Source organism: Microbacterium petrolearium (genome assembly GCF_054782875.1).
The window spans coordinates 1-112782 of sequence record NZ_BAAGRQ010000006.1 but is presented as its reverse complement, the minus strand read 5'-3'; the positions used below and the strand labels follow the sequence as shown (position 1 = coordinate 112782).

Annotated in this window: 101 protein-coding genes, 1 tRNA gene and 2 pseudogenes (1 of these 104 only partly in view); 57 read left to right on the top strand and 47 right to left on the bottom strand. The window is 72.9% G+C overall.

Features of this window, described 5'->3' with window-relative positions; translation table 11 throughout:
• Positions 1-172 carry the beginning of an asparaginase gene (locus ACYVJ0_RS06750; RefSeq protein WP_460816843.1) on the bottom strand. Its footprint begins 821 nt before the window's first position, so the window shows 172 of its 993 coding nt (coding positions 1-172); its start codon is at positions 170-172; its stop codon lies beyond the left edge, outside the window.
• Positions 173-426: 254 nt separating this feature from the next.
• On the opposite strand from ACYVJ0_RS06750, the gene ACYVJ0_RS06745 reads away from it, so the two are divergent.
• On the top strand, positions 427-900 hold the full coding sequence (locus ACYVJ0_RS06745) for an OsmC family protein (RefSeq protein WP_460816842.1): 474 nt from the start codon (positions 427-429) through the stop codon (positions 898-900).
• Between the two features lie 24 nt (positions 901-924).
• Here the strand turns inward: ACYVJ0_RS06745 and ACYVJ0_RS06740 are convergent, their stop codons facing one another.
• Positions 925-1689: a lysophospholipid acyltransferase family protein gene (locus tag ACYVJ0_RS06740; protein ID WP_449855018.1), complete on the bottom strand. Its 765-nt coding sequence runs from the start codon at positions 1687-1689 to the stop codon at positions 925-927.
• Between the two features lie 99 nt (positions 1690-1788).
• On the opposite strand from ACYVJ0_RS06740, the gene ACYVJ0_RS06735 reads away from it, so the two are divergent.
• From ACYVJ0_RS06735 to ACYVJ0_RS06720, 4 genes are all read left to right on the top strand, one after another.
• Positions 1789-2787, top strand: a complete 999-nt coding sequence (locus ACYVJ0_RS06735) for an FKBP-type peptidyl-prolyl cis-trans isomerase (protein ID WP_460816840.1) — start codon at positions 1789-1791, stop codon at positions 2785-2787.
• Between the two features lie 8 nt (positions 2788-2795).
• Positions 2796-3875 carry a 1-deoxy-D-xylulose-5-phosphate reductoisomerase gene (gene dxr / locus ACYVJ0_RS06730; RefSeq protein ID WP_449855020.1) on the top strand — a complete coding sequence of 360 codons (1080 nt, stop codon included), beginning with the start codon at positions 2796-2798 and terminating at the stop codon, positions 3873-3875.
• 545 nt (positions 3876-4420) lie between these two features.
• Positions 4421-6037, top strand: a complete 1617-nt coding sequence (locus tag ACYVJ0_RS06725; RefSeq protein ID WP_460816838.1) for a Mur ligase family protein — start codon at positions 4421-4423, stop codon at positions 6035-6037.
• On the top strand, positions 6037-7326 hold the full coding sequence (locus tag ACYVJ0_RS06720; RefSeq protein ID WP_460816836.1) for a M50 family metallopeptidase: 1290 nt from the start codon (positions 6037-6039) through the stop codon (positions 7324-7326). The genes ACYVJ0_RS06725 and ACYVJ0_RS06720 overlap by 1 nt, the downstream gene beginning before the upstream one ends.
• Positions 7327-7524: 198 nt before the next feature.
• Here the strand turns inward: ACYVJ0_RS06720 and ACYVJ0_RS06715 are convergent, their stop codons facing one another.
• Positions 7525-9432 (bottom strand): anthranilate synthase family protein, encoded by a 1908-nt coding sequence (locus ACYVJ0_RS06715; protein WP_460816834.1) that lies wholly within the window; start codon positions 9430-9432, stop codon positions 7525-7527.
• A 231-nt stretch (positions 9433-9663) separates the two neighbouring features.
• On the opposite strand from ACYVJ0_RS06715, the gene ispG reads away from it, so the two are divergent.
• On the top strand, positions 9664-10815 hold the full coding sequence (gene ispG / locus ACYVJ0_RS06710; protein WP_460816832.1) for a flavodoxin-dependent (E)-4-hydroxy-3-methylbut-2-enyl-diphosphate synthase: 1152 nt from the start codon (positions 9664-9666) through the stop codon (positions 10813-10815).
• Here ispG and ACYVJ0_RS06705 read toward each other — a convergent pair whose 3' ends face one another.
• Entirely contained in the window at positions 10816-11184 is a 369-nt protein-coding gene (locus ACYVJ0_RS06705) for a type II toxin-antitoxin system death-on-curing family toxin (protein ID WP_449854488.1), read from the bottom strand.
• Positions 11184-11390, bottom strand: coding sequence for a hypothetical protein (locus ACYVJ0_RS06700; protein ID WP_460816830.1), 207 nt, complete (start codon positions 11388-11390; stop codon positions 11184-11186). Before ACYVJ0_RS06700 ends, ACYVJ0_RS06705 begins: the two co-directional genes overlap by 1 nt.
• A 67-nt stretch (positions 11391-11457) precedes the next feature.
• Between ACYVJ0_RS06700 and ACYVJ0_RS06695 the strand changes: the two genes are divergently transcribed.
• Positions 11458-11925, top strand: coding sequence for a GNAT family N-acetyltransferase (locus tag ACYVJ0_RS06695; protein ID WP_449854486.1), 468 nt, complete (start codon positions 11458-11460; stop codon positions 11923-11925).
• A 1-nt stretch (position 11926) separates the two neighbouring features.
• Here the strand turns inward: ACYVJ0_RS06695 and ACYVJ0_RS06690 are convergent, their stop codons facing one another.
• The 7 genes from ACYVJ0_RS06690 to pcp form a co-directional block, all read right to left on the bottom strand.
• A complete protein-coding gene (locus ACYVJ0_RS06690) occupies positions 11927-12292 on the bottom strand; it encodes a DUF5655 domain-containing protein (RefSeq protein WP_460816828.1) in 366 nt (121 codons plus the stop codon).
• A gap of 37 nt (positions 12293-12329) precedes the next feature.
• Positions 12330-13157, bottom strand: coding sequence for a PhzF family phenazine biosynthesis protein (locus ACYVJ0_RS06685; RefSeq protein ID WP_460816826.1), 828 nt, complete (start codon positions 13155-13157; stop codon positions 12330-12332).
• A 4-nt stretch (positions 13158-13161) separates the two neighbouring features.
• Entirely contained in the window at positions 13162-14157 is a 996-nt protein-coding gene (locus tag ACYVJ0_RS06680; RefSeq protein ID WP_460816824.1) for a cation diffusion facilitator family transporter, read from the bottom strand.
• Complete coding sequence (locus tag ACYVJ0_RS06675) at positions 14154-14507, bottom strand: ArsR/SmtB family transcription factor (protein WP_460816823.1); 354 nt, start codon at positions 14505-14507, stop codon at positions 14154-14156. Before ACYVJ0_RS06675 ends, ACYVJ0_RS06680 begins: the two co-directional genes overlap by 4 nt.
• A gap of 110 nt (positions 14508-14617) precedes the next feature.
• Positions 14618-15523 carry an LLM class flavin-dependent oxidoreductase gene (locus tag ACYVJ0_RS06670; protein WP_460816821.1) on the bottom strand — a complete coding sequence of 302 codons (906 nt, stop codon included), beginning with the start codon at positions 15521-15523 and terminating at the stop codon, positions 14618-14620.
• Positions 15524-15641: 118 nt separating this feature from the next.
• Positions 15642-17081, bottom strand: a complete 1440-nt coding sequence (locus ACYVJ0_RS06665) for an RNB domain-containing ribonuclease (protein WP_460816819.1) — start codon at positions 17079-17081, stop codon at positions 15642-15644.
• Positions 17082-17292: 211 nt separating this feature from the next.
• The gene (gene pcp, locus ACYVJ0_RS06660) at positions 17293-17931 is read right to left on the bottom strand and encodes a pyroglutamyl-peptidase I (RefSeq protein ID WP_460816817.1); all 639 of its coding nucleotides are present in this window, start codon (positions 17929-17931) and stop codon (positions 17293-17295) included.
• Between the two features lie 55 nt (positions 17932-17986).
• On the opposite strand from pcp, the gene ACYVJ0_RS06655 reads away from it, so the two are divergent.
• Both ACYVJ0_RS06655 and ACYVJ0_RS06650 read left to right on the top strand, forming a co-directional pair.
• Positions 17987-19753 (top strand): proline--tRNA ligase, encoded by a 1767-nt coding sequence (locus tag ACYVJ0_RS06655; RefSeq protein ID WP_460816816.1) that lies wholly within the window; start codon positions 17987-17989, stop codon positions 19751-19753.
• Positions 19754-19959: 206 nt separating this feature from the next.
• Complete coding sequence (locus ACYVJ0_RS06650; RefSeq protein ID WP_460816814.1) at positions 19960-24585, top strand: ExeM/NucH family extracellular endonuclease; 4626 nt, start codon at positions 19960-19962, stop codon at positions 24583-24585.
• A gap of 63 nt (positions 24586-24648) precedes the next feature.
• On the opposite strand, the pseudogene ACYVJ0_RS06645 reads toward ACYVJ0_RS06650, so the two are convergent.
• Positions 24649-25715, bottom strand: a pseudogene (locus ACYVJ0_RS06645) (alanine/glycine:cation symporter family protein).
• Between the two features lie 163 nt (positions 25716-25878).
• Here ACYVJ0_RS06645 and nusA point away from each other — a divergent pair.
• The 4 genes from nusA (at position 25879) to rbfA (ending at position 30669) form a co-directional block, all read left to right on the top strand.
• The gene (gene nusA / locus ACYVJ0_RS06640) at positions 25879-26865 is read left to right on the top strand and encodes a transcription termination factor NusA (protein WP_460816812.1); all 987 of its coding nucleotides are present in this window, start codon (positions 25879-25881) and stop codon (positions 26863-26865) included.
• Between the two features lie 199 nt (positions 26866-27064).
• Positions 27065-27271, top strand: a complete 207-nt coding sequence (locus ACYVJ0_RS06635; RefSeq protein ID WP_460816810.1) for a YlxR family protein — start codon at positions 27065-27067, stop codon at positions 27269-27271.
• A gap of 59 nt (positions 27272-27330) precedes the next feature.
• Entirely contained in the window at positions 27331-30150 is a 2820-nt protein-coding gene (gene infB / locus ACYVJ0_RS06630; protein ID WP_460816808.1) for a translation initiation factor IF-2, read from the top strand.
• A 72-nt stretch (positions 30151-30222) separates the two neighbouring features.
• A complete protein-coding gene (gene rbfA, locus ACYVJ0_RS06625) occupies positions 30223-30669 on the top strand; it encodes a 30S ribosome-binding factor RbfA (protein ID WP_460816807.1) in 447 nt (148 codons plus the stop codon).
• A 33-nt stretch (positions 30670-30702) separates the two neighbouring features.
• On the opposite strand, the gene ACYVJ0_RS06620 is transcribed toward rbfA, so the two are convergent.
• The 5 genes and pseudogenes from ACYVJ0_RS06620 to ACYVJ0_RS06600 all read right to left on the bottom strand — a co-directional run bounded on the left by ACYVJ0_RS06620 (position 30703) and on the right by ACYVJ0_RS06600 (position 33340).
• Positions 30703-31137 (bottom strand): hypothetical protein, encoded by a 435-nt coding sequence (locus tag ACYVJ0_RS06620; protein ID WP_460816805.1) that lies wholly within the window; start codon positions 31135-31137, stop codon positions 30703-30705.
• Positions 31138-31143: 6 nt separating this feature from the next.
• Complete coding sequence (locus ACYVJ0_RS06615) at positions 31144-31350, bottom strand: hypothetical protein (RefSeq protein WP_460816803.1); 207 nt, start codon at positions 31348-31350, stop codon at positions 31144-31146.
• Between the two features lie 65 nt (positions 31351-31415).
• Positions 31416-31769 (bottom strand): annotated as a pseudogene (locus ACYVJ0_RS06610) (ATP-binding cassette domain-containing protein); the annotation flags it as partial.
• Complete coding sequence (locus ACYVJ0_RS06605) at positions 31766-32416, bottom strand: TetR family transcriptional regulator (protein WP_460816802.1); 651 nt, start codon at positions 32414-32416, stop codon at positions 31766-31768. The pseudogene ACYVJ0_RS06610 and the gene ACYVJ0_RS06605, both read right to left, overlap by 4 nt.
• 45 nt (positions 32417-32461) lie before the next feature.
• Positions 32462-33340 (bottom strand): HhH-GPD family protein, encoded by an 879-nt coding sequence (locus ACYVJ0_RS06600; protein ID WP_460816800.1) that lies wholly within the window; start codon positions 33338-33340, stop codon positions 32462-32464.
• A 267-nt stretch (positions 33341-33607) separates the two neighbouring features.
• On the opposite strand from ACYVJ0_RS06600, the gene ACYVJ0_RS06595 reads away from it, so the two are divergent.
• The 5 genes from ACYVJ0_RS06595 (at position 33608) to ACYVJ0_RS06575 (ending at position 36990) form a co-directional block, all read left to right on the top strand.
• Positions 33608-34246 carry a hypothetical protein gene (locus ACYVJ0_RS06595; RefSeq protein ID WP_449854469.1) on the top strand — a complete coding sequence of 213 codons (639 nt, stop codon included), beginning with the start codon at positions 33608-33610 and terminating at the stop codon, positions 34244-34246.
• Between the two features lie 32 nt (positions 34247-34278).
• A complete protein-coding gene (truB, locus tag ACYVJ0_RS06590) occupies positions 34279-35169 on the top strand; it encodes a tRNA pseudouridine(55) synthase TruB (protein ID WP_460816799.1) in 891 nt (296 codons plus the stop codon).
• Positions 35166-35534, top strand: coding sequence for a hypothetical protein (locus ACYVJ0_RS06585; protein WP_460816797.1), 369 nt, complete (start codon positions 35166-35168; stop codon positions 35532-35534). Before truB ends, ACYVJ0_RS06585 begins: the two co-directional genes overlap by 4 nt.
• Positions 35535-35599: 65 nt before the next feature.
• Positions 35600-36034 (top strand): hypothetical protein, encoded by a 435-nt coding sequence (locus ACYVJ0_RS06580; protein ID WP_449854466.1) that lies wholly within the window; start codon positions 35600-35602, stop codon positions 36032-36034.
• Positions 36031-36990 carry a bifunctional riboflavin kinase/FAD synthetase gene (locus ACYVJ0_RS06575; RefSeq protein WP_460816796.1) on the top strand — a complete coding sequence of 320 codons (960 nt, stop codon included), beginning with the start codon at positions 36031-36033 and terminating at the stop codon, positions 36988-36990. The genes ACYVJ0_RS06580 and ACYVJ0_RS06575 overlap by 4 nt, the downstream gene beginning before the upstream one ends.
• A gap of 4 nt (positions 36991-36994) precedes the next feature.
• On the opposite strand, the gene deoC is transcribed toward ACYVJ0_RS06575, so the two are convergent.
• On the bottom strand, positions 36995-37714 hold the full coding sequence (gene deoC, locus ACYVJ0_RS06570; RefSeq protein ID WP_460816795.1) for a deoxyribose-phosphate aldolase: 720 nt from the start codon (positions 37712-37714) through the stop codon (positions 36995-36997).
• Between the two features lie 92 nt (positions 37715-37806).
• On the opposite strand from deoC, the gene ACYVJ0_RS06565 reads away from it, so the two are divergent.
• The 3 genes from ACYVJ0_RS06565 (at position 37807) to ACYVJ0_RS06555 (ending at position 43631) form a co-directional block, all read left to right on the top strand.
• On the top strand, positions 37807-40056 hold the full coding sequence (locus ACYVJ0_RS06565) for a heavy metal translocating P-type ATPase (protein WP_460816793.1): 2250 nt from the start codon (positions 37807-37809) through the stop codon (positions 40054-40056).
• 262 nt (positions 40057-40318) lie between these two features.
• Positions 40319-42469: a DEAD/DEAH box helicase gene (locus tag ACYVJ0_RS06560; RefSeq protein WP_460816792.1), complete on the top strand. Its 2151-nt coding sequence runs from the start codon at positions 40319-40321 to the stop codon at positions 42467-42469.
• A 133-nt stretch (positions 42470-42602) separates the two neighbouring features.
• Entirely contained in the window at positions 42603-43631 is a 1029-nt protein-coding gene (locus ACYVJ0_RS06555) for a 6-phosphofructokinase (protein WP_449854461.1), read from the top strand.
• An 84-nt stretch (positions 43632-43715) separates the two neighbouring features.
• On the opposite strand, the gene ACYVJ0_RS06550 is transcribed toward ACYVJ0_RS06555, so the two are convergent.
• Positions 43716-44867: a glycosyltransferase family 4 protein gene (locus ACYVJ0_RS06550; RefSeq protein ID WP_460816790.1), complete on the bottom strand. Its 1152-nt coding sequence runs from the start codon at positions 44865-44867 to the stop codon at positions 43716-43718.
• 196 nt (positions 44868-45063) lie between these two features.
• On the opposite strand from ACYVJ0_RS06550, the gene ACYVJ0_RS06545 reads away from it, so the two are divergent.
• On the top strand, positions 45064-45390 hold the full coding sequence (locus tag ACYVJ0_RS06545) for a MerR family transcriptional regulator (protein ID WP_460816789.1): 327 nt from the start codon (positions 45064-45066) through the stop codon (positions 45388-45390).
• A 91-nt stretch (positions 45391-45481) separates the two neighbouring features.
• Here ACYVJ0_RS06545 and ACYVJ0_RS06540 read toward each other — a convergent pair whose 3' ends face one another.
• On the bottom strand, positions 45482-45913 hold the full coding sequence (locus ACYVJ0_RS06540) for an Rv3235 family protein (protein WP_449854494.1): 432 nt from the start codon (positions 45911-45913) through the stop codon (positions 45482-45484).
• Positions 45914-46074: 161 nt separating this feature from the next.
• Here ACYVJ0_RS06540 and ACYVJ0_RS06535 point away from each other — a divergent pair, with 161 nt between their 5' ends.
• Positions 46075-46668, top strand: a complete 594-nt coding sequence (locus ACYVJ0_RS06535) for a hypothetical protein (protein WP_460816787.1) — start codon at positions 46075-46077, stop codon at positions 46666-46668.
• A gap of 5 nt (positions 46669-46673) precedes the next feature.
• Here the strand turns inward: ACYVJ0_RS06535 and ACYVJ0_RS06530 are convergent, their stop codons facing one another.
• Entirely contained in the window at positions 46674-46958 is a 285-nt protein-coding gene (locus ACYVJ0_RS06530; protein ID WP_460816785.1) for a helix-turn-helix domain-containing protein, read from the bottom strand.
• Positions 46959-47008: 50 nt separating this feature from the next.
• On the opposite strand from ACYVJ0_RS06530, the gene ACYVJ0_RS06525 reads away from it, so the two are divergent.
• The 3 genes from ACYVJ0_RS06525 (at position 47009) to ACYVJ0_RS06515 (ending at position 50441) form a co-directional block, all read left to right on the top strand.
• Entirely contained in the window at positions 47009-47653 is a 645-nt protein-coding gene (locus tag ACYVJ0_RS06525) for an SAF domain-containing protein (RefSeq protein WP_460816783.1), read from the top strand.
• Complete coding sequence (locus tag ACYVJ0_RS06520; RefSeq protein ID WP_460816781.1) at positions 47650-48894, top strand: AAA family ATPase; 1245 nt, start codon at positions 47650-47652, stop codon at positions 48892-48894. Before ACYVJ0_RS06525 ends, ACYVJ0_RS06520 begins: the two co-directional genes overlap by 4 nt.
• 71 nt (positions 48895-48965) lie before the next feature.
• Complete coding sequence (locus ACYVJ0_RS06515) at positions 48966-50441, top strand: sensor histidine kinase (protein WP_460816780.1); 1476 nt, start codon at positions 48966-48968, stop codon at positions 50439-50441.
• 62 nt (positions 50442-50503) lie between these two features.
• Here ACYVJ0_RS06515 and ACYVJ0_RS06510 read toward each other — a convergent pair whose 3' ends face one another.
• Entirely contained in the window at positions 50504-50752 is a 249-nt protein-coding gene (locus tag ACYVJ0_RS06510; RefSeq protein ID WP_067025888.1) for a WhiB family transcriptional regulator, read from the bottom strand.
• 189 nt (positions 50753-50941) lie between these two features.
• Between ACYVJ0_RS06510 and ACYVJ0_RS06505 the strand changes: the two genes are divergently transcribed.
• Entirely contained in the window at positions 50942-51337 is a 396-nt protein-coding gene (locus ACYVJ0_RS06505) for a histidine kinase (RefSeq protein ID WP_449854453.1), read from the top strand.
• On the opposite strand, the gene ACYVJ0_RS06500 is transcribed toward ACYVJ0_RS06505, so the two are convergent.
• From ACYVJ0_RS06500 to ACYVJ0_RS06490, 3 genes are read right to left on the bottom strand one after another with little or no spacing between them, the layout of a single operon-like run.
• Complete coding sequence (locus ACYVJ0_RS06500; RefSeq protein WP_449854452.1) at positions 51291-52061, bottom strand: EI24 domain-containing protein; 771 nt, start codon at positions 52059-52061, stop codon at positions 51291-51293. The two genes, ACYVJ0_RS06505 and ACYVJ0_RS06500, sit on opposite strands and share 47 nt — an antisense overlap.
• A 20-nt stretch (positions 52062-52081) precedes the next feature.
• Positions 52082-53449, bottom strand: coding sequence for a permease prefix domain 1-containing protein (locus tag ACYVJ0_RS06495; RefSeq protein ID WP_460816777.1), 1368 nt, complete (start codon positions 53447-53449; stop codon positions 52082-52084).
• A complete protein-coding gene (locus ACYVJ0_RS06490) occupies positions 53449-53823 on the bottom strand; it encodes a PadR family transcriptional regulator (RefSeq protein WP_460816776.1) in 375 nt (124 codons plus the stop codon). Before ACYVJ0_RS06490 ends, ACYVJ0_RS06495 begins: the two co-directional genes overlap by 1 nt.
• Positions 53824-53987: 164 nt before the next feature.
• Between ACYVJ0_RS06490 and ACYVJ0_RS06485 the strand changes: the two genes are divergently transcribed.
• The 4 genes from ACYVJ0_RS06485 to ACYVJ0_RS06470 all read left to right on the top strand — a co-directional run bounded on the left by ACYVJ0_RS06485 (position 53988) and on the right by ACYVJ0_RS06470 (position 59729).
• The gene (locus ACYVJ0_RS06485; RefSeq protein ID WP_460816774.1) at positions 53988-56495 is read left to right on the top strand and encodes an ATP-dependent Clp protease ATP-binding subunit; all 2508 of its coding nucleotides are present in this window, start codon (positions 53988-53990) and stop codon (positions 56493-56495) included.
• Between the two features lie 107 nt (positions 56496-56602).
• Positions 56603-57550, top strand: a complete 948-nt coding sequence (locus tag ACYVJ0_RS06480; RefSeq protein WP_460816772.1) for a nucleoside hydrolase — start codon at positions 56603-56605, stop codon at positions 57548-57550.
• Between the two features lie 117 nt (positions 57551-57667).
• Entirely contained in the window at positions 57668-59014 is a 1347-nt protein-coding gene (locus ACYVJ0_RS06475; RefSeq protein WP_460816884.1) for a TrkH family potassium uptake protein, read from the top strand.
• Positions 59015-59033: 19 nt separating this feature from the next.
• Positions 59034-59729 (top strand): potassium channel family protein, encoded by a 696-nt coding sequence (locus tag ACYVJ0_RS06470; RefSeq protein ID WP_460816770.1) that lies wholly within the window; start codon positions 59034-59036, stop codon positions 59727-59729.
• 35 nt (positions 59730-59764) lie between these two features.
• Here the strand turns inward: ACYVJ0_RS06470 and ACYVJ0_RS06465 are convergent, their stop codons facing one another.
• Genes ACYVJ0_RS06465 through ACYVJ0_RS06455 form a run of 3 tightly spaced genes read right to left on the bottom strand, consistent with a single transcriptional unit; the run spans position 59765 to position 63128 of the window.
• Positions 59765-60694, bottom strand: a complete 930-nt coding sequence (locus ACYVJ0_RS06465) for an NYN domain-containing protein (protein ID WP_460816882.1) — start codon at positions 60692-60694, stop codon at positions 59765-59767.
• 44 nt (positions 60695-60738) lie between these two features.
• The gene (locus tag ACYVJ0_RS06460; protein ID WP_460816769.1) at positions 60739-61764 is read right to left on the bottom strand and encodes a Gfo/Idh/MocA family protein; all 1026 of its coding nucleotides are present in this window, start codon (positions 61762-61764) and stop codon (positions 60739-60741) included.
• 50 nt (positions 61765-61814) lie between these two features.
• A complete protein-coding gene (locus tag ACYVJ0_RS06455) occupies positions 61815-63128 on the bottom strand; it encodes an O-acetylhomoserine aminocarboxypropyltransferase/cysteine synthase family protein (protein ID WP_460816767.1) in 1314 nt (437 codons plus the stop codon).
• A 105-nt stretch (positions 63129-63233) separates the two neighbouring features.
• On the opposite strand from ACYVJ0_RS06455, the gene ACYVJ0_RS06450 reads away from it, so the two are divergent.
• Positions 63234-64097, top strand: coding sequence for a hypothetical protein (locus tag ACYVJ0_RS06450; RefSeq protein ID WP_460816766.1), 864 nt, complete (start codon positions 63234-63236; stop codon positions 64095-64097).
• 15 nt (positions 64098-64112) lie between these two features.
• Here the strand turns inward: ACYVJ0_RS06450 and ACYVJ0_RS06445 are convergent, their stop codons facing one another.
• From ACYVJ0_RS06445 to hrpA, 4 genes are all read right to left on the bottom strand, one after another.
• Positions 64113-65054 (bottom strand): NADP-dependent oxidoreductase, encoded by a 942-nt coding sequence (locus ACYVJ0_RS06445; RefSeq protein ID WP_460816764.1) that lies wholly within the window; start codon positions 65052-65054, stop codon positions 64113-64115.
• A 429-nt stretch (positions 65055-65483) separates the two neighbouring features.
• The gene (locus ACYVJ0_RS06440) at positions 65484-67700 is read right to left on the bottom strand and encodes an NADP-dependent isocitrate dehydrogenase (RefSeq protein ID WP_460816763.1); all 2217 of its coding nucleotides are present in this window, start codon (positions 67698-67700) and stop codon (positions 65484-65486) included.
• Positions 67701-67837: 137 nt separating this feature from the next.
• Positions 67838-68665: a sulfurtransferase gene (locus ACYVJ0_RS06435; RefSeq protein ID WP_460816762.1), complete on the bottom strand. Its 828-nt coding sequence runs from the start codon at positions 68663-68665 to the stop codon at positions 67838-67840.
• A 31-nt stretch (positions 68666-68696) separates the two neighbouring features.
• Positions 68697-72758: an ATP-dependent RNA helicase HrpA gene (hrpA, locus tag ACYVJ0_RS06430; protein WP_460816760.1), complete on the bottom strand. Its 4062-nt coding sequence runs from the start codon at positions 72756-72758 to the stop codon at positions 68697-68699.
• Positions 72759-72858: 100 nt separating this feature from the next.
• Here hrpA and ACYVJ0_RS06425 point away from each other — a divergent pair, with 100 nt between their 5' ends.
• Together ACYVJ0_RS06425 and ACYVJ0_RS06420 are read left to right on the top strand one after the other, a co-directional pair.
• The gene (locus ACYVJ0_RS06425) at positions 72859-74151 is read left to right on the top strand and encodes a glycosyltransferase (RefSeq protein WP_460816759.1); all 1293 of its coding nucleotides are present in this window, start codon (positions 72859-72861) and stop codon (positions 74149-74151) included.
• Positions 74152-74185: 34 nt separating this feature from the next.
• Positions 74186-75022: an aldo/keto reductase gene (locus ACYVJ0_RS06420; RefSeq protein ID WP_460816758.1), complete on the top strand. Its 837-nt coding sequence runs from the start codon at positions 74186-74188 to the stop codon at positions 75020-75022.
• A 62-nt stretch (positions 75023-75084) separates the two neighbouring features.
• On the opposite strand, the gene ACYVJ0_RS06415 is transcribed toward ACYVJ0_RS06420, so the two are convergent.
• The 5 genes from ACYVJ0_RS06415 to phnD form a co-directional block, all read right to left on the bottom strand.
• Entirely contained in the window at positions 75085-76590 is a 1506-nt protein-coding gene (locus ACYVJ0_RS06415) for a dolichyl-phosphate-mannose--protein mannosyltransferase (protein ID WP_460816756.1), read from the bottom strand.
• Positions 76591-76627: 37 nt separating this feature from the next.
• Positions 76628-77503, bottom strand: a complete 876-nt coding sequence (gene phnE, locus ACYVJ0_RS06410) for a phosphonate ABC transporter, permease protein PhnE (RefSeq protein WP_460816754.1) — start codon at positions 77501-77503, stop codon at positions 76628-76630.
• Positions 77500-78300, bottom strand: coding sequence for a phosphonate ABC transporter, permease protein PhnE (phnE, locus tag ACYVJ0_RS06405; protein WP_460816753.1), 801 nt, complete (start codon positions 78298-78300; stop codon positions 77500-77502). Before phnE (ACYVJ0_RS06405) ends, phnE (ACYVJ0_RS06410) begins: the two co-directional genes overlap by 4 nt.
• Positions 78297-79097 (bottom strand): phosphonate ABC transporter ATP-binding protein, encoded by an 801-nt coding sequence (gene phnC / locus ACYVJ0_RS06400; RefSeq protein WP_460816752.1) that lies wholly within the window; start codon positions 79095-79097, stop codon positions 78297-78299. The genes phnE (ACYVJ0_RS06405) and phnC overlap by 4 nt, the downstream gene beginning before the upstream one ends.
• A gap of 77 nt (positions 79098-79174) precedes the next feature.
• Complete coding sequence (phnD, locus tag ACYVJ0_RS06395; protein WP_460816750.1) at positions 79175-80194, bottom strand: phosphate/phosphite/phosphonate ABC transporter substrate-binding protein; 1020 nt, start codon at positions 80192-80194, stop codon at positions 79175-79177.
• A gap of 209 nt (positions 80195-80403) precedes the next feature.
• Here phnD and rsmI point away from each other — a divergent pair, with 209 nt between their 5' ends.
• The 5 genes from rsmI (at position 80404) to ACYVJ0_RS06370 (ending at position 85153) form a co-directional block, all read left to right on the top strand.
• Entirely contained in the window at positions 80404-81219 is an 816-nt protein-coding gene (rsmI, locus tag ACYVJ0_RS06390) for a 16S rRNA (cytidine(1402)-2'-O)-methyltransferase (protein ID WP_460816749.1), read from the top strand.
• Positions 81220-81303: 84 nt separating this feature from the next.
• On the top strand, positions 81304-82878 hold the full coding sequence (gene metG / locus ACYVJ0_RS06385) for a methionine--tRNA ligase (RefSeq protein WP_460816747.1): 1575 nt from the start codon (positions 81304-81306) through the stop codon (positions 82876-82878).
• A 38-nt stretch (positions 82879-82916) separates the two neighbouring features.
• Positions 82917-83789, top strand: coding sequence for a TatD family hydrolase (locus tag ACYVJ0_RS06380; RefSeq protein WP_460816880.1), 873 nt, complete (start codon positions 82917-82919; stop codon positions 83787-83789).
• A 51-nt stretch (positions 83790-83840) separates the two neighbouring features.
• Positions 83841-84215, top strand: a complete 375-nt coding sequence (locus ACYVJ0_RS06375) for an ArsR/SmtB family transcription factor (protein ID WP_460816878.1) — start codon at positions 83841-83843, stop codon at positions 84213-84215.
• The gene (locus tag ACYVJ0_RS06370; RefSeq protein WP_460816745.1) at positions 84215-85153 is read left to right on the top strand and encodes a cation diffusion facilitator family transporter; all 939 of its coding nucleotides are present in this window, start codon (positions 84215-84217) and stop codon (positions 85151-85153) included. The genes ACYVJ0_RS06375 and ACYVJ0_RS06370 overlap by 1 nt, the downstream gene beginning before the upstream one ends.
• A 14-nt stretch (positions 85154-85167) precedes the next feature.
• On the opposite strand, the gene ACYVJ0_RS06365 is transcribed toward ACYVJ0_RS06370, so the two are convergent.
• Positions 85168-86742 (bottom strand): ABC-F family ATP-binding cassette domain-containing protein, encoded by a 1575-nt coding sequence (locus tag ACYVJ0_RS06365; RefSeq protein WP_460816743.1) that lies wholly within the window; start codon positions 86740-86742, stop codon positions 85168-85170.
• A gap of 254 nt (positions 86743-86996) precedes the next feature.
• Between ACYVJ0_RS06365 and ACYVJ0_RS06360 the strand changes: the two genes are divergently transcribed.
• From ACYVJ0_RS06360 to ACYVJ0_RS06310, 11 genes are all read left to right on the top strand, one after another.
• Entirely contained in the window at positions 86997-89504 is a 2508-nt protein-coding gene (locus ACYVJ0_RS06360) for a DEAD/DEAH box helicase (RefSeq protein WP_460816741.1), read from the top strand.
• A gap of 57 nt (positions 89505-89561) precedes the next feature.
• Positions 89562-90404: a 16S rRNA (adenine(1518)-N(6)/adenine(1519)-N(6))-dimethyltransferase RsmA gene (gene rsmA / locus ACYVJ0_RS06355; RefSeq protein ID WP_460816740.1), complete on the top strand. Its 843-nt coding sequence runs from the start codon at positions 89562-89564 to the stop codon at positions 90402-90404.
• A 56-nt stretch (positions 90405-90460) separates the two neighbouring features.
• On the top strand, positions 90461-91537 hold the full coding sequence (locus ACYVJ0_RS06350) for an aldo/keto reductase (RefSeq protein ID WP_449853636.1): 1077 nt from the start codon (positions 90461-90463) through the stop codon (positions 91535-91537).
• 7 nt (positions 91538-91544) lie between these two features.
• The gene (locus ACYVJ0_RS06345; RefSeq protein ID WP_449853635.1) at positions 91545-92477 is read left to right on the top strand and encodes a 4-(cytidine 5'-diphospho)-2-C-methyl-D-erythritol kinase; all 933 of its coding nucleotides are present in this window, start codon (positions 91545-91547) and stop codon (positions 92475-92477) included.
• Between the two features lie 108 nt (positions 92478-92585).
• Positions 92586-92885: a DUF427 domain-containing protein gene (locus ACYVJ0_RS06340; RefSeq protein WP_449853634.1), complete on the top strand. Its 300-nt coding sequence runs from the start codon at positions 92586-92588 to the stop codon at positions 92883-92885.
• Positions 92886-92891: 6 nt separating this feature from the next.
• Complete coding sequence (locus ACYVJ0_RS06335; protein ID WP_460816738.1) at positions 92892-93746, top strand: ABC transporter ATP-binding protein; 855 nt, start codon at positions 92892-92894, stop codon at positions 93744-93746.
• Positions 93743-94423, top strand: coding sequence for an ABC transporter permease (locus ACYVJ0_RS06330; RefSeq protein WP_460816737.1), 681 nt, complete (start codon positions 93743-93745; stop codon positions 94421-94423). Before ACYVJ0_RS06335 ends, ACYVJ0_RS06330 begins: the two co-directional genes overlap by 4 nt.
• Positions 94420-95106 (top strand): ABC transporter permease, encoded by a 687-nt coding sequence (locus tag ACYVJ0_RS06325; protein WP_460816734.1) that lies wholly within the window; start codon positions 94420-94422, stop codon positions 95104-95106. The genes ACYVJ0_RS06330 and ACYVJ0_RS06325 overlap by 4 nt, the downstream gene beginning before the upstream one ends.
• Positions 95107-95129: 23 nt before the next feature.
• Positions 95130-96038: an ABC transporter substrate-binding protein gene (locus tag ACYVJ0_RS06320; protein WP_449853630.1), complete on the top strand. Its 909-nt coding sequence runs from the start codon at positions 95130-95132 to the stop codon at positions 96036-96038.
• A 77-nt stretch (positions 96039-96115) separates the two neighbouring features.
• Positions 96116-97798, top strand: a complete 1683-nt coding sequence (locus ACYVJ0_RS06315) for an ATP-binding cassette domain-containing protein (RefSeq protein WP_460816732.1) — start codon at positions 96116-96118, stop codon at positions 97796-97798.
• A complete protein-coding gene (locus tag ACYVJ0_RS06310; protein WP_460816731.1) occupies positions 97795-99501 on the top strand; it encodes an ATP-binding cassette domain-containing protein in 1707 nt (568 codons plus the stop codon). The genes ACYVJ0_RS06315 and ACYVJ0_RS06310 overlap by 4 nt, the downstream gene beginning before the upstream one ends.
• Positions 99502-99514: 13 nt before the next feature.
• On the opposite strand, the gene ACYVJ0_RS06305 is transcribed toward ACYVJ0_RS06310, so the two are convergent.
• Both ACYVJ0_RS06305 and ACYVJ0_RS06300 read right to left on the bottom strand, forming a co-directional pair.
• A complete protein-coding gene (locus tag ACYVJ0_RS06305) occupies positions 99515-101302 on the bottom strand; it encodes an ABC-F family ATP-binding cassette domain-containing protein (protein WP_460816729.1) in 1788 nt (595 codons plus the stop codon).
• A gap of 136 nt (positions 101303-101438) precedes the next feature.
• Positions 101439-101939 (bottom strand): MarR family winged helix-turn-helix transcriptional regulator, encoded by a 501-nt coding sequence (locus ACYVJ0_RS06300; RefSeq protein ID WP_460816727.1) that lies wholly within the window; start codon positions 101937-101939, stop codon positions 101439-101441.
• Positions 101940-101991: 52 nt separating this feature from the next.
• Here ACYVJ0_RS06300 and ACYVJ0_RS06295 point away from each other — a divergent pair.
• From ACYVJ0_RS06295 to ACYVJ0_RS06285, 3 genes are all read left to right on the top strand, one after another.
• A tRNA-Gln gene (locus ACYVJ0_RS06295) sits at positions 101992-102063 on the top strand.
• Between the two features lies 1 nt (position 102064).
• Entirely contained in the window at positions 102065-103525 is a 1461-nt protein-coding gene (gene glmU / locus ACYVJ0_RS06290; RefSeq protein ID WP_460816726.1) for a bifunctional UDP-N-acetylglucosamine diphosphorylase/glucosamine-1-phosphate N-acetyltransferase GlmU, read from the top strand.
• Entirely contained in the window at positions 103500-104534 is a 1035-nt protein-coding gene (locus tag ACYVJ0_RS06285; protein WP_449853617.1) for a ribose-phosphate diphosphokinase, read from the top strand. Before glmU ends, ACYVJ0_RS06285 begins: the two co-directional genes overlap by 26 nt.
• A 37-nt stretch (positions 104535-104571) precedes the next feature.
• On the opposite strand, the gene ACYVJ0_RS06280 is transcribed toward ACYVJ0_RS06285, so the two are convergent.
• The 4 genes from ACYVJ0_RS06280 to ACYVJ0_RS06265 all read right to left on the bottom strand — a co-directional run bounded on the left by ACYVJ0_RS06280 (position 104572) and on the right by ACYVJ0_RS06265 (position 107541).
• A complete protein-coding gene (locus tag ACYVJ0_RS06280; RefSeq protein WP_460816724.1) occupies positions 104572-106110 on the bottom strand; it encodes a sensor histidine kinase in 1539 nt (512 codons plus the stop codon).
• Positions 106107-106832 carry a response regulator transcription factor gene (locus ACYVJ0_RS06275; protein WP_449853615.1) on the bottom strand — a complete coding sequence of 242 codons (726 nt, stop codon included), beginning with the start codon at positions 106830-106832 and terminating at the stop codon, positions 106107-106109. The genes ACYVJ0_RS06280 and ACYVJ0_RS06275 overlap by 4 nt, the downstream gene beginning before the upstream one ends.
• Before the next feature lie 72 nt (positions 106833-106904).
• Complete coding sequence (locus ACYVJ0_RS06270) at positions 106905-107342, bottom strand: hypothetical protein (protein WP_449853614.1); 438 nt, start codon at positions 107340-107342, stop codon at positions 106905-106907.
• The gene (locus ACYVJ0_RS06265; protein ID WP_449853613.1) at positions 107329-107541 is read right to left on the bottom strand and encodes a helix-turn-helix transcriptional regulator; all 213 of its coding nucleotides are present in this window, start codon (positions 107539-107541) and stop codon (positions 107329-107331) included. Before ACYVJ0_RS06265 ends, ACYVJ0_RS06270 begins: the two co-directional genes overlap by 14 nt.
• Before the next feature lie 86 nt (positions 107542-107627).
• On the opposite strand from ACYVJ0_RS06265, the gene ACYVJ0_RS06260 reads away from it, so the two are divergent.
• Both ACYVJ0_RS06260 and ACYVJ0_RS06255 read left to right on the top strand, forming a co-directional pair.
• Positions 107628-108113, top strand: a complete 486-nt coding sequence (locus ACYVJ0_RS06260) for a hypothetical protein (RefSeq protein ID WP_460816722.1) — start codon at positions 107628-107630, stop codon at positions 108111-108113.
• 65 nt (positions 108114-108178) lie between these two features.
• The gene (locus tag ACYVJ0_RS06255) at positions 108179-109498 is read left to right on the top strand and encodes an FAD-binding oxidoreductase (protein ID WP_460816721.1); all 1320 of its coding nucleotides are present in this window, start codon (positions 108179-108181) and stop codon (positions 109496-109498) included.
• A 35-nt stretch (positions 109499-109533) separates the two neighbouring features.
• Here the strand turns inward: ACYVJ0_RS06255 and gndA are convergent, their stop codons facing one another.
• Both gndA and ACYVJ0_RS06245 read right to left on the bottom strand, forming a co-directional pair.
• Positions 109534-110979, bottom strand: coding sequence for an NADP-dependent phosphogluconate dehydrogenase (gene gndA / locus ACYVJ0_RS06250; protein ID WP_449853610.1), 1446 nt, complete (start codon positions 110977-110979; stop codon positions 109534-109536).
• Positions 110980-110984: 5 nt separating this feature from the next.
• Complete coding sequence (locus tag ACYVJ0_RS06245) at positions 110985-111110, bottom strand: hypothetical protein (RefSeq protein ID WP_449853609.1); 126 nt, start codon at positions 111108-111110, stop codon at positions 110985-110987.
• A 260-nt stretch (positions 111111-111370) separates the two neighbouring features.
• On the opposite strand from ACYVJ0_RS06245, the gene ACYVJ0_RS06240 reads away from it, so the two are divergent.
• Both ACYVJ0_RS06240 and pth read left to right on the top strand, forming a co-directional pair.
• A complete protein-coding gene (locus tag ACYVJ0_RS06240) occupies positions 111371-111964 on the top strand; it encodes a 50S ribosomal protein L25/general stress protein Ctc (RefSeq protein ID WP_460816719.1) in 594 nt (197 codons plus the stop codon).
• Positions 111965-112035: 71 nt separating this feature from the next.
• Complete coding sequence (gene pth, locus ACYVJ0_RS06235) at positions 112036-112623, top strand: aminoacyl-tRNA hydrolase (protein WP_460816717.1); 588 nt, start codon at positions 112036-112038, stop codon at positions 112621-112623.
• Positions 112624-112782 lie beyond the last annotated feature (159 nt).

Here is a 112782-nt window from a genome sequence, read left to right as displayed (position 1 = left end):
GCTTGAGCGACGAACGCGGCAGCACGAGCGCCTCGGCGTCGCCGAGTGTGCGGAGCGTCTCGCCGTCGGGAGACAGCACGATCGCGGCTCCCGCGTGGCGGGACTCGACGAAGCCGCCTCGATCGGCCACGGCGAGTTCGACGGACTCGGTCACGGAGAGCGTCTCGGGCATGCCTTCCAGCCTAGGGCGTGTCTGACAATCGACGCCGTCGCGAGCATGGCCGGGCGTGCGTGGCTCGCAAGACCGAGGAGGGAGGCGATGCCGAAGCATCGTCGACCGAAGAGGGCGCAGCGAGACGCGTGCGAACGGCCAGCGCAGTAGGCGAGAGATTGTCAGACGCGACCTCGTTCGCGCGCTGTGTGTGCCGTGTGTGCCGTGGGCGCCTCGGGGGCGCACGCGGCCGGCGGATCGGGCAGACTGGCGGCATGGCAGGAGAGCACCGCTACGCGCTGACGGCGACCTGGACGGGCAACCGCGGCAGCGGCACGTCGGGCTACCGCGACTACGACCGCGACGTGGAGCTGGAGGTGGCGGGCAAGCCGCGGCTGCTCGGCTCGGCCGATCGCCCCTTCCGCGGCGACCCGGAGCGGTGGAACCCGGAGGATCTCCTCCTGGCGGCCCTGAGCCAGTGCCATCTGCTGTCGTACCTGCACGCGTGCGTCGTGCGCGGCGTCGTCGTGGTCTCGTACACCGACGAGGCCACGGGCGTCATGCGTCAGGAGGGCAACGGCGGCCGGTTCGAGAGCGTCACGCTGCACCCGCGCGTCACCGTCGCCGACCCGTCGATGGTCGACGACGCCCTCGCGGCCCATCGCGACGCGAACGAATGGTGCTTCATCGCGAGCTCCGTCAACTTCCCCGTCGGGCACGAGCCCGTGGTCGAGGTCGCGGCACCGTAGCGCCGTAGCGGTGCCGACGTGCGCTCAGCGCCGCTCGTGCGGCAGTGCGCGCTTGAGCTTCTCGATCGGCGTCTGCGCGGGCAGCTCGTTGTAGGTGCCGGCGAGCTCCTGGCCGGAGAGCGCGTGGATCGCCGCCATGATCTCGTCGGTGGCCGTTCGCCGCGCGCGACCCGACGTGGCAGGGCCGTGGTGCGACAGATCCAGGGGCGCGCCGAACCGCACGACCACGCGCTCCTTGAGCGAGGGCATCTTGGCGCCGACCGGCATGACCTTGTCGGTGCCGATCAGCCCGATGGGCACGACCGGCGCGCCCGTCTCGAGCGCGAGGAACGCCACGCCGGTGCGCCCCTTGTACAGCCGGCCGTCGCGCGACCTCGTGCCCTCGGGGTGCAGGGCCACCGCCGCGCCGGAGGCGAGGATCTGGCGCTGCCGCTCCAGCGCGTCCAGGGCGGCCTGCCCGGCGCCGCGATCGACGGGCACCGCGCCGACGGCGGTGAAGAACGACCTCGAGAACCAGCCCTTCAGCCCCTTGCCCGTGAAGTAGTCGGACTTCGCCAGGAAGTGCACGGGGCGCGGCGCGGCGGCGACCGGGATCGCGATCGAGTCGATGAACGACAGGTGGTTGCTCGCGAAGATCACGGGGCCGGTGGGCGGGATGTTCTCCCGGCCCTCGACGCGCGGCCGGTAGATCGCGCGGGCCAGCGGCGCCACGGCGACCCGCCCGAAGGTGTAGAGCGCGCTCGGCTGCAGGGGCGTGGCCACGCCGTCGGGATTGCCGTCGGAGGTCATCCCCTCAGCCTACCGAGCCGGGATTCCCGTCCCGGAATGCGCGGCGCGTCCCGATTCCGCCCGGCGTTGTCAGCCGACGCGTCGCGAAGATGCGCAAGGATGGGGACGTCCCCGAACGAAGAGGTGCTTCCCGTGCGACGTCGATCCGCTGTCCTGCTCTCCACCACCGTGCTCGCGGTCCTGGCCCTCGCCGGCTGCTCGAGCCCCGCGGAGCCGGACGCCGAGCCCACGGGCACGCCCGCCGACCTCTGCGCCGCGGCCGCCGATTCCGGCCCCGTCGTCGAGAGCCTCAGCGTCTCGGACGGCGCGCCCGAGGACGGCGCGGTCCCCGTCGAGTTCGAGACGCCGCTCGAGGTCGCGGACTTCGAGCGCGAGGTGGTCGTCGAGGGCGACGGCGACCCGATCGAGTCCGGCCAGTTCCTGGATGTCGCGCTCACCGCGTACAACGCCGAGACCGGCGAGCTGTTCGGCACCGCCGGCTTCGCGCCGGGAGAGCAGCTGCCGCAGCAGATCTCGCCCGAGAGCACGCTCGGCCTCGTGCTCGGCTGCGCGCCGGTCGGCTCGCGCATCGCCGCGGTCTTCCCCGCCTCCGAGGCCTCGCCGACCGCGCTGGTGTACACCTTCGACATCCTCGGCGTGACCCCGACCGCCGCGTGGGGCGAGGCGCAGGAGCCCGTCGACGGCATGCCCGAGGTCGAGCTCGACGACGACGGCGCCCCGACGGTGACCCTGCCCGACGACCTCGAGACCCCGGAGACCACCCAGCTGGCCACGCTCAAGCAGGGCGACGGCATCGAGGTGCAGGACGGCGACCAGGTGCTCGTGCAGTACCGCGGCGTGCGCGGCTCCACCGGCGAGGAGTTCGACTCCAGCTGGTCGGGCGGCGCCCCCGCCCAGTTCGGCACGGGTCAGGTGATCCCCGGCTTCACCAAGGCTCTCGTCGGCCACACCGTCGGCTCGCAGGTGATCGCCGTCATCCCGCCCGCCGAGGGCTACGGCGAGGGCGAGATCAACGAGGAGGACCTGACGGGCGAGACGCTGATCTTCGTCGTCGACATCCTCGCGACGCAGCACACCCCGGCCGCGCCGGCGGAGTGAGCGCGGCGATGCGCCGCGTCGTCATCCTCGGATCCACCGGATCGATCGGCACCCAGGCCCTCGACGTCATCCGCGCGAACCCCGAGCGGTTTGAGGTCGTCGGCCTCGCGGCGGGCCGCAGCGCCGACGCGCTGCGCGCCCAGGCGGAGGAGTTCGGCGTGGCGCACACGGCGCTGGGCGCGGACGACGCCACCCGGCTCGTGCGCGAGGTCGAGTCCGACGTCGTGCTCAACGGCATCACCGGATCCGTGGGGCTCGCGCCCACGCTCGCCGCGCTGGAGGAGGGCCGCACGCTGGCCCTCGCGAACAAGGAGTCGCTCATCGTGGGCGGCCCGCTCGTGAAGGAGCGCGCGGCGCCCGGTCAGATCGTGCCCGTCGACTCCGAGCACTCCGCGATCGCGCAGGCGCTGCGATCCGGCACGGCCGACGAGGTGCGCCGGCTGGTGCTCACCGCGTCGGGCGGACCGTTCCGAGGCCGCACCCGCGCGGAGCTGACCGGCGTCACGCCCGCCCAGGCGCTCGCGCACCCCACGTGGGACATGGGCCGCGTGGTCACGACGAACTCGGCGACGCTCGTCAACAAGGGCCTCGAGGTCATCGAGGCGCACCTGCTCTTCGACGTGCCGTTCGCGCGGATCGACGTGGTCGTGCACCCGCAGTCGATCATCCACTCGATGGTCGAGTTCATCGACGGCTCGACGATCGCGCAGGCCTCGCCGCCCGACATGCGGCTGCCGATCGCGCTCGGCCTGGGCTGGCCGCACCGCGTGCCCGGCGTCGGCGCGCCGATCGACTGGACCACGGCGGCGAGCTGGACGTTCGAGCCGCTGGACGGCGACGTCTTCCCGGCTGTCGCGCTCGCCAAGCGCGTGGGCGAGGCCGGGGCGACCTACCCCGCGGTGTTCAACGCCGCCAACGAGCAGGCCGTCGACGCGTTCCACGAGGGTCGGCTGCCGTTCCTCGGGATCGTCGACACGGTGACGCGCGTCGTCGAGGCACACGAGCCACCCGCCGAGCTGACGCTCGACACGCTCGCGGCAGCGGAGCGGTGGGCCCGCCAGGAGGCGGACCGCGCTGTTCTTTCTTGAATCTGCGCTGTTCTTCTCAGAAGCGTCTGCGCTGTTTCTTTTCAGAAGCGTCTGCGCCGCTCGTGCACCCGCTGCGCGGGTGCCGCTCGCGTGCTCGCGCCGGCGCTCCCGCGCCGGCGAGGCGGCGCGTCGCGCCGCGGGGCGGCCGCATTGGCGGCCGCACGCTCGCGCTTCGCGCTGTTCTTTTCAGAAGCGTCTGCGCCGCTCGGGCACCCGCTGCGCGGGTGCCGCTCGCGTGCTCGCGCCGGCGCTCGCGCGCCAGCGAGGCGGCGCTTCGCGCCGCGGGGGCGGGCGCATGAGCGCCCGCACGCTCGCTTCGCTCGCATAGTGATCGGTTGCGCGGTGGCTTGCTGACCGGTCAAACCGATCGGTTGCTGAACGGAGCGGCGGAGCCGCGGAGATGAAGCGACCGCCGCAACCGTCATGGAGTTGCTGTGGCGCTCACTTCGTTCAGCAACCGCGGGGTGAGACGGAAGCGGGCGGCCGGGATCCGGGCGCACAGCGCTCAGCGGATCCCTCGTCGGCGCGTGCGACGATAGACGACGATGTCGCACACGACCCGAAAGCGCCGGACGCCGCCCACGATGCTGCGTCCCGCCGCGCCGAACCGCCGCCTGCTGTCGGAGGTCGCCGAGCACGTCGGCGGCACCCTGCAGGGGCCAGACGTCGAGGTGCTCGGCGTCACGCTGTCGTCCACCGATCTGCGCGCCGGCGAGCTGTTCGTCGGGATCCGCGGCGCCAACCGGCACGGCGCGGACTTCGCCGCCCAGGCCGCGGCCAACGGCGCCGCCGCCGTGCTGACCGACGCCGAGGGCGCCGCGATCGCCGTGCCCGCCGGACTGCCGATCGTCGTCGTCGACGATCCCCGCGGCGTGCTCGGCGAGGCGGCCATGCTCGTGCACCGCACATCGCCCCGCGACGAGCTGCCGCTGCTGCTGGGCACCACCGGCACGAACGGCAAGACGAGCGTCACCCACCTGCTCGAGGGACTGCTCACGCAGATCGGCGTCGTGGCCGGGGCGTCGACCTCGGCCGAGCGCGTCGTTGCGGGGGAGCGGGTCGTGTCGGGGCTGACGAGCCCGGAGGCCACCGAGTTCCACGCGCTGCTCGCCCTCATGCGCGAGCGCGGCGTCGAGGCGTTCGCGGTCGAGGTGAGCGCCCAGGCGATCACGCGGCGCCGGCTCGAGGGCGTCGTGTTCGACGTGGCGGCGTTCACGAACCTCACGCACGACCACCTCGACGACTACGGCGACATGGAGACGTACTACGCCGCGAAGGCGCCGTTCTTCACCCGCGCGCGCTCGCGCCGCGCCGTCGTCTCGCTCGACTCCGCGCCGGGGTTCCGCATCCTCGACGACGCCGAGGTGCCCGTCACGACGATCGCGGCGCGCGGCATCGCGAGCGCCGAGGCCCTCGAGCGGGCCGACTGGATCGTCGAGGTGACGCGGGAGCAGCAGTCCGGCACCTCGTTCACCCTCACGCACCGCGACGGCCGCAGCCTCGCCACCGTCGTGCCCGTCATCGGCGCGCACATGGCCGCGAACGCCGGCCTGGCGATCCTGATGATGCTCGAGGCCGGCTACGCGTGGGAGCGGATCGTCGAGGCGCTCGAGCGCGACGGCGGCATCCGCGCCTGGGTGCCCGGTCGCACGCAGCTCGTGTCGGGGCCCGAGGGGCCGGCGGTCTACGTCGACTTCGGCCACACGCCCGACGCGTTCGAGAAGACGCTCGCCGCCGTCCGCCGCGTCACGCCGGGCCGCGTGCTCATGCTCTTCGGGGCGGACGGCGACCGCGACGCGCTCAAGCGCCCCGACATGGCACGCACGGCGGTGGAGGGCAGCGACATCACGGTGATCACCGACCACCACCCGCGCTTCGAGAACGCCGCCGACATCCGCCGCGTGCTGGTCGACAGCGCGCGCGCGACGGATCCGCAGCACGAGCTGTACGAGGTCTCGCCGCCGGAAGACGCCATCGTGAAGGCCGTCTCGCTCGTCGGGCCGGGCGACGCGATCCTGTGGGCCGGCCCCGGCCACCAGAACTACCGCGACATCGAGGGCGTGCAGTACGCCTACTCCGCCCGCGAGCTGGCCCGCCGGGCGCTGATCGACGCCGGCTGGCCGGCCGGCGAGCGCACCTGGCCCGACCCCTACGAGGACTGATGGAGATCATCGCCTTCATCGTCGGCGTGCTCGTGATCGTCGTCGGTCTCGGGCTGTCGATCGGGCTGCACGAGATCGGCCACCTCGTGCCGGCCAAGCGCTTCGGCGTGCGCGTGGGCCAGTACATGATCGGCATGGGCCCGACCGTGTGGTCGCGGCGCGTGGGCGAGACGGAGTACGGCGTCAAGTGGCTGCCGATCGGCGGCTACATCTCGATGGCGGGGATGTACCCGCGCAGCCGATCCGACGACGCGCCGCGCGGCGGGCTCTTCGCCACGCTCGTGCAGGACGCGCGCGCCGCGAACGACGAGACCCTCGAGGGCACGGACGACAGCCGCGCCTTCTTCACGCTGCCCACGTGGAAGCGCGTCGTCATCATGCTCGGCGGGCCGGCGATGAACCTCGTCCTCGCGATCGTCATGTTCTCGATCCTCGCCACGGGGATCGGGGTCAACCAGAGCACGACGACGGTGGCGACGGTCTCGGAGTGCGTACTGCCCGCCGGCACCGCGCAGACGGAGTGCGGCCCCGGCGACCCGGCGGCGCCCGCGGCCGAGGCCGGGATCGAGCCGGGCGACACGATCCTGTCGGTCGACGGCACCCCCGTGTCGACGTTCGACGAGGCCTCGGCGATCGTCCGCTCGCACCCCGGCGACGAGATCGAGGTCGTCGTCGAGCGCGACGGCGCCGAGCGCACCCTGAGCCTGACCCCGGTGCTCGCCGAGAACACCTACACCGACGAGAACGGCGAGAGCGTGGTCGGCGAGGTCGGCTTCGCCGGTTTCAGCCCGGCGACCGAGCGCGTGCGGCAGCCGATCTGGAGCGGCGCGCAGACGGCGTTCGAGAACACCGAGGCCGTGATCGGCATCGTCGCGCAGCTGCCGGTGCGGCTGTGGGACACGGCCGTCGACATGTTCACGGGCCAGGAGCGCGACCCGAACGGGCCGATCAGCGTCATCGGCGTGGGCCGGATCGCGGGGGAGGTGGCCGCCACCGAGGCGCCGATCCTCGACCGCGTGAGCGTGATGATCGCGCTGCTGGGATCGATCAACATCGCGCTGTTCGTGTTCAACCTCATCCCGCTGCTGCCGCTGGACGGCGGTCACGTGGCCGTCGCGCTGTGGGATGCGCTGCGGCGCGGATGGGCGCGCCTCTTCCGCCGCCCGCCGCCGCGCCCGACGGATGCGACGCGCCTCGTCCCGCTCACGCTCGTCGTCGTGGTGCTGCTCGTCGGCATGGGCGCGCTCCTCTTCGCGGCCGACATCGTCAACCCCCTCCGCCTGGGCTGACCCACCGGGTTGCGGTGGTCGCTTCATCTTCGCGGCCTGCGGCCGCTTCGTTCAGCAACCGGTGGGCGCGACCCAATCGGTTGCTGACGCCGGGTTGCGGTGGTCGCTTCAGCAACCGGTGAGTGCGACCCCATCGGTTGCTGAACGGAGGCGCGTAGCGCCGGAGATGAAGCGACCACCGCAAGCCCCGCGGAGGGCTCAGCCCAGCGCGTGCTCGGCGAGGCGGTGGAGCGTGTGGATGCCGTCGCGCGAGAGGATCGACTCGAGGTGGCCCTGTACGCTCGCGAACGACGGGCCGCGCAGCGCGTACACGTCGCCGGTGGCCGGATCCGCCGCCACCTCGGCCGCGCCCGCGCGGGCCGTTCCCGCCTCGACGCGCGCCGTGAACGTGTTGTAGAACCCGATCGCCGCCGGCTCCCCGAAGACGTCGACCGTGAGCTGCACGCCCTGGTGCGGGCCGTCGAGCGAGACGAGGTCGATGCCCAGCCGGTCGCACAGGATCTGGTGGCTGAGGCACACGGCCAGCAGCGGCGCGCCCGCGTCGAGGCGCCGCGCCACGACCTCCCGCATCCGGGCGATGCGCGGGTTGGCCGCGTCGCGCGGGTCGCCGGGGCCGGGGCCGGAGACGACGAGCTCGGCCGCGTCGATCTGCGCGTCGGTGACCTCCGACCAGTGGGCGATGCGGGCGTCGAGCCCGAGGTGCCGCAGCTGGTGCGCGAGCATGGTCGTGAACCGGTCCTCGGCGTCCACGACGAGCGCCGAGCGGCCCGCGAGGGGACCCGGCGCGGTGTCCTGCTCCTCGAGCCAGAACGGCGCGAGGCGGGCGTTGCGCGAGGCGAGCAGCTCCGCGATCGCGCGGTCATCGGCCAGACGGACGGGCGCGGCCGGCGCATCCGGATCGTCCCCGTGCGCGGGCACGGCGCGCGGCACCGCGCCGATCGCGCCGAGCACGCCGGCGGCCTTGCCGTGGGTCTCGCTCACCTCGCCGTACGGATCCGAGTGGCGCACGAGCGTCGCGCCCACCGGCACGCGCAGCCGCCCGCCCTCGAGGTACGCGGTGCGGATGAGGATGGGCGCGTCGAGGTCGTGGCCACCCCGCGCATCGGGCGTGAACAGCGCCGCGACGCCCGAGTAGTAGCCGCGCGGCGTGGTCTCGTGGCGCCGGATCACGGCGCACGCGTTCTGCATCGGGGATCCGGTCACGGTCGGGGCGAACATCGTCTCGCGCAGGATCTCGCGCGGGTCCAGGCGCGACGTGCCCCGCAGCATGTACTCCGTGTGGGTCAGGCGCGACATCTCCTTCAGGTGCGGCCCCGTGATCCTCCCGCCGTCGGCGCAGACGGCGCTCATCATCTTGAGCTCCTCGTCCACGACCATGAACAGCTCCTCGGTCTCCTTCGTGTCGGCCAGGAACGCCGAGAGCGTCTCGACCGTCGCGCCGCCGGCGGGATGGCGGAAGGTGCCGGAGATCGGGTTCATCGTCACGGTGCTCGAGCCGTCGCCGCGCGCCTCGGCGACGACGTGGGCCTCGGGGCTCGCGCCGACGAGGATGCGGTCGCCCGCGACGATGAGGAACGTCCAGTACGCGCCGCGCTCGTGCTCGAGCAGCGCCCGGAACCACGTCAGCGCCGCGGTGCGCGCGTCGGCCTCGACCCCGGCGACGTAGTCGCGGCGGATGACGAAGTTCGCGCCCTCGCCGCGGCCGATCTCGTCGGCGATGACGCGTCGCACGATGGCGGCGTACTCCTCGTCGCTCAGGTCGAATCCCGCGTCGCTCAGCGGCACAGGCTCGGCGGGCAGCGCCGCGACGACCTCGCCGACCGGCACGGACTCGTGCCGCTCGACGACGAGGCAGCGCAGGGGGGTGCCGTCGTCCTCCGCCTCGAAGCCGCGCTCGCGCACCTGCCGGTACGGCACCAGGGCGAGCACCTCGCGCGGCGCGCCGTCGGGGCCGGTCAGCGGGATCTGCGCGAGCAGATCCACGTCGACCACCGGGCCGGCGAGGATCTCGACCTCGCCGCCGTCGCGGGCGATGAGCGCGAACGACGCGTCGGGATCGGCGGCCAGGCGCAGGATGCGGTCGGCGGTGGCGGGGGATGCTGCCATCAGGGACTCACTTCGGATTCGGGCGGTCTCCCCGGAAAGCAGAACGACCGCCTGCGGTGGGCGGTCGTTTCGTGTGCGCGAAAGGTGGCCGCCTCAGGCGAGCCACCACCACGTCCGGTTCTCGAGCACGAGGTCAACCTATACGCGCCCCGCGACCGGCGGCAAATCCGGCGCGAGCGAACGGCACCCGGATCGGGCCTTCCCTCAGGTGCGCGGACTACCCTGGAAGGCGTGCCAGCCGTGAACCTCGGGATGCCCCGCGTCCCCGAAACGCTCGCCCCGCGCCGCAAGTCCCGCCAGATCCGGGTGGGCAAGGTGCTCGTCGGGGGCGACGCCCCCATCAGCGTCCAGTCGATGACCACGACGCCGACCACCGACATCAACGCGACCCTGCAGCAGATCGCCGAGCTCACGGCGAGCGGCTGCGAGATCGTGCGCGTGGCGGTGCCCAGCCAGGACGACGCCGACGTGCTGCACATCATCGCGAAGAAGTCGCAGATCCCCGTGATCGCCGACATCCACTTCCAGCCGAAGTACGTCTTCCAGGCGATCGACGCGGGCTGCGCGGCCGTGCGCGTGAACCCGGGCAACATCCGCAAGTTCGACGACCAGGTCGGCGCGATCGCCAAGGCCGCGCAGGACGCCGGTGTGTCGCTGCGGATCGGCGTGAACGCGGGCTCGCTCGACCGCCGCCTGCTCGAGAAGTACGGCAAGGCCACGCCCGAGGCGCTCGTCGAGTCGGCGGTGTGGGAGGCGAGCCTGTTCGAGGAGCACGACTTCCACGACTTCAAGATCTCGGTCAAGCACAACGACCCCATCGTCATGGTGAAGGCCTACCGCCTGCTCGCCGAGCGGGGCGACTGGCCGCTGCACCTCGGCGTCACCGAGGCCGGGCCCGCGTTCCAGGGCACGATCAAGAGCGCCACGGCGTTCGGCATCCTGCTGTCGGAGGGGATCGGCGACACGATCCGCGTCTCGCTCTCGGCGCCGCCGGCCGAGGAGGTCAAGGTCGGGCACCAGATCCTGCAGTCGCTCAACCTGCGCGAGCGCAAGCTCGAGATCGTCTCGTGCCCGTCGTGCGGTCGCGCGCAGGTCGACGTCTACTCGCTCGCCGACAACGTCACCGAGGGCCTGAAGGACATGACGGTGCCGCTGCGCGTGGCCGTCATGGGCTGCGTCGTGAACGGCCCCGGCGAGGCCCGCGAGGCCGACCTCGGCGTGGCGAGCGGCAACGGCAAGGGCCAGATCTTCGTGAAGGGCGAGGTCATCAAGACCGTGCCCGAGGCCGAGATCGTGCCCACGCTCATCGAGGAGGCCAACCGCATCGCCGCCGAGATGGGCCCCGACGCCCCGCTCGGCACCGCGCAGGTCGTCACCGCCTGATCAGCGGGGCCGGATCCGCTCCGCGAACCAGGCGGTCGACGCCTCCGTGTCGACCCGTCCGCTCGCGACGGCGATGATGTGGTCGAAGGCGTCGTCCTCATCCGCCTCGACGACACGGTCATTGAGCCAGAGGAACAGCTGGGTGAGCACCCAGGCGGTCCGCTTGTTGCCGTCGAACAGTGGGTGATTCCGGGCGAGCGACTCCATGAGGGCCGCCGCCTTCCCCGACAGTTCCGGGTAGACGTCCGTTCCGCCGAATCCCGCCTGCGGGCGCGACAGCGCCGAGGCGAGCAGGCCGGCGTCGCGCACGTGCAGCCCCAGCCGCTCGATGACGCTCAGCGCGTTCTCGAGCGTCAGGTAGCGGACCATCACGCGTCCTCGAGCCGCTTCAGCAGACCCTTGTCGCGCGCGAGGATGACCTCGAGCCCCGCGGTGACCTGAGCGGCCTGCAGCCGCTCGCGCACGAGCTGCTCCAGCCCGCTCAGGATGAGCGCGTGCTTCGAGGTGTGCTCGGCCTCCGCGATCGTCGTGAGCGCCTCATCCAGTTCCTCGGGGATCCGCAGTGTCATCGCCATGGTGCGATGGTATCGACGTGGTATCGCGCAGTCGAGACCGGCACGGCCGCGCGGATATCCTCGAGGCATGCGCATCGTTCCCGACGACCTCACGGCGCCGGCGGTGCGCGACCTCATCGCCGAGCACCTCGACGAGATGTACGCGACGAGCCCCGCCGAGAGCGTGCACGCCCTGCCGCTCGCGGCGCTCGAGTCGCCCGATGTGACGGTGTGGAGCGCGTGGGACGGCGACGAGGCGCTCGGATGCGGTGCCCTCAAGGAGCTCGATGAGACGCACGGCGAGATCAAGTCGATGCGCACGCGCGCCGCGGCCCGTGGCCGTGGTGTCGGCGCCGCGATCCTCGCGACGATCCTCGCGGAGGCATCCGCGCGCGGCTACCGGCGCCTCAGCCTCGAGACGGGCAGCGAGGAGCACTTCGCGCCCGCCCGGCGGCTCTACGCGCGGCACGGATTCGCGGAGTGCCCGCCGTTCGCCGACTACGCGGAGGATCCGAACAGCGTGTTCATGACGCGCGAGCTCGCCGCGAGCGCCTGAGTCAGGCCATATGCGCGCCGGCCCCCACGGCGTACGCCTCGGCGACCCAGCCCGCGAACGTCTCGTCCATCTGCTCGGGCAAGGTGATCGTCAGGTGGTGGACGAAGAGCCGGCTCGTGTACGGCGCGACGCTCCGGACGCGTGGATCGTCGACCGCCCGCTGCAGGTCGAGGTACACCCGCAGCCCCGTCGCCGCGGGGCGCGCGCCCGCGAAACCGCGTCGCGTGCCCTTGAAGGTGATGGACGACTTCGACGGTGAGAGCGTGTACGGACCGCACGCCGCGACGAGCTCCTCGAATCGACGGTAGATCGCGATCGCCGCCTCCGGCTTGTCGCGCAGGTGCTCGTCCACGGTCCATTCGGTCATGGCACGACCGTAGCGGGCACCGCCGACACGACGGGCGTCAGAGCGCGAGCTCACCGCGGATCGTCGTGAGCGTGTCGCCGGCGACCCACACGGCCTCGCCCTCGCGCGAGACGTGCACGCGCCCGCGGCGCTGCAGGGCGGTGCCCTGCGAGGCCACGTACGAAGCGGGCAGCGCCGTGCCGGCGAGCCACTGCCCGAGCGCGGCGTTCAGCGAGCCGGTCACGGGATCCTCGCCGAGGCCCATCTCGGGGCGGCAGAACGCGCGGACCTCGATTGCGCACTCCGACCCGGCGGCGTAGGGGCCCACGACGCCGACGTCGGCCGGCAGGGCCGCGAAGTCCGGTGTGAGGGCGAGCACGGCCGCCGCGTCGGCCAGCCGGATCCCGGCCCAGCCCGGGCCGTTGTCGCACCAGGCCGCGTCGAGGATCTCCTCGCGCGCCAGGCCGAGCGCCGCGCCGATCCCGGCGACGAGCGGCTCCTCCACCGGACCAGAGCGTCGCAGCTCCGGCGCGGCGAATGCGAGCCGCCCGGCCACGCGGCGCAGCGTCACGAGCCCCACGCCGCACTCCTGCACGATGCCCTCGCCGGCGGGCGAGCCGCCGGCCTCGAGCCACGCGTGCGCCGAGCCGAGCGTCGGGTGGCCGGCGAACGGCAGCTCGCCGCCCGGGGTGAAGATGCGCAGCCGGTAGTCGGCTGCCGGGTCGGTGGGACGCAGCAGGAACGTCGTCTCGGACAGGTTGGTCCAGCGGGCGAACGCCGCCATCTGCGCGTCCGTGAGGCCGTCGGCGTCGTGGACGACCGCGACGGGGTTGCCGAGCAGCGGCTCGGCGCTGAAGACGTCGACCTGGCGGAAGGGGAGGCGCATCCTCTCAGGATGTCACGGCGGTGGCGGGGTGGATCTCGACCGAGAACTCGTCGAGGTGCGACAGGTGCGCGGCGGCCTGCGCCCGTGCGGCGATGCGGATCGCGTCGGCCTCGGCGAGCGTCGTTGCCGCGACCGTGACGACGGCGTCCCCGTGCAGCCGGTGGCCGACCCAGCGCAGGCGGAGCCGCTCCACCGACGCGATGCCGTCGACGTGCTCCAGCGCGTGCGCGGCGCGATCGAGCAGGCGCGGATCGATGCCGTCGAGCAGCCGGCGGCCGACGGAGCGCACGGTGCCGACGAGCAGCACGAGGATGAAGGCCGCGATCAGCAGGCCCACGATCGGGTCGGCGAGCGGGAAGCCGAGCAGCACGCCGAGCCCGCCGAGCACGACCGCGAGAGAGGTGAAGCCGTCGGCGCGGGCATGCACGCCGTCGGCGATCAGCGCCGCCGATCCGATCCGCCGGCCCACGCGGATCCGGTAGATCGCCACCGCCTCGTTCCCGACGAAGCCGGCGACCCCGGCGGCCATCACCCACCCGACGTTCGAGATCGGCTGCGGGTCGATGATCCGCTCGATCGCCTGCCAGGCGGCCACGATGGCCGAGGCGGCGATCGCCGCCACGATGACGAGGCCTGCGACGTCCTCCGCGCGGCCCAGGCCGTACGGGTAGATGCGGGAGGGGCGCCGCCGCGCGAGCGAGAACGCGATCCACAGCGGCACGGCCGTGAGCGCGTCGGAGAGATTGTGGATCGTGTCGGCCAGCAGGGCGACAGAGCCGCTGAAGGCGACGATCACCGCCTGCGCCAGGGCGGTGGCGAGCATGATCGCGAGGCTCACCCGCACCGCGCGGATGCCCGCCGCGTGCGAGGTGAGGGCGTCGTCGATCGCGTCGGCGGCATCGTGCGTGTGGGGCACGAGCACCTCGTGCAGGAAGCCGCGCAGCCCGCGCGGGTGCGCGTGCGCGCGGCCGTGGTCCGGATCGTGCGCGTGCCCGCTCATCGCGCCGCCCCGTGGTGGTGCGGGCGCCCGATCGTGTGCTCGGCCTGCTGGATCGCCTGGGTCACCAGCTGCGACGCGTGCTCGTTCTCGAGGCGGTAGAAGACGCGCTGGCCCTCCTGCCGCGCGGCGACGATCCGCGCCATGCGCAGCTTCGCGAGGTGCTGCGAGACCGCGGCGGGGGATTTGTCGACGATGTCGGCGAGGTGGTTCACCGACAGCTCGCCCGACCGCCGCAGCGCCAGGATGATCCGCACGCGGGTCGCGTCCGCGAGCATCTGGAACACCTCGACCGCCAGCTCCACGAAGGTGCCGTCCGGGTCCAATCCGCAAGCCCGTGTATCTGCGTCCATACGCAGATGATGTCATGCGCAGGCGGCCGATGGGCGCGTTCGCGTCGATGTCACCGCGCGACGCGGTGGGAACGCACGGGGCGCGACGCCTCCGGGGGCGTCGGGGCCGGTCAGTCCACGTGCGCCGCGACCTCGGCGAGGAAGCGATCGCCGAGGTCGTTGATCTTCGCGACGTCGCGGATCGAGGTGAGCGGCAGGATGAACTCGTCGACGCCGGCGGCGGCGTACGCGGCCATCGTGTCGACGAGCTGCTGCGGGGTGCCGCCGATCGCGGGGCGGCCCAGCTGCGCGGCCTTCTCGGCGCCGTCGGGCTGCTGGAACGTGAGCGCCTGCGTCGTGCGCCAGAGGCTCTTCGGGTCGCGTCCGGCCCTCTCGAGCGCGGCCGTGAAGATCTCGTTCTTCGGGCCGTACTGCTCCGGCGTCGACCAGAAGTTCCACTCGTCGGCGAACTCCGCCACGAGCCTGGGCATGACCTTCTCTCCCTTGCCGCCGATGAGGATCGGCAGGCTCGGGTGCGGCTTCGGGTTCAGCGACGCGTGCTCGAGCGTGTAGCGCTCGCCGGAGAAGTCCACGAACTCGCGGCCGTCGTGAGCGCTGTCGCGCAGGCCCTTCCAGATCGCGAGGGCCTCGCGGAACCAGCGGATCCTGCTCGGCACGTCGCCGTACTCGATCCCGAACGCGCGGTGCTCGTTCTCCTGCCAGCCCGCGCCCACGCCGAGCACGAAGCGGCCCTGGCTGATGTCGCTGAGCGCGGCGGCCTGCTTGGCGACGACGCCCGGGTGCCGGTAGGTGTTGCCCAGCACCATCGATCCGAGCCGAATCCCGGGCACCGTCGCCGCGAGCGCCGTCAGCTGCGTCAGGCATTCGCCGCGCGCGCCGTCGTTGGGCTCGTCGGTGTTGTCCATGAAATGGTCCTCGAGCCACACGCCCCGCCATCCGGCATCGGCCGCGTGCGTCGCGGCGGCGTGGAGGTCGGACCAGGGCAGATCGGCGGGCAGCCACAGCGAGAACTTCATGGCACCACGCTAGATCACCGCGCACACGGTCCACGCCCCGTCTCCCGCGAACCCGCGCCCGATCCTCGAGCCCGCTCCGGATCCGGCGCGGGTTCGGCGAACGGGCGCGGGTTCGGCGTCAGAGCACGAGCTCGAGGTCGACCTCGCCCGAGGGGATGCGGGTGTCGACCACGCGCACGCGGATGCGGGATCCCGGGTCCGGCTTGTCTCGGATGGTCGCGGTGACGAACGGATCGGCGATCTGCACGCGCGCGCCGCCCTTCGTCTCGGCCAGCACAACCGCGTCGAGCACGTCGCCGATGCGGCCGTGCAGCACGGCCGCCTCGATCCGGTCGACCGCGCCGCCCTCCAGGCGGCTGGCGAGCGCGCCCGACTCCTGCATGATCCGCGGCAGCTCCGAGAGCGACTCGCGTGCCCACGCGGGGATCGGGCGGTCGTTCGCCTCCGCCTCGCAGATCGCCAGCGCCCACCGGTCGACGAGCCGCCGCAGGGGAGCGGTGGCGTGCGCGTACGGCGCGCCGATCGCCGCCTGCTCCGCCTGCGCGGGCGGCTCGCCGTCGAAGGGCGCGTAGCCGGCGCCGCGGAACAGCGCCGACGCGGCCTGCAGCACCGCGGGGGTCGCGGCGTCGGCCGGATCGAGCCGGCGCAGGTACTCGCCGTACGCGATCCCCTCCGGCCACGGGCGGTCGAGCAGCGCGACCTTGCGGCGGAACTCCGCGAGCGCCTCGGGCTCCGCCGGCGGCAGGGTGCGCAGGATGCCCACCCGGGCCGACAGCATCAGATCGGCCGCCGCCATGCCCGTCATGAGCGACAGCTGCGCGTTCCACTCCTCCACGGGCAGGGGAGTGCGCCGGCGCAGCTCGTAGCCGTCCGGGCCCTCGACGACCTCCTCCTCGGGGGAGTTCAGGCTCGCGCCGCCGCGTTCAGCCTCGAGCGCGATGCGCAGCGGGCCGAACTCCCGCAGCAGCGCCACCGCGGCGGGGGCCGATCCGTCGTCGATCGCCGCCTGCGCCTCGGCGTACGTCCACTGCCGCACCGACCGGATCCACGCGCGCACGAGCCGCGTCTCGCGCACGGCACCCCTGCCGTCGAGGCGGAAGGTCCACACGTACGCGCGCCGGCGCTCGCCGGGCAGCAGCGACGCGGCGCCGTGGGAGAGGACGAGCGGATGCAGCGGCACCGATCCGTCGGGCGCGTACAGCGTCTGGCCGCGCCGGCGGGTCTCGGCGTCGAGCGCGCCGCCCGGGCGCACGAAGGCCGCGAGGTCCGCGATCGCGTAGCGGACGAGCAGGCCCTCGCCGGCGCGCTCCAGATGCAGCGCCTGGTCGAGATCCCGCGAGCCGGCCGGATCGATCGTGTGGAACGGGACGTCGGCGAGCTCCTCGCGCTCGTCGTCGGATCCGTCCACCGGGGGACCGTCGACGACGGCGGCGGCCTCGGCCTCCGCCTCGGCAGGGTAGGCCGTGGGCAGCTCCAGATCGCGGCGCAGCTCGGCGAGCGATTCGGCGAGTGCGCCCCGCACGGCGGTCGAGGACAGGTGCGCGTGTCGGGCCGGCATGCCGCCAGCCTACGGGTGGGCTGCGCGGCGGTTTCGACTCCGGCCGTCGGAGCGGCCTCCGCTCAACCCGTTTCCGCTCCGGCGGCTGCGCCGCCTCCGGTCGACGACCGCAACCCGAGCTCGTCGACCGGAACGAGCGAAGCGAACGAAGCGGAGACGGGCCGAGCGGAGCGGCGAAGCCGCGCCGTCGAGGCACGGGCGCCGGGCCGCCTCAGTGCAGGGCGCCCGCGCTCGCCGCGTCGTCGGCCCGCACGTCCGCCGCCGTGCGGACGGCGATGGCCAGCGCCCGCGCGATGTCGCCGGCCGGCAGCGACGGCGCGCCCTCCGGGGCGACCTCGTCCGACCACGGCACGTGCACGAATCCGGCCCGCATGCCCGGCCGGCGCGCGGCCTCGTCCGCGGCGACGTACATCACGTGGTTGCACACGAACGTGCCGGCCGTGTGCGAGACGGCCGCGGGGATGCCGGCGTCGCCGATCGCGCGCGCCATGGCCTTCACGGGCAGCGAGGCGAAGTGCGCCGCCGGCCCGCCCGCCACGCTCGGCTCGTCGATCGGCTGCGCGTCGGCGTTGTCGGGGATGCGCGCGTCCCGCAGGTTGATCGCGACGCGCTCGGGCGTGATGTGCGTGCGCCCGCCCGCGAGCCCCGTCGCGATCACGACGTCCGGCGTGTGCTCGGCGATCAGCGCGCGCATCCGCTCGGCGGCGGCGTCGAAGGCGACGGGGAGGATCGCGGTGATCAGCCGCTCCGGTCCGCTCCAGGCGCGGCCGACCTCGGCGACGGCGTCGCCCGAGGGGTTGCGCGCGTCGCCGCCGAACGGCTCGAACCCGGTGAGGAGGATCGTGACCATCGTCTCAGCGTAGGCCCCGCCCGGCCCGCGCCCGCGGGAACCCTAGACTTGACGCGTGGTCACCCGTCTCTCGCACTTCTTCCTCCGCACGCTCCGTGAGGACCCGGCCGACGCCGAGGTCACGAGCCACCGGCTGCTCGTCCGCGCCGGGTACATCCGGCGCCAGGCGCCAGGCGTGTTCGCGTGGCTGCCTCTGGGCCTGCGGGTCAAGGCCAAGCTCGAGACCATCATCCGCGAGGAGATGGCCGCCGCCGGCGCCTACGAGGTGCACTTCCCGGCGCTGCTGCCGCGCGAGCCCTACGAGGCGACCGGCCGGTGGGAGGAGTACGGCGACGCGCTGTTCCGCCTGCAGGACCGCAAGGGCGCCGACATGCTGCTGGCGCCGACGCACGAGGAGGTCTTCACCCTGCTCGTGAAGGATCTGTACTCGTCGTACAAGGACCTGCCGCTGACGATCTTCCAGATCCAGGAGAAGTACCGCGACGAGGCGCGCCCCCGCGCGGGCCTGCTGCGCGGCCGCGAGTTCACGATGAAGGACGCGTACTCGTTCGACTACACCGACGAGGGACTCGACGCGTCGTACCAGGCGCAGCGCGACGCCTACGAGCGCATCTTCCAGCGCCTGGGAATCGAGTACGTGATCGTGCAGGCCGACGCCGGCGCGATGGGCGGCTCGCGCAGCGAGGAGTTCCTGCACCCCACGCCGGTGGGCGAGGACACGTTCGTGCGCAGCGCGGGCGGGTACGCCGCCAACGTCGAGGCGTTCACGACCCTCGTCCCCGAGCCGATCCCGTTCGACGGCAAGCCCGAGCCGGTCGTGTTCGACTCGCCGGGCACGACGACGATCGAGACCCTCGTGGCGCACGCCAACGAGGTCGTCCCCGGCGCGCCGGAGGGCGGCTGGACGGCGGCGCACACGCTGAAGAACGTCGTGCTCGCGCTGCGTCACCTCGACGGCACGCGCGAGGTCGTCGTCGTGGGCCTTCCCGGCGACCGCGACGTCGACATGAAGCGCGTCGAGGTCGCCTTCGCGCCGGCCGAGGTCGAGCCCGCCACCGCGGAGGACTTCGAGCGCAACACGCTCCTCGTGCGCGGCTTCATCGGCCCGTGGACAGCGACCGGCCCGCTGCTCGGCGAGGACTCGGCCACCGGCATCCGCTACTTCCTCGACCCGCGCGTCGTCGACGGCACGACGTGGATCACCGGCGCCAACGCCGACGACGCGCACGTGTACGGCCTGGTCGCCGGCCGCGACTTCATCGCCGACGGCTTCCTCGAGGTCGCGACCGTGCGCGACGGCGACCCCGCGCCCGACGGGTCGGGGCCGGTCACACTGGCACGCGGCATGGAGATCGGGCACGTCTTCCAGCTGGGCCGCAAGTACGCCGAGGCCCTCGGGCTCAAGGTGCTCGACGAGAACGGCAAGCAGGTCACCGTCACGATGGGCTCCTACGGCATCGGCGTGACGCGCATCCTCGCGATCATCGCCGAGCTGTCCAACGACGAGCGCGGGCTGATCTGGCCCGCCTCCGTCGCGCCGTTCGACGTGCACGTGGTCGCCACGGGCAAGGGAGACGACGCGTACCGGCTCGCCGAGTCGGTCGTCTCCGACCTCGAGGCGGCGGGGATGGATGTGCTCTACGACGACCGCCCGAAGGCCTCTCCCGGTGTGAAGTTCGGCGACGCCGAGCTGATCGGCGTGCCGAAGCTGCTCGTGGTCGGCCGCGGGGCGGCGGACGGCGAGGTCGAGCTGTGGGATCGCCGCACGGGCGAGCGCGAGACGGTGCCGGCGGCCGAGGCCGTGGTGCGTCTGACCGCCTGAGCGGACCGTCGGAGAGGCCGTCGCGGGCATGCCCGCGGCGGCCTCTCCGCATCCGCGGGGCGGCTGCCCGCAGGTGCCCAGGCGGTGAGGGGGGTCGTTCAGGAGCGCGTCATCTGGCCGTCGCGAGGATGTCGCATGCCCGTGGAAGCATGCCCGTACACGCCCCCTCTCTGACGGAGTCATCCATGCAACGAACCCTGCCCACGATGCGACGACGCCTCGCGGCCGTCGCCGCGGCGACCCTGGCCACCGGCGGCATCGTCGCACTCACCCCCGCGGCGGCCACCGCGGCGCCCGACGGGTCGAACATCGTCATCAACGAGGTCTACGGGGGCGGCGGCAACAGCGGCGCCGCCTTCCAGAACGACTTCATCGAGCTGTACAACCCCACGACCGCGGAGGTCGATCTGGCGGGCCTGACGATCGACTACAAGTCGGCAGGCGGGGATTCGGGCGGCACGGTGGCGCTCGAGGGCACGATCGTGGCGGGGGGCTACTTCCTCGTCCAGCTCGCCGCGGGCAACGGCAACGGGCAGCCGCTTCCGGCCGCCGACCAGGTGGCGACGTCGCCGAACCTGTCGGGCTCGACGGGGCGCGTCTACCTCCACGAGGGAACCGGTCAGTACGCCGCGACGACCGGCGATCTCGCCGGCGCCGAGGGCCTCGTCGACATGATCGGCTGGGGCAGCGGCGCCGTCGCGTTCGAGGGCGCCCCGGCGGCGGGCACGACCAACGCGACGAGCGCTCAGCGCGCGACCGTCGGCGCGGACAGTGACAACAACGCGACGGACTTCGTGGTCGCCGCCCCGACGCCGACGAACGCCGCCGGCGAGACGGCGGCCGAGCCGGAGGAGCCCACCGACCCCGAGGAGCCCGGTGAGCCCGAGGTGCCCGGTGAGCCCGAGGTGCCGACCGAGCCCGGCGAGCCGATCACGATCGCCGAGGCCAACCAGGCCGCCACGGGCACCGAGGTCACCGTCGAGGGCGTCGTGACCGCCGACTACCGCGAGGGCGGCTTCAACGGCTTCACGATCCAGGACCCGGCGGGCGACCCGTCCGACGCCGTCTCCGACGCCATCTTCGTCTACAACCCGAGCGCCGCGGTCACCCCCGCGGTCGGCGACAGCGTGCTGGTCACGGGCGACCGCGGCGAGTACAACGGCCTGCGCCAGATCTACGGCGACCTGATCGACATCACCGACGCCGACCTCGGCGAGGTCGTGCCGCTCGCGTCGTGGGAGGCCGTTGCCACGGAGGAGGGCAGGCAGGCCCACATGAGCGAGCTCGTCCTGTTCGAGGACGAGTTCACCGTCACCGACAACTACGACGCGAACTACTACGGATCGTTCTCGCTCGTGCAGGGCGGCGAGCCGATCCCGCAGCTGACCGCCTACATCGATCCGCACGACGAGGCGGCGATCGCGCAGCAGAAGGCTGCCGACGCGGCGCGCACCATCACGCTCGACGACGGCCGCAGCACCAACTTCAACAACCAGAAGGACGTGCCGCTGTCGTACCTCACGCCGGACAACCCCGTGCGGGTCGGCGCGGACGTGTCGTTCCAGAAGCCGTTCGTGCTCGACTACCGCTTCGACGGGTGGAGCCTGCAGCCCACCACGCCGATCGTGGGCGCGGGGCAGGAGCACGTCGTGTTCAGCGACGAGCGCACCCCCAACGCCTCGCCGGAGCCGGTGCTCGGCGACATCAGCATCGCCAACTTCAATGTGCTGAACTACTTCCCGACCACGGCCGAGGAGTTCGTCGAGCTCGGGCTGGGCACCTGCACGTACTACACCGACCGCGAGGGCAACCGGATCGGCGCCAACCGCTGCGACCCCGACGGACCGCGCGGCGCGGCGACGACCGAGAGCTTCGAGCGCCAGGAGATCAAGATCGTGAAGGCGATCACCGAGCTCGACGCGTCGATCCTCTCGCTGCAGGAGGTCGAGAACTCGGCCGCGTTCGGCAAGGACCGCGACTTCGCCGTCGCGACCCTCGTCGACGCGCTCAACGAGTACGCGGGCGAGGACGTCTGGGCCTACGTCGAGAGCCCCGCGACGCTGCCCGCCGATGAGGACGTCATCCGCAACGCCTTCATCTACCAGGTGGACGAGATCGAGACGGTCGGCGAGTCGCACATCCTGATCGACGACCCGGCGTTCGTGAACGCGCGCGAGCCGCTGTTCCAGGCCTTCAAGCCCGCGGGCGCCGCCGACGCCGACGCGTTCCTCGTCTCGGCGAACCACCTCAAGTCGAAGGGCTGCTCGGACGCGACGGGGGAGAACGGCGACCTCGACGAGCAGAGCTGCTACAACGCCGACCGCAAGGAGCAGGCCGAGGCGCTGGTCGCCTACACCGCCGAGGTGCAGGAGCTCACGGGCATCGACGCCGTCTTCCTCACGGGTGACTTCAACTCGTACGCCATGGAGGATCCCGCGATGATCATCGAGGGCGCCGGGTTCACCAACCTGAACTACGCCCTCAACGGCGGCGAGGCCACCTACGTGTACGACGGCATGTCGGGCTCGCTCGACCACGTGTACGCGAACGCCGATGCCTTGAGTCTGGTGGCCGACGTCGACGTGTGGCAGATCAACGGGCAGGAGCAGGTCGCCTTCGAATACAGCCGCTACAACTACAACGCCACGCTGCTGTACGACGACTCGGTCTTCCGCACGAGCGACCACAACCCGATCGTCGTGGGGCTCGACACGGACGGCGTCGTCGACCTGCAGCTGCTCTCGATCAACGACTTCCACGGCCGGATCGCGGCGGACGGCGACTCGGCGGGCGCGGGCGTGCTCGCGGGCGCCGTCGACGCCCTCACGGCCGACAACCCGAACACGCTGTTCGTCTCGGCGGGAGACAACATCGGCGCATCGACGTTCACCTCGTTCATCCAGCAGGACGAGCCGACCATCGACGCGCTGAAGGCCGCGGGCCTCGCGGTGAGCGCCGTGGGCAACCACGAGTTCGACCACGGCTTCGCCGACCTGACGGATCGGGTCATCCCCGCGTACGGCAGCGAGGATCTCGCGCTCGGCGCCAACGTGTACGAGGCGGGCACCACCACGCCGGCACTGCAGGAGTATGCGATCCGCGAGATCGACGGCGTCCGCGTCGGCTTCATCGGCACGGTGACGGCCGACACGGCGACGCTCGTGAGCCCCACGGGCATCGCGGACATCGAGTTCGGCGATCAGCTGGAGGCCGCGAACCGCGTGGCGGGGGAGATCGCGGACGAGACCGACGTGATCGTGCTGCTGACGCACGACGGATCGGCGAGTGCCGACTGCACCACCATCGGCACGGAGGACACCGACTACGGCAAGCTCGTTCGCGGTGCGTCGGAGGAGATCGACGCCATCGTGTCCGGCCACACGCACCAGCAGTACCTGTGCGAGCTGCCCGGCCCCGACGGGCAGGACCGCCCGGTCGTCCAGTCGCACCAGTACGGCACCACGCTGGGCGTGCTCGACCTGGAGTACGACACCGAGGCCGACGAGCTCCTCTCGATCTCGGCGTCGCACCTCGACCTTGTCGACCCGGACGGCGTGCCGTACGCCGAGGCCGACCCCGAGGTGCAGGCGATCGTCGACGCGGCCGTTGCCGAGGCCGACGTGCGGGGAGCCGAGAAGGTCGGACAGATCAGCGACGACATCACCCGCGGCAAGACGGCCACCGGCGCGGAGGATCGCGGCGTCGAGTCGACGGCCGGCAACTTCATCGCCGACGTCTACCTGTGGGCCGCGTCGAGCGAGAACCCCTCGTACGGCGGCTCGCAGGATGCGGCGATCGGCCTGATGAACCCGGGCGGCGTCCGTGCCGATCTGCTGTACGGCGAGGACGGGATCGTGACGTACGCGGAGGCGGCCGCGATGCAGCCCTTCGCGAACACGCTGGTCACGACCACCCTCACCGGCGCGCAGCTCGAGCAGGTGCTCGAGGAGCAGTGGCAGCCGGAGGGATCGTCGCGGCCCAAGCTGCACCTGGGCGTCTCGGACGGATTCTCGTACGAGTACGACCCCGAGGCGGCGCGGGGCGAGCGAATCCTCGAGATGACGCTGAACGGCGAGGAGATCGCGGCCGACGACGAGATCCTCGTCGTGACCAACTCGTTCCTCGCGGGCGGCGGCGACAACTTCGGCACCTTCGCCGAGGGCACGGGCACGGCGGACACGGGTCTCATCGACCTGAGCGCGAGCGTGGACTACTTCGCCGCGCACGAGGTGGTCGATCCGCCGGCGCTGGGACGTGCCGTCGTCGCCGACACCGAGCCGGGCAACGGGAACGGGAACGGCAACGGAAACGGCAACGGAAACGGAAACGGGAACAACGGCAACGGCAACGGGAACGGCATCGGCAACGGGAACGGCATCGGCAACGGGAACGGCATCGGCAACGGGAACGGCCGGGGCGCGGCGCCGTCCGCGGACGACCTCACTCCCGAGCGGCGGGGCGGGCTCACCGTGTCGGGCGCGCTCGAGCCGGGCGGTCGCATCACGGTCTACGTGGACGAGTCGTATGCCGGCCAGACGCTGAGCGGGTGGCTGTTCTCGGAGCCGACCTCGCTCGGCACCGCCGTGGCGACCGCCGACGGGGCGCTCACCTACGTGATCCCCGAGGGCATCGCGCCCGGCGTGCACCGGCTCGCCGTGACGGACGCCTCCGGCGAGGTGGTCGGCTGGGTCTACGTGACCATCACGGCCGACGGATCGCTGGCGGTCACGGGCGCGGAGCTGCCGCTCGGCATCGCCTTCGGTGCCGCGGTGCTGCTCGTGGCGGGCGGCCTGCTGATGGTGCTGCGCCGCCGGCCGGTGCGCACGGCCTGACGCGCGATCGACGAAGGGCCGGGCGGATGTTCCCGCCCGGCCTTTCGTCGTGCCCCGTGCGTCTCAGCCGCGCAGGTGGTCGGCGTGCTTCGACGCCTGCCGGCGACGCGTGGGCAGGTCGAGGGGGCCGGTGACGGTGGCCTCGTCCTCCCAGCACTCGATACCGCCGACGCCGGGCAGCAGCTCGCGCGTGAAGACCGGATCGCGACCCTCGCGGCGTTGCCTCGTGTAGTCGCGCAGCAGGCGGAAGCCGATGCCCGAGAGGAACGCCAGCGCGATGAGGTTGATGAGCGCCATGAGCCCCATCAGCGCGTCGGCGAGGTTCCAGACGACCGCGGCCGACGCGACGGCCCCGGCGAGCATGGCCACGACGACGAGCACGCGGAAGACCGTGAGCCAGCCGCGGCGGGTCGTGATGAACTCGAGGTTGGACTCGCCGTAGTAGTAGTTGCCGATGATCGAGCTGAAGGCCAGCAGGAAGACGATCACGGCCAGCGCGGTGAGCGACCAGTCGCCGAGCGTGGCGGCCAGGGCCGTCTGCGTCAGCGCGATGCCCTGCTCGGCGCCGCCGAGATCCGGCACGGCCACGAGCACGGTGAACGCCGTGATCGAGCACACGAGGAACGTGTCGAAGTACACGCCGAGAGACTGCACGAGTCCCTGCTTGACGGGGTGCGTCACGGCGGCCGACGCGCCCGCGTTCGGGGCCGATCCGAGGCCCGCCTCGTTCGAGAACATGCCGCGCTTGACGCCCTGCAGCACGATGGTGCCGAGCGCGGCGCCGACCACCTCGTTGAAGCCGAACGCCTCGGTGTAGATGGAGGCGAACGCCGCCGGCAGCCGGTCGATCTCGATGACGACGACGGCGAGCCGAGCAGCAGGTACAGCAGCGCCATGAGCGGCACGATCGCCTGAGACACGTGCGCGATGCGGCGCACGCCGCCGAAGATGACCGCGCCGGTGAGCACGGCGACGACGACGCCGGAGACGAGCGGCATCCAGCCGGAGACGTCCGCGCCGACGAGGGAGCCGACCGCGGCGGTGCTCGACGCGGCGATGGTGTTGGCCTGCAGCGCGCTGAATGCGAAGGGGAAGCAGAAGAGGAGGATGACGGCGAACGTCACGCCCATCCAGTGTCAGTGTGCTCCGAGCGGCATGCCCGGCGCGAGCCCGCGCGCCGGGCGCGGGCCGCGCGGGGCGGGCCGCTCACAGCGGGCTCGCGTTCCCATCCGGTAATGTCGGAGGGATATCGGCGAGCCGGATTGCCGATGAGAGCTGAATAGGGAGGCCGCTGTGGACATCGATCTCGGGCTGTTGCGCACCGTCGAGCGTGAGAAGGAGATCCCGTTCGACGAGCTCGTGCGGGTCATCGAGCAGGCGGTGCTCACCGCCTACGGCAAGCACGTCTCCCAGGGCGGTGAGGTGCCGGAGGGCGCCCGCGCCGAGCTGGACCGCAAGACCGGTCACGTCGGCATCTACGTGCCGGTCACCGACGAGTCGGGCGCCGTCATCGGCGAGGAGGAGTCGACCCCCGAGGACTTCGGGCGCATCGCCGCGTACGCGGCCAAGCAGGTCATCAGCCAGCGCCTGCGCGACATCGCCGACGACGCCGTGCTGGGTGAGTTCCGCGGCAAGGAGGGCGACATCGTCGCCGGCGTCGTGCAGCAGGGGCCGAACCCGCGCATGATCCACGTCGACCTCGGCACCGTCGAGGCCATCCTGCCGCCGGAGGAGCAGGTGCCCGGCGAGGACTACTCGCACGGACAGCGCCTGCGGGTGTACGTCACGAGCGTGTCGAAGGGCACCAAGGGGCCCGCCATCACGGTCTCGCGCACTCACCCCGGCCTCGTGCGCAAGCTGTTCGCGCTCGAGGTGCCGGAGATCGCGAGCGGTCTCGTCGAGATCGCGTCGCTCGCGCGCGAGGCGGGCCACCGCACGAAGATCGCGGTGGTCGCCAAGGACCCGTCGATCAACGCCAAGGGCGCCTGCATCGGCGAGATGGGCCGCCGCGTGCGCGCCGTCACCGAGGAGCTCAGCGGCGAGAAGATCGACATCGTCGACTACGACCAGGACCTCGCGACGTTCGTCGCCAGTGCCCTCTCGCCCGCCAAGGTGTCGTCGAGCTTCGTCCTCGACGCGTCGACGAAGGCCGTGCGCGCCCTCGTGCCCGACTACCAGCTCTCGCTCGCGATCGGCAAGGAGGGGCAGAACGCCCGCCTCGCCGCCAAGCTCACGGGCGCGAAGATCGACATCCAGCCCGACAGCATTCTTGAAGCGTGACGGATCAATGCCGCGGATGCGGCGTTGATGCGGCGCGGTTCAAGATTGAGCGAGGGAGCGCAGCGACCGAGTCGAAATCTCGTGTCCGTGCACGATCCGTCCGCAGACGAGCGGGCGAGGAAAGAGTAGTACGATGGAAGCCGTACGAACGTGCGTCGGCTGTCGCATGCGTGCTCCCCGGTCCTCCCTCCTTCGAGCGGTGGCCGTCGGGTCCGAACTCGTCCTGGACGAGCGGGCGTCGATGCCGGGGCGCGGCGCGTGGGTGCAACCGACGCGCGAATGCGTGGAGAACGCCATCCGGCGCCGCGCCTTCGTACGAGCTCTGCGCGTGTCGGGCCCGCTCGAGACGCAGACCTTCGAGGAATGGCTGAACAGCTATGGAAACCAAGTGAACGGCTCGAAATGAGACCCGTCCGCCTTTGATGGTCTGCCCCTGTCTGGGCAGGCCGCCCAGACAGGAGAATTGTGGCTAAACCACGCGTACATGAGATCGCAGCGGAGCTGGGAGTCGACAGCAAGGTCGCGCTCGCGAAGCTGAAGGATCTCGGCGAGTTCGTCAAGAGCCCGTCATCCACCATCGAGCCGCCCGTCGCGCGCAAGCTGCGCGCCGCGCTGGAGGCCGAGGGTGTCGCCAAGCCCGCCGGCGGTGCGAAGCCCGCCGACGCCCGCAAGAAGGCCCCGGCGCGCCCGGCGGCCAAGCCCGGCCCCGCCGCTCCGGCCCCCAAGGCCGAGCCGGCGGCCCCGGCGCCCGCGCCGAAGCCGGCCGAGGCGCCCGCCGCCGAAGCGGCGCCCGCGCCCCGCAGCTCGGCCCCGTCGCCGGGCAGCAAGGCGCCCTCGCCCGGCAGCGCGGCTCCCTCGCCGGGCAGCAAGGCGCCCTCGCCCGGCAGCGCGGCTCCCTCGCCGGGAAGCGCGGCGCCCTCGCCCGGTGGCACGGCCCCCGGTGCCGGTCCGCGCCCCGGCGGCCCCCGCCCCGGAAACAACCCGTTCAGCACGGCGCAGGGCATGGGGAAGCGCCCGGCCGGCCCGCGCCCGGGCAACAACCCCTTCGCCTCGGCGCAGGGCATGGGGCAGCGCCCCACGCCCGGCAACATCCCGAAGCCGCAGCCGCCGCGCCCCGGCGCCCCGCGTCCCGGCGCTCCCCGCGCCGGCGGTCCTGGTCGCCCCGGCCGTCCCGGCGGCGCCGGTCGTCCCGGCGCGCCGTTCCAGCAGCGCCCGGGCGGTCCCGGTCGTCCCGGCGGTGCCGGTGGCGGCGGCTTCCGCCCCGGCGGCCCCGGCGGAGCCCCCGGCGGTGGCTTCCCCGGTCGTCCCGGCCCCGGTGGTCGCGGACGCGGCGGCACGGCCGGCGCGTTCGGCAAGGGCGGCGGCAAGTCGAAGCAGCGCAAGTCGCGTCGGGCGAAGCGTCAAGAGTTCGAGATGCGGGAGGCGCCGATCGTCGGTGGCGTCAAGGTGCCCCGCGGCGACGGCAACACGATCATCCGCATGCGCCGCGGCGCATCCATCGCGGACTTCGCCGACAAGCTCGAGATCATCAGCGGGATGAGCGTGCCCCCGGGCAACCTCGTGACGGTGCTGTTCCACCTGGGCGAGATGGCCACGGCCACCGAGTCGCTCGACGAGGCCACCTTCGAGGTGCTGGGCGCGGAGCTCGGCTACAAGGTGCAGATGGTCTCGCCCGAGGACGAGGACAAGGAGCTCCTCGAGGGCTTCGGGCTCGACCTCGAGAAGGAGGAGCTCGAGGAGGACGAGGAGAACCTCGAGATCCGTCCTCCGGTGGTGACCGTCATGGGTCACGTCGACCACGGCAAGACGCGACTGCTCGACTCGATCCGGCAGACGAACGTCGTCGCGGGCGAGGCCGGCGGCATCACGCAGCACATCGGCGCCTACCAGATCTGGACCGAGCACGACGGCATCGAGCGCGCGATCACGTTCATCGACACCCCCGGTCACGAGGCCTTCACGGCCATGCGTGCCCGCGGTGCCGACGTGACCGACATCGCGATCCTCGTGGTCGCCGCCGACGACGGCATCATGCCGCAGACGGTGGAGGCGCTGAACCACGCCCAGGCGGCCGGCGTGCCGGTCGTGGTCGCGGTCAACAAGATCGACAAGCCCGACGCCAACCCGGCCCGCGTGCGTCAGCAGCTGACCGAGTACGGTCTCGTGGCCGAGGAGTACGGCGGCGACGTCATGTTCGTCGACGTGTCGGCCCGCGAGGGCATCGGCATCCAGGACCTCCTGGACGCCGTGCTGCTCACGGCCGATGCGGGTCTCGACCTCACGGCGAACCCGAACAAGGCCGCCCGCGGTGTCGCGATCGAGGCGAAGCTCGACAAGGGCCGCGGATCGGTGGCGACCGTCCTCATCCAGTCGGGAACGCTGCGCGTCGGCGACGCGATCGTCGCGGGAACGGCCTACGGCCGCGTCCGCGCCATGATCGACGAGAACGGCGACGCCGTCACCGAGGCGGCTCCGTCGCGTCCGGTGCAGGTGCAGGGTCTGAACTCCGTTCCGCGTGCCGGTGACACGTTCATCGTCACGGACGAGGACCGCACCGCGCGCCAGATCGCCGAGAAGCGCGAGGCCGTCGAGCGCAACGCCCAGCTGGCCAAGGCCCGCAAGCGCATGTCGCTCGAGGACTTCACCAAGGCGCTCGAGGAGGGCAAGGTCGAGTCGCTCAACCTCATCATCAAGGGCGACGTGTCCGGTGCCGTCGAGGCGCTGGAGGAGTCGCTCCTCAAGATCGAGGTCGACGACTCGGTGCAGCTGCGGATCATCCACCGCGGTGTGGGTGCCATCACGGAGTCCGACGTGAACCTGGCCACGATCGACAACGCGATCGTGATCGGCTTCAACGTGCGCCCCGACACCAAGGCCCGCGAGGCCGCGGCGCGCGAGGGCGTGGACATCCGGTTCTACAACGTCATCTACAACGCGATCGACGACGTCGAGGCATCGCTCAAGGGCATGCTCAAGCCGGAGTACGAGGAGGCCCAGGCGGGTCTCGCGGAGATCCGCGAGGTCTTCCGCTCCTCGAAGTTCGGCAACATCGCGGGTGTCATCGTCCGCAGCGGCACGATCACGCGCAACGCCAAGGCGCGCGTCATCCGCGACGGCGTGGTGCTCGCCGATGGCCTGGCCATCGAGTCGCTGCGTCGCTTCAAGGACGACGTCACCGAGGTCAAGACCGACTACGAGGCCGGTATCGGCCTCGGCAAGTTCAACGACATCCAGGTCGGTGACGAGATCGAGACCATCGAGATGGTCGAGAAGCCTCGCGCCTGATCCGGAGTGATTCAATGGCTTCTGCCGGGCGGTCCTTCGACCGCCCGGCAGAGGCATTCCCAGGGAGGGACAATGGCTGGCGAACGTCAGGCCCGCGTCGCCGACCGCATCCGCGTGGTGCTGTCGGAGCGACTGCAGAAGGGGCTGCGGGATCCGCGGCTCGGCTTCGTGACGATCACGGACGTGCGCGTCACGGGCGACCTGCAGAATGCGTCGGTGTTCTACACCGTCTACGGCACCGATGAGGAGCGCGCGGACACCGCCGCGGCGCTCAAGGCCGCGACCGGCCTGCTGCGCAGCGAGGTGGGCCGCAAGCTCAACACGCGCCTCACCCCGACGCTCGAGTTCATCCCCGACGCGCTGCCCGAGGAGGCCTCGCACCTCAGCGAGCTGCTGCGGCGCGCGCGTGAGCAGGACGAGGCCGTCGCGAGCCTCGCGAAGGAGGGGCGGTACGCGGGCGAGGCCGACCCGTACCGTCACGACGACGAGGGCGCGGACGAGCGCGAGCGCGAGGACTGACTCGCCGGGCCGCTCCGCGGCGCCGGCATCCGCTCAGGCGGGCACGCCCCGCCGGCGGAAGCCCCAGAACGCGAGCGCCCCGAGCGCGGCGGCGACGGCCGACAGCCCCCACAGGGCGGGCGCGGCCGCGGCCTGATCGCCCGCGCCGCCCGCGCCCGTGAGCGGATTCGGCGTCCACCAGAACGGCGACAGCGCGCGGGCCGCATCCGGCAGGTCGAAGAGGTCGTCGAACATGCCGACGACGACGCCCCACAGCACCGGCAGCCACGCGAACCACGTGATCCGCGGCGCCCACGCGTAGGCGGCGGCCGCCAGCGCGGCCACGACCGCGATCGCCGGCAGGTACGCGGCGCCGAGCCCGATCAGCTCCGCGGCGTCGGGCAGATCGTCCGTCCCGCTCGCGGCCGCCCCCAGCCACAGCAGCGCGGCGCCCGAGAGCGCGAGCAGCGCGACGCCGGTCGCCGTCACGGTCAGCTACCCGCCGAGCCATCCGCCGCGCGAGACGCGCGTGGCGAGGACCGTCTCCGTTCGTCCCGATGTCTCCTCGGCCTGCAGCCGTGCGAGTGACGCGACGCCCCACGAGGCCGCGCCGAGCGCGGCGAGCAGCGCGAGCAGGCTGAAGAAGCCGTTCACGAGGTCGCTGCCGAGCCCCGCCGCGTAGAGCGCGTTCTGCTCGAGCATTGCGCGCATGTCGCCGAGCGAGCCCATGACCGAGCCGGAGCCGAGCCACAGCAGCCCGAGGCCGAGCGCCGTCGGAAGCGGGCGTCCCGTGTCTCGGCCCGACCGCCGCGGAAGCGCGCGAGCAGGTCGATCGCCTCGCCGCCGGTCAGGTTGGGCCACAGCGAGACGTCGCCCGGCACATACGCGAGGCGCCGATGCAGCGCCACGGCGTCGTGCCACGGGTCGCCGCCGAACAGCCGGGCGCTGCCTCCCGACGCGCGCAGCAGCCCGAGCAGCACGCGGATCGTCGTGGACTTCCCGGAGCCGTTCGGCCCCAGGAACCCCGCCACCTCCCCGGGGGCGACGGTCAGGTCCAGCCCGTCGAGCGCCCGAGTGCGGCCGAAGCTCTTGCGCAGGCCGGTGATCTCGATGGGGTTCATTCGCGGTCTCCTTCGTGGGATCGCAGGAAGGCCTCGTAGACGTCGGGCGAGGCGAGATAGCCGTGAGTGAGCACCTCGAGGAGGGGGACGTAGAGGCGCATCGCGAGCGCCCCGGCGTCGGCCGTCTCCCCGCCCGATCCGTCCGGCTCGGCGGGGTCCGGCTCGGCGAGGTCCGACAGGGCGAGCGCGCCGAGCACGGCGAGCACGAGCACGCGGTTGCGCGCCGCCGGGTCGCGGCTCGGGAGGATCAGGCCGTCGCGGATCGCGTCGGGGGCGCGGTCGTCCGCGTCGGCGATCATGGCGCGCACGATGCGTCGCGCCGGCTCGCCGCCCTCGCGGATGGTCTGCAGGAAGTACCGCAGCAGCGGCTCGTACCGCCCGAGGTCGGCGAACAGCGAGAGCGGCCCGCCGTCACGCATCGTGCGCTGGCCCTCGTCCTTGCCCGCCGCGTAGGCGCTCATCACGTGCGCGTCGCACGCCTCGCGCAGCGCGGCCTTCGATCCGAAGTGGTGGATGACGAGGGCCGGGCTCACGCCGGCGTCCTGCGCGATCTGGCGCACGGACGCTCCGAATCCGTCCCTGCCGAATCGCGCGACTGCGGCGTCGCGGATCCGTGCGCGCGTCGTCAGATCGGAGGCTGAACTCATGTTCAACACACTAAACGCGCGCTCAGTGTGGGGTCAAGGGGCCGCTCAACGGGGCAGGCGCACGTGCTCGCCGTCGGTCTCGATGAGGCCGTCCTGCAGCAGCGACAGGATCGCGCGGTCGCGCTGGGCGGCGTCCGGCCAGTCCGCGAGCAGCTGCCGCGCCGCGACGGGACCGTCGGCCTCGCGCAGCCGCCGGAGCACCGCCCCGCGGGCCTGGCGGTCGCTGCCCTCGTAGCGCGCCTGCCGGCGGCGCAGGTCCGGGGTCGCGGGCGAGCCGGCGGCGACCCACGCGCACGCGTCGCGCAGGGGACACGCGCCGCAGCGCGGGGCGCGCGCGACGCACACCACCTGGCCGAGCTCCATCATCGCGGCGTTCATGAGCGCGGCGTCCTCCGGCGGCTCCGGAAGCAGCGCGGCCATGGCGTCGAGGTCGCGGCGGTGCGGCGGCGCGGGGTGCTCCACACCGGCGACCGCGCGCGCGAGCACGCGGCGCGTGTTCGTGTCGACGACCGGGTGGCGCTCGCCGTACGCGAACGCCGCGACGGCGCGCGCGGTGTAGTCGCCGATCCCGGTGAGTGCGAGCAACTCGTCGACGTCGCGCGGCACCACGCCGCCGTGCCGGTCGCGGATCTCGGTCGCCGCGCGGTGCAGCCAGAGCGCGCGGCGCGGATAGCCGAGGTTCGCCCACGCCCGCACGGCCTCGGCCGGCGCGTCGTCCGCCAGCGCCGCCGGCGTCGGCCACCGCGCGAGCCACGCCTCGAGCAGCGGGATCACGCGTGCGACGGGCGTCTGCTGCAGCATGAACTCGCTCACGAGCACGCCCCACGCGCGGAAGCCGGGCGCGCGCCACGGCAGCGCCCGCGCGTTCTCCCGGTACCACGGCAGCAGCCTCTCGGCGAGGGCGGTCGCGACGGCGGCGGGCATCACACCAGCCTAGGTCGCGTCTGACAATCTCTCGCCTACTGCGCTGGCCGTTCGCACGCGTCTCGCTGCGCCCTCGTCGGTCGACGATGCTTCGGCATCGCCTCCCTCCTCGGTCTTGCGAGCCACGCACGCCCGGCCATGCTCGCGACGGCGTCGATTGTCAGACACGCCCTAGGAGGCCACGTCGAGGGAACTCCGTGCGGATCGCGACCGAACCGTGATCCGTCCGCGGCCCGACCGTGATCTGCGTTGCGTAGCGTCGGGGTCATGCCTCGGATCGACCCCCGTTTCGCCCTGTTCGCCGGGGTCTTCGCGACCGTCGCCGTCGCGGGCTGCGCCAGCCCGACGAGCGATGCGACGCCGTCCCCGACCGTCTCCTCCAGTGCCTCGACGACGACGTTCCCGTCGGACGCCGCCGTGACGATGGACGACCAGGACCCGGCCGATCCGTCGACCTGGGTGATCCACGGCGGCGCCGTGGGGCTCGTCGCGATGGGCGACCCGTTCGAGGCGACGCTCGCCGAGCTGCCCGAGGACTGGGCGCCCGTCGAGGGCTGCGAGAACGTCGCCTCGTGGAGCGGCGGCGAGGACCTCTCCATCTGGTTCGTCGCCGGCTCGTCGGGCGCGATCGAGACGATCGCCGTCGAGGGCGGCCTCGGCGATCCCGCCGGCGGCCCGCGCACGCCCGTCGGCATCGGGCTGGGCTCGACGCGCGACGAGGTGCGCGCGGCCTATCCCGCGGCGGAGGAGGTGCCCGCCACGATCGGCGAGGCCACGTACCTGCGCCAGGCCGAGGCGGATGCCGCCGACGGCGCGCTGTTCTTCGAGGTCGCCGCCGGCGACGATCGCGTCTCGTCCGTCACGATGACCCAGCGCGACGAGCCGCCGTACGAGCCCTGCGCCTGAGGCCCCGGCCGCCCGCGGGTAGGCTGGACGGCATGCATGCGGGCGTCCTCCTGGTCGACAAGCCGGGCGGGATGACCAGCCACGACGTCGTCTCGCGTGCGCGCCGCGCGCTCGGCACCCGCAAGATCGGGCACGCCGGCACGCTCGACCCCATGGCCACGGGACTGCTCGTGCTCGGCGTCGAGGGCGCGACCAGACTGCTGACCTACCTCGTCGGCCTCGACAAGACCTACCGCGCGACGATCCGGCTCGGTGCGGACACCACCACGGACGACGCGGAGGGCGAGACCGTCTCGGTCGCGGAGCCGGCCGCGCTCGAGGCCGCGACCGACGAGCGGATCGCGAGCGGGATCGCGGCGCTGACGGGCGAGATCTCGCAGGTGCCCAGCAGCGTCTCGGCGATCAAGGTGAACGGCCGCCGCGCGTACGACCTCGCGCGCGCGGGGGAGCAGGTCGAGCTCAAGGCGCGCACCGTGACCGTCTCGCGCTTCGAGGTGCTCGAGACGCACCGCGGCGCGGACGGGATCGACCTCGACGTGGTCGTGGACTGCTCCTCCGGCACGTACATCCGCGCCCTCGCGCGCGACCTGGGCGAGGCGCTGGGCGTCGGCGGGCACCTCACGGCGCTGCGGCGCACGCGGATCGGGCGCTTCGACGTCGCGGAGGCGGTCGCCGTCGATGCGATCGCAGGCGACGCGCTGATCGGCCCCGCCGCGGCCGCCGAGCGCGCGGTCGGCCGCGTGGAGGTGAGCGCCGCCGAGGCGAGGGACCTGCGCCACGGCAAGCGGCTGGAGGGCGCGGCCGCTCGGCTGCCCGGCGCCGTCGCCGCGGCCGTCGATCCGGATGGGCGCCTCGTCGGCATCGTCGAGGCGCGCGGGTCCGCGCTGAAGAGCGCCATGAACATGCCAGAGGTGCGCGCATGATCCTGTGGTTCACGGTCGTGCAGGTGATCGCCGCCGTCGCCGCCGGGCTCCTGTGCCTCGTGCTGGGCCTCGCCGGCCGCCGCCCCAGCGACCTCAGCGTCGGGGCGCTCGCCCTCGTCGAGCTGCTGCTCGTCGCCCAGGTGGTCGTCGCCGTCGTCGCGCCGCTGGCGGGGAACCCGCCGACCGGCGACCTGCTCGAGTTCTGGATGTACCTCGTGTCGGCCGTGCTGCTGCCGCTGGCCGCCGTGGGGTGGGCGCTCGTGGAGCGGGGCCGCTGGAGCGTCGTGGTGATGGGCGTGGTCGGCCTGTCGATCGCCGTCATGGTGTGGCGCATGCAGGTGATCTGGACGATCCAGGTCGCGTGAGCGCGCGGGTCCGCCGCGACCCGCCCAGCGGCCTCGCGGCGCCCGCGAACTAGAATCGATCCGCTATGACTGAACCCGCGCGCTCCCGCCGCATCACCGGCATCGGCACCCTCCTCGTCTGGGTCTACGGCGTGCTCGCGCTCGCCGCGACCGGCCGATCCGTCTACCAGATGATCGCCCACTTCTCGCAGGCGCCGCTGGCGTATCTGCTCTCCGCGCTCGCGGCGGTGGTCTACGTGCTCGCGACCGTCGCGCTCGTCGTCTCGCGCAGCGAGACCTGGTATCGCGTCGCGTGGGCCGCGGTGTCGTTCGAGCTCGCCGGCGTGCTCGTGGTCGGAACCCTCAGCGTGCTGGCCCCCGAGCTGTTCCATGCCGACGACACCGTGTGGTCGCGCTACGGATCGGGCTACTTCTGGATCCCGCTCGTGCTGCCGTTCCTCGGCATCTGGTGGCTGGCCACCCACCGGCCCGCGCGCGTCGCCGTCGGGGCGGCGGGATGATCCTGTTCGAGGATCCGTCGCAGATCCCGGCGGACTTCGGCGAGTCGATCGTCGCGATCGGCAAGTTCGACGGCGTGCACGCCGGCCATCGCGCCATCATCGAGCGCATGATGCTGGCCTCGGCCGGCGGCGCGCTGCGCACGGTGGCCGTCACCTTCGACCGCAACCCTCTCGCGCTGCTCGCGCCCGAGCGCTGCCCGCGGCCGCTCGTCGGCAACCGGCAGAAGATCGAGCTGCTCTCGCGCACCGGCCTGGACGCCGCGCTGCTGCTGCGCTTCGACGAGGCCCTCGCGGCCGAGGAGGCGGCCGACTTCGCGCGGCGCGTGCTCGTCTCGGCTCTGCGCGCCCGGCGCGTGTTCGTGGGCCGCGACTTCCGCTTCGGCCGGGGCGGGGCCGGCGACGTCGCCCTGCTCCAGCGGCTCGGCGCCGAGCACGGCTTCGAGGTCGACGTGGTCGACGACATCGCGAGCGCCGGCGACGGGCGGCGCGTGTCGTCGACGTGGATCCGCGAGCTGCTGGCCGAGGGCGACGTGAGCGGGGCCGCCAAGCTGCTCGGGCGCCTGCCCGCGGTCTCGGGCGAGGTCGTCCACGGACTGCGGCGGGGGCGCGAGCTGGGCTTCCCGACCGCGAACCTGTCGGCGGATGCCGAGGGCTTCGTCCCGGCGGACGGCGTGTACGCGGGCTGGCTGATCGTGCGGGCGCCCCAGGGCGAGCTGGCCTCCACGCGCTACCCGGCCGCCATCTCGGTCGGCGCCAACCCGACGTTCGGCGATGTCGACGTGCCGCAGGTCGAGGCCTACGTGCTCGACGAGACCGGCCTGGACCTGTACGGGCAGCGCGTGGACGTGCTCTTCCAGGAGCGGCTGCGCGGCATGGTGGCGTTCGAGGGCGTCGAGGCGCTCATCGCGCAGATGAACGACGACGTCGCCCGCACCCGCGCCATCCTGCGCGGCTGAGCGCTCAGTACGAGCCGGCGTCCTCCGCGCCCGAGGCCTCCTCGCCCGCGAGCCGCGCGCGCAGCTCGCCGAGGATCGTGGCGCTCGCGCTCGTGCCGAGGCGGGTGGCGCCGGCGTCGAGCATCGCGACGGCCGCGTCGAGGCCGCGCACGCCGCCCGAGGCCTTGACCTGCACCGCGGGCGAGACGCTCTCGCGCATGAGCCGCACGTGCTCCACGGTGGCGCCGCCGCCGGCGAAGCCCGTCGAGGTCTTCACGAACGTGGCGCCGCCGGCTTCGGTGAGCCGGCTGCCGCGGGCGATCTGCTCGTCGTCGAGGTAGCTCGTCTCGAGGATCACCTTGCTCACGAAGGAGCCGGCCGCCTCGACGACGGCCGCGATGTCGTCGCGCACGTAGTCGTCCTCGCCCGAGCGCAGCGCCCCGATGTGCACGACCATGTCGAACTCGGTCGCGCCGTCGTCCTGCGCGCGCCGCAGCTCGGCGACCTTCGTCGCCGTCGACGTCGTGCCGTGCGGGAAGCCGATCACGGTGCACACGCGCACTCCGGAGCCGTCGAGGCGCTTCACGGCGTAGCCGACGTCCGACGGGCGCACGCACGCGCTCCACACGCCCCATTCGGCCGCGATGTCGAGCTCGCGGTCCACGTCGGTGCGCGTGAAGTCCGGCTTCAGCACGGCGTGGTCGATGGTGGCGGCGATCTGCGCTTCGGTGTAGGTGCCCGGCATGGCTCCAGCCTACGCCGCGGCTCGCGCGGGAATACCCCCGGGGGGTATACTGTTGGCGTCGGGGAGAAGCCAGGGAGGCCAGGATGGATCAGATGAGCGAGACCCGGGGCGTCGTCCTCGACATCGAGGGCATGACGTGCGCGAGCTGCGTGGCGCGCGTCGAGAAGCGGCTGCGCGCCGTGCCGGGCGTCGAGGCGTCGGTGAACCTCGCGACGGAGTCGGCGAAGGTGACCGCGCCGGAGGCGGTCGAGGTGGAGCGGCTCCTCGACGCCGTGCGCTCGGCCGGCTACCAGGCGCGCGTGCGCAGCGACGAGGCCGCGCGACCGGCTCCCGTGCACGAGGGGCATGGCGGTGACGGCACCGACCACGAGCACGAGCACCGTGACCATGACCACGGCTCCGCCGGCGGCCACGTGCACGACGTCGAGGACGTCCGCGGCGCCACGCCGCTGCGCACCCGCCTCATCGTCGGCGCGATCCTGTCGGTCCCCGTGGTCGCGCTGTCGATGATCATGCCGCTGCAGTTCCCCGGCTGGGAGTGGGTCGCCCTGGCCTTCGCCGCCCCCGTCGTGCTGTGGGCGGGGTGGCCCTTCCACCGGGCGACGTTCGCGAACGCGCGCCACGGCGCCATGACGATGGACACGCTCATCACCCTGGGCACGTTCGCCGCTCTGCTGTGGAGCGCCTGGGCGGCCGCGACCGGCGGGCACGTGTACGTCGAGGTCGCCGCCGTCGTGACGGTCTTCCTCCTGCTCGGGCGGTTCATCGAGCAGCGCTCGAAGCGGCGCGCGGGGGCGGCGCTGCGGGCGCTCATGGAGCTCGGCGCCGACGAGGTCACGCTCGCGCGCGAGGACGGACGCGACGGCGAGACCGTGCCGACCGACCGGCTGCGCGAGGGCGACCTGTTCGTCGTGCGCCCGGGGGAGCGCGTCGCCGCCGACGGCGTCATCGTGCGCGGCGACGCCGCGGTGGACGCGAGCATGATCACGGGCGAGTCGGCGCCGGTGCACGCCGGGGCGGGAGACGACGTGACGGGCGGGACGATCGCGACGGACGGCCGCCTCGTCGTGCGGGCGACGGCCGTGGGATCGGCGACGCGCCTGGCGCACATGGCGCGGCTGGTCGAGGACGCGCAGGCCGGCAAGGGGCGCGTGCAGCGCCTGGCGGATCGCATCTCGTCCGTGTTCGTGCCGGTCGTCATCGGCCTGTCGATCCTGACGCTCGCCGTGTGGCTGCTCGCCGGCGGCGGCGTGGACGCGGCGCTCACGGCGGCGATCGCGGTCGTCATCATCGCCTGCCCCTGCGCGCTCGGGCTCGCCACGCCCGTCGCGATCCTCGTCGGCACCGGGCGCGGCGCGCAGCTCGGCGTGCTCGTGACGGGCCCCGAGGCCATCGAGACCGCGGGCCGGATCGACACGATCGTGCTCGACAAGACCGGCACCGTCACGAGCGGGCGCATGACGCTGGACGCGGTCGTCGCCGCCGAGGGCGAGAGCCGCGACGAGCTGATCGCGCTCGCCGCGGCCGCCGAGTCGGGCTCGCAGCACCCCATCGCCGCCGCGATCGCCGCGGCGGCGAGCGAGGTGCCCGCCGCCACGGACTTCCGCAGCCACGCGGGGCGCGGGGTCACGGCGCGGGTGGACGGCCGCGAGGTGTTCGCCGGCAGCCTGGCCTTCGCGCGCGAGCGCGGCGCGCGCGTGCCGGACGAGCTCGTGCGTGCGGCCGAGGACGCCGCCGGCACGGTCGTCGTGGTCGGCTGGTCGTCGTCGGCCGGGATGACGGCGACGGCGCGCGGCGTGCTCGTCGTGGCCGACACCGTGCGCGAGGACAGCGCCGGCGCCGTGGCCCAGCTGCGCCGGCTCGGGCTCGAGATCGTCCTGCTCACGGGCGACAACGAGCGCGTGGCGCGCGAGGTGGCCGGGCGCGTCGGCATCGACCGCGTCATCGCGGGGGCGTCTCCCGAGGACAAGATCGCGCGGATCCGCGCGCTGCAGGCCGACGGCCGCCGCGTGGCGATGGTGGGCGACGGCATCAACGACGCCGCGGCGCTCGCCGCAGCCGATCTCGGCATCGCGATGGGCGGCGGCACCGACGCGGCGCGGCACGCGAGCGACGTGACGCTCGTGCGCGAGTCGCTCGCGGCCGTGGCCGACGCCATCCGGCTCTCGCGCCGCATGATGTCGATCATCCGCGGCAACCTCTTCTGGGCGTTCGGCTACAACGTCGCCGCCATCCCGCTCGCCGCGCTCGGCCTGCTGAACCCCATGATCGCCGGGGCCGCCATGGCCTTCTCGAGCGTGTTCGTCGTGCTCAACAGCCTGCGCCTGCGCGCCTTCCGCTGATCCCGCGTCCCTCGCGCCCGATCCGTCCGCGCCCCGCCGGTCCGCCGGCGGGGCGCGCCGGAGCGCTCTCTGGGGATCTGCGGGGAGCATGCCCTAGACTGGACGCGGCTCGCCGCCATCCGTTCGACGCTCTGCGCCGGGTGAGCGAGCCTGGCGCCTCCCGGCCGGACCCGTCCTGGTCGTCCGAATCCCTCGGCACGCGTGGGGCGCGCAGATCCTTCGAACGGCCGCTCGATCGGCCGCATCGACGCTCAGGAGGAGCATGCCGACCACGGCACCCGCGCGACAGCGCAAGACGTCCTCGTCCGCACGACGCGACGACGAGGCACCCCTCATCCCGATCCTCGCCCGCAAGGTGCGCGAGGTCGAGGCCAAGGCCCAGCGCAACAAGCTGGGTCCGACCAACCGCGTGAAGTTCCAGGTGATCGCGTTCCTCGTGCGCGAGGAGCGCGCCAGGGTCAAGGCCGACGCCGAGCTGACCGACGCGGCGCGGGCCGAGCTGCTCAAGCGCCTCGACGGCGTCGCGACGATCCTCGCCAAGACCGCCGCGCGCGACACGTCGCTGATCCAGCTGCTCGAGGCCGACCACGCGACCACGCCCGTCGCGCAGCGCATGCGCCGCGACTGGCTGCTCGAGTCGGGCGCCGAGCTGCCGCCCGAGGAGCTCGTGATCTCGGACGCCAAGCCGGTCGTCACGCCGCCGATGGTGCCCCAGATCGCCACGGAGCGCGCGGTCGTGCCGCCGCAGATCGAGTCGCGCATCGCGGCGAACCCGTTCCTCGCGCCCGACCTCTCGCGCGTGCCGGCGCCCGCGCCGCGCCGCCGGCTCGACGGCTGGGAGCTGATGGGCCCGCTGTACAAGGCGTTCGAGACGGGCGCGGGCGGGGGAGCGGCCACGATGCCGCTGCCGCCGGTGCCGGAGTTCGATCGCGTCTCGCCCAAGGGACTCGAGGTGATGGTGCACCAGGCCCGCTTCCTCGAGGCCGTGCGCGCCGGCCACCGCTCGTTCCTGCTCGCCGACGAGCCGGGACTCGGCAAGACGGCGGAGTCGGTGCTCGCGGCCTCGGTCGCCGGCGCGTACCCGCTCGTCGTCGTCGTCCCGAACGTCGTGAAGATGAACTGGGCGCGCGAGGTGGAGCGCTGGACGCCCCACCGCCGCGCCACCGTGATCAGCGGCGACGGGCAGGATGTCGACGCGTTCGCCGACGTGTTCATCGTCAACTACGAGATCCTCGACCGGCACATCGGCTGGCTCGCGGCCATCGGGCTGCGGGGGATGGTCGTCGACGAGGCGCACTTCATCAAGAACCTCTCGTCGCAGCGCTCGCAGAACGTGCTGGCGCTCGCGCAGCGCATCCGCGAGACGACGCCAGGCGGCAGGCCGCTCATGATGGCGCTCACGGGCACGCCCCTGATCAACGACGTCGAGGACTTCGACGCCATCTGGCGCTTCCTCGGCTGGACCAACGGCGAGAAGCCCGGCCCCGAGCTCATGGAGAAGCTCGACGCGACCGGCCTCACCCCCGCCGACAAGGCGTTCTACCCCGAGGCGCGCGACGCCGTGATCTCGATGGGCATCGTGCGCCGCCGCAAGAAGGACGTCGCGAGCGACCTGCCCGACAAGCTCATCGCCGACATGCCCGTGCAGTTGGACGACGAGTTCGGCCGCGGCATCCGCGAGGCCGAGCGCCAGCTGGCCGAGCGCCTGGCCGCGCGGTACCGCCGCATCATCGAGGCGCGCGGCGACCGTGGGCTCGAGCCGGGCGAGATCGACGACGACATCGTGCGCCTCGTGGCGCAGGGCGAGCTGGACGAGTCGAAGGCGGCGGGCGCCGAGGGCGACAACGTGTTCGCCATGGTCCGCCGCATCGGCCAGGCCAAGGCCGGGCTCGCGGCCGACTACGCCGCGCAGCTGCAGCGCTCGGTGGGCAAGGTCGTGTTCTTCGCCAAGCACATCGACGTCATGGACCAGGCCGAGGCGCTGTTCGCGGCGAACGGCATCCGCTCGGTGTCGGTCCGCGGCGACCAGACGTCGGCGGCCCGCCAGGAGGCGATCGACGCGTTCGTGAACGACCCCGAGGTCGGCATCGCCGTCTGCTCGCTCACGGCGGCCGGCGTGGGCGTGAACCTTCAGGTCGCGTCGAACGTCGTGCTGGCGGAGCTCAGCTGGACGGCGGCCGAGCAGACGCAGGCGATCGACCGCGTGCACCGCATCGGCCAGGACGAGCCGGTCACCGCGTGGCGGATCATCGCCGCGCACACGATCGACACGAAGATCGCGGAGCTCATCGACCAGAAGCAGGGCCTCGCGGCCCGCGCCCTGGACGGCGAGGCGGCCGACGAGGCGTCGAGCGAGTCGGTGCAGCTGGCCGCGCTCATGCACCTCACGCGCGAGGCGCTCGGCGGCGAGTGACGGGCGCGCGGCGAGCCGGGCCGCGGCCCGGCAGGCCGCGCCCGCCGCGGCGTCGGAGGCTCTAGGCTGGCGCCATGAAGATCGGAAACGTCACCTGCGTGCGGCAGTCGACCCGAACGGCTGTGGGGCGCGCATGAAGATCGGAATCCTGACCTCCGGAGGCGACTGCCCCGGCCTGAACGCGGTCATCCGCGGTGCGGTCCTGAAGGGCACCGAGACCTACGACATCGAGTTCGTCGGCATCCGCGACGGATGGCGCGGTCTGGTCGACGCGGACTTCTTCCCCCTCACCCGGCACGAGGTGAAGGGCCTGTCGAAGGTCGGCGGCACGATCCTGGGTACGAGCCGCACCAACCCGTACGAGGGGGAGCGCGGCGGCCCGGAGAACATCGCCAAGACGCTGTACGGCCACCGCCTCGACGGCATCATCGCGATCGGCGGCGAGGGCACCCTGGCGGCCGCCCAGCGCCTCTACAACGACGGCATCAACGTGCTGGGCGTGCCGAAGACGATCGACAACGACCTGCGCGCCACGGACTACTCGTTCGGCTTCGACACGGCCGTGAACATCGCGACCGAGGCGATGGACCGCCTGCGCACGACGGGCGACTCGCACCAGCGGTGCATGGTCGCCGAGGTCATGGGCCGCCACGTCGGCTGGATCGCGCTGCACTCCGGCATGGCCGCGGGCGCGCACATCATCTGCATCCCCGAGGTGCCGCTGTCGCTCGACGAGATCTGCGAGCAGGTGATGTCGGCCCACGAGCGTGGCCGCGCGCCGCTCGTCGTCGTCGCCGAGGGCTTCATCATGAAGGGCCAGGACGAGGCCTACAGCGACAAGGGCCTCGATGCCTTCAACCGCCCGCGCCTGGGCGGCATCGGCGAGCAGCTCGCGCCGCTGATCGAGCAGAAGACGGGGATCGAGACCCGCGCGACCGTGCTGGGGCACATCCAGCGCGGCGGCGCGCCGTCGGGCTTCGACCGCGTGCTCGCGACGCGCCTCGGCCTGCACGCGATCGACGCCGTCGTGGACGGCGCGTGGGGCCAGATGGTGGCGATGCAGGGAACGGACATCGTGCGGGTGCCGTTCCAGGACGCCCTCGGCGAGCTCAACACGGTGCCGCTCGCGCGCTACGAGGAGGCCGCGGCGCTGTTCGGCTGATCCGGCGCCCCGCGAGACAGCATTCGCGCGCCGAGACAGTGGCTTCTGGCCGCTGTCTCGGCGCGCAGCTGCTTCTCGCCGGTTTCAGGCGGCGACGAGGCCGGCCGTGTCGCGGCCCTCGTCCTCGTGCAGCTCCACCGGCTCGAGCAGGGAGCGGTAGACGCGCTCGTAGCCCTCGGCCATCACGGCGAGGTCGAAGCGGCGCTCGGCGTGGCGGCGGCACTCCCACGGGTCCAGCTCCTCGGCCGCGACGATCGCCGCCGCGAGCTCGCGGGCGCCGGCGTCCGGATCGACGACGACGCCGGTCCGCCCGTCGGTGACCACCTCGGGCACGCTGCCGCGCCGCGTGGCGACGACGGGCGTGCCGCACGCCATGGCCTCGACCATGACCATGCCGAACGGCTCCTCCCACTGGATCGGGAACACCAGTGCCCGCGCGGCGGCGAACAGCTCGCGCTTCAGCGCGGCATCGGCCTCGCCGACGTACTCGGCGTCGGCGCCCAGGCGCGGGCGGACCTCGGCGTCGAAGTACGCGTGCTCGGCGCGCTCGTTGAGCTTGCCCGCCAGCACGATCCGCCGGCCGGCCGCCCGTGCCGCGTCGATCGCGAGGTGGGGGGCCTTGTCGGGGCTGAAGCGCCCGATCCACAGGACGAGGTCGTCCTTGCGCTCGCGCATCGGGAACGACGCCACATCGACCGCGTTGTGCACGGTGCCGCACCAGTTGATGCGCGGGTTGGCGCGGCGCTGCGCGTCCGAGATCGCCACGACCGACACGCTGCGGCCGAGCAGCTCGTGGTAGCGGCCGTTCTCGCCGGCGACGGGGCCGTGCATCGTGACGACGGTGGGAGCCGCGCGGCCCCCCGCCAGCAGCGGCCCGCACAGCGTGTTGTCGTGCACGACGTCGACGCCGGCGTCCTCGAGCGTGCGGCGCGCGAAGGCGGCGGCGATCGCCTCGGGGACGGGCTCGCCCAGTCGCCCTGTGGGCGGCGCGTCGTAGACGGCGTGGAACTCCTGCGCGCTCGTGCGGTTGTCGCCCGCGCCCACGAGCACGACCTCGTGTCCGCGTGCGACCAGCGCGTCGACGAGGCCCGCGACCACGGCCTCCGTCCCGCCGTAGCCGGCGGGCGGCAGCGAGAACCAGGGCGGGGCCACCATCCCGATGCGCAGCGACGTGCGCGGCGAGGCGGCGGCCTCGGGTGTCGGTGCCGTGAGCGCGGACGTGGTCGTGAACGACATGGAACCTCCCTGCGGTGGGGAGGCCGGCCGCAGCGGGCACAGCGAGAACCGCTTGCGCGGCGCCGCGGATCGCGCAGGCCGGCCTCCGAATCGGAGCGAAGCAAACCTGCAAGTGAAGTTATAAGATAGCCGCGAGCAAAGTGCAAGAAACGGCGCGACGGAGGCGGCGCCGGACGATGAGCGACGAGGGAGCACCGTGGGCGACGACGCCAGGACGACGGACCGCATCCTCTCGGATGAGCCGTTCTACACCATCGGGCAGGTGGCCACCCTGCTGGGTGTGCCCGCCGCGCAGCTGCGCCGGCTGGATGCGCTCGAGATCGTGCAGCCGGACCGCTCGCGGGGCAACCAGCGCCGCTACTCGGCCGACGAGATCGAGCGGCTCCGCGAGGTGCTCGCGCTGGGGGAGGAGGGCGTGACCCTGCCCGGCGTCCGCAAGATCCTCGAGCTGCGGCGCCGGGTCGATGAGCTGGAGGACCGCCTCGCGCGGCAGGCCGACGACGCGCCCCCGTCCGCGTCCTGAGGCGCATCGCCGGAAACCCGCGAGACAGCATTCCCGCGCCGAGACAGCGGCGTGACGCCACGGTCTCGGCGCGCGGTTGCTGTCTCGCGGATCAGAGGATCGCGAGCGACGTCGCGCGCCAGCGCCGGTCCATGCCCTCCAGCCGTACGGCGACGGCGCGCGTGCGGGCGGGGGCGGCGACGATCACGACGCCCTCGACGGCGCCCTCGGACGGCGACGACCAGCGCACCGACCGGATGGCGTAGGCGGGGTGCTTGGCCGGCTGCTGCCGCGCGCTGCGGGCGCGCTTGGCGAGGTTGGCGCGCGTGAGCAGCGAGCGGTACGGCTCCTCGGCCAGCCACCGCGCGAGCTGATCGACGTCGCGCACGCCGGCGAGGACCTCGAGCACACCGCGCGCCAGCCCGTCGAGCAGGGGCGTCGGATCGGGCAGCTCCGCGGTGGGCGTGCGCTGCGGGGCGAACAGCTCGCTCACATCGAGCGCGCTGCGGGCGCGGCGTCGCTCGCTCCGCGACGTCATCGGCATCGACATGGCGCCTCCCCTCGGTGTCCGCCGCCTGCTCCGGTCAGATGGCCAGCAGTTCAGCACGGTCCTCGCGCAGCGGGCACGAGGCATAGATGCCTGTGCAGGAAGCAGGCTGTGGAGAACGGAGGGCGCGGCGGTGCCGGATCCCCTACCGTCGTCGCGTGCGATGGGAACGGTTCTTCCAGGACCTCGAGGATCAGCTCGCGGCGGAGTGGGACGCCGAGCGCGCGGCGCTGGACTCCGAGTCCGAGCGGCTGCGCATCGCCGGGCTGGCGCTGCGGGACCGCCTGCGCGGCCTCGTGGGCGCGGGTCCCGTCGCGTTCGAGCTGGCCGACGGCTCGCGGCACGACGCCGCGATCGCGGCCGTCGGGGCGGACTGGATCGCCGCCCGCCCGGAGACGGCGGGTGTGCTGATCGTGCCGCTCGCCGCCGTGCGCCTGCTCGGGGTGCCGGAGCCCGAGCTGCTGCGCAGCGCGCGGGCGCTCGCGGAAGCGGATCGGCTGGCCGCGCGCGTCACGCTCGGCTTCGCGCTGCGGGATCTCGCCCGCCGGCGGGTGCCCGTGACGCTCGGCCTGTCGGGAGGCCGGACGGCGACCGGGACCCTCGACCGGGTCGGCGCCGACCACCTGGACCTCGCGCTGCACGCCCTCGACGCGCCGCGGCGCGCGGCCGACGTCGCGGGCTTCCGGATCGTCCCCCTCGCGGCGCTCGCATGGCTCCGCGCCGACGCCGACGCCGGCTCCGTGCTGACGTGAGGACGTCAGGGCCGCGGACCGCGGGCGCCCCACACCTCGGGGAAGCTCGCGATCTGCGACTCGTGCCACAGCGCGATCCGGCGGGCCTCCTCGGCCTGCTCGTCGAGGTACGCCTCGACGCTCGCCTGCTCGATGCGCCACACGGCCGGTGCCCCGAGGCGCGCCCCGCTCAGCCGGCCCTCGTGGACCAGCGACATGACCGCGTCGACATCGAGCGCGAGCAGCTCCGCCACCTGGGCCGGTGCCAGATGGCGGGCCACAGGTGCGTCGCCGAGACCGGGTTCCGCCATGAGGCCATTATCCGTCTCTACCCGGGTCGGGGCATGTACTGCACGGGTCTGTGGATAACTTCGACGCGCTCGGGATCGCTCCTGGCACCATGAACGCCATGATCCGCAAGCGCGCCTTCTGGAGCGACGCCCGATTCTTCGTGGGCGTCGCGCTCATCGCCGCATCGGTGGCGGGCGTCTGGGGCGTGGTGGCCGCCTCGCGGCACACCGTGCCCGTGCTCGCCGCGTCGTCCACGATCGTCCCGGGCCAGGCCGTGACGGCCGCCGACCTGCGCGTCGTGGACGTCGGCCTCGGCCAGGCCGACGGCCTCTACCTGACGCCCGACGAGCTGGGGGACGGGCTCGTGGCGGCGCGCACGATCGGCGCGGGCGAGCTCGTGCCGATCGAGGCGGTGGGATCGTCGGCGACCGTGACGACCGTCGTCGTCCGCAGCGCCGCCGAGGTGCCCGGCGCGGTGACCGCGGGCACCGCTGTCGAGCTGTGGGAGGCGCCGGCCACCGACGACGGCTTCGACGCGCCGCGCGTGCTCGTCGCCGACGCCACCGTCGCCGCCGTGGTGCGCGCGGAGGCCGTGATGGCGACGGGCGAGACGAGCGTGGAGCTCGTCGTCGATCGCTCCGATGTCGCCGATGTGCTCGCCGCGGTGGCGGCGGGTTCCGCGCTGTCGGTCGTGCCGACGGGGAGCGGCGGATGAGGGTCGTCGTCGCGCTCGAGGAGCCGCACGGCGCGCGCATCGCCGCCGAGCTGCGGCGCGGAGGGCACGAGGCGCTCGGGGTGCCCGTGGCGCTCGTGGCACGGGAGGCCGCGGACGAGCACTCGCGGCTGCACGAGGCGCTCGCGGGCTCCGACCTGCTGGCGGTGGCGCTCGATCGCGCCGCGCTCACCCCCGACCTCGTGCGCGCGTGCGACCGGCACGCCGTGCGGATCGTGGCCCTCGCCGGGCGCGGCGCCGATGCGCGGCTGGCGCGCGCGTTCGGCCTGGCCGAACCCCTCCCGATCGGGTCCCGCGGCGACGCGATCGTGGCGGCGGCGCGCGGCGGCATCGGGCACGGCGCATCCGGCACGGGCGGCACCGTGACCGCGGTGTGGGGACCGCACGGGGCGCCGGGCCGCACCGCCCTCGCCATCGAGCTGGCCGTGGCGCTGGGCACGCGCGACCGGCGGGCGGCGCTGGTCGACGCCGACACGCACGCGCCCGCGATCGCCGTGGCACTGGCCCTGCCGGAGGAGAGCCCCGGCGTCGCCGCCGCGTGTCGACGGGCCGCTGAGGGGATCGACCCGCCGGAGCTCAGCCGCATCAGCGTGCCCATCGGCGGCACGGCGGCCCACGTCGACGTGCTGACCGGCCTCAACCGCCCCTCGCGGTGGCCGGAGCTGTCGGGCGCGCGCCTCGGCGCGGTGCTGGACGCGTGCCGCGGCTGGTCCGCCCACACCGTCGTCGATGTCGCGGCGCCGCTGGAGCGCGACGAGGAGATCGTGAGCGACCTCGAGGGCCCGCGCCGCAACGCCGCCACGCTCACGGCGCTCGAGCGCGCGGATCGGATCGTCGCCGTCGCGTCGGCCGATCCGGTCGGCATCGGCCGGTTCATCCGCGCGCACGCCGAGCTGCGCGCGCTCGTCGGGCCCACGCCCGTGCACGTGGTCGTGAACCGGCTGCGCACGGGCGCCCTCGGCGTCGACGCCCGCGGGCAGGTGCGCCGCACGCTGGAGCGCTTCGCCGGCCTCGGCGAGGTCTCGTTCGTCCCGCATGACGGGCGCGCCGCCGACGCCGCGCTGCTGGCCGCGAGGCCGGTGGGCGAGGTCGCGCCGCGCTCGTCGCTGGCTCAGGCGGTGCGGCGCGTGGCCGAGCGGATCGAGGCGCCGACCGCGGCGGCGCGGCACGCTCCCGACGAGGCGAGGCCGGGTCGGCGCGCGCTGCGGCGCCGGGCGGCCTGAGCGACGCGACCGGCGTCTCTCGCCGGCGACTGCGCCCCGGGAAGCGGCGGCGGCCCGCCTAGACTGAAGCGGTGTCGACCCTCAGCGATCTCGTCTCGGCCCAGGGTATCCAGAGCGAATCGGACATCGAATGGCTCCACAAGGTGGCGGCCGACGGCCAGCTGCTGGCCGATCTGTCCTTCGCCGACATCGTGCTGTGGGCGCCGACGGCCGACGACTCGTATCTCGCCGTGGCCCACGTGCGCCCCAGCGGGGCGGCGACGCTGTTCTACCGCGACATCGTGGGGGAGCGCGTGCGCCCGCAGTGGCTGAGCCAGGTGCGCGAGGCCGTCACGACGCAGAGCATCGTCGACTCGTCGTCGCCGGAGTGGTTCGAGGAGACCCCCACGCGCGTGCGCGCGGTCCCGGTCGTGCGCCGCGACGAGGACGGCGGGCGCGTGCTCGGCGTGCTCACGCGCCACAGCAACCTCGGCGAGCTGCGCGCGCCGTCGCGGCAGCAACTGACGTTCAACGAGTGCGCCGACGAGATCTTCGCGATGATCGCCACCGGCGGCTTCCCCGATGCCGACGCCCCGACGGGCGCGAGGCGGGGCGCGCCGCGCGCGAACGACGGGCTGATCCGGCTCGACGCCGACGGCGTCGTCACGTTCGCGAGCCCCAACGCGCTCTCGGCGTTCACCCGCCTCGGCTTCGGCGACGAGCTCGAGGGCGAGTCGCTCGCCGAGGTCACGGCGGCGCTCTCCGACGCCTCGATCGACGCCGACGAGTCGCTGCCGGTCGTGGCGTCGGGTCGCGCCCCGTGGCGCACCGACATCCACGCGCGCGGCGTGGCCGTGGCGCTGCGCACCATCCCGCTCAGCGAGAACGGCAGGCGCACCGGCGCCATCGTGCTCTCGCGCGACGTGACGGAGCTGCGCAACCAGGAGCAGGAGATCCTGACGAAGGACGCCACGATTCGCGAGATCCATCACCGCGTCAAGAACAACCTGCAGACGGTGGCCTCGCTGCTGCGGATCCAGGCCCGCCGCACGCCGTCCGACGAGGCGCGCGACGCGCTGGGGCAGGCGATGCGCCGCGTGGCGTCGATCGCCGTCGTGCACGACACCCTCTCGGAGGGTCTGAGCCAGAACGTCGACTTCGACGTGGTGTTCGATCGCGTGCTGCGCCTGGTGGCGGAGGTGGCCGCGGCGCCGAACACGCTCGCGCGCACGCACCGCAGCGGCGAGTTCGGGGTGCTGCCGAGCAAGTACGCGACGCCGCTGGCGCTCGCGCTCACCGAGATCGTCACCAACGCGGTCGAGCACGGTCTGAAGGACTCGGACGGCGACGTGGAGATCAGCGCGGACCGCAGCGAGGAGCGCCTCGAGGTGCGGGTGCGCGACACCGGCGCTGGCCTGCCGGCCGGTCAGGTGGGCAGGGGACTGGGCACGCAGATCGTTCGGACGCTCATCCAGGGCGAGCTGGGCGGCTCGATCGACTGGACCTCACCCGACGGGGGAGGCACCGAGGTGATCGTCGACATCCCGCTGCGCTGGATCGGGCGCTGACGCCGGGCGCGAAAAACGGCCCCCGGCGACAGGGGCCGTGATCGCGCGGGTGTGCCGCGGTGTCAGCTGGCGCGGCGGGCGCGGGCGGCGCGGCGCTTCAGGGCGCGGCGCTCGTCCTCGCTGAGGCCGCCCCACACGCCCGAGTCCTGGCCGGTCTCGAGGGCGTACTGCAGGCACACCTCGGTGACGGTGCAGCGGGCGCAGACGGACTTCGCCTTCTCGATCTGGTCGATGGCCGGCCCGGTGTTCCCGACGGGGAAGAAGAGCTCGGGGTCGACGGTGAGGCAGGCGGCCTTGTCGCGCCAGTCCATGGTGGTGCTCCTAGATGTGGTGGGAAAACAGATGCGATTCCAGCGGCTGTTCGGGTGAGCACTACGCTGGGATATGCCGCGAGCGCTGCTCGCTCCCACCACGTTGTGGGGAAACATACCGTTAACAAGTCTCTTACAGATGGAGACGTGAGTCAACGGTTTCTGAATGGATCAAGAATCGGAACGCCCATGACGACCCCCTCCGGCACCCCCGTTCCCGCGCGCCTGGCGGCCGCGCTGCTCGCGCTGGAGGCCCTCGCCCTGCTGGTGCTGGCGGGCTGGCAGGTGGTCGCGATGCTCGGTGGCGACACGGCGTCGCTGCCGACGGCGATCGCGCTCCTGGTCTTCACGATCGTGGCTGCGGGCGGCGTCGGGGCGTTCGCCTACGCGGTGCTCACCGACCGGTCCTGGGGCCGATCCGGCGGCATCGTGACGCAGCTGCTCGTGCTCGCGGTGGCGCTGGGGGCGCTCACCGGTCAGTACGCCCATCCGCTCGTCGCGCTCGTCTTGGCCGTGCCCGCGGTGATCGGGCTCGTGCTCATCGCGCGGGCGGCGAAGGCCGCCGCTCCCGAGGCGGGACGCTAGCCCCCTCTGCCAGCTCGCGCGCCAGCAACGCGGCACCCGCCACGGCCGCGGGCATCACGGCGATCGCGCCGCCGGGCACGAGGAAGCACAGCTGCGTCGCGACGCCGAAACCGAGCATCCGCCCGCGGGATCCGCGCCGCAGGCGACGGCGGCCGGCCGCGCCGATGCCGCGCGCCGTCAGTCCGCGCTGCGTGAGCTCGTCGGCCAGCGTCCAGCCGGTGAGGCCGACGCCGAGCACGGCCGCGAGCGCCGTGCCCGCGACCGGGATGAGGCCGAGCAGCAGCGTCAGCAGCGCGATGCCGGCGCCGCGGGCCACGAGCGAGACCGCGTCTCCCGCCGCGCGCCACAGCGAGTAGCGGGACTCGGGGACGCCGCCGCCGGTGTCGCGCTCGACGGAGGACCAGATCCGCTGGTACGCGGGCTCGCCCACGAGCAGCACGACGGCGGTGAACGTCGCGATGGCGAGCGCGATCGCGCCGGCGAGCACCGCGAGCGCGACGAGGACGCGCAGCGCGCCCGCCCAGAACGCATCCCAGCCCGCGGCGAAGGGCGTCATCCACTCCACGAGGCCCGGCAGCGCGAAGCCGAGCGCCAGGAGGGCGGCCGAGAACACCACCGCCACGACGGCGGCGGGCACGAGCCCGGTGGCCATCAGCCCCGGTCGCGCCCGCCACCAGGCGAAGCCGCGGCCCAGCGTCGCCACGCCCCGCCAGAACTCCCGCATGGGGTCAGTCTAGGAACGGCTCACGCGAAGGCGAACAGGAACGGGAACGCGAGGGCGACCACGGCCGCCCACACCGGGTAGAGCGGCAGGAACGAGGTCTGCCAGCGCTCCAGCGCCGCGAACCCCTCCCGGTGGCGCAGGAAGCGCAGCGTGAGCCACGCCTGCCCGGCCAGGTGCACGAGCAGCAGCAGGTTGAGCCCGAGCGCAGCGGTCTTGTTGGCGCTCACGCCGAACTCCGCGATCCGGGTGATCATGGCCGTCAGCGCGACGAGGTCGACCGCGATCGCGATGACGAGCATGCCCAGCTGCAGAGCGTCGAACGGCCCGGCCGGCGCGAGCGCCTCGCGCGCGGAGATCGTGTAGAGGGTCAGTGCGAGCACGAGGATGAGCACGCCGTCCATGAGGATCAGCAGCTCCCGGTCGACGAGGGCGAGCGAGCCCGCCGTGGCGAGGGCGGCGAGCATCCACAGCAGCGCGAGCGTGACGATCGGCGTGAACACGCGCGTGAGCACGGGCACGATGTTCTCGATCACGTTCTGCTTCGCCTCGACGAGCCACGCGGCCACGAGCACGGCACCCGGCACGCACACCCGCGGGATCGCGCCGATCGCGACGGTCGTGTCCGTGCCGGTCAGCGAGAGCACGGCGCTCGTGAGGCCGATCAGCACGCCGCCGCCGAGGGCGAGCAGCACGAAGTACACGGCGAACTCGCCCGTGAACCGCACGAAATCCATCCGCGCCGCGTGGTCGCGCCAGCGCCCCGCCGCATACGCGATGCCCACGAGCCCCCACGCGACGATCGGCAGGTGGATGGTCGTGAGCAGCTCCGTCGCCCCGACCCCCGTCGCGCTGGGGAACGGCATCAGGGCCTGCGTCGCGACGAGCACGCCGAACACGACGGCCAGCGCCACGGTCGTGCGCGGGGCCGGCCGGCGCTTCCACACGAAGTACGCCGCGAGGAACGCGAGCACCAGGGTCGGCAGCACGCGGAACAGCGCCGCATTGGCCTCGACGCCGCCGAGCGGCGCGCCGTAGGAGAACAGCTGGATGAGCGCGAGAACGGTGAGGCCGGCGGCGGCGCCGAGCCCGATCGCGACGATGGGCTCGCGGCGATCCGCCGCGAGCCCATCGGCCGCCGTCAGCTGCTTCCACATCCGCTCGGTGTGCTCGCGGGCGAACTCGCGCGAGATCGCGTCGGTGCCGCCCATCCGCCGGATCGCGACGAGGAAGGCCTCGTCGTCGGCCAGTCCCGCCGCGGAGAGGTCGTCGATCTGCGCGCGCAGGTGATCCTCGAGCTCGTCCAGATCGGCGGCGGCGATCGCGCGGTGCCGCTGCAGGTAGCCGCGCCACTGGGCGATCTGCTCCTCGACCTCCGCCCGCGGCGCCATCACGCCCACGCTCCCGCGGTCGTGCCTGCCGCGTTCGGGCCGGCGGGGCGGGCCTCCCAGACGTTGCGCATGACGTCGGCCACGACCTCCCACTGCGCCCGGCGCTCCTCGAGCAGGGCGCGGCCGGCGTCCGTGATCGCGTAGTGCTTGCGGCGACGCCCCGTCTCCGAGGTGCCCCACGTGGCGGACAGCAGGCCCGCCCGCTCGAGCCGGTGCAGCAGCGGATAGAGCATGCCGTCCGTCCACTCCATCCGGCCGCCCGACAGCTCGCTCACGCGCTTCAGGATCGCGTAGCCGTACAGCTCGCCGTCGGCGAGGATGCCGAGCACGAGCGGGGTGGCGGAGGCCGCCACGAGGTCCTTGTCGATGCGCATGCGCGCCTCCGTTCATCCCTTGTACCTCTAGGTAATCGAACCTAGCGCATCTAGGTATGGATTCGGGCTGGGAATAGGCCGGGATGCGGCGCCGTTCAACTTGATACAACCGCACTCAACTTCTAAAGTTGATGGCGAACCGCTCAAGTTTTAGGAGACAAGGAATGGCCGACTTCCCCCAGGACGGTCTCGGCGCGTTCGACGAGTTCCTCGCGCGCTACCTGCAGGGTGAGCGCGCCCGCTCGGCGCGGTCGATCGACCTCAGCCGCTTCCTCAGCGCGCGCACGCAGAGCCTGCTGCAGCGCGCCGCCGCGTTCGCGCACGCCCGCGGCCAGCAGGAGATGGACGCCCTCCACGTGCTGCGCGTGCTCCTCGACGACGACACGGTCGCCCGGGCGGTCGCGCGCGTCGGCGCCGAACTCGACGCGCTGCGCTCCGAGACGGAGCAGCGCCTGCCGCAGGAGAGCCTCCCCGTCCACAGCGACGAGGCGGTGATCACCCCCGCCGTGCAGCGCGCGATGTTCCACGCGTACCAGGTGGCGCGCTCCGCGGGCGCGACCTACATCGATCCGGAGCACGTGTTCTTCGCGCTCGTGCTGGCGCAGGACTCGCCCGCCGGGCAGATCCTCTCGCGCGCCGGCGTGACGCCCGAGGCGCTCACGCAGGGCGCCCGCGAGGCCGTCTCGCCGCAGGGCGCGCCGGAGGAGGCGCCGTCCGGCGGCGGATCGATGCTCGAGAAGTACGGCGTCGACCTGACCGCGCGCGCCGAGGCCGGGGAGCTCGACCCCGTGATCGGCCGGGCCGACGAGATCGAGCAGACCATCGAGATCCTCTCGCGCCGCACCAAGAACAACCCCGTGCTCGTCGGTGAGGCCGGCGTGGGCAAGACCGCCATCGTCGAGGGCCTGGCCCGCGCGATCGTGGCGGGCGAGGTGCCCGAGCAGCTGCGCGGCAAGCGCGTCATCGCGCTCGATCTGCCCGGCATGCTCGCCGGCACGCGCTTCCGCGGCGACTTCGAGGAGCGCCTCACCAAGACGATCGACGAGGTCGCCGAGCACCGCGGCGAGCTGATCCTGTTCCTCGACGAGATCCACACGCTCGTCGGCGCGGGCGGCGGCGGTGAGGGCGCCATGGACGCCGGCAACATCCTCAAGCCGCGCCTCGCGCGCGGCGAGCTGCACCTCGTCGGCGCCACGACGCTGAAGGAATACCGCACGATCGAGAAGGACGCCGCGCTGGAGCGCCGCTTCCAGCCGGTGCGCGTGGGTGAGCCGTCGATCGCCGACGCGGTCGAGATCCTGCGCGGCCTGCGCCCGGCGTACGAGGAGCACCACGGTGTGACGTACACCGACGACGCGCTGCGCGCCGCCGTGGAGCTGAGCGACCGCTACCTCACGGAGCGCGTGCTGCCCGACAAGGCCATCGACCTCATCGACCAGGCGGGCGCCCGACTGCGGCTGCGCCTGGGCGTGCCGGTCGACACCGCCGCGCTCATGGAGCGGCTCGCCACGCTCGAGTCCGAGAAGAACGCCGCCGTCGCCGCCGAGCGGTACGAGGAGGCCTCGCGCCTGCGCGACGAGATCGCCGACGTCCAGCGCCGCCTCGACGAGGCCGCCACGAGCGGCGCGCCCGCGGGCGCGGTCGTGGACGAGCCCGAGATCGCGGCCGTCGTGAGCCGCGCCACGGGCATCCCCGCCAGCCGGATCACCGAGACCGAGCGGGCGCGCCTGGCCGGCCTGGAGGACGAGCTGCACGCGCGCGTCATCGGCCAGGACGACGCCGTGCGCGCGGTCGCGCGGTCGGTGCGCCGCAGCCGCACCGGCATGGGCGATGCCCGCCGCCCCGTCGGCTCGTTCCTGTTCCTCGGCCCCACCGGCGTCGGCAAGACCGAGCTGGCGAAGGCCCTCGCGGCGAGCCTGTTCGACGACGAGGGCGCGATCGTCCGCTTCGACATGAGCGAGTTCGGCGAGCGGCACACCGTCGCGCGCCTCGTCGGCGCCCCTCCCGGGTACGTCGGCTACGACGAGGCGGGCCAGCTCACCGAGCGCGTGCGGCGCAACCCGTACTCGATCGTGCTGTTCGACGAGATCGAGAAAGCGCACCCCGACGTGTTCAACCTGCTGCTGCAGGTGCTCGACGACGGCCGCCTGACCGACGGCCAGGGACGCACGGTCGACTTCCGCAACACCGTGGTCGTGATGACCTCGAACCTCGGCTCGGAGTTCCTGGCCTCGCGCAGCGGCGCCATCGGGTTCTCCGCGAGCGGCGCGGAGTACGACGAGAAGGACCTGCGCGACCGGGTGATGGGCCGGCTGCGCGAGTCGATGCGCCCGGAGTTCCTCAACCGCATCGACGAGATCGTGCTGTTCCGCAAGCTCGACCGCGAGCAGCTGCGGCGCATCGTCGACCTGCTGCTCGGCGCCACCCGCGCGCGCCTGGGCGCCCGCGAGATCTCGCTCGAGGTCTCCGAGGCCGCGATCGACTGGCTCGCCGAGCACGGGTACGAGCCCGAGTACGGCGCCCGCCCGCTGCGCCGCCTCATCCAGCGCGAGGTGGACGACCGGATCGCCGATCTCCTGGTGGCGGGCGACCTGGCGGACGGCGGCCGCGTGCGCCTCGACGCCGTCGCGGGCGAGCTCCTCGTCACGGCCGACGCCCCGGTCGCGGCCTGACCCTCCGCGAACCCGCCCTCGATCCGCCACCCCGCGCCCGATCCGGCGCGGGTTCGGCGAACGGGGGCGGGTTCGGCGCCTTCGCTCGCGGAAACTAGGATCGGTCGGTGACCACCAGCATCATCCTCGACGTCGACACCGGGGTGGACGACGCCCTCGCCATCCTCACCGCCGCGCTCTCGCCCGAGATCGAGCTCGTCGCCTGCACCACCACGTGGGGCAACGTGGACGTCGACACCGCCGCCCGCAACACGGCGTTCGTCCTGAACATGGCGGGCCGATCGGATGTGCCCGTGGCGCGCGGCGCCGAGGGGCCCTCGAACGGCGCCACGGCGTCGTTCTCGACGAACGTGCACGGGGAGGACGGCCAGGGCGGCCAGGCCGACACGTCGTTCGTGCCCGCGCTCACCGCCGAGACGGCCCCCGAGCTCATCATCCGCCTGAGCCACGAGCGGCCGGGCGAGCTGCACCTCGTCGCGGTGGGCCCGCTCACGAACCTCGCCGACGCGCTCGCGGCCGATCCGACGCTGCCCGAGCGGATCCGCGAGGTCACGATCATGGGCGGCAGCTTCCTGGCGCCCGGCAACATCACCCCGGCCGCCGAGGCGAACATCTGGCACGACCCGGAGGCGGCCCAGCGCGTCGTCGAGGCCGGGTGGGCGTGCACCTTCGTCGGGCTCGACGTGACGATGCGCGACATGCTCGAGGAGGACCACCTGCGCGCGCTCGCCGCCGGCGGCGCGATCGGGGGCTACTGCGCCCGGATCCTCGATGCGTACTACGACTTCTACCTCGGCGAGACGGGGCGTCGCTGCGCCGGCAACCACGACGCGCTCGCCGTGGGCATCGCCGCCGGCCTGGCCACCGCGACGCTCGCCCCGGTGGTGCCGATCGAGATCGACACCACCGACGGGCCGAACCGCGGCCGCACGAGCGCCGACCTGCGCGGCATCCACAACGACTGGCCCGCCGTCGCCGGCGCGCGCCACCGCGCCGTGCTCGCGACCGAGCCGGGGTTCACCGACCGGATGACGCACCTGCTCGCCGGGGCATGAGCGGGGCCGGGACCGAGGACAGCGGCCCCGGCGCGCCGCGGCGGAGCGGACTTGCGCGCGCGCCGGATCGGCGTAGTGTCATCGTTCGTGATTCATCGGGCGCCCGCCGGGGCGCGCATGGCGCGGGCGCGGTCAGCCGCCCGCCGCGGCCTCGCACCCGCGCAGGCGATCGTCACCGGATTCGGTGCCGCCCTGCTCGTCGGCACCACCCTGCTGTGGCTGCCGATCTCGAGCGTGGGGCCGGGCGCGACCTTCGTCGAGGCGATCTTCACGGCGACCTCCGCGCTGTGCGTCACGGGCCTCACCGTGGTCGACACGGCCGTGTTCTGGAGCCCGTTCGGGAAGCTCGTCATCCTCGCCCTCATCCAGCTCGGCGGGCTCGGCATCATGCTGTTCGCCGCGCTCGTCGGCCTCGCGCTCGCGCTGCGGCTGTCGGTGCGGGCGAGGCTCAACACGGCGGCCGAGGCGAAGGCGTTCGGCGTCCCGGACGTGCGGCGGCTCGCGCGCGGCATCTTCCTGACGAGCCTCGGGATCGAGGCCGTCGTCGCGATCGTGCTCGCGCTGCGCTTCGCGCTCGCCTACGGATACGACGCGGCGCAGTCGGTGTGGCACGGCGTCTTCCACGCCGTCTCGGCGTTCAACAACGCCGGCTTCGCGCTCTACACCGACAACATGATGGGCTTCGTGGCCGATCCGTGGATCGCGCTGCCCATGTGCGCGGCGATCGTGCTGGGCGGCATCGGCTTCCCCGTGCTGCGCGAGCTGAAGCGCGCCTGGCGGCGCCCGCTGCACTGGTCGATGAACACGCGCATCGTGCTGCCCGGCACGCTCGTGCTGCTCGCGATCGGCGCCGTCGCCATCACGGTGATCGAGTGGGAGAACCCCGGCACCCTGGGAGGCGAGGATCCCGCGACGCGCGTGCTGGCCGGCTTCTACCACTCCGTGCAGACGCGCACGGCGGGGTTCAACTCGGTCGACATCGGCGCGATGCACGACGAGACGTGGCTCGTGATGGACATCCTGATGTTCATCGGCGGCGGCCCCGCCGGCACGGCGGGCGGCATCAAGATCACGACCTTCGCCGTGCTGTTCTTCATCCTGTGGACCGAGCTGCGCGGCGGCACGGCCGTGAACATCTTCGGCAAGCGGCTGGCGCGCTCGGTGCACCGCGAGGCGATCTCGGTCGTCCTCATGGCGATCGGCGCCGTGGTGGCGGCGACGGTGGCGATCCTCGCGATGACCGATTTCGACCTCGACCGCGTGCTGTTCGAGTGCGTCTCGGCGTTCGCGACGGTGGGGCTGTCGACTGGCATCACGGCGGACCTGCCGGAGGTCGGCCAGCTCATCCTCGTCGCGCTCATGTTCCTCGGCCGCATCGGGCCGCTCACCCTCGGCTCGGCGCTCGCGCTCCGCGAGCGCCGCATCGCCTACGAGCTCCCCAAGGAGCGCCCCGTCATCGGCTGACGGGCGGAAAGGACAACTGATGGGATCGTTCCTCTCGTTCGGAGAGAACGCCAGGCGCATCGCCGAGGCCGACTCGGTCGCGGTGATCGGCCTGGGAAGGTTCGGCGCGTCCGTCGCGCTCGAGCTGATGGCCTCGGGCACCGAGGTGCTCGGGATCGACGCGGATGAGGACCGGGTGCAGGAGCTCAACGGGCGCCTCACCCAGGTGGTCCGCGCCGACGCCACGAAGGAGGAGGTGCTGCGTCAGCTCGCCGTCGACCAGTTCGACCGCGCCGTCGTCGCGGTCAGCGGCGATCTGAAGGTCTCGATCCTGTGCGCCTCGCTGCTGCTGCAGCTGAACGGCCCGGTGATCTGGGCGAAGGCGATCGACGAGCAGCACGGCCGGATCCTCGAGCAGCTCGGCGTGCATCACGTCGTGTACCCCGAGTCCGACATGGGGCGCCGCGTCGCCCACCTCGTGCGCGGCGCCGCGAAGGACTACCTCGAGATCGAGGCCGGCTACGCCCTCGTCAAGGCCGCCGCGCCCGCCGAGCTGCACGGCGTCGCGCTCGGCGACAGCGACCTGCGCCGCCGCCACGGCGTGACGATCGCGGCGTGGCGCGGCGCCGAGGGGGAGTGGCGGTACGCCGACAACGCCACCGTGCTGCACGAGGGCGACACCGTGCTGGCCGTGGGGCCGACGCGCCGCGTGGAGGCCTTCGCGCAGCTGCGCTGAGCGCCGCCACGCCCGCCGCCAGGGCTGAGTGCGGATCAGTCCTTCAGGCGCACGAGGCGCTCGTGCCCGCTCTCCTGCACCTCGGCGAGCTGCTCGCGGGACTTCACGAAGTCGGTGAACGAGCGGAAGCCGAGCGTCTTCTCGCTGAAGGAGGGATCCATCCGGCGCATGTGCTGCTTCACGGCGGAGGTGTGCAGCCACTCGGCGTCGTCGCCCTTGTCGCGGCCCAGGCGCAGCGCGCGCTCGAGCAGGCGCGAGGCGGCCGCGTGCAGGTCCTCGGGCGGGATCTCGTCGAAGGGCACCATGGTGTCCTCCTCCGCGGCCGGCTCCTGCTTGGCGCGCGAGGACCGCCGGCTGCGCTTGGGCTCGCCGTCCGCCTTCGGCGCGGGCTCGCCCTTGTCGGCCGGCGCCTTCTCGGGCGCGGGGGCCTTGGGAGCGGCCTTCGGCTTCTCGGGCACGGTGACGCCCGGCAGCGTGTCGTACGCCTCGAACTCGTCGCACGCGGCGGCGAGCGACTTGGCGGTGGAGCCCGCGACCCCCACGCCGACGACGTAGCGCCCGAGCCGGCGGCAGCGCTGGGCGAGGGGGACGTAGTCGCTGTCGCCGCCCACGATCACGACGTGGGTGAGGTCGGGCAGGCGGAACATGTCCTCCACGGTGTCGACCGCGAGGCGGATGTCGGCGCCGTTCTTGGCGTAGGCCGCGGCGGGGAACAGCTGCACGAGGTCGACCGCGCGGGCCACGAGCTGCTGCCGGTACTCGGCGTTCACGGGCGAGGACCAGTCGGCGTACGCGCGGGTGAGCACGAGGGTGCCGAACGACGCGGCGTAGTCGATGATGGCGCCGACGTCGATCGTGGCGCGCTGCAGGCGCTCGGCGATCTCCGGATCCGTCGGGTCGTCCGCGATCCGCGAGCGGTCGCGGGAGTACGAGTTGCGTCCGTGGACGCGGTCGTACCAGCTCATGACGATGTTGTCGAAGTCCAGGTAGACGGCGACGCGGGTGTCGGTCACTTCGGCTCCGTTCGGTCGCTGAGGGCGTCGGCCGGCAGGGCCGACTCCGACGGGTAGGTGACGCCGATCTGGCGGCGGATCTCGTCGAGGGCGCCCATGATCTCCACGGTCTCGTCGATGGGCAGGATGTCGCCGGCGAGGTTCCCCTCGGCGACGAGCCGCTCGGCGGCGAGGGCCTCGAACTGCATGCCGCGCCCCTCGACCCGGCTCTCGTACGTCTCGAGCACCTCGCCGAAGGTGCCGGTGAGGCGGAACGACGTGGGCCCGTAGAAGGCGCGGTCGATGTCGATGCGCGCCTCGGTGCCGATGATGTGCGCGGTCGTGGGACCGGCGGCGCGCGAGGACGAGAGCGTGGTGGAGAGGGCGCCGCCCGCGTGCGTCATGATCGTCGCCACCTCGGTGTCGGCGCCGGTCTCGCCCAGGCGGGCCGTGGCCGTGATGCTCGTGGGCGCGCCGAGCACATCCCACACGAACGAGATCGGGTAGACGCCGAGGTCCAGCAGGGCCCCGCCGCCGAGCGCGAGCGCGTTGAGGCGGTGGGCGGGGTCGCTCGGCAGCTTCTGGGTGTGGTCGGCGTGCATCGCGCGGATCTCGCCGAGGGCGCCGGAGGCGACGAGCTCGCGGATGCGCACCATGTGGGGCAGCCACCGCGTCCACATCGCCTCCATGACGAGCAGGCCCTTCTCGGCGGCCAGGTCGCGCAGCGCGGCGGCCTCGGCCTGGTTCACCGTGAAGGCCTTCTCGACGAGCGCGTGCTTGCCGTGCTCGAGCGCGAGCCGCGCGGCGGCGTAGTGCATGGGGTGCGGCGTGCCGATGTAGACGATGTCGACCTCGGGATCCGTCACGAGCGCCTCGTACGAGGCGTGGCCGCGCGGGATGTCGAACTCGCGCGCGAACGCCTCGGCGCTGGCCGCGGAGCGCGAGCCGACGGCGCGCAGATCCCGCCCCGAGATGCGCAGATCGCCCGCGAACACCCCGGAGATGCGGCCCGTTGCGAGGATTCCCCAGCGAAGTCCTGTCATGTCCCCGAGCCTACGCGGTCGGCGCTGGGTCGAGAGCAGGGCGCGGGCCGTCAGAGCCGGTCGAGGGCCTGGGCGAGGTCGGCGATGAGGGCGGCCGGATCCTCGAGGCCGATGGAGAGCCGGATCGTGGCGTACGAGATGCCGGCCGCCGCGAGCTGGTCGCGCGTGAGGTGGTTGTGCGTCATGGTGGCCGGGTGACACGCGAGCGAGCGCGCGTCGCCGATGTTCGCCACGAGCCGCACGAGCCGCAGAGCGTCGACGACCGTCTCGACGCGCGCGTAGTCGGCCTCGTCGTCGCCCGTGCGCTCCAGGTCGAAGGCGAACACCGACGGCACGCCGCGCGGCAGGTACCGCGCCGCGAGCGCGTGCCACGAGCTGGCCTCCAGCCCCGGGTGGTGCACGGCGGCGACGGCCGGGTGATCGGCGAGGAACCGCGCCACCTCGAGGCCCGAGGCGGCGTGGCGGTCCACGCGGAGATTGAGCGTCTCGACGCCCTCGAGGATCTGGAAGGCGTTGAACGGCGACAGCGCCGGCCCGAGGTCGGCGATGTACTTGGACTTCACGAGGGTCGTGAACGCGCCCTCGCGCCCGAACGCCTCCCACAGCGAGACGCCGCCGAACCGCCCGTGCGGCGCGGTGAGCGCGGGCCACCGCTCCGGCTGCGCGCCGAAGTCGAACGTGCCGAGATCGACGACCACGCCGCCGAGGGAGGTGCCGTGCCCGCCGAGGAACTTCGTGGCCGAGTGCACGACGATGTCGGCGCCGAACTCCTTCGGGCGCAGCAGGGCGGGCGTCGCGACGGTGTTGTCGATCACGAGGGGCACGCCGGCGGCGTGCGCTATGTCGGCGACGGCGGTCATGTCGAGCACCTGCGCGACGGGGTTGGCGACGCTCTCGGCGAAGAACGCCCGGGTGTGCGGGCGCACGGCCGCGCGCCACGCGTCGAGGTCGTCCTGATCCACGAACGTGACCTCGATCCCGAGGTCGGCGAAGGTGTCGTGGAAGAGGTCGACCGTGCCGCCGTAGAGCTGATCGGCCGCCACGATGTGGCCGCCGCGGCCGGCCAGCGCGAGGGTCGCGACCGCGGTGGCCGCCTGCCCCGATCCGGTGGCCGCCGCGGCGACGCCGCCCTCGAGCGCGGCCACGCGCTGCTCCAGCACGGCCTGCGTGGGATGGGCGTTGCGGCTGTAGATGAAGCCCTTCTCGCGCAGTGCGAAGCGCTCGCGCGCCTGCCGCAGCGAGGCGAACTGGTACGCCGACGACTGGTGGATCGGCACCGCGACGGTCTGCGGCGCCGCGACGCCCGGCTCGTATCCGGCGCCCAGCTGGGCGGTGACGAATCCCTCGGGCAGCGCGTCGCTCATGCTTCCATCCTGGGGGATGCCGCGGGCGGTGCCGGAACCGGATCGTCATACGGCGACACGGGATCGCGCCGCTCGCGGGATGGCCGCATGCGGTTGAATGAGCGCGTGGACGAAGAGGCCGAGCTCGCGGAGCTGCAGCGACGGGCCTACGGGCCCGCCGGCGACATCGATCCCGAGGGCGCCCGCCGGCTGGCGGAGCTGCAGGAGCGGGAGAGGCGGCGGCGGGCCGACGCCCCCGTCGTGGCGGCGCCCGCGGGCGGTGCGAAGCAGGCGTCCGAGGCCGCTGCTCCCGTGGCGGCCGATGCGGTGAGGCGGCCCGCGCCCGATCCCGACCCTGCCGGCCCGCCCGCGTCCGCTTTCGCCGCGCCCGCGGCGCCCTGGCCGGTCGACCCGCGCCGCGCGAGCGACGGCGCCGAGAGGGACAGGGAGCCTGGCGACGCGACGACCCCCGGAGAGGCTCCGGCGGAGTCATCGGCGGCGCGGCGGTTCTGGTCGCGCCCGGCCGTGCTCCTCGCCGCCGGCGCGGCGGCCGGCATGCTCGTCACCGCCGCGATCGCCACCGCCGTGGCGGCGGGCGGAGCCCCCGACGCGGAGTTGCGGATCGTCGACGACGAGGTGCGATACGGGCTCTACGGTCTGGGAACGGACGGCCGGGCGCACGAGGAGTACCACGGGGTGCGGGTCGAGTCATCGCGGACGCCCGACGTGAGCTGCCTCTCCGTCGTGTACGACGTGCTCGATCCGGTGAGCGGGCAGATCGGCGGAAGCATGGGGACGATGGACTGCGCGCCACCGGGCGCGACCCCGACGGCGAGCGTGTGGGCGGGCGAGAGCCCGATGACCTGGGGCAGTGCCGAGATCGACGGCCTCGAGTCGGGCACCTTCGTGCGCTTCGAGCTGCACGGCGACGTCGTGGAGGTGTGGCGATTCGAGCCCGCGCCGACGCCCGCGCCGGACCAGGCGCAATGAGCCCGCGCGCGCGGGTCAGGGGACGACGATGAGCTTGCCCGTCGCGCCCTCTTCGCTGGCGCGTTGCGCGTCGGCGGCCCGCTCGAGCGGGTAGCGCTCGCCGAGTTCGATGCTGAACCGGCCGGCGGCCATGAGGGCGAGCGTCACGGGGATCGCCTCGGCGCGCAGCGCGTTCTGGCTCTCGGTGAGCGGCTCGGGGGATCCGCCGCTGAAGGCGCGGATGCCGAGGTCGGGGGCCTTCGGTCCCGCCACGATCGTCGCGATGCGGGAGCGGTCGTCGAGCAGCTCGAGCGACTGCGCGAGGGCCTCGTCGGTGCCCGCGCAGTCGAGGATCACGGTGACGCCGTCGGGAGCCGCCCCGCGCACGGCGTCGACGAGGCCGGCGCCGTAGGGGAGCGGCTCGGCCCCGAGCCCGGCGACGCGGTCGGCGCGCTCGCTGCTCGTGGTCGCGATGACGCGCGCGCCCCACAGCACGGCGAACTGGATGGCGGCCTGCCCGACCGATCCGGACCCGCCGTGGATGAGCAGCGTGTCGTCGGCGCGCACCCCGAGCGAGCGCAGCGCCTGGTAGGCCGTGCCGCAGGGGATCGGCACGCCCGCGCCCTGGGCGGCCGAGACGCCCGGCGGGCGGAAGGTGACGCGCGAGGCATCGATCGCGATGTCGGTGGCATAGGAGCCGCCGGCGGAGGTGAACACGACGGCGTCGCCCACGCGGAAGCCGTCGACGCCCTCGCCCACGCCCGTGACGTGGCCCGCGCCGTCCTGCCCCGTGCCGCGCGGCTTCGTGAGCGGACCGGAGGGGCGGATGCCGCGCCGCAGCTTGCTGTCGATGGGATTCACCCCGGCCGCCTCGACCCGGATCGTCACCTGGCCGGGGCCGGCGACGGGATCGGGGACCTCCGCCACGCCCAGGACCTCGGGACCACCCAGTTCGCTGTACTGAACCGCTCGCGCCATGCTCCGAGCCTAAGCCGATCCACCCCCTCCCGCATCCGCCGGGGCGGGCGGCTTGCGGTGGTCGCTTCATCTCCGGCGCTTCGCGCCTCCGTTCAGCGACCGATCGGTGAAACCCCGCGGTTGCTGAACGAAGTGAGCGCCCGCGAACGAAGATGAAGCGACCACAGCAAGTCCATGACGGTTGGGGTGGTCGCTTCATCTCCGCGGCTTCGCCGCTCCGTTCAGCAACCGATGTGTTCAACCGGTCAGCAAGCGACCGCGCAACCCATCACTGTGCGAGCGAAGCGAGCGTGCGGGCGCTCATGCGCCCGCCCCGCGGCGCGTAGCGCCGCCTCGCCGGCGCGGGAGCGCCGGCCCGAGCACGCGAGCGGCACCGCGAAGCGGTGCCCGAGCGGCGCAGACGCTTCTAAAAAGAAAGCGCGGCGCAGATCAAGAAAAGAAACCGTCGATCGCCGCATTCAGCGTGGCCGACGGGCGCATCACGGCCGCCGTCTTCGCCGCGTCGGGGCGGTAGTAGCCGCCGATGTCGGCGGGCGTGCCCTGGACCGCGATCAGCTCCTCGACGATCGTCTGCTCCTCGGCGGCGAGCTTCTCGGCCAGCGGGGCGAACGCCGCCGCCAGCTCGGCGTCGGCCGTCTGCTGCGCGAGCTCCTGCGCCCAGTACAGGGCGAGGTAGAAGTGCGAGCCGCGGTTGTCGATCGTGCCCAGCTTGCGGCCGGGGGAGCGGTCGTTCTCGAGGAACGAGGCGGTGGCGGCGTCGAGCGTGTCGGCGAGCACCTGCGCCTTCGCGTTGTCCTCGGTCTGGGCGAGGTGCTCGAACGAGGCCGCCAGCGCGAAGAACTCGCCCAGCGAGTCCCAGCGCAGGTAGTTCTCCTCCACGAGCTGCTGCACGTGCTTGGGGGCCGATCCGCCGGCGCCCGTCTCGAACAGGCCGCCGCCCGCCATGAGCGGGACGATCGAGAGCATCTTCGCCGACGTGCCGACCTCGAGGATCGGGAACAGGTCGGTGTTGTAGTCGCGCAGCACGTTGCCGGTCACCGAGATGGTGTCGAGGCCCTGGCGGATGCGGTCGAGCGAGAACTTCGTCGCCTCGGCCGGCGCCATGATGCGGATGTCGAGGCCCTCGGTGTCGAACTCGGGCAGGTACTCGTTCACCTTGGCGATGAGGTTGGCGTCGTGGGCGCGCTTCTCGTCCAGCCAGAACACCGCGGGGGTGTTCGACAGGCGGGCGCGGGTGACGGCGAGCTTGACCCAGTCCTTGATCGGGGCGTCCTTGGTCTGGCAGGCGCGCCAGATGTCGCCCGGCTGCACGTCGTGGCTCAGCACGGCCTCGCCGGCGGCGTTGACGACGCGGATGGTGCCGGCCGCGGCGACCTCGAACGTCTTGTCGTGCGAGCCGTACTCCTCGGCCTTCTGGGCCATGAGGCCCACGTTCGGCACGGTGCCCATCGTCGTCGGGTCGAGCGCGCCGTTGGCCTTGCAGTCGTCGATCACCGTCTGGTAGACGCCGGCGTACGACGAGTCGGGGATGACGGCGAGGGTGTCGGCCTCCTTGCCGTCGGGGCCCCACATGTGCCCGCCGATCCGGATCATCGCCGGCATCGAGGCGTCGACGATCACGTCGCTCGGCACGTGCAGGTTGGTGATGCCCTTGTCGCTGTTCACCATCGCGAGCGCCGGGCCCTCGGCCAGCTGCGCGTCGAAGGCGGCGCGGATCTCGGCGCCGTTCGGCAGCTGCTCGAGGCCCGCGTAGATCGCGCCGAGGCCGTCGTTGGCCGACAGGCCGGCGGCCTCGAGGTCGGCGCCGTACTGCTCGAACACGGGCGCGAAGTAGGCGCGCACGATGTGGCCGAACAGGATCGGGTCGCTGACCTTCATCATCGTGGCCTTGAGGTGCGCCGAGTACAGCACGCCCTCCTCCTTGGCCTCGCGCACGGTCTCGGCGAGGAACGCGTCGAGGGCCGCGGCGCTCATGAAGGTCGCGTCGACGACCTCGCCCTCGAGCACGGGCAGCTTCTCCTTGAGCACCGTGACGGTGCCGTCCTCGGCCACGTGCTCGATGCGCAGCGTGTCGTCGGCGGGGGAGACGTACGACTTCTCGTTCGAGGCGAAGTCGTCGTGGCCCATGGTCGCCACGCGCGTCTTCGAGTCGGCGCTCCATGCGCCCATCGAGTGCGGGTGCGCCTTGGCGTAGGCCTTCACGGCGCCGGGGGCGCGGCGGTCGCTGTTGCCCTGGCGCAGCACCGGGTTCACGGCCGAGCCCTTGACCTTGTCGTAGCGGGCCGCGATGTCCTTCTCGTCGGCGGTCTGCGGGTCCTCCGGCAGATCCGGCACGTCGTAGCCCTGCGCCTGCAGCTCGGCGATCGCGGCCTTCAGCTGCGGCACCGATGCCGAGATGTTGGGCAGCTTGATGATGTTGGCCGTGGGCTCGAGCGCGAGCTCGCCCAGCTCGGCCAGAGCGTCGCCGATCCGCTGCTCCTCGGTGAGGCGCTCGGGGAACTGCGCGATGATGCGGCCCGCGAGGGAGATGTCGCGGGTCTCGAACTCCACCCCCGCCTTCGCCGCGTACGCCGAGATGATCGGCAGCAGCGAGTACGTCGCCAGCAGCGGCGCCTCGTCGGTGTGGGTGTAGATGATCTTCGACATGCGGTGGCGCTCCAGTGATCGGGGATGTGCCGGGAAACTATCTCGATATCAAGATACCTGAGGCGGGTCGCGGGACCCGACGTCCATCCTCCCGGCTGGCCGCCCGGCGGGCAACTCGCGGCGCCGCCGCGTGGGGCTCAGGCGTCGCCGGTGGCGACGGGGCGGCCGGGCGTGTTCGACCACTGCGACCACGAGCCCGGGTACAGGGCGGGTCGCAGGCCCGCGAGCGTGGCGGCGACGAAGGCGTGCGAGGCGCTCACGCCCGAGCCGCAGTAGAGACCCACCTCATCGCCCGCGCCCACGCCGGCGAACCGGGCGCGGAGCTCGTCGGCGGGCAGGAAGCGGCCGTCCTCGTCCGCGAGCGTGGCGGTGGGCAGGTTGCGGGCGCCGGGGATGTGGCCGGCGACGGGATCGATGGGCTCGGTCTCGCCGCGGAAGCGCTCGGGCGCGCGCACGTCCAGCAGGGTGCCGGATCGGCCGAGCTCGGCCGCCTCGTCGATCGTGAGGCGCGGCAGGCGGCCGGAGCCGAGCGTGATCGATCCGGGCCCGGGAGCGTCGGGCCCCGTCTCGAGCGGGTGGCCTGCGCGCGTCCACGCGGACAGGGCGCCGTCGAGGATCCGCACGTCCACGCCCGCGTCGGCGAGCATCCACCACGCGCGCGCGGCCGCCATGGAGCGGGCGTCGTCGTAGACGACGACCTCGTCGCCGTCGTGCAGCCCCCAGCGCCGCGCGGCCGCCTGCAGCGCGGCGGGCTCGGGCAGCGGGTGGCGGCCGTCCGAGGGCGCGCCGTGCGCCGACAGCTCGCTCTCGAGGTCGACGTAGACCGCGCCGGGGAGGTGACCGGCCTCGAAGGCGGGGCGGCCGTCGGGGGCGTCGAGCCACCACCTCACGTCGAGCACCCGCAGGCGGGGGTCGCGCCCGATCCGCTCGGCCAGCTCGTCGACGGTGATCAGGATGTCGGCCATGACCCCACGATAGGCGCTCGCGCAGGCCGGGTCAGGCCTTCAGGGCCTTCTGCACGCGCTGCACCGAGACGGCTTCGGCCGTGCCGAGGCACTGGGCGAACAGGCTCACGCGCAGCTCCTCGAGCAGCCAGCGGGCCGTGACGAGCCGGGCGGGCGCGTCGGCGGGGAGCGGGATGGCGCCGCCGGCCTCGGCGAAGGCGGCCGCCGCGCGCTCGTACTCGGTCATCCAGGCGCGATCGCGCCCCGGATTGTCGGGCAGCTGCTCGAGCCGGATGCGCGCGCCCTCGAGGTAGCGCGGCAGGTGCCGCAACCGGTCGACGCCGGTGGCGAGCACGAATCCGGGATGGACGAGGCCCGCCAGCTGCCCGCGCACGTCGTTCAGCGCTCCCAGCAGCGTCATGGAGTTCGCGCGCTTCATGGCCTTCTCGACCTCGCGGGCGGCCGTGAGGATGCGCGCGACGAGCGAGACCGTCGCGAGCACGTCGTCGACCGATCCGCGGCTCACCTCGTCGCGCACCGCCTCGAACTGCGCGCGCGTGCGCACGGCGCCGTGGCGGACGAGCACGGCGTCGGCGACGGCGGCGCGGCAGTCCTCGATCACGGCGCGCGCCGAGGGGTAGGGCGACGCCGCGAGCGCGAGCTTCTCGTTCGCCGTGAGGTGGTCCTGGATGTACGACACGGGGCTCGGCACCTGCAGCAGCACGAGTCGCCGCACGCCCGCTCGGCTCGCGCGCCGTGCGTCCTCGGCCGTCGCCTCGACGCGGATCGCGACCGCGTCCTTCGCGTCCACGAGCGCCGGATAGCCGCGCACGACGCCGCCGGCGACCCTCGTGTCGACGACCTCGGGAAGATCGCCGAGATCCCAGTCCGTGATCCCGCTGCGCTCGATCGACGCGTGCACCGTCGTGGCCTGCGCCACGCGATCCGCGCCCTTCGCGGCCCGCTGGCCCGCCCGATCCAGCTGGCGCGCCACGCTGTCGCGCGCCTTGCCCGCCAGGCGCGCCTTCAGCTCCTCGAGGTCGCGGTCCGAACCCACCGCGCGGCCGCGGGCGTCGACGGCGCGGAACGACATGCGCAGGTGCTCGGGCACGCGGTCGAGCTCGAAGTCCGCCGCCGTGACGGGCTGGTTCGCCTGGCGCTGCACGAGCCGCGCGAGGGCGTCCGCGAGCGGCAGCGGCGGCCGGCCGGCGTGGTCCTCGGGGCCCTGGCCGTCGAGCTCCGCCGAGAACTTCGCGGCCCAGTCGGCCGCGGGCACGACGTGGCGGCGCATCGCCTTCGGCAGCGCCTTGAGCATGGCCGTGATGAGCTCGTCGCGCATGCCGGGCACCTGCCAGTCGAAGCCGGCGGACTCGACCTGTGCCAGCAGCGGCAGCGGGATCACGACCGTCACGCCGTCGTCCGGCGCGCCCGGCTCGAAACGGTAGGCGAGCGCCAGCGTCTGATCGCCCTGCGTCCACCTGGTGGGGAAGTCGCGCGCGTCGGCCGTGGCCGCGCTGTCGACGAGATCCTCCTCGCGCATCGTGAGCAGCTTCGGCTGGCGCGTGAGACCCTCGCGCCACCACGCCTCGAAGGAGCGCACGTCGAACACGTCCTGCGGGATCCGCGCGTCGTAGAAGGCGAACACCGCCTCGTCGCCGGCCAGGATGTCGCGGCGGCGCTCGCGCTCCTCGAGCTTCTCGAGGCGGCGCCGCAGCTCGGCGTTCTGACGCAGGAACTGGGTGACCTTCTGGGGCAGCGCCGACGGGTCCCAGTCGCCCTCGACGAGGGCGTGCCGCAGGAACAGCTCGCGCGCCGCAGGTCGGTCGACGCGGGCGAACTGGATGCGCCGGCGCGGCACGATCTCGACGCCGTAGAGCGTGACCTTCTCGTACGCGACGGCGGCGCCGGCGTCCTTCGACCAGTGCGGCTCGCTCACCTGCCGCTTGGCGAGGTCGCCGGCGAGCGGCTCGGCCCAGGACGGATCGATGCGGGCGACCGTGCGCGCGAAGAGGCGCGAGGTCTCGACGAGCTCGGCCGCCATGACGGCCTGCGGCCGCTGCTTGCGCAGCGCCGAGCCGGGGAAGATCGAGAAGCGGATGCCGCGCGCGCCGCGGTACTCGGCCGGGGCAGGCCGGCCGCGGCCCGCGGGCTTCGCGTCCCGGGTGTCGAGCGTGCCGATCTGCGACAGCAGGCCCGCGAGCAGGGCCTTGTGAATGGCCTCGCCCTGGGGGTGGCCGGTTTCGGGACCGTTCCTTTCAGAAGCGTCTCGCACGCCTCGGGCGGCGCTTCGCGCTGCGGGGTCGCTTCGCTCCACGCGCGCGCTGCGCGCTCGCACGTCGGCTTCGGCAGCTCGCGCGGAGTCGTCCGTTCCATCCGCCCGCCTCGGCTTCGGGAGCATGCCGCGGAGCTGGCGGTGGACGTCGAACCACTCGCGCACGCGCACGTAGTTGAGGAACTCCTGGCGGCACATGCGGCGGAAGGCGCTCGATCCGAGCTCGCGCTGCTTCTCGCGCAGGTGGTCCCACAGCTTGAGCAGCCCCAGGAAGTCGCTGGCCGGGTCGGCGAAGCGCGCGTGCGCCTGATCCGCCTGCTCGCGCTGCTCCTCCGGCCGCTCGCGCACGTCCTGGATCGACAGGCCCGCGACGATCGCGAGCACCTCCTCCTGCACGCCCGTGCGGCCGGCCTCCACGAGCATCCGGGCGAAGCGCGGGTCGATCGGCAGGCGCGCGATGTCGCGGCCGATCCGCGTCAGCCGCGGCTCGCCGCGCCCGGGCTGCACCGCACCCAGCTCGACGAGCAGGTCGAGCGCGGCCTTGACGCCGCGCGAGTCGGGCGGGGTGAGGAAAGGGAACTCCGAGATGTCGCCGAAGCCGAGCGAGAGCATCTGCAGGATCACCGAGGCGAGCGAGGTGCGCAGGATCTCGGGCTCGGTGAACTCCGGGCGGCGCGCGAAGTCCTCCTCGGAGTAGAGCCGGATCGCGATGCCCTCGCTCGTGCGCCCCGCGCGCCCGGAGCGCTGCTGCGCCGAGGCCTGCGAGACCGGCTCGATCGGCAGGCGCTGCACCTTGGCCCGGTTCGAGTAGCGCGAGATGCGCGCCGTGCCGGTGTCGACGACGTACTTGATGCCGGGCACGGTGAGCGAGGTCTCGGCGACGTTCGTGGCGAGGACGACGCGGCGCCGCACGCCGGCCACGGTCGAGCGCTCGAACACGCGATGCTGCTCGGCCGCGCTCAGGCGGCCGTAGAGCGGCAGCACCTCGGTGGGGGCGGCCTGGTTCGCGAACGCGCCGCGCACGGCGTCGGCCGCGTCGCGGATCTCGGCCTCGCCGGGCAGGAACACGAGCACGTCGCCCGGCGCCTCGCGATCGAGCTCGCGCAACGCCGCGACGATGCCCGACACCTCGTCCTCCGCTGCATAACGAAGGAGATCCGCATCGGGATCCGCGGGATCCGCCCCGTCCGCGCCCGCGGGAGGGGTCTTCTCCTTCGTTGTGCCGGCTGCGCCCTCGGGCACGAGCGGGCGATAGCGGATCTCCACGGGGTACGTGCGCCCCGAGACCTCGATGATCGGGGCCGGCGTGCCGTCGGGGGCGGCGAAGTGCGCGGCGAAGGACTCGGGATCGATCGTCGCCGACGTGATGACGAGCTTCAGATCGGGGCGCTGGGGCAGGAGCCGCTTGAGGTAGCCGAGCAGGAAGTCGACGTTGAGCGAGCGCTCGTGCGCCTCGTCGACGATGATCGTGTCGTAGCGGCGCAGCAGCCGGTCGCGGTGGATCTCGTTGAGCAGGATGCCGTCGGTCATGAGCGCGATCCGCGTCGCATCCGACACCTGATCCGTGAAGCGCACCTTGTAGCCGACGAGCCCGCCGAGCTCCACCTGCAGCTCCTCGGCCACGCGCTCGGCGATCGTGCGGGCGGCGAGGCGCCGCGGCTGCGTGTGCGCGATCCGCTGCCTGCCCAGCTCGAGGGCGATCTTGGGCAGCTGGGTCGTCTTCCCCGAACCGGTGGCGCCGGCGACGATGACCACCTGGTGCGCGCGCAGCGCGGCGGCGATCTCGTCCCGCGCGGCGCTGACGGGCAGCTCCGGCGGGTAGGAGATGGTGGGCTCGGGCATAGCCCTCCAGTCTATGGCTCGCGCGGCACGCCTCTGGCGTTCAACGGACGTTCCTGGTTCCGTAACACGCATGACGCATTCGAAGCCGCAGACTGGCGCGATGACCCGTCGACTCGTCATCGTCGTCCGTGCCGATCCCGTCATCTGCGGGCACTCCGGCGAAGCCCGCAACCTCGCCGAGGCGGCGCTGCTGCGCGGGTTCGACGACGTGCGCATCGTGACCTGGCCGATCGAGCGGCTGCAGGCGGCGGGCCTGCCGCTGAAGCCGCTCGAGACCGTGCTGCCGTACAGCGACGGGATCACGGTGGAGCGGCCCGAGCCGGTCGGCGACTACAAGGTGGTCGACGGCCGCTACATCGGCGGGCTCGTCGGGCGCCTCGTCGAGCTGTTCACCGACGGGGTGCCCACCGTCGCGATGTCGCTGTACCTCTCGCCGCACACCACCGCCGTCACCGACGCCGTGGAGGTCGCGCGCCGCACGGGCCTGCCCGTGAACGTCATCACGGTCGCGGAGGCGGTCGGATCGGACATCACCAACGTCGTGCGCCAGTGCATCGAGGCCGATCGCTTCGGCGCCGCCGCGCACGTGCTGGAGTCGTACCTGGCCAGCGACGTGTGCGTGGCGGTGAGCCAGTACACCAAGGACCTCATCGTCGAGGAGGCGCGCCACCTCGACGCCAAGCACGGCACGAGCTACGCCGCCCGCTGCGAGGAGCGGGTGGCGATCTCGTACCCCGCGATCAACGCCGCCCTGTTCGTCGGGCTCGACCCCGCCGACGTCGATCGGCACCTCGCGGCCCGTGGCCTCGAGCGCGACGGCTACGTGTTCTACCTGTCGCGCCTGGCGCGGGCCAAGGGCGTCGACGACCTCATCGCGGGCTTCGCCGCGTCGGAGGCGGCCCGCGACCGCCAGCTCGTCATCGCGGGGCGCGGCCCGGAGGAGATGGAGCTGCGGGCGATCGCGGCGGCCTCGCCGGCGGCCGACCGGATCCGCTTCCTCGTCGACGTGGACGACGCGGAGAAGCCGTTCCTGTTCGCGGGGGCCGCCGCGTACGTGCTGCCGACCAAGCCGCGCCCGGAGTTCATCGAGACGTTCGGGATCGCGCTGGCCGAGAAGGCGCTCGCCGGTGGCGGCCCCGCGATCACGACGCTGACCGGTGGCGTGGGGGAGGCCGTCGGCGACACCGCGATGATCATCGACGTGGACGCGCCCGATCAGATCGCCGCGGCGATCGATCGGGCGCTCACGATGGACGCCGACGAGCGTGCCGAGTGGGAGGAGCGCGCCCGCGAGCACGCCCTGCAGTTCGACCGGGCGAGCGTGTTCGACGCGCTGTTCGCCCGCGTCGCGGCCGTCGAGGCCGAGCGCGAGCGGGTGCGCGCCGGCTCGTGACCCCGGTGTCCGGGGTGAGCCGTAGGCTGGTGCCATGACCGTTCCCACCGTGAAGCTCAACTCCGGTTACGACATCCCGCAGCTCGGTTTCGGCGTCTTCCTCGTGCCGCCGGCCGAGGCCGAGAAGGCCGTCAGCGAGGCGCTCGAGGTCGGCTACCGCCACATCGACACCGCCGCGATCTACAAGAACGAGGAGGGCGTGGGCGCCGCGATCGCCAAGAGCGGCATCCCGCGCGAGGAGCTCTTCATCACGACCAAGCTCTGGAACGACCGCCAGTCGGGCGAGCAGCCGCACGACGCGATCCGGGAGAGCCTCGACAAGCTCGGCCTCGAGTACGTCGACCTGTACCTGACGCACTGGCCGACGCCGCAGCGCGACACGTACTCCAACGCGTGGCAGAAGCTGATCGAGATCCGCGACGCCGGGCTGTCGCGCTCGATCGGCGTCTCGAACCACCTGCCCGAGCACCTGGATCGCCTCGTCAAGGACACGGGCGTCGTGCCGGCCGTCGACCAGATCGAGCTGCACCCCGCCTACCAGCAGTCCGACGTGCTGGCGTGGGGCGAGGCCAACGGCATGAAGATCGAGTCGTGGGGTCCCCTCGGCCAGGGCAAGTACCCGCTGTTCGAGAACCCCGCCGTCGCCGCGGCGGCCGAGGCGCACGGCAAGACGCCCGCCCAGGTCGTCATCCGCTGGCACCTGCAGCGCGGGTTCATCGTGTTCCCCAAGTCGGTGCGCAAGGAGCGCATGGCCGAGAACTTCGACGTGTTCGGCTTCGAGCTGACCGACGCCGAGATGAGCGCGATCACCGCGATCGACCCGGGCGACGGCTCGGGCCGCGTGGCCACGCACCCGCTCGAGTTCAACTGATCCCTGCGGATCGCACGGGCCGGCTCCCTCGGGGGCCGGCCCTTCGCGTTGCGGTGATCGCGTCAGATCCAGCCGGGCAACCACATGTGCAGGTACCAGAGCCGGTACGGCTCGAGGATGCCCGTCGACAGCGGCAGGAACCAGAGCGCCGACAGGCCGGCGAGCACGAGGAACGCGACCGAGACGACGACCCAGGCCCGGCGCCGGCGGGCGGCATCGAACGACGCGAGGATGCGCTCGTCCGGGGTCGGATCGGGCAGCAGCACCGGCTCGCGCACCCGGCACAGGTGCTGCACCGCCAGCGCGACCGCCAGGCAGACGAACGGCAGCATCGCGATCGAGTAGAACTGGAACGTCGTGCGCTCGGGGTACAGCAGCCACGGCAGCCACGTGACGGCCACGCCCACGAGCGGCACGGCGAAGCGGATGCGGCGCGTGCGCACGAGCGCGACGGCCAGGAAGACGAGCGCCGCGATGCCGGCGTACCACGCGATGGGGTTCGGCAGGCTCGTGATCACCGCCAGGCAGTCGTCGCTGCCGAGGCACGAGGCGTGGCCGACGTCGGGCCGATCCGTCCACATCGCCGTGGGGCGCAGCAGCAGCGGCCACTCCCAGCCGGGGCTCGCGTACGGATGGCCCGCGCTCAGCCCCACGTGGAAGCCGTAGACGGCGCGGTGGTAGTTCCACAGCGCGACGAGGGGGTTCGCGTCGGACTGGCGGTCGTAGCCGCCCGCGGTGACGAGCCACCCGGTCCACGACGCGAGGTAGGTCAGCGCCGCGACGGGCACGAGCAGCAGGAACGACGCCGGCCCCTGCCGCACGATCGCCGAGGGCAGCCAGCCCTCGATCCGCGCCCGGCGCCGGTCGAGCGCGTCGCGCGCGACGAGCCACAGGCCGAGCCCCGCAAGCGCGTAGAGCCCCGACCACTTCACCGCCGTCGCGGCGCCGAGGGCGATGCCGGCGGCGAGCACCCACGGCCGGCGCCACATCACGGGCCCCAGTGCCGTGCCGCGCGCGGATGCGAGGCGGCGCCGCGCGCCCTCGTGGTCGATCACGAGGAACAGCACGGCGAGCAGGATGAACAGGGCGAGGAAGCCGTCGAGCATCGCGACGCGGCTCATCGCGATCCCGAGCCCGTCGACCGCCAGCAGGCCGCCCGCGATCGCTCCGACGGCCACGGATCCGGAGATCCGCCGCCCGATCGCGTACAGCACGACGGCCGTCGCGACGCCCGCCAGCGCGACCGCGATGCGCCATCCCGTCGGGTCGCCCGGTCCGAACGCCGCCATCCCGAGCCCGATCAGCCACTTGCCGAGCGGCGGATGGACGACGAACGACGGATCGGTCGTGAAGGACTGCGTGTCGCCGGCGGCGAAGGCCGCGTCGATGTCATCGGGCCACTGCGCCTCGTAGCCGAGGTTCCACAGCGACCACGCGTCCTTGACGTAGTAGGTCTCGTCGAACACGAGCTCGCTCGGCCGGCCGAGCGCGATCAGCCGGGGCAGCGCCGCGAGCACCGCGACGAGCAGCGGCGCGAGCCACTCCCACGCGCGCGCCCGGATCCTCACCCGCCCAGCCTAGAGCGCGCGGGCTCGCACCCGCGGGTCAGAACACCTCGCGGTGGGAGAACTGCTCGCGGCCGATGATGCGGTGGCGGACGGCCGCCGAGAGCTGGTCGACGATGATCGTGACGACGACCGTCACGAGCAGCGCGATGCCGGCCCGCGCCCACTCGCGCCCGTTGAAGAGCTGGTCGAACAGGAAGCCGATGCCGCCCAGGCCCAGCATGCCGAGGATGGCGCCGGCGCGGATGTTCACCTCGAAGCGGTAGAGCCAGAACGAGACGATCTCGGGCATCACCTGCGGCAGCATGCCCCAGCGCAGCACCGACAGTCCCGACGCGCCCGTGGCGCGCAGCGCCTCGACCGGGCCGGGCTGCAGGTCCTCCAGTGCCTCGCTCGTGAGCTTGCCGAGCGTGCCCACCGATCCCACGCCGAGGGCGATGGCGCCGGCGGCGGGGTGGAAGCCGAACAGCGGCAGCAGGAAGACGATCGCGAGGATGAACTCGGGGATCGCGCGGATGACGTTCAGAATCGTGCGGCTGATCCACACGAGCCACTGCGGTGCCACGTTCCGCGCCGCGGCGAAGCCGAACGGCACCGACAGCACGGCGCCGATGAGCGTGCCGATCCATGCGATGTAGACCGAGTCGAACATGAAGTCGAACGCGACGGCCCACCACTCGCGATGCGGATCGGCGAACGGGTTCGCCCAGAAGCCCTCGGTGAGCAGGCGGGCGTAGAGGACGACGCGCTCGGGCAGGCCGAGCAGGGCCAGCCAGTCGGCCCGCAGCGCGACGGCGCACACGACGATGACGGCCGCGACCGCGACGAAGGCGATCGTGGCGGGCAGCTTGGACGGCGCCTTCGGGCGCTGCGCGGCGCCCGCGGGGCGGGCGGCGGTGTTCACGGCGGCGCTCACATCAGCCTCTTCCGCAGCGACTGGGACACGACGTCGAGCACGATCACGATGACGATGAAGCCGACGACGATCGCCGAGACGTTGTCGTAGTTGAATCGGGCGCGTTCGACATTCAGGGCCTGGCCGATGCCGCCGGCTCCCACCATGCCGATGATCGCCGAGGCGCGCAGGTTGATCTCGAACACATAGAGCACGTACGAGAAGTAGCCGGGCCAGATCTGCGGCAGCACGGCCGTGACGATCCGCTGCATCGTCGAGGCGCCGGAGGCGTCGGCCGCCTCGAGGGGGCCGCGGTCGATGCCGTCGATCGTCTCGCTTGTGAGCTTGGCGATGATGCCCATGTTGAAGATGACGAGGGCGAGCACGCCGGCCAGCGAGCCGATCCCGACCATCGCGACCATGAGGTAGGCCCAGCCGATCTCGGGCAGCGAGCGCAGCACCGAGAGGAACCAGCGCACCACGCGCAGGAACCACGACGAGCGGTTCGAGGTGTGCGAGCCCATGAGCGCGAACGCGAGACCCAGCACGGCGCCGGCGAACGAGGCGATCACGGCCATCAGCAGCGTCTCGATCCACTGCGGCCACACCTTGAGCACGTACGCCCAGTTCGGAGTGAGGTACTGCTGGATGATGCCCCACGAGCGCGGATTGCCCTCGATGAACGGCATGATCGTGAAGTCGATCTGGACGGCCGACCACACCGTCATGGCGACGGCGACGATGCCGACGACGATGAAGAACGGCCTCGGGGCCGGCTTGCGCGGCCGCGCCGAGGTGGGAGCGGCGGGAGCGCTCATGCGCCGTCCGGGAGGTCGATCTGCACGGCCGCCGAGCCGGGCAGCACGTCGTCGGCGCTCAGCGAGCGGCCGTAGATCTGCTCGAAGACGGCGTCGTCGGTCTCGTCCGCGGTGCCGTCGAAGACGACCCTGCCGGCGCGCATGCCGATGATCCGGTCGGCGTACGTGGTGGCGAGGTCGAGGAAGTGCAGGTTCACGACCACCGTGATGCCGAGCTCGCGGTTGATGCGCTGCAGATCGCGCATCACCATGTTGGCGGTGGGCGGATCGAGCGACGCGACGGGCTCGTCGGCCAGGATCACCGACGGCTCCTGCGCCAGCGCCCGCGCGATGGCCACGCGCTGCTGCTGGCCGCCCGAGAGCGCCGAGGCGCGGTTGTAGGCCTTCTCGACGATGCCCACGCGCTCGAGCGCCTGGAACGCCAGCTCGGTGTCGGCCTGGCGCCACCACCCGAACAGGGCGCGCCACCACGGCGTGCCGTGCAGGCGCCCCGTGAGCACGTTGTTCAGCACGGTGGAGCGCGACACGAGGTTGAAGGACTGGAAGATCATGCCCACCCGCGAGCGCAGCTCGCGCAGCCCGCGGTTCGAGGCGCCGTCGACGCGGAAGCCGTCGACCTCGAGCGTGCCGGAGCTCGTGCGCACGATGCCGTTGATGGTGCGGATGAGGGTGGACTTGCCGGCCCCGGACAGGCCCACCACCACGACGAACTGGCCGTCGGGGATCTCGAGGCTCACGCCGTCGAGGCCCTTCGTGCCGGTGGGGTAGGTGACGGAGACGTCGTCGAATCGGATCACGTGTCGCTGCAATCGCCGAGGGTGGGGGTGATGGGTACGAGGGTACGGGCCCCGGCCGCGGCCGGGGCCCGTGAGGATCACTCCTCGCCGAAGTTCGCCTCCACCTGGCGGGCGGCGTCGAGCGCATCGAGATCGGCCTCGACGAGGCCGTCGATGTTGTAGACGGCCTGCAGCACCTCGACGCCCTCCTCGGTGTCGGCGATCGCGAGGAACGCGTCGGTGATCTTCTGCTGCCACTCCTCCGACAGGTCGCTGGAGACCGCGACGCCGTCGTTCGGGATGTTCTCGGACCAGGCGAAGACCGTCAGGTCCTGGCCGATCGTCGGGCGCTCGGCCACGACCTCCTCGCGGGCGTCGTCGAAGCTGACGCCGACCGTGGCGTCGCCATCGTCGACCGCGATGACGGCGTTGGGGTGGCCGCCGGCGAACGTGGCGCCGGTCAGGGCGAACGGGTCGAGGCCGGCGACGTCCTGCAGCTGCGTGGCGGGGTAGTAGTACCCCGAAGCCGAGCCCTCGTCGACGAACGCGATCTTCTCGTCCTGCTCGATGAGCGCGATGGCCTCCTCGCCCTTCGGGCCGGTGACCTCGTCGGCGTCGGTGCCGTTGCAGAAGGTGAAGACGCCGTCCTCGGTCTCCTTCTCGACGATCTCGTCGAGGCAGAAGCGGTCGGTGTCCTTTGTGAACCACTGGGTCACGTAGGTCGACGAGCCGTAGCGCACCGACTGCAGGATCGGCACGGCGCCGGCCTGGTCGGCGGCCTGCACGAGGGCGATCGGGCCGAACATGCCGATGTCGGCCTGGCCCGCCTGCATGGCCGTCACGAGTGCGGCGTAGTCGGTGGTGACCTCGGCGGTGACGGGGATGCCGAGCTCGTCCGAGAGCAGGCCGCCGAGCTCCTCGGCGTCGAGCACGAGCTGGTCGACGTCCTGCGAGGGGACGAGGCCGAGCACGAGCTCGGTGGGCGCCTCGCCCGAGCCGGTGTCGCCGCCATCGCCGGCGGTGTCACCCGACCCGGCGCAGCCGGCCAGGACGAGGGCGAGCGTCGCGGCGCCGGTGAGGGCGAGGGCCGCGCGCTTCGGGAACGTGCTGTGAGTCAAGGTTCTCTTCCTTCGGGACGACGCGCCGTGCGAGCGCGTGCGGGCGGGACGACATCCGAGAAGCGGTGCCATCCTGAAAGTAGCGCGCCCGATCCCGCTCGGACAGATCGTTCACGAGGATGTAACCGGATGGTCGACTGGTCCACGGACCGGAGCGGCCGGCGGCCCGGCCTCGCGCGACGGTCCGGCGTTCCCCGTAGCCTGGAGCGGTGATCATCCTCGCGGCGACGCCCATCGGCAACCTCGGGGACGCCTCCCGCCGCCTCATCGAGGTGCTCGAGGCCGCGCCGGTGGTGGCGGCGGAGGACACCCGCACGGCCCAGCGGCTGTTCGCGGCGCTCGGCATCGCGAACCGTCCGCGTCTCGTGGCGCTGCACGACCACAACGAGAAGCAGGTGTCGGCCGAGCTCGTCGAGCGCGCCCGCGAGCACGATCTCGTGGTGCTCACCGACGCGGGCATGCCGACCGTGAGCGATCCCGGTTACGGCCTCGTCGCCGCGGCGGCCGAGGCGGGCGTGACCGTCACGGCGATCCCGGGACCGAGCGCCGTGCTGACCGCGCTGGCGGTGGCGGGGCTGCCCACCGATCGCTTCACGTTCGAGGGTTTCGTCGCGCGCAAGCCGGGGGAGCGGGCGCGGGCGCTCGCCGCGCTCGCCGCCGAGTCGCGCACGATGGTGTTCTTCGAGGCGCCCACGCGGGTCGCGCAGACCCTCGCCGACATGGCGACCGCCTTCGGCGCCGACCGGCGCGCCGCGGTGTGCCGCGAGCTGACCAAGCTGCACGAGGAGGTCGCGCGCGGCACCCTCGCCGAGCTCACGGCGTGGGCCGAGGCCGGGGTGCGCGGCGAGGTCGTGATCGTCATCGCCGGCGCCGCGGCGCGCGAGGTCTCGCCGGAGGACGCGCTCGCGCAGGTGCGCGCGCTCGTCGCCGGCGGCACCCGGCTCAAGGACGCCGCGCGCGAGGTGGCCGACGCGACCGGGCTGTCGTCGCGTGAGCTGTACCAGGCCGCCCTCGCGGCTCGCTGAGCCGGATCTGACGATCCGTCCTTCCGGGGCGCGCGCGGCAGGGGACCGCGAAATGCGGCGCGGCACCGCAATTAGACTGCTCTGGTGACTTCCGGGCGCTCCTTCTACATCACCACGCCGATCTACTACCCGAGCGATGTGCCCCACATCGGGCACGGGTACACGACGGTGGCGGTGGACGCGCTCGCGCGCTGGCACCGCCAGGCGGGCGACGACACCTGGATGCTCACGGGCACCGACGAGCACGGGCAGAAGATGATGCGCGCCGCGGCCGCGAACGGCGTCACCCCGCAGGAGTGGGTCGACAAGCTCGTGACCGAGGCGTGGTTCCCGCTGCTGCAGACCCTGGACGTCGCCAACGACGACTTCATCCGCACCACGCAGGAGCGCCACGAGACCGCCGCCGCCAAGTTCTGGCAGGCGATCTACGACCGCGGCCACGTGTACGCGGGCGAGTACGAGGCGCTCTACTGCGTGGGTTGCGAGGAGTTCAAGCCCGAGAGCGAGATCGTCGACGGCACGGGGCCCTTCGAGGGCCTGAAGGTGTGCGCGATCCACTCGAAGCCGCTCGAGCTGCTGCACGAGAAGAACTACTTCTTCCGGCTCAGCGAGTTCCAGGACCGCCTGCTCGAGCTGTACCGCGAGCGCCCCGACTTCGTGCAGCCCGAGTCGGCCCGCAACGAGGTGGTCGCGTTCGTGCAGCAGGGGCTCAAGGACCTGTCGATCTCGCGCTCCGCGTTCGACTGGGGCATCCCGATCCCGTGGGACTCGTCGCACGTGCTGTACGTGTGGATCGACGCGCTCCTCAACTACGCCACCGCCGTCGGCTACGGCGCCGACGAGGAGAACTTCGCGCGCCGCTGGCCCGGCTACCACGTGGTGGGCAAGGACATCCTGCGCTTCCACGCCGTCATCTGGCCCGCCATGCTCATGGCGGCGGGGCTGGACGTGCCCAAGGGCGTCTTCGCGCACGGCTGGCTGCTCGTCGGCGGCGAGAAGATGTCGAAGTCCAAGGCCACGGGCATCGCGCCCGAGACGCTCGTCGGCACTTTCGGCAGCGACGCGTTCCGCTTCTACTTCCTCTCGGCCATCGCGTTCGGGCAGGACGGCTCGTTCTCGTGGGAGGACATGGCGGCCCGCTACCAGGCCGAGCTCGCGAACGGCTTCGGCAACCTCGCCTCGCGCACCGTGGCGATGATCGCCAAGTACTTCGACGGATCCGTGCCAGAGCCGGCCGCGTACGCCGAGGCGGACCTGCGGATCCAGCAGATCGTCGCGAGGGCGGCATCCGATGCGGACGCCGCGATCGAGAGGTTCCGGATCGACCAGGCGATCGACGCCATCTGGACGATCGTCGACGAGCTCAACGGCTACATCACCGACAGTGCACCGTGGGCGCTCGCGAAGGACGAGGCCCAGCGCGATCGCCTTGCGACCGTGCTCTACACGTGTGCGGAGGGGCTGCGTGCGCTGGCCGTGCTGCTCTCGCCGATCATGCCGCAGTCCACCGCGAAGCTCTGGACGGCGCTCGGCGCCGAGGCGGCCCTGGGTGAGCTGGCCGCGCAGGACGTCCGCGCCGCGGGCGCGTGGGGCCGGCTGCCCGCCGGCGCCGCCGTGGGCACGCTCGCGCCGCTGTTCCCCCGCATCGAGAGCGAGTGAGGGCGGCGGTGTCGGGCAACGGCGCCGTGGGAGAGGGCGTGCGCGAGACGTACGTCGAGAAGCGGTCGACGAAGGGCCGCAAGGATCTGTCGCACCCCGAGGCGCCCGAGCCGCTCGCGGTGCCGGTGTACGACAACCACTGCCACCTCGAGATCCAGGACGGCGACGATCCGCTCTCGCTCGATGAGCAGCTGGCGCGGGCGCAGGCGGTCGGGATCGCCGGCGTCGTGCAGGCCTCGGGCGACATCGAGTCGTCACGCTGGGCCGTGGCGGCGGCCGAGCGGCATCCGCGCGTGCTCGCCGCCGTGGCGATCCACCCCAACGACGCCCCGGCCTACGCGGCCGCCGGGCGGCTCGACGAGGCGATCGCCGTGATCGACGAGTTGGCGGCGCACCCGCGGGTGCGGGCGATCGGCGAGACCGGCCTGGACTTCTTCCGCACCGACGAGGACGGCCGGCCGGCGCAGCACGCGTCGTTCGAGGCGCACATCGCGCTGGCGAAGAAGCACGGCATCGCGATGCAGATCCACGACCGCGACGCGCACCGCGAGGTGCTCGACACGCTCGCGCGCGTCGGCGCCCCCGAGCGCACGGTGTTCCACTGCTTCTCGGGAGACGCCGACATGGCGCGCGAGGCCGCCGCGCAGGGCTACTACCTGTCGTTCGCGGGCAACACCACGTTCAAGAACGCGCAGAACCTGCGCGACGCGCTCGCCGTGATCCCGCGCGAGCGGATCCTCGTCGAGACCGATGCCCCGTTCCTCACGCCCGTGCCCTACCGCGGCCGCCCGAACGCGCCGTACCTCGTGCCGCTCACGATGCGCTTCCTGGCCGCCGAGCTCGGCGCCGACCTCGACGAGCTGTGTGCCCAGGTCGCGGCCAACACCCTCGAGGTCTACGGCGAGTTCTGAGCGGGCGCTCTGGAGTTCATCGCCGATCGGTGTCATCATCGTCATGTGGCGATGATGGATGCGATGCCGCGACGGCTGGACGAGCGGGCGACGGCCGTCTACGCCCACCTGTTCCAGGCGCTCGGCGAGCCCACGCGGCTGGCGGTCCTCCAGCACCTTGCCTGGGGCGAGCACCGGGTGCGCGACCTCGTCGAGCACGTGGGACTGGCCCAGTCCACGGTGAGCAAGCACCTCGCCTTCCTGCTGGAGTGCGGGCTCGTCACCGTCCGCCCCGAGGGGAGGTCGTCCTGGTACGCGCTCTCGGAACCGGCGGCCATCTCCTCGCTGATCTCCGCCGCCGGTGAGCTGCTCGAGGCGACGGGGACGACGGCGGAGCTCTGCGTGCATCTGCGCCGCCCGCGCAACGTGGAGCAGGAGGCGTCGTGATGGGCGGGAAGCACGACCACGCTGGGGACGCAGGCATCGGGCGCGCCGGCGACCACCGCGGGCGACTGTGGATCGCGTTCGCGATCACGGCGTCGATCGTCGTCGCGCAGGCGGTCGGCTCCGTCGTCACGGGCAGCCTCGCCCTGCTGACCGACACCGCCCACGCCGTCGTGGACGCCTCCGGTCTGCTCGTCGCGCTCGTCGCGTCGACGCTCGTGCTGCGGCCGGCGGACGCGCGACGCACATGGGGGTTCCGGCGCATCGAGGTGATCGCGGCGCTGGCACAGGCCACGCTGCTGCTCGGCGTCGGGACCTATGCGGCGATCGAGGGCGTGCGACGTCTGTCCGATCCGCCGGACGTGCCCGGTACGGAGCTGCTGGTCTTCGGCATCGCGGGGCTGGTCGCCAACATCGCCGCCATCGTCATCCTCTCGTCGGCACGCCGCGCGAACGTCAACATGCGGGCAGCGTTCCTCGAGGTGCTGAACGACGCGCTCGGATCCCTCGGTGTCATCGTCGCCGCGATCGTGATCGCGACGACCGGGTTCCGGCAGGCGGATGCGATCGCCGGCCTGCTCATCGCGGCGCTGATCGTGCCGCGGGCTGTCCTCCTCATGCGGGACACCTTCCGCGTCCTCATGGAGTTCACCCCGGAGGGACTCGACCTCGACGAGGTGCGCGCGCACATCCTCGCCCTCGAGCACGTCAGGGATGTGCACGACGTGCATGCCTCCACGGTCGCGACGGGGCTGCCGACGCTGACCGCGCATGTGGTGGTCGAGGACTCGTGCTTCACCGACGGGCACGCCGCCGAGGTGCTGCGCGAGGTGAAGGAGTGCGTCGCCCAGCACTTCGAGGTCTCGGTGCATCACTCGACGTTCCAGGTCGAGACGGGGCACATCCGCGACCACGAAGCGGCCTCGGTCACGCACGCGTGAACGGCTGACCTCCGCTACGGCACGTGCCGGACCTCGCTCAGCACCCCGTCGCGGAGCTCGAGGGTGAGGTCCGGTTCCAGGCGGCGCAGGAACGCGTCGTCGTGGCTCACGACGAGCACCGCTCCGCGGAACGCCCGGAGCGCGTCGAGCAGTTGATCGGCCGTCTCGATGTCGAGGTTGTTCGTCGGCTCGTCCAGGATCAGCAGCTGGGGCGGGGGATCGGCCAGCAGCAGCCGCGCGATGGCCACCCGGAAGCGCTCTCCGCCCGACAGCGACGCGATCGGCCGGTCCGCCGCCGCGCCGCGGATGAGGAACCGCGCGAGCCGGTTGCGCAGCTGCGCCGCCGACACGCCCGGCGCCGCCGCCTGCACGGCGTCGAACGCCGACGCCGCGTCGTCGAGGCCGTCGATCCGCTGCGGCAGGTACGCGACCCGATCGGTGTGCAGTCGCGACGATGCCTCGCCGCGCAGCAGGGCCTCGAGCAGCGACGTCTTGCCCGCCCCGTTCGGCCCGATCAGCGCCACGCGCTCGGGGCCCCGAACGATCCACTCGCGCGTGCCATCGGCGAGCGTGACGATACGTCGTCCCGCGGCGACTGCGGGATCGGGGAGGTCCACCTGGATCGACTCATCCTCGCGCACCCGCCGCTCGGCGAGCTCGAGCGCGGCGCGAGCCGACTGCTCCTTCTCGCGCACCTCGCCGCGGAGCTTCCCGGCGGACACCTGGGCCTCGCCGGCCTTGAGCTTCATGATGACCTTCGGCCGGCGGAGGTTCTCGTAGTCGGTCTTGGCGTAGCGCTGCCGCCGCGCGATCTTCGTCTCCGCCTCGATCCGCTGGCGCTTCTCCTTCGCGAGGACCTTCCGCGCATCGACCTCGGCCTGTCGCGCGGCCTCCTGTTCCGCCTCCAGCGCGGCCCGCCACTGCGAGTACGGCCCGCCGAACACGCTGAGCCCGCCGTCGTACAGCTCGGCGGTCTCGTCCATCAGCTCGAGCAGGTCGAGGTCGTGCGAGACGACGATCAGCGCCCCGCGCCACGCGCGCACGAGGTCGTACACGCGGGCGCGGGCGTCGCGGTCGAGGTTGTTGGTCGGCTCGTCGAGCAGCGTGATGGCGGCGCCGCGCAGCCGGATGCCGGTGAGCGCCGCGAGCATCGCCTCGCCGCCGGAGAGCTCGCCGATGCGGCGATCGAGCATGCCCGGCGCGAGCCCGGCCTCGGCGAGGGCGGCTTGGGCGCGCGCCTCGATGTCCCAGTCGTCGCCGACCTCGTCGAAGCGCGCGGGGTCGACGTCGCCCGCCTCGATCGCGCGCACGGCGTCGAGCGGCCCGGCCACGCCGAGCAGCTCGGCCACGCGCGCCGCCGTGTCGAGCGTGAGCTGCTGGGGCAGGTAGGCGACGTCGCCGTCGGCGGCGATGCGGCCCGTCGTGGGCGCGAGCTCGCCGGCCGCCAGGCGCAGCAGCGTCGACTTGCCGGCGCCGTTGCGGCCCCCGAGGCCGGTGCGCCGGTCGCCGAACGCGCCGCACAGCTCACGCAGGCCGACGGATCCGTCGGGCCAGGCGAAGGAGAGATGATCGAGGACGAGAGCAGGCATGGAACCTCCCGGGTATCAGAGCAGGGGCGCGCTGATACCGGGCAGGAGAGCCTGCGGAGCTCGGGACGAGCATCGACGGATCAGCGCGCGAGGCGCTGCACGATGCTCCGGAACCGGAGTCGACGATCAGCGCGGATTACGCGAGGACGTCGATGAGCTTCAACGGTTCGTTCCGATCGTCGGGGACGGGTCGCGTCGATTGTACGCGCACGCCCGCGCCGTCCGTCAAGGTCGGGCCTGCGAGGATGGAGGCGATGGATACCTCGCTGCGTGATCGGATCGCCGGCACCGGCAGCGACCCGGACGGACTCTACGACGCCTTCGTCGGCTGGGCGGCCGATGGGGGAGTGACCCTCTACCCGGCACAGGACGAGGCCGTGATCGAGCTCGTCAGCGGCTCGAACGTGATCCTCGCCACCCCGACCGGCACCGGCAAATCGCTCGTCGCGGTCGCGGCGCACGCGGTGAGCACGGCGCGCGGCGGGCGCAGCTACTACACGGCGCCGATCAAGGCCCTCGTGAGCGAGAAGTTCTTCGCCCTCGTCGAGATCTTCGGGGCGGAGAGCGTCGGCATGGTCACGGGGGACTCCTCCGTGAATCCGGACGCGCCCATCGTGTGCTGCACCGCCGAGATCCTCGCGAACATCGCGCTGCGGCGCGGCGCCGAGGCCGAGGTCGACATGGTCGTGATGGACGAGTTCCACTTCTACGGCGACCGCGAGCGGGGCTGGGCGTGGCAGGTGCCGCTCCTGCTGCTGCCGGGCGCGCAGTTCCTGCTGATGTCGGCGACCCTCGGCGACACGACCGCGATCGAGAAGGACCTCACCCGCCGCACCGGCCGCGCCACGACGCTCGTCGCCGGCGCCGAGCGACCCGTGCCGCTGCACTTCTCGTACGAGAAGCGCCCGGCGCACGACGTCGTCGAGCGGCTGCTGGAGGAGTCCGAGGTCCCCGTCTACATCGTCCACTTCTCGCAGGCGGCCGCGATGGAGCGCGCCCAGGCGCTGTCGAGCGTCAAGGTCGTCTCGCGCGAGCAGCGCGACGCGATCGCCGAGGCCATCGGCGACTTCCGGTTCACGACCGCGTTCGGCAAGACGCTCTCGCGGCTCGTGCGCGCCGGGATCGGCGTGCACCACGCCGGCATGCTGCCGCGCTACCGCCGCCTCGTCGAGACCCTCGCCCAGCGCGGCCTGATGCGGGTGATCTGCGGCACCGACACGCTCGGCGTCGGCATCAACGTGCCGATCCGCACCGTGCTCATCACGGCGCTGTCGAAGTTCGACGGCACGCGGATGCGCCGCCTCTCGGCGCGCGAGTTCCACCAGATCGCCGGGCGCGCCGGCCGGGCCGGATACGACCCGTACGGCAACGTGATCGCCCTGGCCCCCGAGCACGAGATCGAGAACGAGCAGGCGCGGCGCAAGGCGGGCGACGACCCCAAGAAGCTCAAGAAGATCACGAGGAAGAAGGCGCCCGACGGCTTCGTGAACTGGAGCGAGGAGACCTTCGAGCGCATCGTGCAGGCGCAGCCCGAGCCGCTGCAGCCGCAGCTGCAGATCACCTCGGCGATGCTCATCAACGTCATCGGCCGCGGCGGCGATGTCTTCGGCAACGTGCGCGCCCTCGTCTTCGACAACCATCAGCCGGCGGCGCAGCGCTATGCGCTCGCGCGCCGGGCCCTGGCGATCTTCCGCACGCTGCGCGAGGCGGGGGTCGTCGAGGTCACGGACCGAGGCGAGATCCGCCTCGTCGTCGAGCTGCAGCCGAACTTCGCCCTCAACCAGCCGCTGTCGCCGTTCGCGCTCGCCGCGATCGACCTGCTCGATCCCGACGATGCGCCGGGCGGCGCCGGCACGGGCCACTACGCGCTCGACGTCGTCAGCGTGATCGAGGCGACCCTGGACGATCCGCGGCAGATCCTGTCGCAGCAGGAGTACCGCGCGCGCGGCGAGGCCGTCGCGGCCATGAAGCGCGAGGGCATGGAGTACGACGAGCGCATGGAGGCGCTCGAGGAGGTCACCTACCCCAAGCCCCTCCAGGAGCTGCTCGAGCAGGCGTACGGGGTGTTCGCGTCGAGCCAGCCGTGGATCCGCGACTTCGCGCTGAAGCCGAAGTCGGTCGTGCGCGACATGTACGAGCGCGCCATGAGCTTCGCGGAGTTCGTGAACTGGTATCAGCTGGGCCGCAGCGAGGGCCTCGTGCTGCGCTACCTCAGCGACGCGTACCGCGCGATCCGCCAGACCGTGCCGGCCGACGCGCGCACCGAGGAGCTCGAGGACATCGTCGCCTGGCTCGGCGAGCTCGTGCGGCAGGTGGACTCGAGCCTCGTCGACGAGTGGGAGTCGCTCGCGGCGGGTGCGGACGCGCGCGACGAGCCCGACGCGCTGCCGCCCGCGCCGCCCTCGCTCGTGGCCAACCGCCGCGCCTTCACGGTGCTCGTGCGCAACGAGCTGTTCCGCCGTGTGCAGCTGGCCGCGCTCCAGCGTGACGAGGAGCTCGCCGAGCTCGATCCGCACATCGACTGGCCCGCGGTGCTCGACGGGTACTACGCCGAGCACGACGAGCTGCTCACCGGCGGCCCCGCGCGCTCGCCCGCGCTGTGCCGGATCGACGACTCCGAGCCGGGCCTGTGGCGCGTGGAGCAGACGCTGGACGATCCCGCGCGCGATCACGACTGGCGCATCCGCGCCGAGGTCGATCTCGCGGCCAGCGACGAGCAGGGCGCCGCCGTCGTGCGCGTGACCTGGGCCGGGCGCCTCTGAGCCGCGGCGAGAGGCGAGGCGGGGTGGTTCGACAGGTCCGGATGGGATGATGGCGGGATGACCGTGACGCTGCTCGGCCCGTCGGAGATCCGCACCCTGGCCGCCCGACTCGACGTCACGCCGACGAAGAAGCTGGGGCAGAACTTCGTCGTCGACGCCAACACGGTGCGCCGCATCGTGCAGGTCGCGCGCGTGTCGGCGGAGGACCGCGTGGTCGAGGTCGGCCCCGGGCTCGGATCGCTCACCCTCGCGATCCTCGAGACCGGGGCGTCGGTGACGGCGGTCGAGATCGACCACCGGCTCGCGCGCGAGCTGCCCGCCACCGCGCGCGCCCACGGCGTGCCCGACGGCGCGCTCGCGGTCGTCGACGCCGACGCCCTGCGCGTGACGGCGCTGCCGGGCGACCCGCGCGTGCTCGTGGCCAACCTGCCGTACAACGTCTCGGTGCCCGTGCTGCTGCACTTCATGCAGACCTTCCCCGGCCTCGAGCGCGGCGTCGTGATGGTGCAGGCCGAGGTGGGGGAGCGGCTGGCCGCCCCGCCCGGCAGCAAGGTCTACGGCGCGCCGAGCGCCAAGGCGGCCTGGTACGGGCCGTGGCGGCTGGCGGGCAACGTGTCGCGCCAGGTGTTCTGGCCGGTGCCCAACGTCGACAGCGTGCTCGTCGCGTTCGAGCGCGACCCCGCGCCGCGCGGATCGGAAGCCGAGCGCGAGGCGACGTTCCGCATCGTCGATGCGGCCTTCCAGCAGCGCCGCAAGATGCTGCGGCAGGCGCTCGCCGGCGCGCTGGGCGGATCGGCGGCCGCGGCCTCCGAGGTGCTGGAGCGCGCGGGCGTCGACCCGACCGCGCGCGGCGAGGCGCTGGGCATCGCGGACTTCCACCGCATCGCGCGCGCCCTCTGATCCGCTTCGAACACGCCGTGTGTCGGCGCCGCGCCGCGCCTGGGTAGGGTGAATCCATGAGCGACAGCCCCCGGTTCCGCACTGCCGCCGACATCGCCGACCTGCATCGGCCCTATGCGGCGGCGGAGGGGCGCTACGAGCGGAACGACTACCGGCAGGTGGGCGACTCGGGCCTGTACCTGCCGCCGCTCTCGCTCGGCCTGTGGTGGAACTTCGGCGACAACTTCCCGATCGACAACCAGCGCCGGCTGCTGCGCCACGCGTTCGACCGCGGTATCACGCACTTCGACCTCGCCAACAACTACGGCCCGCCGTACGGCTCGGCCGAGAAGAACTTCGGCCGCATCTTCGCCGAGGACCTGCGCCCCTATCGCGACGAGCTCATCATCTCGTCGAAGGCGGGCTTCGACATGTGGCCCGGGCCCTACGGCGACCTCGGATCGCGCAAGTACATCGTCGCCAGCGCCGAGCAGTCGCTCACGCGCATGGGCCTCGACTACGTCGACATCTTCTACTCGCACCGCACCGATCCGGTCACGCCCCTCGAGGAGACGATCGGGGCGCTCGACACGCTCGTGCGGCAGGGCAAGGCGCTGTACGTGGGCATCTCGTCGTACTCGGCCGAGCGCACGGCCGAGGCGAAGGCGATCGCCCGCTCGCTGGGCACGCCGCTCGTCATCCACCAGCCCTCGTACTCGATCCTGAACCGCTGGATCGAGGACGGCCTCACGGGCGTGCTGCGACAGGAGGGGATGGGCGCCATCGCCTTCACGCCGCTCGCGCAGGGCCTGCTCACGGCGAAGTACCTCGGCGACGGCACGGCCGAGCGCGCGCAGCAGCGCCGCTCGCTGCCGAACACCCGCCTGTCCGAGCGCGCCCTGGCCACGCTGCGCGGCCTGGACGTGATCGCCACCGAGCGCGGCCAGACGCTCGCGCAGCTGGCGATCCAGTGGGTGCTGCGCGATCCGGTGGTCGTCTCGGCGCTCATCGGCGCCTCGCGCGTGGAGCAGCTGGACGAGAACCTCGCGGCCCTCGAGGGTCCGGCCCTCACCGCCGAGGAGCTCGAGCGCATCGACGCGCTGGCCGCGGCGGCCGGCGCGGACCTCTGGGCGGAAGCGGCCACGACCGAGTGAGGCGCCGATGACCCTCGCGGAGATCTTCCCCTCGGTGCGCGTGCGCGCGCCGGGCAAGATCAACGTGTTCCTCGAGGTGGGCTGCCTCGACGACGACGGCTACCACGAGCTGGCGACGGCGTTCCAGGCCGTCTCGCTCTACGAGGACGTCGTGGCCACGTACGCCGAGGACTTCACGATGGCCGTGACGGGGTCGGTCGCGCTCGACGGCGTGCCCGTCGACGACCGCAACCTCGCGCTGCGCGCCGCGCGGCTGCTGGCCGCAGAGACGGGCTACGAGGGCGGCGTGCACCTCGAGGTGCACAAGCAGGTGCCCGTGGCGGGCGGCATGGGCGGCGGATCGGCCGACGCCGCCGCGGCGCTCGTGGCCTGTGACGCGCTGTGGGGCACCGAGCTGTCGACGGCCGCGCTGCAGCGGCTGGCCGCGCGCCTCGGTGCCGACGTGCCGTTCGCGCTGATGGGCGGCACGGCCATCGGCTCGGGGCGCGGCGACCAGCTCAGCCCCGCGCTGGCCCGCGGGCGCTTCGACTGGGTGCTCGTCACGAGCGAGGAGGGCGTGTCGACCCCGGCCGTGTACGGCGAGCTCGACCGGCACCGCGAGCGGCACCGCGTGGACATCGGCCCCGTGCCGGTGGTGCCGCAGGTGGACGCCGACGTGCTGCACGCCCTGCGCGCCGGCGACGCGGCGATGCTCGCCTCGACGCTGCGCAACGACCTGCAGGCCGCCACGCTGCAGATGCGGCCCGACCTCGCCCCGATCCTCGAGCTGGGGGAGCGCTCGGGCGCGCTCGCCGGCATCGTGTCGGGATCCGGCCCCACCCTCGCGTTCCTGTGCGGCGGGCCGGAGGAGGCGATCGACCTGCAGATCACCATGAGCGCCGCCGGGCATGTCGCCCTCCACGTGCACGGCCCCGTGCCCGGCGCCCGCGTCGTCGGCTGATCCGAGGGGCCGGCGATCCACGGCGCGGATTCGCACGGATCCGTCCCCGATGTCCGTGCCCGGCGGTATCGTCGGGGAAACGCCCGAAACCGAACGACTGGAGGGGCGATGAAGGCACTGTGGCGCGACCGCGTGGTCGCGGAGGCACCCGAGGACGAGCTGCTGCGGATCGACGGGGCGTGGTACTTCCCGCCGAGCAACGTGGACCGCGAGCTGCTGCTGGCGTCGCCCACGCCGTACACCTGCAGCTGGCGCGGCGACATCCAGTACTACTCGCTCGCGGCCGACGGCGAGGTCGCGCACGACGCGGCGTGGTGCTACCCGTCGATGCCGCCGGAGGCGATCCAGCGGATCGGCACCGACGCGCGGCAGTACCTCGCGTTCGGTCCCGCGGTGACGCTGGTCTGACGCGGGATGATCGAGTTCCGCTCCGTCCGCAAGGAGTACGCGGGGGGCACGGTCGCCGTGGCCGACGTCGACCTCGTCGTGCCGTCGCACAAGACCGTCGCCCTCGTCGGGTCGTCCGGCTCCGGCAAGACGACGCTGCTGCGCATGGTCAACCGCATGGTCGAGCCCACGAGCGGCGCCGTGCTCATCGACGGCGAGGACGTGAAGGACCGCGACCCCGTGCGCCTGCGCCGCAGCATCGGCTACGTGATGCAGAGCGCCGGCCTCATGCCCCACCTGCGCGTGATCGACAACATCGCCACGGTGCCGATCCTGAACGGCGTGCCCAAGCGCGAGGCGCGCGAGCGCGCCCGCGAGCTCATGGACACCGTCGGGCTCGATCGCGCGCTCGCGGGCCGGTACCCGGGGCAGCTCTCCGGTGGCCAGCAGCAGCGTGTCGGCGTGGCCAGGGCGCTCGCCTCGGATCCGAACATCCTGCTCATGGACGAGCCCTTCGGGGCCGTCGACCCCATCGTGCGGCGCGAGCTGCAGCGCGAGCTGCTGCGCCTGCAGAGCGAGCTGGGCAAGACCACGGTGTTCGTCACGCACGACATCGACGAGGCGTTCCTGCTGGGGGACGAGGTCGTCATCCTGGCGCAGGGCGGCCGGGTCGTGCAGCGGGGCACGCCCGACGAGATCCTCGAGGACCCGGCCGACGACTTCGTGCGCGAGTTCGTCGGGCTCGTCGACGGGCGCCGCGGCATGACGCTGCGCGAGACGCGGCACGGCACCGCCGTGGTCGACGGGTCGGGGCGGATCCAGGGCATGCTGCGCCCCGAGCCCGCGGGCGGGGTCGCCGGCGCGGGGAGCGAGGGCCCGTGAGCTGGACGCTCGACAATCTGGGGCTGATCGGCGCGCTCACGGCCGAGCACCTGCGCCAGAGCGTGCCGCCCATCCTGTACGGGCTGCTGCTGGCGGTGCCGCTGGGGTGGGTCGCCCACCGCTTCCGCCGCGCGCGCGGCCTCGTGCTCACCGTGACGGGCATCCTCTACACGCTGCCGTCGCTCGCGCTGCTGCCGCTGCTGCCGCTCGTCTTCGGCACGAGCACGCTGAGCCCGCTCAACCTCGTGCTGGCCCTCACGATCTACGCCGTGGCGATCCTCGTGCGCTCGGTCGCCGACGGCTTCGACGCCGTGGACGAGGACGTGCGGCGCGCGGCGGTCGCGATGGGGTACGGGCCGCTGCGCGGGTTCTGGGCCGTGGAGCTGCCGCTGGCCGGTCCCGTCATCCTCGCGGGGCTGCGTGTCGCGGCCGTGAGCACGATCTCGCTCGCGACGGTCGGGGTCCTCATCGGCGTGACGAACCTCGGCTACCTGTTCACGAACGGCTTCCAACGGCGCATCGTCGAGGAGATCCTCGCGGGCGTGGTCGCCGTGGCGCTCGTCGCGCTCGTGGTCGACGTGCTGCTCGTGCTCGCGGGGCGCGTGCTGATGCCGTGGACGGCGGCGACGGCCGGCGCGCCGCGCGCCGCGGCGGCGACGGTGGGAGCTCCCGCGTGAACCTGCTGCTGGACGCCCTCGCGTGGCTGTTCTCGCCGGATCGGCTGAGCGGCTCGAACGCGCTGCCCGCGGCGCTGCTCGCGCACCTGTTCTACACCTTCGTCTCCGTCGCGATCGCCTCCGCCATCGCGATCCCGCTGGGCTGGCTGATCGGGCACACCGGGCGGGGCCGCGAGATCGCCGTCGCGCTGTCGGGCGCCGCCCGCGCGCTGCCGTCGTTCGGCCTCATCCTGCTGCTCGTGCTGCTGCTCGGTGTGGCGCGCAAGCCGGAGGCCGCGATCACGGCCTTCGTGCTGCTCGCGATCCCGTCCATTCTGGCGGGGGCATACACCGGGGTCGAGGCGATCGATCGGCGCACGATCGACGCGGGTCGCGCGATGGGCATGACGGGGTGGCAGGTGCTGTGGCGCATCGAGGCGCCGCTCGGGCTGCCCCTGCTCGTGGGCGGGCTGCGCTCCGCCGTGCTGCAGGTGGTCGCGACCGCCACGCTCGCCGCGTACGTCAACCTCGGCGGCCTCGGCTACGACATCATCCAGGGCATCCAGCTGCGCCGCTTCGAGCAGGTGCTCGGCGGTGCGCTCGCCGTCGCGGCCCTCGCCCTCGTGCTCGACGGCGTGTTCGCCCTCATCCAGCGCGCGTCCGTCCCGCGCGGCACCCTCGACCCGGCGCCCCGCGCCTCCTGACCGAACGAAAGAAGGCGATCGACATGAACGCATCCAAGACCCTCGCTCTCGCGGCGACCGCGCTGCTCGGCCTCGCGCTGGCCGGCTGCGCCTCCTCGGACCCCCTCGGCACCGAGACCGAGGAGCCCGGCGGCGGCTCCGGCAACGCGATCGTCGTCGGCTCGCAGGCCTACTACTCGAACGAGATCATCGCCGAGATCTACGCGCAGGCGCTCGAGAACGCCGGCTTCGAGGTCGAGAAGCAGTTCAACATCGGGCAGCGCGAGGCGTACATGCCCTCGCTCGAGAACGGCGAGATCGACCTGTTCCCCGAGTACACCGGCAGCCTGCTGCAGCAGCAGTACGACCCCGAGACCGAGGCGCGCACCCCCGAGGAGGTGTACGACGCCCTCGTCGAGGCGCTGCCCGAGGGCCTCACCGCGCTCGAGCAGTCGACCGCGAGCGACCAGGACTCGTACACCGTGACGGCGGAGTTCGCCGAGGAGCACGGGCTCGAGACGATCGCCGACCTCGCGAACGTCGACGAGCCGCTCACGCTGGGCGGCCCGCCCGAGCTCGAGGAGCGGCCGTACGGCCCGAGCGGCGCGGAGTCGGTCTACGGCCTCGACCTGCAGTTCTCGGCGACCGGCGACACGACCGTCGAGGACCTGCTGGCCGGCACCATCCAGGTCGCGAACGTCTTCACGGCCGACCCGCGCATCCAGACCGAGGACCTCGTCCCGCTCGAGGACCCGGAGGGCCTCTTCCTCGCGTCGAACGTGGTTCCCATCGCCTCGTCCGACATCGCGGACGAGATCGCCGACGTCATCGACCCGATCAGCGCCGCGCTCACCCCCGAGGCGCTCGTCGCCATGAACGTGCAGAGCACCGAGGACGAGATGTCGCCGGCCGACATCGCGGCGCAGTGGCTGGAGGAGCAGGGGCTCGTCTGACCTTGGGCGGCGGTGGCCGGTCCCGCGAGCGGCCACCACCGATTCCCCAGCAACGCCGGTCATACGATCGAAGGGACATGTCTCACCCTCACGCCGGCGGACCCGCGCTGCCGCTGCCCGCCGCCGTGCGCGCCTCGACGCCGACCTGGGTGATGGGGGTCTCGGCCGGGATCGCGTGGGCCGGCGCGATCGCGACGGCGTTGCTGTTCGCGTGGCTCGGGCGGGTGCTCGACGGCGACGAGCCGGGCTGGGCCGTGCCCGTGGCGTGCGCGGCGGTCGCGGCCGTCTGCGCCGGAGCGGGGCCCTGGTTCTCGCAGTGGGCGGGATCGGAGGCCGAGGGGCGCCTGCGCCGGGCGGTCGTGGGCCGCGTGTTCGACCTCGGCGTGGCGGGCACCGCCGGCCGGTCGGGGCAGCTGCTCTCAGTCGCCACAGACGGCGTCGAGCGCACCGCGCACTACCGCGCGGGCTTCCTCGGGCCGATCCTCGGCGCGCTCACGACGCCGCTGATCGTGCTCGGCGTCATGGCGCTGACCGCGGACGCCGTGACGGCCGGCTGGCTGGCCCTGCTCATCCTGCTCGTGCCCGTGCTGATCGGCGGCTTCCGCCGGCTCGTCCGCCCGATCGGGGCGGCGTATCGGCGCACGCAGGGCCGACTGACGGCGGGGTTCCTGGAGGCGATCCAGGCGCTCGACACGCTCGTGTACGCCCGCGCGGCCGAGCGCGTCGCCGACGACCTCGCGGCGCGCGGCGAGGAGCACCGGCGCGGGCTCATGAGGATGCTCGCGGGCAACCAGCTGCTCATCCTCGTCGTCGATGCGGCCTTCTCGCTCACGGTGGTCGTCGCCGCCACCGTGATCGCGGCGACGCGTGCGGCCGACGGCGCGATCACGGCGGGCGCGGCCGTCGCGATCGTGCTCATGACCGTGCTCGTCATCGGGCCCGTCGACGTCATCGGCTCGTTCTTCTACATCGGCATCGGCGGCCGCGCCGCGCAGCAGCAGATCGCTGGCCACCTGTCTGGCGGGCCCCGGTCGTCGACCGGAGGGCGCGCAGCGCCCGGAGCGGAGACGGGCCGAGCGAGCGCAGCGAGCCGAGGCCAGGCCCCGCCCGGCTCGATCGTGCTCGAGGGCGTCACGGCGGGTTACCCCGGCGGCGAGCCCGTGCTGCGCGGCCTGTCTCTGCGCGTCGAGCCGGGGGAGCGGGTGGCACTCGTCGGCCCGAGCGGCATCGGCAAGTCCACGGTGTCGGCGCTCGTGCAGGCGCACCTGCGGCCCTCCGCCGGCACCGTGCTCGTGGACGGGCTCGACGCCTCGGCGACGCCGGGCGACGAGATCCGCGCGCGGCTCGCCGTCGTCGAACAGCGCCCGTTCCTGTTCCTCGGATCGATCGCCGAGAACCTGCGGCTGGCCGCTCCGAGCGCGCCGGACGAGCGCCTCTGGCACGCGCTGGAGGTCGCGGGCCTGCGCGCCGAGGTCGAGCGCATGCCCGGCGGGCTCGACACCCCCGTCGGCGAGCACGGCGCGCTGCTGTCGGGCGGGCAGGCGCAGCGCCTGGCGATCGCGCGCGCCGCGCTGCGGGACGCGCCGATCCTCGTGCTGGACGAGCCCACGTCGCAGGTCGATCTGGCGGGCGAGGCCGCGATCCTCGCCGCGCTCGATCGGCTCGCGGCGGGCCGCACCGTGCTCATGATCGCCCACCGTCCGGGCGCCATCCTCGCCGCCGACCGCGTGATCGCGCTCGGACCGGAGGCCGGCGCATGAACCGGATCGACCTGACCCGCTGGCTCATCGGCCACACCCGGCGCCTGCTCGCGCCGCTGGCGGCCTCGGTCGCGGCGCGCATCGCGAATCAGCTCCTCGGCGTCGCGCTGCTCGCCCTCGCGGCCACCGCGGTGGTGCGGGCGGCGAGTGGGGCGCCGTTCGAGACCCTGCCGCTCGTGCTCGGCCTCGTGGGGATCGCGCTGGCGAAGGCGCTGCTGCGCTACCTCGAGCACTACGCGGGCCACTGGGTGGCGTTCACGGCGCTGCAGCGGCTGCGCGAGCTGCTCTTCGCGCGTCTCATCCCGCAGGCGCCCGCCGCCACGCAGGGCCGCGCGGGCGCGGAGCTGACCGAGCGCGCCACGCGCGACATCGACCGCGTCGAGGTGTTCTTCGCCCACACGCTGCCCCCGGCCGTGTCGGCCGTGGTCGTGCCGGCCGCCGCCCTCGCGTGGCTCGCCGTGGTCGTGGACGCGCGCCTCGCCCTGACGCTGGTGCCGTTCGTGCTCGGCGCGCTGCTCATCCCGCTCGCCGCGGGCTCGGCGACGTGGCGCGCGGCGCGCGGTGTCGCGGCGGCGCGGGGCGCGATCGCCTCCCGCGCGGGCGACGACATCCAGGGCGTGCGCGAGGTGCTCGACCTCGGCGCCGCTCCCGCGCGGCTGCGCGAGCTGGAGCAGGCGGATCGCGCGCTGGCGGCGGCCCGCTCGACGTCCGGCCGCGTGCAGGCCGTGCGAGGCGGCGCGGCCGGTGCGCTGCAGGGGCTCGGCGGCGCGGCCACGGCGGCGGCCGCCGCCGCGGCGGGCCTGCCGACCGAGGCGGTCGCCGTGGCACTCGCCGTCGCGGTCGCGCTGTGGGGACCCGCCCGCGGCATCGACGAGTTCGCCACGAGCCTCGATGCGTCGTTCGCCGCCGCCGAGCGCGTGCGCCGGATCGTCGACGGCGAGCCGGCCGTGCGCGAGCCCGCCGCGCCCGGGCCGGCACCGGTCGACGCCTCGGTCGAGCTGCGCGACGTCACGGCCCGCTACGGCGGCGGCGCGGCGGCGCTCGACGCCGTCTCCGCCCGGTTCCCGGCGGGGGAGTGGAGCATCGTGGCGGGCGTGTCCGGCAGCGGCAAGTCCACCCTCGCGTCGCTGCTGCCGCGCGGCCGCGACGTCGCGTCCGGCGCCGTGCTCCTGGGCGGCGCGGACGTGCGGGGCATCCCGCTCGACGAGCTGCGCCGTCGGGTCGCCCTCGTCTCCCAGCGCCCCACGATGCTGAGCGGCACGATCGCCGAGAACCTGCGCCTCGCCGCGCCCGATGCCGCCGAGGAACGGCTGCGCGAGGCCCTCGCCGACGCCGCGCTGGACGAGTGGGTCGACGCGCTGCCCGGCGGCCTCGACACCCCGGTGCGCGAGCGCGGCACGTCGATCTCGGGCGGCCAGCTGCAGCGCCTCGCCCTCGCGCGCGCCCTCGCCGCCGATCCCGAGGTGCTCGTGCTGGACGAGGCGCTCAGCCAGCTCGACGGCGCCACGGCCGCCCGCGTGCGCGACCGCCTGCGCGCGCGGCGCCCGGGGCTCTCGGTGATCGAGATCACGCACCGCGTCGACCTCGTGCCCGACGACGCGCGCGTGCTCGTGCTCGACGCGGGCCGCGCGGTCGACGCCGGCATCGCGGGCGACCTGCGGGCCGCCGGCGGACCGTTCGCGCGCCTCGAGGCGCGGGTCTGATCGGCGCGGCGGCTCAGCCGTCGAGCTGCTCGCCCAGCTCCAGCCAGCGCTCCTCGAGCTCGGCGACCTCGGCCTCACGGGCGCGCAGCTCGGCGCCGAGCGCGGCGAGGCCGTCGTAGTCGCCGGGATCGTGCGCGGCCATGTCGGCGTGGATCCGCTCGATGCCCGCCTGCAGGTTCTGCAGCTTGCGGTCGATCGACGCCAGCTCCTTCTCGGCCGCCCGGCGCTCGGCGCCCGACAGGCCCGGCGCCGGCGCGGCCGGCGCGGGGGAGGGGGCGCTCGCCCGCGCCGATCCGGTGTCCTGGCGGCGCAGGCGCAGGTACTCGTCCACGCCGCCCGGCAGGTGCCGCAGCCGGCCGTCGAGCACGGCGTACTGCTGGTCGGTGACGCGCTCGAGCAGGTACCGGTCGTGCGAGACGACGAGCAGCGTGCCCGGCCACGAGTCGAGCAGGTCCTCCATCGCGGCGAGCATGTCGGTGTCGAGGTCGTTGCTCGGCTCGTCCAGGATGAGCACGTTCGGCTCGTTCAGCAGCACGAGCAGCAGCTGCAGGCGGCGCTTCTGGCCGCCCGAGAGGTCGCGCACGGGCGTGGACAGCTCCGACGAGCGGAAGCCGAGCCGCTCGAGCAGCTGGGCCGGCGTCATCTCCTTGCCGCCCGAGACGTAGGTGGACCGCTGCTCGGCCAGGATCTCGCGCACGCGGCGGTCCCTCACGGGGTCGAGCTCGGCCAGGCGCTGATCGAGGTACGCCACGCGCACGGTCTTGCCGCGCTTCACGCGGCCGCTCGTCGGCTCCACCGTGCCGGCGACGAGGCCGAGCAGCGTCGACTTGCCCGCGCCGTTCGGGCCGAGGATGCCCGTGCGCTCGCCGGGCGCGATCCGCCACTCCACGTCGCGCAGCACCTCCCGGCCGTCGAAGGCGACGCCCGCGTCGAGGAGGTCGACGACGTCCTTGCCGAGCCGCGCCGTGGCCAGCTGTGCCAGCTGCACCGAGTCGCGCACGGGTGGCTCGTCCTCGATCAGCTGATTGGCCGCCTCGATCCGGAACTTCGGCTTCGACGTGCGGGCCGGCGCGCCCCGGCGCAGCCACGCGAGCTCCTTGCGCATGAGGTTCTGGCGCTTCTCCTCGGCGACCGCGGCCTGCCGCTGGCGTTCCACGCGCTGCAGCACGTAGGCGGCGTACCCGCCCTCGAACGGATCCACGATCCCGTCGTGGACCTCCCACATGCGGGTGCAGACCGCGTCGAGGAACCACCGGTCGTGGGTCACCAGCAGCAGCGCGCCCTGGTTGGCCGCCCAGCGGGTGCGCAGGTGCTCGGCCAGCCACGCGATGCCCTCGACGTCGAGGTGGTTGGTGGGCTCGTCGAGCGCGACGACGTCCCACTCCTGCACGAGCAGCCGCGCGAGCGCGACGCGGCGGCGCTGGCCGCCCGAGAGCGTGGACACGTCGGCCTCGAGATCGAGGTCGCGCGTGAGGCCCGACAGGATGTCGCGGATGCGCGCGTCGCCGCGCCACTCGTGCTCGGGCGCGTCGCCCACGATGGCGTGGCGCACCGAATCGCTCTCGGTGAGCTCGTCGGTCTGTGCGAGCATGCCCACGCGCAGGCCGCCGCGGCGCGTGACGCGGCCGTCGTCCGGCTCCATCCGTCCCGTGAGGATGCGCATGAGGGTGGACTTGCCGTCGCCGTTGCGTCCGACGATGCCCACCCGGTCGCCGTCCGCGATCCCCACCGTGACGCCGTCGAGGATCACCTTCGCGGGGAACTCGATGCGCAGGTTCTCGCCGCCCAGGAGATGTGCCATCGCATCCAGCCTAAGCGGCCCGCCCGCGCCCGCCGTCCGTCCCCGTGAGAATCCATCTCCGCGCCGAGAATCCGTGGACGCAAGGATTCTCGGCGCAAGGGTGGATTCTCGCGGATCAAGGAGAACGCAGACGGCCTCAGGCGCCGGACTCGAAGCCGAGGCTGAGGTGGCGCAGCAGCGCCGCCAGGCGCGTGCGCTCGGCGGCCGAGAGCGTGCGCAGCAGCTCGGCCTCGGCATCCATGAGCCGCGTGATCGCCGCATCGACCCGGATCCGGCCCTGCTCCGACAGCGTGACGAGGATGCTGCGACCGTCCCCGGGATCGGCCTCGCGGTGGACGAGTCCGCGCTGGACGAGCTTGTCGATCCGGTTGGTCATGGTGCCGCTCGAGACGAGGGTCTGCTGCAGCAGCTGCTTGGGGCTGAGCTGGTACGGCTCGCCCGCGCGGCGGAGCGCCGAGAGCACGTCCCACTCCCAGGGCTCGATGTCGGTCCGGTCGAACGCATCGCGGCGCGCGCGATCCAGGTGCCGCGACAGGCGGTCGACGCGCGAGAGCACCTCCATGGGCGAGAAGTCGAGGTCGGGTCGCTGCGTGCGCCACGCGCCGACGATCCGGTCGACCTCATCCACCTCGCCCATCCGGTCATTATGACCCGTGAGAGACTGTTGCCGCGGTCCGCGCGGCCGCGGGTCCGCCATGGTGTAACGGCAGCACGACAGCCTTTGGAGCTGTGAGGACCAGGTTCGAATCCTGGTGGCGGAGCATGAACTACGAGAATCTGGCGATCGTCGTGCTGGCCGCGGGGCAGGGCACGCGCATGAAGTCGCGGACCCCGAAGGTGCTCCACCGGATCGGGGGCAGGCCCCTCGTCGGGCACGTGCTGCATACCGCCGAGGCCCTCGGCGCGCAGTTGATCGAGGTGGTCGTGCGCCACGAGCGCGACCTCGTCGTCGAGGCCGTGTCGTCGCACCCGGGCGTCGCCGTCGTCGACCAGGACGACGTGCCCGGAACGGGTCGCGCCGTGCAGCTGGCGGTCGACGCGCTGCCGGCCGACTTCGACGGCGACGTGCTCGTGCTCTCGGGTGACGTGCCGCTGCTCGACGCCGAGGCGCTGTCGGCCCTCATCGCCGAGCACCGCACCGCGCAGGCGGAGGCCACGGTGCTGAGCGCGCTGCTCGACGACGCCACCGGGTACGGCCGGATCGTGCGCGGGGCCGACGGCACCGTCGAGCGGATCGTGGAGCACAAGGACGCCGGCGACGACGAGCGCGCCATCGGCGAGATCAACGCCGGCGTGTACGTCTTCCGCGCCGCGGGTCTGCGCGAGAGCCTGCCGCTGCTGAGCGCCGACAACGCGCAGCGCGAGCTGTACCTCACCGACGTCGTGCGCCTGCTGCGCGAGGCCGGTCGCAGCGTCGCCGCGAGTGTCGCGGCGGACGCGCGCGTCGCGCTGGGCGTGAACGACCGCGCCCAGCTGTCGGAGGCGGCCCGGATCCTGAACGAGCGGATCGTGCGGCGCTGGCAGCTGGACGGCGTCACGATCCAGGACCCGGCGACGACGTGGATCGACGACACCGTCACGCTCGCGCAGGACGTCACGATCCTGCCGAACACGCATCTGCTCGGGGCGACGACCGTGGCCGAGGGCGCCACGATCGGCCCCGACACGTCGCTGGCCGACTGCGAGGTGGGCGAGGACGCGGTCATCCGCCGCTCCGACGCCACACTCGCCGTCTTCGGGCCGCGCAGCACCGTCGGGCCGTTCGCCTACGTGCGCGCGGGCACGACGCTCGGCGAGGGCGGCAAGATCGGCACCTTCGTGGAGAGCAAGAACTCGCAGATCGGCGACGGCAGCAAGGTGCCGCACCTGTCGTACGTGGGTGACGCGACCATCGGGCGGCACGTGAACCTGGGCGCCAGCACCATCACCGCCAACTACGACGACGTGAACAAGCACCGCACGATCATCGAGGACCACGTGCACACCGGCACGCACAACGACCTGGTCGCCCCCGTTAGACTGGGCGTCGGCGCCAAGACGGGCTCCGGGGCGGTCATTCGCAAGGATGTCCCGGCCGGTGCGCTCGGGCTCAGCGTGGCACCTCAGCGCAACGTCGCGGGGTGGGTCGAGAAGAACAGAGCGGGCACCGCCGCGGCAGACGCCGCGCGGCAGGCCCGCGAAGCAGAAGAGGCGGCCGGTGGCTCAGAAGCAGAAGAAGGTTGAACTCGACCGCGAGCGGGGCATCGCCCCGGGCGTCGTCGCGAAGACGAAGAAGCGTCTCGTGGTGGTGACCGGCCGCTCGCATCCCGAGCTCGCGCAGGCCGTCGCGGCGCAGTTGGGCATCCAGGTCGCCCCGACCGAGCACCGCACCTTCGCCTCCGGTGAGATCTACACGCGCTTCGAGGTGTCGATGCGCGGCAGCGACGTGTTCCTCATCCAGTCGTTCGGCGCGAACGTGAACGAGGATCTCATGGAGATGCTCATCATGCTCGACGCGCTCAAGCGCGCCTCGGCCAAGCGCGTCACGGTCGTGCTGCCGTACTACCCGTATTCGCGCCAGGACAAGAAGGGGCGCGGCCGCGAGCCGATCTCGGCGCGCCTGGTCACCGATCTCATCGCCACGGCGGGCGCCGACCGGATCATGAGCGTCGACCTGCACGCCTCGCAGATCCAGGGCTTCTTCGACGGTCCCGTCGACCACCTGTTCGCCAAGCCCGTGCTGCTCAGCCACTTCCGCGAGACGATCACCGACGAGGAGCGCGAGACGCTCACGGTGGTCTCGCCCGACATGGGCCGCGTGCGCGTGGCCGACCAGTGGTCGGACTCGCTGAACGCGCCGCTGGCGATCATCCACAAGCGCCGCGACCCGAAGGTCGCCAACCAGGTGACCGTGCACGAGATCGTCGGCGAGGTCGCGGGCCGCACCTGCCTGCTCGTCGACGACATGATCGACACGGCCGGCACCATCGTGAAGGCCGCGCAGGCACTGAAGGAGAACGGCGCCCGCAAGGTGATCGTCGGCGCCACGCACGCGATCTTCAGCGACCCCGCCTCCGAGCGTCTGCAGGACGACGCGATCGACCGAGTGGTCGTGACCGACACCGTGCCGGTGCCCGAGGAGCGCCGCTTCGAGAAGCTCACGGTGCTCTCGAGCGCCCCGCTGCTGGCCCGCGCCATCCGCGAGGTCTTCGACGACGGCTCGGTCACGAGCATGTTCGACGGCGCGGCGTAGTCCTTCCTTTCGCCCCCGGCTCGTGCGCTCGGTCGGCTCAGGCCGGCCGGGCGGGCAGACGCACCTCGAAGGTCGTGTCGCCCGGCTCGCTGCGCACCGTGATGGTGCCGTGGTGGGCCTCGACGATGGCCTTCGCGATCGCGAGTCCCAGGCCCGTGCCGCCCGTCTTGCGGGCGCGGGAGACGTCGCCGCGGGCGAAGCGCGCGAACAGCTCCTTCTGCAGCGCGGGGTCGATGCCGGGGCCATCGTCGTGCACCTGCAGCACGGCGCGGGTCGCGCCTCCGCTGCCCTCGCGGGCGATGCGCAGCGTGACCGCGGTTCCCGCCGGCGTGTGGGTGCGGGCGTTGGCGAGCAGGTTCAGGACGACCTGGCTCAGCCGGGCGGCATCGCCCGCGACGACGACAGGATCGTCGGGCACCTCCGCCTGCCACTCGTGGTCGGGCGCGGCCACCTGCTGATCCGCGAGCGCCTCCACCGCCACCTGTGTGAGATCCACGGCCCCCACGACGATCTCGGTGCCCTCGTCGAGCCGCGCCAGCAGCAGCAGATCCTCGACGAGGCTCGTCATGCGGATCGACTGCGCCTGGATGCGCTCGAGCGATTGCCCGGTCGTGTCCGACAGCGCCGGATCGCGCAGCGACAGCTCGGAGTAGCCCCGGATCGACGCCAGCGGCGTGCGCAGCTCGTGGCTCGCGTCGGCGACGAAGCGCCGCATCCGCTCCTCGTTGCGCTGGCGCTCGTCGAGCGAGGAGTCGACGTGATCGAGCAGCGTGTTGAGCGCGGCGCCGACCTGCCCGATCTCCGTGCGGGGGTCGGCCTGGTCCGCCGGCACGCGCTCGTCGATCGAGACGGCGCCGGCGTGCAGGGGGAGGCGGGCGACGCGGGTGGCGGTGTCGGCGACGGCGCGCAGGGGACGCAGTCCGCGGTGGATGACGGCGGTGACGGCCGCGCCGAGCACGAGCAGGCCGCCCGCCGTGACGAACGCGATCGTCGAGAGCATCTGCCCCACGGTGGCCCGCACGCCGGAGGTGGACACGCCGATCAGGTAGACGCCGCCGGGCACCTGGCCGGAGGCGATCCGGAACTCGCCCTCCCCGGCGATCGTGACCGTGGTCGCGGTCTCGCTGCGCGTGCTCCGGGCGTCGGCGAGCTGAGCCGTGCTGAGGCCCGTCACGCGCGGGCCCTCGCTGATCGCCCCGGAGATCGTCCCGTTCGTCGTGGAGAGCACGATGAGGATCGTGCCGGGGAAGGTGCGCGCACTGGCGAGCTGCGAGGCGGCGTCCTGCCCCGGTGAGACCCACGACGACGCGCTGTCGGCGAGCGACTCGACCTGCTGCGAGAGCGACGACTCGAGCACGCGGCCGAGCACGAGGCTCATGACGGCCGAGACGACGACGAGGATCAGCGCCACGATCGTGAAGACCGTGAGCATGAGCTTGGTCTGGAACGACATCGGCGCCCGCCCGGACGAGACGGTGCCGGTCGCCGGAGCGTCGGCGCCGTGGAGCGCGGCGTCGCCGGGCCGCGGGGGGCCGGGCGGTGCCCCCGCCCGGGTGTCGTCGGCCGCTTCGGTCACTGCGGCGCCTTGATCATGTAGCCGGCGCCGCGGATCGTGTGGATCAGCGGCTCGCGCCCGGCGTCGATCTTCTTGCGCAGGTACGAGATGTACAGCTCGACGACGCTCGACTTGCCGCCGAAGTCGTACTGCCACACCCGATCGAGGATCTGCGCCTTCGAGAGCACGCGGCGCGGGTTGCGCATGAGGTAGCGCAGCAGCTCGAACTCCGTGGCGGTCAGCTCGATGGGCTCGCCGCCGCGCTCAACCTCGTGGCTGTCCTCGTTGAGCGTGAGGTCGGCGACGCGCAGGATCGGCTCGGCGTCCGCCGTCTGCACCCCGGCGCGCCGCATCAGCGCGCGCAGCCGCGCCACGACCTCCTCCAGGCTGAACGGCTTGGTCACGTAGTCGTCGCCGCCCGCCGTCAGCCCGGCCACCCGGTCGGCGACGGCGTCCTTGGCCGTGAGGAACAGGATCGGCACGTCGTCGCCCGCCTGGCGCAGTCGCTGCATCACGGCCAGTCCGTCGAGGTCGGGCATCATGATGTCGAGCACGATCGCGTCGGGCTCGAACTCGCGGGCGGCCTGCAGCGCGTCGAACCCGCTGGAGGCGGCGCGCACGTCCCAGCCCTCCATCTTCAGCGCCATCGAGAGCAGGTCGGTGAGCATCTGCTCGTCGTCGACGACGAGCACGCGGACGGGCGAGCCGTCGGCGCGGGTGAGGGCGGGCTGCGGGGTCGTCATGGCACCCATTCTGCGCCCGCACCTATGGGTTTCCTATGGTGCCGCCTATGCCCCCGCTGTGAACCCCCGCGCTCAGCCGCGGCGGACGAAGTACCAGTTCGCGACGAGCCAGACGATCGCCAGGAACAGGAGTACCGCGGCGCTCATCAGCGAGAACAGCGGATCGTCGACGATGATCGCGACGACGAACTGCGCCATCGACGCGAGGAGCGCGGCGACGCCGACCGTGGCGAGCGCCTTGCCGGCCGCGGCGCGATCGCGCTCGTCCGCGAACTCGAGCGCGTTCACGCGCTCCAGGTCGCCCGATCCGCGCCGCCGCGCGAAGGCCGATGCGAGGGCGCCGAGCACGGCGGCCACGATCAGGATGACGCCGGGCCCGATCCTGTCGACCACGATGAGCCAGACGCCGAACAGCGTCATCGCGCCGTAGATCACGGTGTTGAGGATCGAGATGGGCCACCGGCGGCGTCCGCGTGCCCGATCCCGCGATCCCTGCTCATCCATCGACATCGAAGACCTCCTCCACGGGCGCGCCGAAGTAGCGCGCCAGGTGCACCGCGAGCGTGAGCGACGGGTCGTACCGGCCCGTCTCGATCGCGTTGATCGTCTGCCGCGAGACGCCCAGCGCGTCGCCCAGCGCCTGCTGAGACAGCCCGCGTTCGCCGCGCAGCTCTCTGACCCTGCTTCGCACGTTCTCCTCGGAATCCATGTGTAAAGCCCACTTGACACTATCGAGATTGTCAAGCAAGCTTGTCATGTCAAGGTCACTTTACACCCCCATCGAGGAGAGATCCCATGTACGACGCGCTCGTCGCCTTCACCGACTCCCTGCCCGTCTGGGTGCAGTGGCTGGGCGTCATGCTCGTGTCCGCCATCCCGTTCGTCGAGTCGTACTTCGGCACGCTCATCGGCGTGCTGGCCGGCGTGCCGACCGTCGTCGCGGTGCTCGCCGCGATCGTCGGGAACGTCGTCTCGATGCTCGCCTTCGTCTTCGTCGGGGCGGGGGCGCGCCGGAAGGTGCTGGCCGGGCGCGCCGCGGGGGAGGGGGAGCCGGAGCTGTCGCCGCGCAAGCAGCGCTTCAAGAAGATGTTCGACCGCTTCGGCGTGCCGGGCGTCAGCCTGCTCGGCCAGACGCTGCTTCCCAGCCAGATCACCTCGGGCCTCATGGTCTCGTTCGGCGCCAGCCGCAATCAGGTGATCTTCTGGCAGATCGTCTCGATCATCCTGTGGGGCGTCGCCTTCGCCATTCTCGGCAACCTCGGGCTCGTCGCCCTGCGCTGAGCCGCGACGCATGCGGGGCCGGCCCCGTCGTTCGCGTGTCGGAGGTGGGCGCTACCGTTCGTGCCATGACCACGATCGACGACCTGCGCGCCGGGCTCGCCGGCACCGTGCTCACGGCGACCGACCCCGAGTGGGATGCGGCCCGCCTGTTCCACTCCGGCATCGGAGAGCCCGACCTCATCGTCCGCGCCGCCGACGTCGACGACGTCCGCGCCACCGTGGCGCATGCGGCCCGCGCCGGGCTGCCGGTGGCCGTGCGCGGCGGCGGCCACAGCGCGTGGGGTGCCGTGCCCGGCGGCGTGACGATCGACGTCTCCGCGCTGCGCGACGTCTCGGTCGACGGCACGCGCGTGAGCATCGGCGGCGGCGCCACGTGGGGCGAGGTGGCCGCCGCGCTCGCGCCGCACGGGCTCGGCATCAGCTCGGGCGACACCGCGTCGGTGGGCGTGGGCGGGCTGACCCTCGGCGGCGGCATCGGCTGGATGGTGCGCGCGTGGGGCCTGGCGGCCGACCAGCTCGTCGGCGCGCAGCTCGTCACGGCCTCCGGAGACGTGGTGGAGGTCTCGGACGAGACCGCGCCCGAGCTGATGTGGGCGCTGCGCGGCGGCGGCAACTTCGGCGTCGTCACCCGCTTCGACTTCGAGGCGCACCCGCTGCCGGGCGTCGTGTGGATCGAGCTCGCGCTCGCCGGCGACGCGCGGGAGACGCTGCGGGCCGTGCGCGACGTGATGCGCGGCGCGCCCCGCGAGCTCACCGTCACGTACATGGACGTCCCGGCGATGGATCCGAGCGCGCCTCCCGGTGCGTCGCTCACGGCGTGCTGGCTCGGCGACGAGAAGGCGGCGCGCGCGCTGCTCGCGCCGGTGCTCGCCTTGCCCGGCATCACGGAGGTCGCGTTCGGGCCGGTGTCGTACCCGGAGATCCTCGCCGACATGCCGCCCTTCGATCCCGAGCGCCCGGCGCCGGGCTTCGTCGGAGGCAACACGCTGCTCGCCGAGCTGGGCGACGACGCGATCGACCGGCTGGCGGCGTTCCGCGAGGCGCAGCCGGCATCGGTGCTGTTCCTCCGCTCGCTCGGCGGCGCCTACGGCGACGTCGCGCCGGAGGCCACGGCGTTCCCCGCCCGCGAGGCGGGGTGGTTCGCCATGGCGGGCGCCTTCGACGGGCCGCATCTCGACGACGCCGAGCGCGCCCGCGTCGAGGCGGACTGGGCCGCGATCGAGGCGCTCGGTCGTGGCGTCTACGGCAACTTCCTCAACGCGACGGAGCCGGAGCTCGTCGTCAAGGTCTACCCCGTCGAGACGATGTCGCGGCTGCGCCGCGTGAAGGCAGCGTGGGATCCGCAGAACGTCTCCCGCCGCAACCACAACGTCCGGCCCGCCTGAGCGGACCGGACGTCGGGGACGGGGTGGGGCCCGCGTCAGTGGGTGTCTTCCGCCTCGATCTCGGTGCGGTCGGCCGACCAGAGGGTGTGGAAGGTGCCGGGCTTGTCGATGCGCTTGTAGGTGTGCGCGCCGAAGAAGTCGCGCTGTCCCTGCACGAGCGCGGCCGGCAGGCGGTCGGCGCGGATGCCGTCGTAGTACGCCAGCGAGGACGAGAACGCGGGGGAGGGGATCCCTGCCTGCGCGGCGGAGACGACCACGCGCCGCCACGCGGCCTGCGCGCGGCCGAACACCTCGACGAAGTACGGCGCGGTCATGAGCACGGGCAGGTCAGGGGCCTCGGCGTAGGCGTCGCTGATGCGGTTGAGGAACTGGGCGCGGATGATGCAGCCGGCCCGCCAGATCTTCGCGATCGCGCCGAGGTCGATGTTCCACCCGTACTCGGCGGCTCCCGCGCGGATCTCGTCGAAGCCCTGCGAGTACGCGACGATCTTCGAGGCGAACAGCGCCAGGCGCACGTCCTCGATGAACGCGTCGACGTCGTCCACCCGGAAGCCTTCGTCGGGGCCGGGCAGGTCCGCGGCGGCTTCACGCTGCTCGGGGTGCGACGACAGGGACCGGGCGAACGTGGCCTCGGCGATGCCCGAGACCGGCACGCCCAGCGACAGCGCGGTCTGCACCGTCCACGCGCCCGTGCCCTTGGCGCCCGCCTGATCGAGGATCACGTCCACGAGCGGCTTGCCGGTTTCGGCGTCGACCTGGCGCAGCACCTCGGCGGTGATCTCGATGAGGTACGACTCCAGTTCGCCAGTGTTCCACTCGGCGAACACGTCCGCGATCTCGGCCGGGCTCTTGCCCGTGCCGCGGCGGATGAGGTCGTACGCCTCGGCGATCAGCTGCATGTCGGCGTACTCGATGCCGTTGTGCACCATCTTCACGAAGTGCCCGGCACCGTCGTGGCCCACGTGCGTCACGCACGGCTCGCCCTCCGCGACCGCGGCGATGGACTTCAGGATCGGGCCGAGCGTGACCCACGATTCGTCCGATCCGCCCGGCATGATCGAGGGGCCGTTCAGCGCGCCCTCCTCGCCGCCCGAGATGCCCGCGCCGACGAAGTTGATGCCCGTCTCGCGCACCGCCTTCTCGCGGCGGATCGTGTCGGTGAACAGCGCGTTGCCGCCGTCGACGATGATGTCGCCCGGCTCGAACACCTTCACGAGCTCCTCGATGACGGCGTCGGTCGGGCCGCCGGCCTTGACCATGATGATCGCCGTGCGCGGCTTCGACAGCGTCGCGGCGAACTCCTCGTAGCTGTACGCGGGCAGGAACCCGGCCTCGGGGTGCGCGGCGACGAGCTCGTCGGTCTTGGACCGGCTGCGGTTGTACACCGCCACCGTGTTGCCCTCGCGGCTGGCGAGGTTGCGCGCGAGGTTCGACCCCATCACGGCGAGTCCGACGACTCCGATGTTGGCTGCAGTGGTCATGGCGATCAGTCCTTGCGGTAGCCGGAGCGGCCGAGGGAGAAGAACGCGCCGACGATCGTGACGGCGGCGACGACGGACACGCCGCCGATGACCCAGGTGATGACGTGCGACCAAGCGGCAGCGTCGAGCATGCGGTGACTCCTTCGCGGAACGGACGCCCCGACCAGGGGCGCCCCCTCAGGCTATCGGCTCCGCGAGCGCGATTGCCGTTCCGGAGGCCGGTTCGGGTAGCATGGAGGCACCTCGGCGAGGGATCTTCGTGCGCGTGCGCTCCGGAGTCCGTGATCGACGCGGTGATGCGGGCCTCGTGGCTCTCCTCACGCGTCGCGTTCGAGTCGAGAAAGCAGACCACCACGGCCACCGCATCGCCGTGTGCATGAGGAGAACATCAATGTCCGAGAACGCCACCCTGACCGCCGAGACCCGCACCGAGTTCGGCAAGGGCTTCGCCCGCCGCCTGCGCGCCGCCGGCAAGATCCCCGCCGTCGTCTACGGCCACGGCGCCGAGCCGATCCACGTCGCGCTGCCGGGCCACGAGACGGCGCTGATCGTCCGCCAGGCCAACGCGCTCATCGACCTCACTGTCGACGGCACCCAGCACCTCGTCCTCGTGAAGGACGTGCAGCGCGACCCGGTGCGCCAGATCATCGAGCACGTCGACCTCATCGTCGTGCAGCAGGGCGAGAAGATCCAGGTCGACGTTCCGATCGTCATCACCGGCGAGACCTTCCCCGGCACGATCCACACGCTCGAGACGGCATCGCTGACCGTCGAGGTGGAGGCCACGCACATCCCGGAGCACATCGAGGTCTCGGTCGAGGGTCTCGAGGACGGTTCGCACATCACGGCCGCCGACGTCACGCTGCCGCAGGGCGCCAGCCTCGCGACCGACGGCGAGACGCTCGTCGTCGGCGTCTCGACGCCGCGCGGCGAGGTCGCCGACGAGGCCGAGGCGGCCGAGGGCGCTGAGGAGTCGGGCGAGTAATTCCGATCCTGCCGGAAGGGGGTGCGACGATTCTGTCGCACCCCCTTCCGCTGTCCACTGGAGGATGACGCATGGCCGAGACGTGGCTGGTCGTCGGGCTCGGCAACCCCGGCCCGCGCTATGAGCTGACCCGGCACAACGTCGGCCAGCTCGTCGTCGACGAGCTCGCCGACCGCATGAGCGCGTCGTTCACGCAGCAGAGGCAGGCGAACGCGCGCGTGGCGGAGGGGCGCCTGCGCATCGGCGGTCCCAAGCTCATCGCGGCCAAGCCGAACTCGTTCATGAACGTGTCGGGCGGGCCCGTCTCGTCGCTCGCGAAGTTCTTCAAGATCGATCCGGATCGGGTCATCGTCGTCCACGACGAGCTCGACATCCCCTTCGACACCATCCGCCTGAAGTCCGGCGGCGGGCACGGCGGCCACAACGGCGTGCGCGATGTGGCGAAGGCCCTGGGCACGCCGGACTTCGCCCGGGTGCGGGTGGGCATCGGTCGCCCGCCCGGCCGGCAGGATCCCGCGGACTGGGTGCTCGATCCCTTCGGCGTCGCCGAGCGCAAGACGCTGCCGATCCTCATCGCCGATGCCGCCGATGCCGTGGAGCTGATCGTGGAGCAGGGCCTCGTCGCGGCCCAGCAGAAGGTCCACGCCCCCAAGCCCTGATGCGACGGCGGGGGTGTTGCGGTGGTCGCTTCATCTCCGCGGCTTCGCCGCTGAAGTTCAGCAACCGTGGGGCGCGACCACGCAGCAGCCGCCGCGCAACCGGTCACTGTGCGAGCGAAGCGAGCGTGCGGCCGCCAATGCGGCCGCCCCCGCGGCGCG

Coding starts and splice junctions, on each gene's coding strand:
- ACYVJ0_RS06720 (WP_460816836.1), top strand. CDS start 6,037: ATGGAGATCATCGCCTTCATCGTCGGCGTGCTCGTGATCGTCGTCGGT.
- dxr (WP_449855020.1), top strand. CDS start 2,796: ATGCGCCGCGTCGTCATCCTCGGATCCACCGGATCGATCGGCACCCAG.
- ACYVJ0_RS06510 (WP_067025888.1), bottom strand. CDS start 50,752: ATGGACTGGCGCGACAAGGCCGCCTGCCTCACCGTCGACCCCGAGCTC.
- rsmA (WP_460816740.1), top strand. CDS start 89,562: ATGACCGTGACGCTGCTCGGCCCGTCGGAGATCCGCACCCTGGCCGCC.
- glmU (WP_460816726.1), top strand. CDS start 102,065: ATGAACTACGAGAATCTGGCGATCGTCGTGCTGGCCGCGGGGCAGGGC.
- ACYVJ0_RS06270 (WP_449853614.1), bottom strand. CDS start 107,342: ATGTCGATGGATGAGCAGGGATCGCGGGATCGGGCACGCGGACGCCGC.
- ACYVJ0_RS06300 (WP_460816727.1), bottom strand. CDS start 101,939: ATGGGCGAGGTGGATGAGGTCGACCGGATCGTCGGCGCGTGGCGCACG.
- ACYVJ0_RS06500 (WP_449854452.1), bottom strand. CDS start 52,061: ATGCGGGAGTTCTGGCGGGGCGTGGCGACGCTGGGCCGCGGCTTCGCC.
- truB (WP_460816799.1), top strand. CDS start 34,279: ATGCATGCGGGCGTCCTCCTGGTCGACAAGCCGGGCGGGATGACCAGC.
- ACYVJ0_RS06530 (WP_460816785.1), bottom strand. CDS start 46,958: ATGGCGGAACCCGGTCTCGGCGACGCACCTGTGGCCCGCCATCTGGCA.
- ACYVJ0_RS06445 (WP_460816764.1), bottom strand. CDS start 65,054: ATGGCGCGAGCGGTTCAGTACAGCGAACTGGGTGGTCCCGAGGTCCTG.
- ACYVJ0_RS06440 (WP_460816763.1), bottom strand. CDS start 67,700: ATGTCGAAGATCATCTACACCCACACCGACGAGGCGCCGCTGCTGGCG.
- pcp (WP_460816817.1), bottom strand. CDS start 17,931: ATGGTCACGATCCTCCTCACCGGGTTCGAGCCGTTCGGCGGCGACGCG.
- ACYVJ0_RS06685 (WP_460816826.1), bottom strand. CDS start 13,157: ATGCGCCTCCCCTTCCGCCAGGTCGACGTCTTCAGCGCCGAGCCGCTG.
- ACYVJ0_RS06575 (WP_460816796.1), top strand. CDS start 36,031: ATGATCCTGTTCGAGGATCCGTCGCAGATCCCGGCGGACTTCGGCGAG.
- ACYVJ0_RS06335 (WP_460816738.1), top strand. CDS start 92,892: ATGATCGAGTTCCGCTCCGTCCGCAAGGAGTACGCGGGGGGCACGGTC.
- ACYVJ0_RS06345 (WP_449853635.1), top strand. CDS start 91,545: ATGACCCTCGCGGAGATCTTCCCCTCGGTGCGCGTGCGCGCGCCGGGC.
- ACYVJ0_RS06310 (WP_460816731.1), top strand. CDS start 97,795: ATGAACCGGATCGACCTGACCCGCTGGCTCATCGGCCACACCCGGCGC.
- ACYVJ0_RS06665 (WP_460816819.1), bottom strand. CDS start 17,081: ATGCCGGCCCGACACGCGCACCTGTCCTCGACCGCCGTGCGGGGCGCA.
- gndA (WP_449853610.1), bottom strand. CDS start 110,979: ATGACCACTGCAGCCAACATCGGAGTCGTCGGACTCGCCGTGATGGGG.
- ACYVJ0_RS06505 (WP_449854453.1), top strand. CDS start 50,942: ATGACGACCCCCTCCGGCACCCCCGTTCCCGCGCGCCTGGCGGCCGCG.
- ACYVJ0_RS06705 (WP_449854488.1), bottom strand. CDS start 11,184: ATGGTCCGCTACCTGACGCTCGAGAACGCGCTGAGCGTCATCGAGCGG.
- ACYVJ0_RS06690 (WP_460816828.1), bottom strand. CDS start 12,292: ATGACCGAATGGACCGTGGACGAGCACCTGCGCGACAAGCCGGAGGCG.
- ACYVJ0_RS06700 (WP_460816830.1), bottom strand. CDS start 11,390: ATGGCGATGACACTGCGGATCCCCGAGGAACTGGATGAGGCGCTCACG.
- ACYVJ0_RS06420 (WP_460816758.1), top strand. CDS start 74,186: ATGACCGTTCCCACCGTGAAGCTCAACTCCGGTTACGACATCCCGCAG.
- ACYVJ0_RS06465 (WP_460816882.1), bottom strand. CDS start 60,694: ATGAGCTGGTACGACCGCGTCCACGGACGCAACTCGTACTCCCGCGAC.
- hrpA (WP_460816760.1), bottom strand. CDS start 72,758: ATGCCCGAGCCCACCATCTCCTACCCGCCGGAGCTGCCCGTCAGCGCC.
- ACYVJ0_RS06495 (WP_460816777.1), bottom strand. CDS start 53,449: ATGGCGCCGCGGGCGGAGGTCGAGGAGCAGATCGCCCAGTGGCGCGGC.
- ACYVJ0_RS06275 (WP_449853615.1), bottom strand. CDS start 106,832: ATGACGACCCCGCAGCCCGCCCTCACCCGCGCCGACGGCTCGCCCGTC.
- ACYVJ0_RS06370 (WP_460816745.1), top strand. CDS start 84,215: ATGGGCGGGAAGCACGACCACGCTGGGGACGCAGGCATCGGGCGCGCC.
- ACYVJ0_RS06650 (WP_460816814.1), top strand. CDS start 19,960: ATGCGACGACGCCTCGCGGCCGTCGCCGCGGCGACCCTGGCCACCGGC.
- ACYVJ0_RS06375 (WP_460816878.1), top strand. CDS start 83,841: ATGATGGATGCGATGCCGCGACGGCTGGACGAGCGGGCGACGGCCGTC.
- ACYVJ0_RS06265 (WP_449853613.1), bottom strand. CDS start 107,541: ATGGATTCCGAGGAGAACGTGCGAAGCAGGGTCAGAGAGCTGCGCGGC.
- ACYVJ0_RS06585 (WP_460816797.1), top strand. CDS start 35,166: ATGATCCTGTGGTTCACGGTCGTGCAGGTGATCGCCGCCGTCGCCGCC.
- ACYVJ0_RS06680 (WP_460816824.1), bottom strand. CDS start 14,157: ATGAGCGGGCACGCGCACGATCCGGACCACGGCCGCGCGCACGCGCAC.
- ACYVJ0_RS06360 (WP_460816741.1), top strand. CDS start 86,997: ATGGATACCTCGCTGCGTGATCGGATCGCCGGCACCGGCAGCGACCCG.
- ACYVJ0_RS06470 (WP_460816770.1), top strand. CDS start 59,034: ATGGGATCGTTCCTCTCGTTCGGAGAGAACGCCAGGCGCATCGCCGAG.
- ACYVJ0_RS06425 (WP_460816759.1), top strand. CDS start 72,859: ATGACCCGTCGACTCGTCATCGTCGTCCGTGCCGATCCCGTCATCTGC.
- ACYVJ0_RS06520 (WP_460816781.1), top strand. CDS start 47,650: ATGAGGGTCGTCGTCGCGCTCGAGGAGCCGCACGGCGCGCGCATCGCC.
- ACYVJ0_RS06735 (WP_460816840.1), top strand. CDS start 1,789: ATGGGGACGTCCCCGAACGAAGAGGTGCTTCCCGTGCGACGTCGATCC.
- ACYVJ0_RS06315 (WP_460816732.1), top strand. CDS start 96,116: ATGTCTCACCCTCACGCCGGCGGACCCGCGCTGCCGCTGCCCGCCGCC.
- ACYVJ0_RS06600 (WP_460816800.1), bottom strand. CDS start 33,340: ATGCCCGCCGCCGTCGCGACCGCCCTCGCCGAGAGGCTGCTGCCGTGG.
- pth (WP_460816717.1), top strand. CDS start 112,036: ATGGCCGAGACGTGGCTGGTCGTCGGGCTCGGCAACCCCGGCCCGCGC.
- ACYVJ0_RS06460 (WP_460816769.1), bottom strand. CDS start 61,764: ATGACAGGACTTCGCTGGGGAATCCTCGCAACGGGCCGCATCTCCGGG.
- ACYVJ0_RS06605 (WP_460816802.1), bottom strand. CDS start 32,416: ATGAGTTCAGCCTCCGATCTGACGACGCGCGCACGGATCCGCGACGCC.
- ACYVJ0_RS06595 (WP_449854469.1), top strand. CDS start 33,608: ATGCCTCGGATCGACCCCCGTTTCGCCCTGTTCGCCGGGGTCTTCGCG.
- ACYVJ0_RS06255 (WP_460816721.1), top strand. CDS start 108,179: ATGACCACGATCGACGACCTGCGCGCCGGGCTCGCCGGCACCGTGCTC.
- ACYVJ0_RS06245 (WP_449853609.1), bottom strand. CDS start 111,110: ATGCTCGACGCTGCCGCTTGGTCGCACGTCATCACCTGGGTCATCGGC.
- ACYVJ0_RS06435 (WP_460816762.1), bottom strand. CDS start 68,665: ATGGCCGACATCCTGATCACCGTCGACGAGCTGGCCGAGCGGATCGGG.
- phnE (WP_460816753.1), bottom strand. CDS start 78,300: ATGAGCGCTCCCGCCGCTCCCACCTCGGCGCGGCCGCGCAAGCCGGCC.
- ACYVJ0_RS06475 (WP_460816884.1), top strand. CDS start 57,668: ATGGCGCGGGCGCGGTCAGCCGCCCGCCGCGGCCTCGCACCCGCGCAG.
- ACYVJ0_RS06670 (WP_460816821.1), bottom strand. CDS start 15,523: ATGAAGTTCTCGCTGTGGCTGCCCGCCGATCTGCCCTGGTCCGACCTC.
- ACYVJ0_RS06350 (WP_449853636.1), top strand. CDS start 90,461: ATGAGCGACAGCCCCCGGTTCCGCACTGCCGCCGACATCGCCGACCTG.
- ACYVJ0_RS06565 (WP_460816793.1), top strand. CDS start 37,807: ATGAGCGAGACCCGGGGCGTCGTCCTCGACATCGAGGGCATGACGTGC.
- ACYVJ0_RS06580 (WP_449854466.1), top strand. CDS start 35,600: ATGACTGAACCCGCGCGCTCCCGCCGCATCACCGGCATCGGCACCCTC.
- ACYVJ0_RS06715 (WP_460816834.1), bottom strand. CDS start 9,432: ATGGCAGCATCCCCCGCCACCGCCGACCGCATCCTGCGCCTGGCCGCC.
- rbfA (WP_460816807.1), top strand. CDS start 30,223: ATGGCTGGCGAACGTCAGGCCCGCGTCGCCGACCGCATCCGCGTGGTG.
- ACYVJ0_RS06555 (WP_449854461.1), top strand. CDS start 42,603: ATGAAGATCGGAATCCTGACCTCCGGAGGCGACTGCCCCGGCCTGAAC.
- ACYVJ0_RS06485 (WP_460816774.1), top strand. CDS start 53,988: ATGGCCGACTTCCCCCAGGACGGTCTCGGCGCGTTCGACGAGTTCCTC.
- ACYVJ0_RS06615 (WP_460816803.1), bottom strand. CDS start 31,350: ATGCTCGAGCAGAACGCGCTCTACGCGGCGGGGCTCGGCAGCGACCTC.
- ACYVJ0_RS06365 (WP_460816743.1), bottom strand. CDS start 86,742: ATGCCTGCTCTCGTCCTCGATCATCTCTCCTTCGCCTGGCCCGACGGA.
- ACYVJ0_RS06455 (WP_460816767.1), bottom strand. CDS start 63,128: ATGAGCGACGCGCTGCCCGAGGGATTCGTCACCGCCCAGCTGGGCGCC.
- ACYVJ0_RS06490 (WP_460816776.1), bottom strand. CDS start 53,823: ATGCGCATCGACAAGGACCTCGTGGCGGCCTCCGCCACCCCGCTCGTG.
- ACYVJ0_RS06550 (WP_460816790.1), bottom strand. CDS start 44,867: ATGTCGTTCACGACCACGTCCGCGCTCACGGCACCGACACCCGAGGCC.
- ACYVJ0_RS06240 (WP_460816719.1), top strand. CDS start 111,371: ATGTCCGAGAACGCCACCCTGACCGCCGAGACCCGCACCGAGTTCGGC.
- ACYVJ0_RS06675 (WP_460816823.1), bottom strand. CDS start 14,507: ATGGACGCAGATACACGGGCTTGCGGATTGGACCCGGACGGCACCTTC.
- ACYVJ0_RS06745 (WP_460816842.1), top strand. CDS start 427: ATGGCAGGAGAGCACCGCTACGCGCTGACGGCGACCTGGACGGGCAAC.
- ACYVJ0_RS06320 (WP_449853630.1), top strand. CDS start 95,130: ATGAACGCATCCAAGACCCTCGCTCTCGCGGCGACCGCGCTGCTCGGC.
- ACYVJ0_RS06740 (WP_449855018.1), bottom strand. CDS start 1,689: ATGACCTCCGACGGCAATCCCGACGGCGTGGCCACGCCCCTGCAGCCG.
- ACYVJ0_RS06340 (WP_449853634.1), top strand. CDS start 92,586: ATGAAGGCACTGTGGCGCGACCGCGTGGTCGCGGAGGCACCCGAGGAC.
- ACYVJ0_RS06560 (WP_460816792.1), top strand. CDS start 40,319: ATGCCGACCACGGCACCCGCGCGACAGCGCAAGACGTCCTCGTCCGCA.
- ACYVJ0_RS06540 (WP_449854494.1), bottom strand. CDS start 45,913: ATGCCGATGACGTCGCGGAGCGAGCGACGCCGCGCCCGCAGCGCGCTC.
- deoC (WP_460816795.1), bottom strand. CDS start 37,714: ATGCCGGGCACCTACACCGAAGCGCAGATCGCCGCCACCATCGACCAC.
- ACYVJ0_RS06695 (WP_449854486.1), top strand. CDS start 11,458: ATGCGCATCGTTCCCGACGACCTCACGGCGCCGGCGGTGCGCGACCTC.
- ACYVJ0_RS06725 (WP_460816838.1), top strand. CDS start 4,421: ATGTCGCACACGACCCGAAAGCGCCGGACGCCGCCCACGATGCTGCGT.
- ACYVJ0_RS06260 (WP_460816722.1), top strand. CDS start 107,628: ATGTACGACGCGCTCGTCGCCTTCACCGACTCCCTGCCCGTCTGGGTG.
- ACYVJ0_RS06305 (WP_460816729.1), bottom strand. CDS start 101,302: ATGGCACATCTCCTGGGCGGCGAGAACCTGCGCATCGAGTTCCCCGCG.